Raw genomic sequence first — 115,343 nt, forward strand, 5'->3', positions numbered from 1 at the left:
CCGCGTCCAGCCCTTCGCCGGCGCGCTCAACAAGACCGTCGTCGGCTGGCACCAGATCGGCCAGGCGGACCACACCGCCGGCCGCGTCGCGCAGTTCTGGGGCACCGGCACCTCCGACGCCGACCTCAGCTCCGCCGTCAGCAAGGGCGACAAGATCCTGCTCTCCCCGGCGAACAAGACCTACCTCGACATGAAGTACACCAACGCGACGCCGCTCGGCCTGACCTGGGCCGGCCTGATCGAGGTGCAGACCGCCTACAACTGGGACCCCGGCACCTACCTCCCCGGCGTCCCGGCCGCCTCGATCCTCGGCGTCGAGGCTCCACTGTGGAGCGAGACGCTGCGCACCCTCGCCGACATCGAGTTCATGGCGTTCCCGCGCATGCCCGCCCTGGCGGAGCTCGCGTGGTCGCCGCAGTCCGCGCGCAACTGGGACACGTTCAAGGTGCGCCTCGGCGCGCAGGGCCCGCGCTGGACCGTGCAGGGGATCAACTACTACCGGTCGCCGCAGGTGCCGTGGTCCACGCTGCCGTCCGCCTCGCCCACCGTCTCCCCGTCCGCGTCCCGCTCGCCGTCAGCCTCTCCGTCAGCCTCTCCGTCGGCGTCCCCGTCCGCGTCGCGCTCGCCGTCGCCGTCGGCCTCCGTGTCGTCGCCGCCCGCCGGTGTACTGGCCAACGGCGGCTTCGAGACCGGATCCCTCGCGCCGTGGACGGGCAGCCGCTGCTCCGTGGTCACCAGCCCCGTCCGCTCCGGCACCCGCGCCCTCGCCGGCGCCGTCACCGCGGGCGACACGGCACAGTGCCAGCAGACCGTCACGGTCCAGCCGAACCGCACCTACCGGCTCACCGGCTACGTCCAGGGCAGCTACGTGTACATCGGCGCAACCGGCACCGGCGTGAACGTCAGCACCTGGACCCCCGGCACCGGCAACACCTACGCCCCGCTGTCCGTCACCTTCACCACCGGCGCCACCACCACCTCCGTGACGGTCTTCGTGCACGGCTGGTACGGCCAGCCCTCCTACTACGCGGACGACTTCAGCCTCACCCTCGTGTAGCCCGCCGCCCGCTGGGTACACGTCGCCACATGCCCACCGACGACATCGTGCAGGGCGTCTCCCCAGGCGCCCTGACCGAGGAGGCGCTGCTCCGCGAGCTGGCCAGCCTGCACGGCACCCGCCACGACGCCCTCCGCCACGGCCCCGACAGCGCCCTGGCCAACCACACCCGCCGCACCACCGAACTCGAAGGCGAGTACCTCCGCCGCCACCCTTCCCGCGAAATCAACCCCGCCCGCATCCGCTGACACACCCCACCCGCCCCCCAAAGATGCGACGGACGGGGTGGATCAGGTAGAGTGCACAAACGTCACGGGCGATTGGCGCAGCGGGAGCGCGCTTCGTTCACACCGAAGAGGTCACTGGTTCGATCCCAGTATCGCCCACCGCGACTGCGCAGGTAGAGGACCGGTATATCCCATCGGGAGCCGGTCCTTTTGCTTGTCATTGACCCTCCTGGGAGAATCTTAGGAGACGATCTTGGTCATTCTCCTGGAGCAACCGGTCCAGCACGCGGACCGGTGAACGCGGGTGCATCCCCCGGCGGGCGTCGAGGGCTTCCTCCCCACCGGGCGGTCAGACCCTCCAGCAGGCGGGCGATCATCTCCGTCGTGACGTGCGAGTAGCGCCCTCCGATCGACCCGTCGAGGTGCCTGAGCTGAGTACCGACCGCGAGGGACGGGGCGCCTTCGCCGGGAACCGGCCGGTCGACGCGGGCTGGAAGACCCATGTGGCGAACCCGCTGCGCCGGTGGTGCGCCGCCGTCGTCGCTGGTTCCAACGCCCGGGTGTAGCCCAACTCCGCGATCGCGGCGGCGATCCGCTTCTTCTCGGTGGAGGAGTTCGCGTCCGATTCCCACCCGGCAGGCGGCAGGAAGTTGCGGCTGCGCAGCCCGGCGATGACGGTGGTCGCCAGGTCGAGGCTGATCGTCCCGAGACCGCCACACGCGAACACCAGCCTTCGACGGTGGTGGACCGTTCCCGGGCGGCCCGATCCGCCGCTCGATCTCGGTGAAGATGCAGGCGTCGTCCCAGTAATTGCCGAAGAACTTCTCGCCGGTCAGCACCTCGCACAGGATGTACATGCCGACGCCCGCGTGACCGCCGCCGAACTCGCAGAGCGCCGACAGCCACAGCAGCACGGCGCGGGGGTCGCTGAACCCGTACGGCCCGCGGGTCACCCTCCACCCGGAAGAACTTCGGCGGGTCCGGGTCGACGAACTGCACGATCTGCTGCCTGCCCTGACTCAGCGCGATGCCGATCTGGCGGCTCGCCGGGTCCGCAAGGTCGGTCTGTAGCCGCTCCTGCGCGCACTGCTGCAACCACGCGATGACCCAGCACACCTGCCCGAGCGCCACGGCGGCGGCCACCTCGTCCCGCTCCGCCGTTTCCCAGTTCGGGAAGGTCAGCTCGCTGAGCCGCCAGTTCGTCTGCAGCACCCCGCGGGTAGCGGGTCAGGTGTGCGTCCCGGTGACCGCCGACGTCATCCGCAGCAGCTCGATCATCGCGAGGGTGATCTGGTCGCGGACCCGGCCGACCGACAGGTCCCACTGGCGGGTGAAGCCGGGCCGGCGGTCGAGCGACTCCCACACCGGCAGCACCTCGCCGTCCAGGCGGGCCGCCGGCATCCACAGCGGCACCAGGTATTCCACCGCCGGCTGGAGGCGCCGGACGCGCTGGGTGCTGGCCGTCGAGCGGGTCAGCGCCGACTCGGCGATCGACAGCAGCGTGGTGAGCAGCCAGTCGTGCAGGGCGAGGTCCTCGCACAGCTCGACCACCGACGGGGAGCAGTCGCCGCTGCCGGCGAGGGTGAGCGTGCGCAGCGTCTCGGACTGCACGGTGAACTCCACCTTGAGCCCCTCGTGCCCCGCGGTCGGCTCGAAGACCCACCGCAGGTGGGTGCGGCGGGCCCGGAAGGGCGAGCGGTGGTCCAGCTGCGCCGAGCCCTGGACGGCGTCCATCGTGTGCCCGGCGATGCCCGCCATGTCGAGCCGGTCGGCGCTGCGCTCGTGCCGCAGGTAGCCGTCGCGGACGTCGCCGGCCTTCACCTTGCCGATCGTCTCCAGCCGCGCCGGCCGGGCCAGGTAGTGCGGCCACTGCATCCGCCGGTTCTCCGCGCTGGGGGTCACCGACGTGTGCGCCGACCCCTGCAGCACGTGCCCGCCGGTGACGGCGGCGTGCGAGACGACGGTGCCGACCGCGCGGACCCTCGCCCCGCTGCTGGACGGCAGCGCGCAGTCCACGCCGATCAGGCGGTCCGGCGAGACGGCATAGGCGATCGGCCGCTCCGACTGGATGACCCGCGAACCGGGGGCGGTGTCCAGCAGCCGGACGGTGCTGTCGCGCGCGAGCGGCGTGGAGTTCTGGAGGAGTCCGGTATGCACCTCACCAAAGGTGAGCATCATTCCTCCGATGGTTCACGCCTGCGGGGGTTCGCGACGCCCCGCTGTGCAGCTACTCTAGCGGTTGGCTGTGGCCCGCAGAGCCATGAGTCCCGCGCATCCGGACAGGACATCGTGCGGATATCTCGTTTTTCCCAGCTCTGATCATGGTCGTCTATCTCTTGGGCCTTATTCTCAACGGGTGACCAGTTCAGGGGCGGACGTCGTGGTGGTCGGGGCGGGCGTCACGGGACTGACCACCGCCGTTCTGCTGGCGGAGCGCGGAATGTCCGTCGTCATCGTGAGCCGGGACCATCCCTCACAAACGACGTCATGCGCCGCGGGCGCACTGTGGGGGCCGCATCTGGTGGAGCACGAATGCGTGGAGCGGTGGGGAAAAAGCACATTGAAGACGCTCACCTCGCTCGCCGCCGACCCGACCACGGGCGTGGAGCTGATGGACGGCGTCGAGGCGTGCAGGACGCCGCAGGACCCGAGCCCCTACCTCGCCTGGCTGCCCGGCGTCCGGGCGTGCGGGCCGGACGAGCTGCGCCCCGGGTTCACCATGGGCTGGCGGTACCGCATCCCCGTCGTCGACATGCCCGTCTACCTGACCTACCTCTACGACCGGCTGCACAAGGCGGGCGGGGTGTTCTGGCTGCGGGACGTGCCGGCCCTCGAGGACCTCGGCGACGAGGCCGGCATCGTGGTGAACTGCACCGGGCACGCCGCCGGCCGCCTCACCCGGGACGACGAGCTCAGCGGCGCGCGCGGGGAGGTGGTGATCGTGGACAATCCCGGACTGGACGAGTTCTTCATCGAGGTCGACAGCGAGGACCCCGATCTGACCTATTTCGTGCCGCAGGGCGACCATGTCGTGCTGGGCGGCACCGCATATCCCGGACGGGCCGACACCGAGCCGGATCCGCGGGCGGCGCGGGAGATTCTGCGCCGGTGCGCGACGGTGGAGCCGCGGCTCGCCGGCGCCGTGATCCGCGAGGTGCGGGTCGGCGTCCGGCCTTTCCGCAGGCAGGTACGATTGGAGCATGTCAATCTTGGGCGCTGCCACGTCGTGCACAATTACGGGCACGGTGGCGGAGGCGTGAGTCTTTCGTGGGGTTGCGCCCTGGAAACGGTGGAGTTGGTGACGGCGCTGGAGTCGTCAACACGGTGACCGACGTCTATGTGTCTTCCAGCTTCGTCGACCTGAAGGCGCACCGCCAGGCGGTGCTCACGGTCCTGCGCGGCCTGCACGTCGTGCCGCACGCGATGGAGGACTACGTCGCCGCCGACGAGACCTCCCTCGACTACTGCCTCCGCGACGTCGAGAAGTGCCAGATCTTCGTCGGCATCTACGCCTGGCGGTATGGCGCGGAGGTGCCCTCGCACAACGCGTCGATCACCGAGCTGGAGTACCGCCACGCCGTCACGCTCGGCATCCCGCGACTGATCTTCCTGCTGGAGCCGGCGCACCCCTGGCCGCCGAACGTTATGGACGAGGGCCGCCCCCGCGAGCGGATCATGACGCTGCGGGCCGAGCTGGCCGGGCCGGACGGCCGGCTGTGCAGCATGTTCACCACCCCCGACGACCTCGCCGCGAAGGTCGGCACCGCGGTCACCAACGAGCTGGCCCGGCTGCGGGCCGGCACGGCCGGGGGCGACCCGCCGGACCACGTCGCGCAGTACCGGGCCAGGGTCCGCGACCAGCGGCGCCGGCTCGACCTGAGCGCGCTCGCGCTGCCCGACCACCCCGACGACATCGAGGTCACCGTCGCCGACGTGTTCGTGGAGCAGCTCGTGCGGGAGGAGCCGCCGCCACCGGTGGAGCTGCCGCGCGACTGGCTGCGCCGGATGCAGACCGAAGGGCAGATCAAGCCCGGCGAGCTGCCCGAGCACATCGACGCCAGCGAGGCCGACCACCTCCGCGAGCTCTACCTCGCCAAGCCGTGGCAGCGGCTGTTCGACGTCCTGTCCGACACCGAGCACCGCAAGGTCGTGCTCCTCGGCGACCCCGGGTCCGGCAAGTCGACCGTGACCAACTACCTGATGCTCGTGCTCAGCCGCGCCCGGCGCGACGAGCGGCTGTCCGCGCTCACCGACGTGCTGCCGTTCGTCGTCGAGCTGCGCTCGTACAGCGCGATGCTGGTCAGCGGCGAGTGCGAGAGCTTCGTGGAGTATCTCGCGCACCAGGCCGCCCGCGACGGGCTCGGGCTGCCCGAGGCGGTGCTGCGGCAGTACCTCGCCGACAACGGCCGGGCGCTGTTCATCTTCGACGGGCTCGACGAGATCTTCGACCGCAACCAGCGCACCGCCGTGACCGCCCGGATCGCCGCCTTCGTCGAGGAGTTCCCGTCGGTGCGGGTCCTCGTCACGTCGCGCGTCATCGGCTATGTCCGCAAGGTGCTGACCGACGCGGGCTTCGCCCACTTCACCCTGCAGGACCTCGGCGACGAGCAGATCCAGGATTTCCTCGCCCGCTGGTACCGCCACACGATGTCCGACGACGAGAGCGCCGGCATCCGGCGCCTGCGGCTGCTGGAGACGCTCCGGCTCACCTCGGCGATCCGGGAGCTGGCCGGCAACCCGCTGCTGCTGACCATCCTGGCGATCATCAGCCGGCACAAGGCGCTGCCCCGCGAGCGGTGGAACCTCTACAACCACGCCGCCGGCGTGCTCGTCGACCGGTGGGACGTCAACCGGCAGCTCGGCCAGGGCGACACCGCGGCGGCGCCGGGCACCGCGCCCGGCAACCGGGTGGACGTCAACGCCGACGAGAAGAAGGCGATGCTGCGCCGCCTGGCGTGGGAGATGCAGTTCGACAGCTCCACCGCCGTCAACTACATCCACGGCGACGAGCTGCGGGCCGTCTTCGTGCGGCACCTCGTCGAGCGGTTCGGTCTCGACCGGGCCGACGCCAGCGCCGCCGCCGACCGCATCATCGACCGCCTCCACATGCGCAACTTCATCCTCAGCCGTTACGGCCCCGACCTGTACGGCTTCGCGCACCGCACGTTCCTCGACTTCTTCTGCGCGGCGGAGATCCGCCACCGGTTCAAGACCGGGCTGCTCACGTTCGACGACGTCGCGGACCTGTTCCGCCGGCACTGGCCGGACACGTCCTGGCACGAGGTGCTGCGGCTGGTCGCGAGCGTGCTGCCCGAGGCCGGCGTCGAGCAGATCGTCGACATGCTCGTCACCGACGCCGACCCGCAGTGGCCGCCGCAGGAGTTCCCCAACCCGCCGTGGAACATCGCGCTGGCCGTGCAGTGCCTCGCCGAGCTGCGCAGCCGCGCCGCGGTCGAGCAGGCGGCCGCGGTGCTGCTCGACCGGGTCGTCCTGCTGCTGGAGCACTGCGTGTCGATCAACGACCGCGACACCGCCCAGCTGATCGAGGACGCGATCCTGCCGGCCGTGCGCACCATCGGACCCGACTGGCCCGGCCGCCGGAGCTTCTTCGCCTGGTACCGCCGCCGCGGCTCCCACCTGCTGTGCAGCCCCGTCACCGAATACGCGGCCCGGATCGCGGCGATCCTCGCCGAGCCCGAGGACGACGTCGAGCGGCTCTTCACCGAGGAGCTCGACCCGGTCCGCGACAGCCGCGCGTCGCACGCGGCCGTCGCCGGCCTCGCCGAGCTCGCCCGCCGCTGCCGGCTGCCGGAGCGGGTCAACGCGTCCTACCCCGAGGCCGGACGGGTCCGGGGGATGCTGATCGAGCGGGCCGGCTCCGGACCGTACGGCCAGGTGCGCGTCGCCGCGGTCCAGGCGCTCGGGGAGCACTTCGGCGACGACCCCGCCGCGGTCGCCGCGCTCAACCGGCTGGCCCGCGACGACCGCTCCGGCGGGATCCGCACGACCGCGATCCGTGCGCTGCGCCCCGCCTGCGCCACCGACCCGGCGACCCTGCGGACCGTCATGGTGTGCACCGGCGACGACCACGTCCCGGCCCGGCAGGCGGCCGTGGAGCTGGTCGGCTGGCGCTGCGGCACCAGCGACGACCTGGTCGCGGCGCTGCGGCGGCGGCTGCGGGTCGACACCGACCCGCAGGTCGTCAAGCTGGCCGCGCAGGCGCTCGTCGAGCACCACCACGCGGGCGACCTGGTGCGCGACGACGTCGTGCAGCGGCTGGCGGCCGGCGCCGGGCCCGCGGTCCGGCGGGCCGCGATCGAGGTCCTCGCCGAGTGCGCGAACACGCGCGACATCCTGCTCGGCTACGTCCGCACCGACCCCGACGCCGGGGTCTTCCGCGCCGCCGCCGAAGCGCTCGCCGACGACCTCCTCGCCACGGACCGCGGCGCCGGCGATCCGGAGGCGGCCGCTCAGGTGCGCGACGCGGCCCTGGCTCGGCTGCCCGCCCGCGGCAACCCCGACCCCGCGGTGCGCCTCGCCGCCGCGGAGATCCTCGGCGCCCGGTTCATCGGCGAGGAGGTCGTCGCCGGGGCGCTGCGCGACGAGATGAGCGACGCGGTCCCCGCCGTCCGGATCGCCGCCGCGCACGCCCTCGCCGGGATCGCCTCGACCGACGGCAAGGTCGCCATCGCCATGCAGCGCAAGCTCAACGACCCGGAGGCGGAGGTCCGCCGGATCGCGGTCGGCGTCCTGCTGCACCGCATCGCGCTCGACGCGGACCTGCGCACGAAGCTGACCGAGCGGGCCCGTTTCGACACGGACGCCGGTGTACGGCTGGCGATCGTCACCGCCCTCGGGCGGCGCTGGTCGCTCGGGCCGCAGGCGCGCAGGCTGATCGTCGAGCGGGTCGCCGACGACCACAGCGAGCTGGTCCGCCGGGCGGCGGCGGAGATCCTCGCCGCGCACCTGGACGACCCGGACGCCCGCGACGCGCTCGGCGACCGGATCCGCGCCGACCTCGACGGCGACGTGGTGCGGATCGCGGCCGAGGCGATGGGCGCGTATCAGGGCGCCGGCCCGCGGGTCGCCCGGATCCTCGTGAAGCGCACCGGCGACCGCAACGCCAACGCGAAGCTGCGCCGCACGGCGGTGGAGCTGCTCGGCGACCGGTTCGGCGACCGCGACGACACGCGGGACGCGCTGCTGGAGCGGATCTCCACCGACTCCGACGCCGACGTGATCGAGACCGCCGCCGAGATCCTGCTGCGCCGCACCGGCGGCGGTCCCGCGCTGGAGGCGCAGGTCCGGGACCGGCTGCTGGTCCGGCTCGACGACGCCGCCCCGGTCAACGGCGGCGCCGCGCGGGTCCTCGGACGCCTCCTCGGCGCCGAGCCGGACCTGCCCGCGCGGCTCATCGCGCTGTCCGCGGCCCACCCGGCCGACACCGAGCTGTGCCGCGTGGTCGGCACCGTCCTGGCCGAGCTGCCCGAGACGAGCCCGCAGATCCACGCCTGGTTCGTCGAGCACCTGGACGACCCCGACTGGACCGTCAAGGAGAAGTCGGTCCGTGCGCTCGGTCACCGCTTCGGCGCGCAGCCGGAGACCCGGGCGCTGCTCGACCGGCACGCCCGGCATCACCCCGACGGCGCGTTTCGCGAGGTCATCGGGCAGGTCCTGACCGGGCTGCCGGAGATCTCACCCCACGACCTGCCGCCCATTCCGCTCCGCCGTACGGATGAGCGGCAGTAGCGTTGGCGATGATTGCTTGAGCGCGTGTGACACGCTATACCTGCTAGGTGTCCCCGCGGCTCGCCGTTCGCCATCCGGAGGTCTTCGAACAATGAACGGCGCTGCTGTCCTCGAGTGTGCCCGCAACGGTCAGGCTGACTGGCGGTCCTTCGACGCGGAGGAGTACCGCAACCAGCACTACAAGTTCGTCCGCGACGACGACCGGCAGATCATGGGCATCACCCGTGACTTCTTCTCGCGTGCCGGGGTCAGCGGCGGCCGGGCGCTGGATCTCGGCACCGGCACCAACCTGTATCCGGCGCTCTCGATGATGCCGTTCAGCCGGTCGCTCACCCTGCGGGAGTACTCCCCGGCCAACCTCGCGTGGCTCGCCGAGCACCAGCGCACCGGCCTCGACCGCGGCTGGGACGCCTTCTGGGACGTGTTCCTGGAGTCCCCGGCGTACCGGCGGACCGACCCGCGCGCGAAGTTCGCCGCCGCGAAGATCCAGCCCGGCAGCGTCTTCACCCTGCCGCGCCACCGCTTCGACCTCGGCACGATGTTCTTCGTCGCCTGCTCGATCTCCTCCGACCCGGCCGAGTTCGAGCTCGCGATCCAGCGCTTCGTCGGTGCGCTGCGCCCCGATGCCCCGTTCGTCGCCGCGTTCATGAGGCGCTCCTCCGGCTACGAGGTCGCCGGCCGCCGCTTCCCCGCCGTCCCCGTCGACGAGTCCGACGTCCACGGCTGCCTCTCCCCGCTGACCACCTCCCTGCGCGTCATCCCCGTCGAGTCGGACATGTCCCACGCCGACGGGATGATCGTCGCGACCGGCCGCACCAGGTCCTCCAGGCGTCGCGACTAGGCACCGGCGGTCATCGCCCGGCGCGGCCGCCGGCGGTGACGGGTGTGCCTGCCGGATCGGCGGCCGGGCGGGTGGGGCCGGCGCGGAGGGCGACCAGGAGCGCGGCGGCAAGGTAGGTGCCCGTGGCGATGAGCATCGCGGTGGGGAAGGCGCCGACGGCGCCCAGGACCGCGACGCCCAGGGCGCTGCCCACCTGCCGCATCGTGTTGAGCAGGCCGCTGGCGACGCCCGCGTGACCGTCGGGGGCGGCCTGCAGGGTCAGGGACGTGGCGGCGGTCATGGCGGTGTCGATGCCGAAGCCGACGACGAAGAGCGCGGCGAGCACCGCCGGGAGCGGGCCGGCGGCGCACGCGCCCAGGGCGGCGAACCCGGCGGCGCCGGTGAGGAGGCCGACCAGCATCGTCGCGCGGGGGTCGTAGCGGTGGCTGGACCAGCCGCCGAACGGGGAGCCGACCACGGCGCCGGCCGCCTGCACCGCGAGGGCGACGCCCGTGAGCAGGGGCGACAGGTGGCGGTGCTCCTGCAGGTACAGCGTCACCAGGAAGAACTGGCCGTAGAAGGCGAAGTTCAGGGCGAACCCCGTGACCACGGTGGCGCGCAGGGCGCGGTGGCGCAGCAGGTCGGGCCGCAGCATCGGGGCGGGGCGCCGGCGGCCCCCGGTTGCGGGAGCCTCGGCGAGAGCCTTGCTCGCGCGGTACTGGAGCAGCACGAACAGGCCGAGGACCAGCGCGCCGGCGGCGATCAGCGGCGGGTGGGCGGCGATGCAGCCGGCGACCAGCAGCGCGAGGCCGCAGGTCGACGTGACCACGCCGCGGACGTCGACCCGCGCACCGGCGTGGCGCGGCGGGTCGACCAGGCCACGGCCGATGCAGAGCACGAGCACGGCGAAGGGCACGTTGAGCAGGAACAGCGCGGGCCAGCCGGCGACGGCGAGCAGCGCGCCGCCGAGCAGGGGACCGGCCGCGGCCGCGACGCCGGCGAGGCCGCCCCACAGGCCGATGACGCGGGCCTGCCGGGCCGGCTCGGGGTACGTGGACCGGATGAGCGCGAGCGAGCTGGGCATGAGCACGGCCGCGCCGACACCCTGGACCACCCGGCCGGCGATCAGCCAGGCGCCGCCGGTGGTGCAGGCGCACATGACGGAGCCGAGCGCGAAGATCGTCATGCCGCCGTGGTAGGAGCGGCGCGCCCCGAACCGGTCGGCGAACGACCCACCGGCGAGGACGAGCGCGGCGAAGACGACCGTGTAGGCGTCGACGACCCACTGCAGGGTCGCGGTGCCGCCGCCGATGGAGGGCAGCGCGACGGTCACGATCGTGCTGTCGAGCATGACCAGGAAGAACCCGAGGCAGACCGCGAGCGCCCGCATCAGGCGGTCAGCGCGTCGGCGCAGGCGGAGACGAGGCAGCTGAGGCTGTCCACGACCGGCGCGACGCGGGACAGGTCGTCGCGCAGGACGGTCAGGTCGGTGCAGCCGAGCAGCACCCCGTCGGCGCCCGCGACGTTGCCGGCGGCGAGCGCCTCGTGCACGGCCGCGGCGTCGAACGCCCCGCCGACGCACCGCGTGACGAGCGACACGACGTGCGACTGGTCGGCGGGGCGCAGGATCTCGATGCCGCGCAGCCGGGCCGCCGCGTAGGCCTCGTGGTCGACGCTGGTGCCGGTGGCGAGCAGCACGAGCCGGCGCAGCCCGCGGGCGGCGGCCGCGTCGATGGTCTCGCTGACCATGTCGACGAGCTTCAGGTGCCGCCCGGCGAGCAGCGGGCGCAGCTGGCGGTGGAACGTGTTGCAGGGCATCGCGACGAGGTCGCAGCCGGCCCGCTCGAGCGTGTCGAGGGCCGTGGTGAGCAGCGCGTCGATCTCCGCGGTCTCCGCCGCGGTGAGCGTGCCGTCAAGGACCGCCCCGACCAGCCGCGCCGGCAGCGGCTGGCTGTGGATGAGCAGGTCCGGCCAGGCCCCGGTGCGGGCCTGCACCTCGGCGACGAGCAACCGGTAGAACTCGATCGTGGCGACCGGACCGACGCCACCGATGACACCCAGCACCCACCCCACCCCCGTGGCGGCAACCATACCCGTCGGTCGATGTCCGGTGGGGGCACGGCTGCCGCCGCGGTGGTTCAGCGCAGGGTGATCCCGGGGTACAGCGGGAACCCGGCGAGCAGCTCGGACGCCTGGCCGGACACCTTGGCCGCGACCGACTCGTCGAGGGTGTACTTCGCCTTCGAGTCCGCCGCCGGCCGGGTGCTGCTCAGCACGGTGGCGATGAGCTCGGCGATCGTGTCCATCTCGGCGACGCCGAGGCCGCGCGTGGTGAGCGCCGGGGTGCCGATGCGCACGCCGGAGGTGTACCAGGCGCCGTTGGGGTCCTGCGGGATCGAGTTGCGGTTGGTGACGATGCCGGCGTCCAGCAGCGCCGCCTCCGCCTGGCGGCCGGTGAGGCCGGTCGGCGCGCCGCTCAGCTGCGAGGCGTCGATGAGCACCAGGTGGTTCTCGGTGCCGCCGGTGACGAGGCGGACGCCGCGGCGCTGCAGGCCCTCGGCGAGCGCGGCGGCGTTGTCGACGACGCGCTGCGCGTAGTCGCGGAACGACTGGGTGCGGGCCTCGGCGAGCGCGACGGCCTTGGCGGCCATGACGTGCGGCAGCGGGCCGCCGAGCACCATCGGGCAGCCGCGGTCGACCTGGTCGGCGAGCTCCGCCTGGCAGAGGACCATGCCGCCGCGCGGGCCGCGCAGCGTCTTGTGGGTCGTGGTGGTGACGATGTGGGCGTGCGGCACCGGGTCGAAGTCGCCGGTGAACACCTTGCCGGCGACGAGCCCGGCGAAGTGCGCCATGTCGACCATGAGGGTGGCGCCGACCTCGTCCGCGATCTCGCGGAGCTTCGCGAAGTTCACCTTCCGGGGGTACGCCGAATAGCCACCGACGATGATCATCGGCCGGAACTCGCGGGCGGTCTCCCGCAGCGCGTCGTAGTCCAGCAGGCCCGTCTCCGGGTTGGTGCCGTAGCTGCGCTGGTGGAACATCTTGCCGGAGATGTTGGGCCGGAAGCCGTGGGTCAGGTGCCCGCCGGCGTCCAGGGACATGCCGAGCATCCGCTGGTCGCCGAAGTCGTGCCGCAGCTGCGCCCAGTCACTCTCGGTGAGGTCGTTGACCTGGCGGACGGACTTCTCGCGCAGGAACGGCGCCTCGACCTTCTGCGCCAGGACCGCCCAGAAGGCGACGAGATTCGCGTCGATCCCAGAATGTGGTTGGACATAGGCGTGTGACGCGCCGAACAGTTCCCGGGCGTGCTCCGCGGCGATCGACTCGACGGTGTCGACCTGCTGGCATCCGGCGTAGAAGCGGCGGCCGACAGTGCCTTCGGCGTACTTGTCGCTGAGCCAGTTGCCCATCGCGAGGAGTGTCGCGGGTGAGGCGTAGTTCTCACTGGCGATGAGCTTGAGCGACTCGCGCTGGGCGGTCAGCTCGCCGGCGATGGCGTCCGCGATCCGCGGCTCGACGGCCCGCACCACGTCAAGGGCGGCGTTGACCGCGATCGATTCCGAACTTTGCGCGCTCATGACGGGACTCCTGATCAGGTCGGGATCGTCAGCCACATCGGGACGGTCGATGCGGCCAGGTCCAAGCTCAATCCAAGCTCGACTGCGTGACGGCGAACCACGGTAACAGGCTAGAATCTGGGATCGGGGCGAGAGGCGCTGCAACGGATCATCGACGATCCGCCACGCTCGACCTGGAATCACTGTCTGCAAGGGCGCCTTCCGTCTGACCCACGGAAGGTGGATCCCATGGCGATCGCAGATCTGCGCAAGCTCCTCGACGAGCGGGTGGTCGTGCTCGACGGCGCATGGGGCACCATGCTGCAGGCCGCCGGCCTCACTCCCGCCGACTACCGTGCGGACCTGATCGCCCCGGACCACCCGAAGGACGTCACGGGCGACCCGGACCTGCTGATCCTGACCCGCCCCGACGTGATCCTCGACGTCCACCGGCAATACCTGGCCGCCGGCGCCGACATCACCACCACCAACACCTTCACCGCCACCAGCATCGCCCAGGCCGACTACGGCCTGGAGTCGCTGGTCCGCGAGATGAACGTGCAGGGCGCCCGGCTGGCGCGCCAGGCGGCGGACGAGTTCTCCACGCCGGACCGGCCGCGGTTCGTCGCCGGGTCGGTCGGCCCGCTGAACGTCACGCTGTCGCTGTCGCCGAAGGTCGAGGACCCGTCCTACCGGGCAGTGACGTTCGACACGGTCCGCGCCACGTACGCGGAGCAGATCAGCGCGCTCGCCGAGGGCGGCGTGGACCTGCTGCTCATTGAGACCATCTTCGACACGCTCAACGTGAAGGCGGCCGTCGCCGCGGCCCGCGACGTCGCGCCGCACCTGCCGCTGTGGATCTCGGTCACGATCGTCGACCTGAGCGGCCGGACGCTGTCCGGGCAGACCGTCGAGGCGTTCTGGCGCTCCGTCGAGCACGCCGACCCGCTCATCGTCGGCGTCAACTGCTCGCTCGGCGCGACGGAGATGCGCCCGCACGTCGCCGACCTGGCCCGCTTCGCCGGCACATATGTCGCGGCGCACCCCAACGCGGGCCTGCCCAACGCGTTCGGCGGTTATGACCAGACCCCCGCCGAGACCGGGAGCCTGCTCGCCGGCTTCGTGTCCGACAAGCTGGTCAACGTCGTCGGCGGCTGCTGCGGTACGTCACCCGCCCACATCGGCAAGATCGCCGAGGCGGTCCGGGGGATGGCGCCGCGGCACGTCCCGAAGCTCGCCCCGGCGACCCGGTTCAGCGGCCTGGAGCCGTTCGAGATCGGTCCCGACACCGGCTTCGTCATGATCGGCGAGCGGACCAACGTCACCGGTTCGAAGCGCTTCCGCCGGCTCATCGAGTCCGACGACCACCAGGGCGCGGTCGACGTCGCCCTTGAGCAGGTCCGCGGCGGCGCCAACCTCCTCGACGTCAACATGGACGCCGACCTGCTCGACAGCGAGCAGGCGATGACCACGTTCCTGAACCTCATCGCCACCGAGCCCGAGGTCGCCCGCATCCCGATCATGATCGACAGCTCGCGCTGGAGCGTGCTCGAGGCCGGCCTGAAGTGCGTGCAGGGCAAGGGCGTCGTCAACTCGATCAGCCTCAAGGAGGGCGAGGAGCCGTTCCTGGAGCAGGCGCGGATCATCCGCTCCTACGGCGCCGGCGTGGTCGTCATGGCGTTCGACGAGCTCGGCCAGGCCGACACCACCGAGCGCAAGGTCGAGATCTGCGGCCGGGCGTACGACCTGCTGGTGAACAAGGCCGGCTTCGCGCCCGAGGACATCATCTTCGACCCGAACGTGCTCGCCGTCGCCACCGGCATCGCCGAGCACAACGGCTACGCGAAGGCCTTCATCGACGCCCTGCCGCTGATCAAGCAGCGCTGCCCCGGCGTCCGTACCAGCGGCGGCATCTCGAACCTGTCGTTCTCCTTCCGCGGCAACGACGTCGTGCGCGAGGCGATGCACTCCGCGTTCCTGCTGCACGCCGTCCGGGCCGGCCTCGACATGGGCATCGTCAACGCCGGCCAGCTCGCCGTCTACGCCGACATCCCCGCCGACCTGCTCGAGCTCGTCGAGGACGTCCTGTTCGACCGGCGCGAGGACGCCACCGACCGGCTCGTCACGTTCGCCGGCACGGTCAGCGGCCCCGGCACCTCCCGGGTCGTCGACCTGTCGTGGCGCGAGGCCCCGGTCAACGAGCGGCTGTCGCACGCGCTCGTGCACGGCATCGTCGACTTCATCGAGGAGGACACCGAGGAGGCGCGCCTCGCCGCCAACCGTCCCCTGGAGGTCATCGAGGGCCCGCTGATGGACGGCATGAAGGTCGTCGGCGACCTCTTCGGCAGCGGCAAGATGTTCCTGCCGCAGGTGGTGAAGAGCGCCCGCGTGATGAAGCGCTCCGTCGCCTACCTCGAGCCGTTCATGGAGGCCGAGAAGGAGGCCGCCCGCGCCGCGGCGCTCGCCGAGAGTGCCACCGAGAGTGCCGCCGAGAGTGCCGCTGCCCGTCCTCAGAGCCGCAGCGGCCAGGGCAAGGTCGTCATGGCGACCGTCAAGGGCGACGTCCACGACATCGGCAAGAACATCGTCGGCGTCGTCCTCGGCTGCAACAACTACGAGGTCATCGACCTCGGCGTCATGGTCCCGGCGGCGAAGATCCTGGACACCGCGGTCGCCGAGGGCGCCGACGCGATCGGCCTGTCCGGCCTCATCACGCCGTCGCTGGACGAGATGGTCGCCGTCGCCGCCGAGATGCAGCGCCGCGGCCTGAAGCTGCCCCTGCTCATCGGCGGCGCCACCACGTCGCGCCAGCACACGGCGGTGCGGGTGGCTCCGGCGTACGACGGCAACACCGTCCACGTGCAGGACGCCTCGCGGGTGGTCGGGGTCGTCGCCGGCCTGCTGGACGCGGACCGGGTCGAGCAGCTCACCGCCGACAACCGCGAGGAGCAGGAGCGCCTGCGCCGCCAGCACGCCGAGCGCCGCCACACCGCGCTGCTCACCCTCGCGCAGGCCCGGGCCAACGCCTCGGACGTGTCGTTCGACGCCATCCCCACGCCGGACTTCACGGGTGTACGGGTCGTCGAGCCGCCCCTGCAGGTCCTCCGCGAGATGATCGACTGGCAGTTCTTCTTCCTCGCGTGGGAGCTGAAGGGCAAGTACCCCGCGATCCTCGACCAGCCCGTCGCCGCCGAGCTCTTCGCCGAGGGCAACACCCTGCTCGACGAGATCATCGCCAACGGCACCCTCTCCGCGCGCGGCGCCTACGGCTTCTGGCCCGCCGCTTCCGTGGGCGACGACATCGTCCTGGACAACGGCGTGAAGTTCCCGATGCTGCGCCAGCAGACGGAGAAGCCCGACGGCCGCGAGAACCGCTGCCTCGCCGACTACATCGCCCCTGCTTCCTCCGGTTCCTCCGGCGAAGCGTTCCCCGACCACCTGGGCGGCTTCGCCGTCGCCATCCACGGCGCCGAGGAGCTCGCCGCCCGGTACGAGGCCGACAACGACGACTACCGCGCCATCCTGGTGAAGGCGCTGGCCGACCGCCTCGCCGAGGCCTTCGCCGAGTGGATCCACCTGGAGGCCCGCCGCGCCTGGTTCGAGCCCGACGCCCAGCCCGCCCTGGAGGACCTGCACGCCGAGCGCTTCCGCGGCATCCGCCCCGCCCTCGGCTACCCGGCCAGCCCCGACCACTCCCTCAAGCAGGCCCTGTTCGACCTCCTCGAGGCCGGCAAGCTGGGCCTGGCCCTCACCGAGTCCTTCGCCATGACCCCGGCCGCCGCGGTCAGCGGCCTGATCTTCGCCCACCCCGACTCCCGCTACTTCACCGTGGGCCGGGTCAACCGCGACCAGATCGAGGACTACGCCACCCGCCGCGGCCTCCCCGTCGAGGAAGTCGAGCGCTGGCTCCGCCCCAACCTCGCCTACGACCCCTCCTGACCCACCCGGTGCAGGGCCGCCATTCCCCGGCGGCCCTGCCACCACCTGAGCCGGCCTGCCGGCTGGACCGTGACGGTCCACATCGGGGAGCGGACACCCTGGCATGGCTGCCGGGCGCGGCGTCTCAGTGTGCGACGACCTCGGCGTTGAAGCGCTGGACGAGTGCCCTGGCCTCCTCCTCGCGCCCTGACGGCACCAGGAGGTCCGCCAGCTGGTGCTCCTGCATGACGCCGTCGCCGCTGCTGATGGTCGTCGTGAACACCACCCGCATCGGCCGGCCTGCCACCAGCGTGACCTCGGTCAACGGGCCGGTCGGGGCGAAGGCCGTGTAGCGGCCCGGCCGGCGCAGCACGCCAAGCGCGCTGATCCACAGCTCGCCGGTGCGCCCGCCGCGGGACGGCAGCCCGGTCCCGCCCAACGCTGCGGCCGCGACGACGGCCACGCCGACCACCACGCAGAGCACACCGACCCCGGCGAACGCGGCGGCGGCCGGGTCGTCCCAAACCAGACCGATGAAGGCGATCAGGACGCCGAGGCCGATCATGAGGTGGGCGCCGAGGTTCCCGCGTCGCCGCCGGGCGGCCTCGATCGTGTTGGCGGTACGCCACTGCTGCTCGTCGTAGGTCCAGTGTGCCCAGCAATCGCCACGGGCCAGCCTGGCCATGTCGTCGAGATACCGGCGCGGCCGGAACATGACCGCCATCAGCCAGAGCGCTGCGCCCCCGGCGATGAGGATCGCGGCCGCGATGATGACACCGATCCGGATCCGGAACGAGGCTTCGGTATCGCCGTCCGTGCTGATCAGCAGGAGCCAGCCCACGATTCCGGCGAGCGGGAGCACACCGAAGACCATCAGGACCAGGTTGCGCAGGTGCTCGACCGCCAAGATCTGTTTCATGCCCGGCAGGGTATGAATGCCCGCTGTCACGTGCCGCCGTCCGACCGATTCCCGACAGTCGTCCTCACGGATGCGTGCCGGGGCTTCCAGTTCGAATCGGGCATGCGACAGGTAGTTGTCGACACCAGCAATTCGCCGGCCGAGCACGACCGCACCGCTCGCCGGTCCAGGCGGATTACGTGAGCCCGGACAGCCACGCGATCAGCATGACCCCCAGGGTGCCGAGCACGAACCAGACGAGCGCCGTCCACAGCGCCGAGCCAAGGCTCGGGGGTCGTCGCGCATGTCTGGCCATCGCGTCATCATCCCCCATCGGCCACGCGACAGACGGCCCCTGCTCAACGGGGAACCGGGGCGAAGCGCTGAACAGCTACAGCAGACCGCTGCTCGCGATCGTGTTCGCCCGCTGTCGTCTGACGCGCAGTTCGATGACCCCGATCACGGCCAGACAACTGATCCACGCAACGCAAACAGAGCCGAGGTGGAGGAGCCAGGTTGGCTGCGACTCCAGGGGCCAGGCCAGATCAACGACGCCCCAGACAACGCCGGCGGCGGCGACCAGCCCAGCCAACCGGACCAGCCTGACCCGGAACCGCATCACCGGGCCGGGGGTCTCACTGACGGTCCAGAACGCACCGACCCACGCCCCCGCGGCGGCTGCGTTCGCGGCCGGAGGCCACACCGCATCGAGGAGCAGCGACACGGAGGCGGCGGCAACGACAACCCATGTCATTCGCATCACGGCCGATTTCCATGCGAACTGCTGAGCCATCCCCATGCCGACACGATATTCGCCGTCCACCGTTCCCACCTTCCGCCAAGCGGGCGGTGGGTCACCGGGAGTTCGGGTGCTGCATGTCCGGCGGACGTGTGGGGGTGACCGGTTCCTCGACGGGCGGGTGCAGCGTCCGGGCATGAAGATCCGGGGTCTGGTCATGCTCGCCGTCGTGGCCGGTGCGGTTGCCTGGCCGGGGGGAGCGCGGGCCGAGGTGGGTGTGCCGGTGTTCGGGGCCGGGTCGAACTGGGCCCAGCCGGCGGTCAGGACGTGGATCCTGCAGGCGGCGCCACGCGCCAGTTACGCCGACGTGGGCAGCACCACCGGGCGGCAGCAGTTCGCCGCCGGGGCCGTCGACTTCGCGGTGTCGGAGACGCCGTACGGGTTCGACGGGGTGGACCAGCCGCCGGCGCGGCCGTTCGCGTACGTGCCGGTGGCGGGCGGCGGGCTCGCGTTCGTGTACAACCTGACCGTCGACGGCCGGCGGGTCACGGACCTGCGGCTGTCCAGCGGGACGATCACCGGGATCTTCACCGGTGACATCACGCGGTGGGACGACCCGCGGGTCACGGCCGAGAACCCCGCGATCAGGCTGCCGGCGCGGGCGATCAGGCCCGTGGTGCGCGAGGACAGGGCGGGCACCACGGCCGCGTTCACGGGGTGGATGAGCGAGCGGCACCCGGACCGGTGGGACGCCTACTGCCAGGCGCACGGGCGGCCGTCGCCCTGCGGGGCCACGTTGACGTTCCCGGTCGGCGGGCAGGTGGCCCGGGTCGGGTCGACCGGCGTCGCCGGGACGGTGGTGCAGCCGGGCGGCGACGGCATGATCGGCTATGTGGAGCACTCGTACGCGCGGGCGAACAGGCTGTCCGTCGCGAAGGTGCGCAACCAGGCCGGGTACTACATCGCGCCGACCGCGAGTGCTGTCGGGGTGGCGCTGTCCGGGGCCGGGCAGGACCGGCGGGCGTACCCGGTGTCGTCCTACGCGTCGCTGATCGTGCCGACGACGACCGAGGCCGGCTTCACCGTGGAGCGCGGCCTCACGTTGAGCGAGTTCGGTCGGTACGCGCTGTGCCGCGGGCAGCGCGACGTCGAGTTCCTCGGCTTCGCGCCGCTGCCGGTGAACCTGGTGCGGCCGGGGCTTGAGCAGCTGCAGCGGATCCCCGGGGCGATCACCCGCGCCGACCCGCTCGCGGGCTGCGCGAACCCGACGTTCGCCGCCGACGGCACCGACACGTTGCCGGCGACGGCCCCGCAGCCGCCGGAGTGCGACAACCAGGCCAGCGGCACGCAGTGCGTGACCGCGAGCCCGGCCGCGCCGCACGCGCAGACGGTCGACGCCGACGTCGCGACCGGCGTGTTCTCCCTCGCGGTCGAGGACGATGTCGCGGTGCTCACCGGCGGCAGCGTCGGCGGCGAGGCGATCGGCGGGCTGCCGGCCGTCACGGTCACGGACCTGCGCGGCACCAACCCGGGCTGGAACGTGACCGCGCAGGTCGAGGATTTCGTGCACAGCGCCCGGCCGGACGCGACCATCCCCGGCGCACAGCTGGGGTGGGACCCCGCCGCGGAAGACGGAGGCGGCTCCGGTCACGCCGCGGCAGGCGTACGGGTGGTGCCCGGCTCCGGCGGGCTGGCCGGCGGGGCCACCCTGTGCGCGGCGCCGGCGGGCGGCAGCGCGGGCACGTTCCACTGCTTCGCCACCCTGATCCTCGCCGTCCCCGACAGCACGCTGCCGGGGACCTACGCCGCGACGCTGACCCTGACGCTCGCCTGAACTACGCCGCCGTGAGGACCTCCTCGACGAGGTCGCGGGGGATGCCGTGGGTGTCGTGCAGGTAGTGGAAGTCGTCGTCGGTGAGGGGGCCGCGGAGCAGGAGCCGCTGGACGAGGGGGCGGCCGCGACGCAGGAGCGCCTGGAAGCGGCGTTCCTCGTACACCAGGACGTCGCGAACATAGAGGGGGTCGACCCGCAGGGAGAACCGCTCCACCGTGTCGCCGAGGGGCTCGACGGGCAGGTCGCCGAGGGTGCGGGAAGGGTCGTCGCGCCAGAGCTCGGTGAGGGTGCGGCGGACGAGGCGGCGCAGGACGTAGCCGCGGCCGGTGTTGGACGGGTGGACGCCGTCGCCGACGACCACGACGCAGGAGCGGAGGTGGTCGCACAGCAGCCTGGACGACGTCCACCGCCGCCAGGGCTCGAAGACGTCGATGTCGAAGACCGACCGCTTCCCCTGCAGGACCATGGACATGCGCTCCAGGCCCATGCCGGTGTCGACGCCGGGTTGCTCGAGCGGGCTCAGGCTGCCGTCGGGGTGGCGGCGGTGGCGCATCATGACGTGGTTCCACACCTCGACCCAGTTGTCGTCGGTGGATGGTGTACCGGTGGGCGGGCCGTCGCCGGTCCACACGAAGATCTCGGAGTCGGGGCCGCACGGGCCGGTCGGACCGTTGGACCACCAGTTCTCGTCGCCGAGTTGTTCCGCCGGTACGCCCAGCTGGCGCCACGTGTCCAGCGAGCGCGGGTCTTCTTCGTACACCGTGACGTGCAGCCGCTCGACCGGCAGCTGGAACCCGTCGCGGAGCAGCTCGAAACCCCAGCGCAGGCTCTGGTCGCCGCCGTAGTCGCCCAGCGACCAGGACCCCAGCATCTGGAACACCGTGAGATGCGTGTCGTCGCCGACCTCGTCGAGGTCCGTGGTGCGCAGGCATCGCTGCACCCCGGTGAGGCGGCGGCCGAGCGGATGCGGTTTCCCCTCGATGTACGGCGTGAGCGGGTGCATGCCCGCGCTCGTGAACAGGACCGGGTCGTCCTGCGGCGGGATGAGCGTCGCGTCGCCGAGGAGCTCGTGGCCGCGCTCGCGGTAGAAGTCGAGGAACGTGCTGACGATCTGGCGGGTGTCCATGGGTGGGCCCTTCGGGGAATGGACCGGAGGACGGGACCCGGCAGCGCATACAGAAACAGCCGGCGAACCGTTTCCGGTCGCCGGCTGAACTGGAGGAAAGATCAGGCAGCAGCGTCCGGCGAGCGGTGAGCTCGCGCGGCCGCGGCAACGAAACGCCTGATACGCATGCGGAGAGTGTACCTCAGCGGCCGTCCCTCAGATCGCTCCTCAGATGGCTCCTCGGATCGCTCCTCGGAGTCGTTCCTCAGGTCGTTCCTCAGGTCGCTCCTCAGAAGCGGGACGAGTACTCGACGGTGAAGCCGCTGTTGACGGCGGCGCCGGCGTTGTTGAAGCAGCTGACGCGGATGCCGAGCGCGCCGGCGCCGGGGGTCCACGGCGAGTGCAGGCCGCAGAAGTCCGGCGTGGTGCCGAACGCGGTGACCTGGACGTTGCCGGGCGGGGCGGCGATCGAGGCGAACGTGACGGTCCAGATCGGGGGACCGCCGGCCAGGGTGCCACCGCCGCCGGCGGAGTTGAAGTTCGTCAGGGGAGGGCCCAGCGGCGGGGTGTTCCAGAGGTAGCCGAACCGGTAGGGCGGGGAGGCGCCGCCGTACAGGGCGCGCTGGTAGGTCCATGTGAGCGTGAAGCGGGTGTTGGTCGGCACGCCGGCGGAGCTGAAGCAGTAGACGCGGAAGAACTGGCCGTTGGCGGAGGACTGCCAGCTGGCGACCTTGCACCTGGCGCCGGCGGCCGGGTTGACGGCGGTGGCCTGGACGTTGCCGGCCTGCGGGCCGGCTGTGCCGAGGCCGGTCAGCGCGACCGAGTAGAGGCCGGGGCCGGCGTTGGTGACGGTGTTGGCGGCACCGGTCGAGTTGTACTGGGTGATGATCCCGCCGGCGCTGTTCGCGTCCACATAGCCGAAGCGGGAGGCGGCGAAGACGCCGGAGCTGCGGGCGAACTGCACGGAGAAGCCGGGCTGCGAGTCGAGAATCCCGCCGGGGCGGTAGCAGCTGACCATGACGAGCTCGTCCGGGCCGGAGGGGCCCCACGCCTCGGCCTGGCACCAGCGGCCAGGGGGAGTGGCGAACCCGTCGTGCACGGCGGTCACGTGCACGACGCCGCCGGCGGTGGCGATGCCGGGGAACTTGACCAGCCACCGGCCGACCCCGCTGGGGCTGACGGTGGTCGCGGCCGGCCACTGCTGCGACACCACGCCGCCCGACCACAGCGCGAACCCGAACGCGTCGGGCAGCAGCGCGGCGGCCGGCCTGGCGGCGCCGAGGGCACCGGTGAGCGCGGCGGCGAGCATGACGGTGACGGCGCCCGTCAGTCGTCTGAACCTCATACGTTGCCTCCATCCTGGGAAGGGGGAGGGCAGCGTATCGACCAGCGTGGATTAATAACGGTCGGATCGAGGACTCGCGGCGCGACGCCGCACAAAGAGTCGTATGGGGTGATTGCCGGTGTCAGCGGACCTTCTGCTGCGGGCGCTCCCGGTGCTTCGCCGCCAGGCGGGTCAGGTAGATCAGGGCCGCGCCCAGCACGCCGACGTCGTCGAGGTAGATCGGGTCGGGCAGCAGGTCGACCGGGGAGATGGTGTAGATGATCGCGCCCCAGAACGCGAACTTGCCGCCCGCGCCCATCGCCTGCAGGTATTTCCCGGTCTTCCAGACGCGGGTGGCGAGGACGATCGCGGTGACCAGCATGGCGACCAGCAGCAGCCCGCCGATCACGATGAGGCCGTAGAACACGATGTCGTCCATGGGCGTGAGTCTACGGGTGATACTCGCACCATGCCCGACACGCCGCCCGTCACGCCGCCTCAGATCACCGGGGCCGACCCCGCGTCGTTCGCCGCCGCCGTCCTGCGGGACCGCCACCCGGCCATCGTGGCCAGGGTCCTCGCGGACTTCCCCTTCGCCGCGCCGGTCCGGGACGCGCTTGCAAGGTTCTTGCAGGACCCCACGGTGACCCCGCTGCCGCGCGACGCCCACGACTGCAAGGACTGGGACCGGTGGGGCGAGCCGTACTTCGGGCGGTCGATGTTCGAGGTGCCGTTCCTGTGGGCGGAGAACTACTTCTACCGGCGGCTGCTGCACGCGACCGGCTACCACGAGCCCGGGCCGTGGCAGGGGATCGACCCGTTCGGGCCGCAGAAGGCCGCCGACCTGCCGGGTCCGGCGGAGCTCGCGGCGCTCGACGCCTTGCAAGCCCTGCCGGAGGACGACCAGGCCGCGGCGCTGGTGGCGGCGGCGCTGTGGGGCAACCGGGCCGATCTGGGGTTCCAGCTCGCGCACGGACTCGCCGACATGCAGGCCGAGCTCGTGGCGGACGACACCGAGCGGCTCTGGAAGTGGCTTGCAAGTGGCGGCGGCACCGTCTGCGTGGTCGCCGACAACGCGGGCCGGGAGCTGCTGCCGGACCTGGTGCTCATCGACTTCCTGCTGCGCACCGGCCGGGCCGCCCGCGTCGAGCTGCACGTCAAGCCCGCGCCGTACTTCGTCTCCGACGCGCTCACCGCGGACGTCCTGGCGGAGCTGCGGCGCTTCGGCGACGGCAGCGAGATCGGGGGGCGGCTGTGGGAGGCGCTGCGGGCCGGGAGCCTGGAGCTCGTCACCGACCCGTTCTACTGTGCGCCGCTGGAGTTTCCGGAGATGCCCGCCGGCCTCGCCGCCCGCTTCGGGGCGGCGACGCTGACCATCCTCAAGGGGGATCTGAACTACCGGCGCCTGGTGGGCGATCGCGACTGGGCGCCGGAGACGTCGTTCTCGGGTCTTACCGCATACTTTCCCGGGCCGGTCGCGGCCCTGCGAACGGTGAAGTCGGACGTGGTCGCCGGGTTGGCCGCGGGCGTCGCGGCGAAGCTACCCGCGTCATGGCGCACCAGCGGCAGTTTTGCCATGGTCCAAGTGCGGGGTTGACACCGTGGCGGTGGTCGTGAAGGTCGGGCCGGCCCAGATGCTGCGGTTCGTCGTCATGTTGAGCACTCTGCCGGGCGCCACTTGGCGGCCACTTGCGGTCGGCTTGCGAAGCCCCTCAAGGGTGGTTGCGGTCACGCGTCGATGGCGCTTGTAGCCCGGATATTTCCGATATGTCGGTCGCTGCAAGCCTTAAGACAGACTTGAAGACCCCTTCATTGACGCTCATGCACGGGCGGCGAAGCATTGCCATCGGCGAGGCGGTCGCACCTGTGGAGGAGTCATGGGTCATCGCATCGGCAAGCTCGTCCCGTTCTCCGTGCAAGTCGTGGCGCTGGCGGTGGTGGCGGCCGGGGGCACGGCCGTCGCGCTCGCCGCCGACGTCGCACCCGGGTTCTCCGGCCGGCACCGGCCGCCGGGGCGTGGTGGGGGCGTCGACCTGGAGGTGCAGAGTCTCGACGGATCCGGCAACAACCGTGCACACCCCCGGTGGGGCAGCGCCGGGCAGCCGTACAGCAGGGTCGCGCCGGCGCGCTACGCCGACGGCCGGTCCGCGATGGTGCAGGGCCCTGACGTGCGCTGGGTCAGCAACCGCGTCTTCAACGACACGAACCAGAACATCTTCTCCGACCGCCGGGTGAGCCAGTGGGGCTTCGTCTGGGGCCAGTTCGTCGACCACACCATCGGCCTGCGGGAGGAGGGCACCGCGGAGAAGGCCGACATCGCGTTCAGCGCCGCCGACCCGCTCGAGTCGTTCACCAACACGCTCGGTGGCATCCCGTTCACCCGTTCCAGGCCCGCTCCCAGGCCCGCCCCCGGCGGCGGGCCGCGGCAGCAGACGAACCTGGTCAGCTCCTACGTCGACGCCTGGGCGGTGTACGGCGGCACCCGCGAACGCCTCGAATGGCTGAGGGAGGGCCCGGTCGACGGCGACCTGACGAACAACGGCCCGCACCTGCTGCTGCAGGACGGCTACCTGCCGCGCCGCGACAGCCGCGGCGACCCCGGCACCGCGCCGGCGATGGCGGTCGACGGGATGCTGCTGGGCCGCCCCGGCCGGGCGGTCGTCGCCGGCGACCAGCGGGCCAACGAGAACATCGGGCTCACCGCCGTCCAGACGCTCTTCGCCCGCGAGCACAACCGGGTCGTCGACCTGCTGCCCGCGACGCTCAGCGCCGAGCAGCGCTTCCAGATCGCCCGCCGGGTCGTCATCGCGGAGCAGCAGTTCATCACCTACGAGCAGTTCCTGCCCGCGCTCGGCGTCACCCTGCCGAGGTACCGCGGCTACCGGCCCGACGTGGACGCGTCGCTGTCCAACGAGTTCGCCACCGTCGGGTACCGCGCCCACAGCATGATCCACGGCGAGCTGGAGGTCTCGTCGGCCGCGGACCGCTACAGCACCGCCGTGCTGGACCAGCTGCGCCGCGGCGGCGTACAGGTCGAGGCCGACGGCGCCGACGTCGAGCTGGCCGTCCCGCTCAACGTCGCCTACTTCAACCCCGACCTCGTCCCGGCGCTGCAGCTCGGGCCGCTGCTGCGGGGCATCGGCGCCGAGGCCGAGTACCGCAACGACGAGCAGATCGACAACCAGCTGCGCAGCGTCCTGTTCCAGGTCCCGGTAGCCGGCAACCCGCAGTGCCTGGACGGCCCGGCCCTCCCGCAGTGCTTCCGCGGCGTCGTCGACCTCGGCGCGATCGACGTGCAGCGCGGCCGCGACCACGGCATCCCCGGATACAACCAGCTGCGCCGCGCGTACGGGCTGCCGGCCCGCCGCACGTTCCGGGCGATCACCGGCGAGGCGACCGAGGAGTGGCCGCGCGACCCGCGGCTGACCGCCGGCAAGGAGGTCGACGACCCCTCGGCGCTGGACTTCGTCGCCCTGTTCGACGCCGCCGGCAAGCGGGTCGACCCCGCGTCGGAGGAGGCGTCGACCTCCGTCACCCGCGGCGTGCGACGCACCGCCCTCGCCGCCCGGCTCAAGGCGGTGTACGGCTCCGTCGACCGCGTCGACGCGTTCGTCGGCATGGTGGCCGAGCCGCACGTGCGCGGCACCGAGTTCGGCGAGCTGCAGCTGGCGATCTGGAGCCGCCAGTTCCAGGCGCTGCGCGACGGCGACCGCTTCTTCTACCGCACCGACCCCGGACTGGAGATGATCAGGCGGGTGTACGGGGTGGACTTTCGCCGCTCCCTGGGTGACATCATCGCCCTGAACACCGACATCGCGCGATCAGACCTGGCGCCGGATGTGCTCCTGGTCTGACGCTTTCCTGGTTTTGTTCCGTGGGCCTGGGTAGGACCTCGCAATGCAACCTGAAGCCGACGAGTCGGTGCCGGAGCTGGCGCCTCAGCCTGACGACGAGCCGCCGGCGCCCGCGCCACCCTCCACCTCGACCGGGCAGACCTCCTCCCCGTCCGGGCCGACCAGCGGTGCGGCCGGGCAGATCAGCGGTGCCGCCGGACAGACCAGCGGTTCCGCCGCCTCGGCCGGCGGGCAGACCAACGGCGTGCCGTTCCGCGCGAACACCGGCGGGACACCCGCCGGGGCCCTGGCGACCCTCTGGAACGACAGCGACCGGCACCGTATCCGCGGCAAGTGGCAGGAGCTGCAGGCCAAGTTCCTCGACGACCCGCACCTGGTCGCCTCGGAGGCCGAACGGCTCGTCCAGGAGGCGGTCAGCTCCCTGACCACCTCCCTGGACGCCCGGCGCAGCCAGCTGCACCAGCAGCGGGCCGCCCGCGGCCTCGACACCGAGAACCTGCGCGCCTCGCTGCGCGACTACCGCGAGTTCCTCGATCGCATCCTCGGCCTCTAGGGGGTCCACATGAACTCGACGACGATCACGATCGGCCTGGTCGTGCTGGCCCTGGCGGTCGGCGGCTGGATCCTGCTGCGCGGCGGCAAGGAGGAGGAAGAGGAGGAGACGGCGGCCTCGTCGGCCCCGCCCACCCCCCGCCCGCCCGTGGCCGCGACACCCGGAGCCGCGATGCCCGGCACCGGCATGCCTGCCGCCGCGATGCCCGGCGCCGCGATGCCTGGCGCCGCGATGCCCGGCGCGGCGGTGCCCGGCACCGGCATGCCCGGCGCCATGCCCGGCGCCATGCCCGGCATGCCCTCCGCGAACGGCAACATGCCCGTCAACGGCGCGCAGATGCCCGCGTACGGGGCCGCCTACGGCGCCGCGGCCGGCGTCCCCGCGATGCCGTCGCCGATGTCCTCCGTGCCGGCGCCCGGCTCCTACTACTCGTCCACGTCCTCCCTGACGTCGGAGGGTCACGCGTACGAGGTCCGGGCCCGCTGGCAGGAGCTGCAGCTGCGGTTCGTCGACGACCCGCAGACCGCGGCGGGCGAGGCGGAGCGCCTCGTCGACGACGCCCTCGCCGGGGTGACCGCGTCGCTGAACGCCCGCAAGGACCAGCTCAGCACCTGGCGCGCCAGCGGCCGGGACGACACCGAGCAGCTGCGCGCGGCGGTCCACGGTTACCGCGACTTCCTGACGCACCTCGTCGGTCCATAGTTACTGGTTTCGTTTGATACGCACTGTCTGGCGGGCATACCTCCTGTGAAGGAGGACCGCCATGACAACCACCCAAGTTCTCATCACGATCGTCGTGCTCCTGGTGATCGCGGCGATCGGTTACGGCATCTGGTTCGTCACCCGGCGGCGGGCGCTGCAGCACCGGTTCGGCCCCGAGTACGACCGGGCCGTCGCCGAGGGTGACAGCCGCGCCGCCGCCGAACGGGAGCTCCGCGAGCGGGAGCGCCGCCACGCCGAGCTGGAGCTGCGCGAGCTCACCCCGGAGGCGCGCACCCGGTACACCACCGCATGGACCGAGATCCAGGCCCGCTTCCTCGACGACCCCGCCGGCGCCGTCCGCGACGCCGACGCCCTCGTCACCGAACTGGTCGCCGAGCGCGGCTACCCGACCGGCGAGTACGAGGAGCAGGTCGCCCACCTTTCCGTCGAGCACGCGCGCACCCTCGGCCACTACCGCGACGCGCACGAGATCAGCGACCTCAGCGACCGCGGCGAGGCCACCACCGAACAACTGCGCCAGGCCGTCGTCCACTACCGCACCCTGTTCTCGGACCTGCTCGGCGTCGACGCCACCCCCGGCGCCACCCCGTCATCCGCGGCCCCCTCCGGTACTCCTATCTCCGGCGCTGCTACCTCCGGCGCTGCCGCCTCCGACGACGTCCGCGCTGCTCATGCGGTCCGCGCCGATGACGTCCGTGCCGATGACGTCCGTGCCGATGACGTCCGTGCCGATGACGTCCGTGCTGACGGTGTCCGCGCGGCCGATGGCCGTGCCGACGGCCTCCGCGCCGACGATGGCCGTGCTGACGGTGGCCGCGCCAATGCGGTCCACGCTGACGACGCCCGTGCCGACCATGTCCGTGCCGGCGCTGTCCGTGCCGACGATGCGGCTGACGCTTCCGCCGTCCGCGACACCGACGTGCCCGGGCAGCGCGACCCCGAGGACGTTCCCCGCGACACCAGCCGCCGGTCGTAGGCCGGGAAAGGAAACCCCCGATGCAGGATCAACGCGGCAACCTCGACGAGACGCACGTGCCCGGCCCCCGCCACCCCTCCGACGACGACAGCACCGACGACACCGCCGTGGGCACCGCTCACACCGACCACGAGACCGGCGTTGTCCACGACGCCGACGCCGACGCCGACGCCGACGCCCGCACCGACGACGCGCGAGAAGGCGAGACGTACCCGGCGGGAACCTACGCCTCGGAGTCCGCCCTGACCGGCGCCGACCACGACGGCATCGCCGACCGCGACGACGTCAAGCTCGTCGACCACGACCAGGCCCTGGAGGAAGAGCGCGCCGAGGACCGCGCCGACGGCGACCGCTCGGACGACACCCTGTCCGACGGAGGCTCCGACGACTGGACGGGGAACCGTGCCGCCGACGAGCGTTCGGACGCCACCCCGGCCGACGGCAGCTCCGACGACTGGGCGGGGGACCGTGCCGCCGACGCGCGCTTGGACGAGACCCTGGCCGACGAACGCTCCGACACCCGGGCCGACGATGGCTCCGTCGACCACTCCGACGATGGCTCCGCCGACTGGACCGGCGAGCGCTCCGACGACCGGGCCGACGACGGCTCCGGTGACCGGACAGACGATCGGAGCGGTGACTGGGCCGGCGGGGCGACGGACACCGGCAACCCCACCCGTGACGAGACGGCCGAGGAGATCGCGGCCCGTGACGAGGACGAGGCCCGGGGCGACGCCGACTTCGTCCCCGCGGACATCGAGTCGCGGGCCGACGAGCGCGGCGAGGAGGAAGCCGCCGCCGCGGAGGACGCCGAGGACCGTGCGTGGGCCGCGGACCACGCGACCCAGCTCCGGGCCGGCTCCCTGCCGGAGGACCAGTCGGACACCCGCGCGGGCGACCACACCGCAGTCCTCGCGGACGACCGCACCGACGACGAAGCTTCCGGCACGCGTTACGCCGACACCGCCGTCCTGACGGACGACCACACCGACGACAACGCCTCCGACACGCGCGACGCCCACACCGACGGACGCATCGACGACGCGCCCACCTACGCGGGGGCCGACGACGCGTCCGCCTTCACCCACGCCGACGACGCGTCCGACTATGCGGCAACGGGCAACCGTGCCGACGACGATGCGGATGTCGATGTCGCCGACGACACTGATGCTGACACCGCGGACGACCGCCGGGACGGCACCCTCGCCGGGCCGGTCCTGACCGACGACCCAGTCGTGACCGACGAGCCCGTCACCGCCGGCGAGGACGGCGCCAGCAGCGAAGCGCTCGAAGGTGGCGAGGCGCTCGACGCCGGCGACGTCGTCGCGGTCCCCGTGCCGGCCGGAGCGGCGGACGGCGACACCACCGGCGCGGAGGGCGGGGCCGGGCAGGACCTGCGGCCCGGGGCGGTCGAGACGGTGCCGGTCGGAGCGATCTGGGCCGAAGGCGCCGCCGACGGCCTGCGCGAACGGTGGCGCGAGCTGCAGCTGCGCTTCATCGACGACCCGCGGTCCGTCGCCGGCGAGGCCGACCAGCTCGTCACCGAGGCGGTCACGGCCGTCACCGGGGCCCTCGAGTCGCAGCGGGCGCAGCTGAGCGCCTGGCAGCAGGAGGGCGGCGAGGACACGGAGCGGCTGCGGGCCGCGGTGCGCCAGTACCGCGACTTCCTGGACCGCCTGCTCGGCCTGTGACCGGATAGCTTCCCCGCGAAGATACCCGGTGGTAACCTCCCTGGTACCAGTCGGTACCAGGGAGGCTGCATGCACGTCAGGATCGCGATCGTCGGTGCGGGGTTCGGCGGCCTGGGCGCCGCGATCCGGCTCAAGCAGCGCGGCCACGACGACTTCGTCGTCTTCGAACGGGCGGCGGACCTCGGCGGCACCTGGCGCGACAACTCCTACCCGGGCTGCGCGTGCGACGTGCCCTCGCACGTCTACTCGTTCTCCTTCGCGCTGAACCCGGCCTGGAGCAACACGTACTCCCCGCAGCCCGAGATCTGGCAGTACCTGCGAAGCTGCGCGGACCGCTTCGGGCTGCGGCCCGGCATCCGCTTCGACACCGACGTGCGGCTCGCGTGCTGGGACGCCGCCGCCGGGCACTGGCGGATCGAGACGTCCCGCGGCGAGTGGACCGCCGACGTGCTGATCAGCGCCGGCGGCCCGCTCAACGAGCCGGTCGTCCCGAAGCTCGCCGGCCTGGAGACCTTCCGCGGCGAGACCTTCCACTCCTCCCGCTGGAACCACGACCTCGACCTGACCGGCCGCAGGGTCGCCGTCATCGGCACCGGGGCCTCGGCGATCCAGTTCGTGCCGGCGATCCAGCCCTCCGTCGCCCGCCTGACCCTCTTCCAGCGCACCGCCGCGTGGGTCATGCCGCGCAACGAACGCCCACTGCGTCGCTGGGAGCACACCCTGTACAAGCGGATCCCCGGCTCTCAACGCCTGATGCGCACGATCGTCTACTGGGCGATCGAGTCCACGGTCATCGGCTTCCTCCGCCCGCCCGTGATGCGGCTCGCGCAACGGATCGCGCTGCGCAACCTGCGCTCCGCCGTCACCGACCCGGCGCTGCGCGCCAAGCTGACCCCGGACTACGCGATGGGCTGCAAGCGGGTCCTCAAGTCCAACACCTACTACCCGTCGCTGACCCAGGACAACGTCGACGTGGTGACCGAGCCGATCGCGGAGGTCCGTCCACAAGGGATCGTCACCCGCGACGGCGTCGAGCACGAGGTCGACACCATCATCTTCGGTACCGGCTTCCACGTCACCGACCTCCCCATCTCCGAACGTGTCCGTGGCCGCGACGGCCGCAGCCTGGCCGAGGTGTGGCAGGGCAGCCCGCAGGCCTACCGCGGCACCACCGTCGCCGGCTTCCCCAACCTCTTCCTCCTGCTCGGCCCTAACACCGGCCTCGGCCACAACTCGGTCGTGCTGATGATCGAGGCCCAGATCGAATACGTCCTGGGCGCCCTGAAGACCCTGGACCGTGCGCGCAGCATCGAGCCGCGCGCGGAGGCGCAGCGTGCCTTCACCGCCGCCGTCGACCGCCGTATGGCGAAGACGGTCTGGACGACCGGTGGCTGCAGCAGCTGGTACATCGACACGACCGGCCGCAACTCCACCCTGTGGCCGGGGTCCACCTGGCGCTTCCGGCAGCGGATGAAGCGCTTCGACGTCACGGCATACGAGGTGACCGCATGACCGCACCGGAGCGCAGCGGAGGAGTGGGCATGACCCTGCACAGTGTCCGCAAGGGAACTGGTGAGCCGCTTGTGCTCATCCACGGCATCGGCCACCACTGGCGCGCCTGGGAGCCGGTCATCGACCTGCTCGCCGAGCACCACGACGTGATCGCGATCGACCTGCCCGGCTTCGGCCGCTCGCCCGCCCCGGCCGACAACCAGGGCATGCCGAGCGCCGTCGCGGCCCTGGCCGAGTACTTCGCCGAGACGGGCCTGGACCGGCCACACGTCGCCGGCAACAGCCTCGGCGGTGCCATCGCCCTGGAGCTCGCCGCCGCCGGCCACGCCCGCTCGGCGACCGCCCTGTCGCCCGCCGGCTTCTGCACCCCCGCCCAGGTGCGCCGCGCGCTGAGCATCCTGCGCGGCCACCGCGTCGGCGCCTTCACCCCCACGCCGCTGCTGAAGGTCTTCTACCGCACCGGCTTCGGCAAGGCATTCTCCTTCGGCTGGCTGGTGCGCGACCCGAGCGTCCTCACCGCCGAACGCGCCCTCGCCGACACCCTGGCCCTGCGCGGCGGCAGGGGCTTCGGCGCCGTCGCCCGCCACGGCCGCGCCTACGCCTACACCGCCCGCCCCGACGTCCCGGTCACCGTCGCCTGGGGCTCCCGCGACCGCATCTTCCTGCCGGTCCAGGCCGGCGTCGCCCGCGAACGCCTCCCCGACGCACACCACGTCGCCCTCGACGGCTGCGGCCACGTCCCCATGAGCGACAACCCCACCATGGTCGCGGAGGTCATTCTGCATACGACCACCGCCGCGACCATCCGTCCGCGCGCGCATTCATGACCGCCAGCGCCTCGCGCCGAACACCGTCTGGATCGCGGCGCAGGCGGGCGTGGGTGAACCGCACGACGGTCAGCCCCTCGGCCTGCAGCGCCGTGTCGCGGCGCAGATCCCGCTCCCGATCGGCGAGACCGGCGTGGAACTCCGTGCCGTCGAGCTCGAAGTCGACACCGGTGCGCGGGTCGAAGGCGTCCAGATACACCGTGTGCCCGCCCACCCTGACCGGTGCCTGCCATCGCAGGCCCTCGAATCCCGCACCGGCGAACACCCGCTGATACCCCCACAGCTCGAGCTGGCTCCTGCACCCCGCCTGCAGCAGCTCGACGAGCCGTGCCAGCCCGCGCCGCCCACCGATCCGTGGCGCGCGATCCAGGGCCGCCATGAGCCGATCGGGTGTCGTCATGCGGCGGTTGACCGCGACGATCGCCGCCGCCCGCCCCAGGTCCCGCTCCAGCAACGGCCAGCTGTCGACCACCGCCCGCTCGACGCGGACGACCCGCAACCCGTCGCGGACGACGACGTCGTCCAGCGGGGCCATCCGGCGATGGACACGGACGCCCGCCGCTCCGCGCAGGAAGTGCCCCGGCCCGATGGTGAGATGGATCGGGCCGGTGGTAGGCGCGGGAAGCCGCCACACCTCCAGCGCACTGGTGTGTGACAGCGCGCCGCTCTCGCCGCCATACCGGGCGACGGCCCGCAGCAGTGCCCGCCTGTCGTCAGCCAGAGCCGAGTCGACGAACGTCTTCGGGCAGACCCTGACGATCTGGCCGCAGCCGGCGGCACGGTCGACAACAACCCGATCGACGACGCGGACGGCGGCGCGTCGGAGCACGACACCGTCGTTGGCGTCGGCGAACTGCTGGAGTGACCGGTGCATGCCTGAATGCTGCCCCGCCCGCGCTTTTCGCGCTTCGCGGCCTGCGCCGATCTGTGGATAACTGCCCGCTTGTGGACAACCGCGAAACGGCCACGGCCGCGCGCATGCGGATAGACGTTGCGCGATCTACCCACATTCCAGAGATCATTTTGTGGGTGGATCGCGCAGCGTCGATGGCGCAAATGGGGCAAGTTGGGGCATTGATCAGCGTATGTGTGAGAGGGGTGGCCGTGAGGTGCGGTTCGAGGTGAGGTGCGGCGCTGGAGGTGGCGCCAGTGCTGCTGCGGGATGCGGTTCGAGGCTGGGTGCGACCTGAGGGGTGGGGCGGCGTTGATGGGTGCAGAGGGGGTGAATCGGGGCATTGATCAATGTCTGAGCGGATGGCGGGAGGCCGCGAGGTGTGGTTCGAGGCGAGGTGCGGCCCGAGATGCAGTGCTGGATGTGACGCCAGGTGCAGTGCGCGGTGTGGTTCGAGGGGGCGGCGCCAAGAAGTGCGCTCGCCGTGGGGCGAAATCCTGGGTGGAGCGGGCGTCAGCGGCGCAACGGGCGGGCGTCGTGCCCCGCGACGGCCCCGCCGCCGGCGGGCGGCCGCACCCGCGACGGCCCCGCCGCCGGCGGGCGGCCGCACCCGCGACACGTCCGCCGGCCATTGCCGGGTTGGGAGCGCGGGTGCGGGCGCCCGGAGTGACGTCAGAAACGCACGAGGGTGCGGGCGCCGACGCCGGATCGCATGCGGTCGAAGGCGGCCGGCACCTCGGCCAGGGAGACGTGGTCGGTGACGAGGGCGGCCAGGTTCAGCGCCCCCGACCGGTAGTGCGACAGCAGCACGGGCACGTCGACGGCGGGGTCGGTGCTGCCGTACATGCACCCGGTGAGCGTCCGGGCGAAGTACGCCACCTCCAAGGCGTTGAACGTCACCTCGTCGGTGCTGGAGCCCAGGCCGAGCACGGTGGCGCGCCCGCCGCGGCGGGTCACGGACCAGGCGGCGCGGATCGTCGCGGCGCGGCCGACGCATTCGATGGCGTGGTCGGCGCCCCGGCCGGAGGTCAGCGCGCGGACCTCCTTGGCCAGCGACGGGCCGGGAGCCAGGAAGTGGGTCGCGCCCAGCGACAGCGCCAGCGAAGACTTCGACGGGGACGCGTCGACGGCGATGACCGTGGACGCCCCGGCGATGCGGGCGCCCTGCAGCGCCGCGAGACCGACACCGCCGAGGCCGATCACGACGACCGATTCCCCGGAACGCACCCGGGCGGAGTTGAGGACCGCCCCCACGCCGGTGAGGACCGCGCAGCCGAGCAGGGCCGCCTCCTCGAGCGGGATGTCCGCCGGCACGGGGATGCAGGCGTGCGCGCCGATGACCGTCTCGGTGGCGAACGCCCCGGTGCCGAGGCCCGCGTAGAGGTCGTCTCCGAGCGCGGTGCGCGCGTAGGGCACCCCGCGGGCGTCGTCGGCGTGCGAGCACAGATACGGCTCGCCGGCTGAACAGAACCAGCAGGAGCGGCACGGCGGCGACCAGTTCAGCACCACGTGGTCGCCGACCGAGATGTCCGAGACGGAGGACCCGACCTCCACGACGACGCCGGCGCCCTCGTGGCCGAGCACCACCGGGAACGGCTGGCGGAGGGTGCCGTTGGCCAGGGACAGGTCGGAGTGGCAGACCCCGGCCGCCGCCAGGCGCACCCGCACCTGCGACGGGCCGACGGGGTTCAGCACGACGTCCTCGACCGAGGCGGGACCGTCCACCGCTCGCAGTACCAGCGCGGACGTCACAGCTGGATCGCCTTCACCGACGTGAACTCCTCGAAGCCGTGGACGCCGAGCTCGCGCCCGTATCCGGAGTCCCCGATCCCGCCGAACGGCGCGAGGGGGTTGAACGAGCCGCCGTTGACGTCGACCTGACCGGTCCGGAGGCGGCGGGCGACCGCGAGCGCACGCTCGGGGGACCCCGACCAGACGCTGCCGGCCAGGCCGTACGGCGTCCCGTTGGCGATCCGGACGGCGTCGTCCTCGTCGCGGTACCGGATGATCGACAGGACCGGCCCGAAGATCTCCTCCTGCGCGATGACGGAGGCGGGGTCCACGTCGGCGAAGACGACCGGCGCCACGTAGTAGCCGACGTCGGGCACGGAGCCGTCGCCCAGCGCCATCCGGGCACCGTCGGCGACGCCACGCGCGATGTAGGACCGCACGCGGTCGCGCTGGGCGGCGGAGGCGAGGGGTCCGAGACGGGTCGCCGGGTCGGTGGGGTCGCCGACGGTGTACTTCGAAGCGGCCGCGACGGCCAGGTCGACCACCTCGTCGTGCTGGGACTCGTGCACGAGGAGGCGGGTCCAGGCGGTGCAGGTCTGGCCGGAGTTCAGGTAGCAGTTGCCGATGCCGACCTTCACCGCGGCGGCCAGGTCGGCGTCCGGCAGGATCACGTTGGCGGACTTCCCGCCGAGCTCGAGCGAGACCCGCGCGAGATGCGACGCGGCGAGGGCGGCCACGGTACGGCCGGCGCCCGTCGACCCGGTGAACGACACGAGATCCACCCCGGCGTGCCCCGCCAGGGCCGCCCCGGTCGGGTCGCCGTAGCCGGTGACCAGGTTGTACACGCCCGACGGCAGCCCCGCCTCGCGGACCAGCTCGGCGAGCCGCAGCGCGGACAGGGGCGCGACCTCGCTCGGCTTGTGCACGACGGTGTTGCCGGCCGCGAGGGCCGGGGCGAGCTTCGCGACCGTCTGGTGCAGCGGATAGTTCCACGGGGTGATCGCCGCGACGACCCCGACCGGGTCGCGCACGACGAGGGAGTTGCCGATCCGCTCCTCGCACTCGTCGCGGTTGAGCAGGTCGACCATCGAGGACAGCACCGCGATCGGCAGGCCCACCTGCACCTTGCGGGCGATGGCCAGCGGCGCGCCCATCTCCGCGGTGATGATGCCGGCGAGCTCGTCGGCGTGCGCGACGAGCAGGTCGCGCAGCGCCGCCAGGTGCGCGGCGCGCTCGGCCCGCGGCAGCGCCGACCACGGCCCGAGGGCGGCCCGGGCGGCGGCAACGGCCGGGTCCACGGAATCGGTCTCCGGAACGGACCCGATGACCTCCTCGGTCGCCGGGTTGTAGACGTCGATGCTCATGCCGCCACCTTCCGCTGCGCTCCGCTGCCCGCTCATTCAGGCCCCCTAGACGAACGCGTTCACGCCGGTGAGGGCGCGACCGATGATGAGTTTCTGGATCTGGCTCGTCCCCTCGTACACGGTAGTGACCCGTGCGTCGCGCAGGTACTTGCCGACGGGGTATTCGTCGATGTACCCGTAACCGCCGAAGACCTGCAGCGCCGCGTTCGCCGAGCGGACGGCGGCCTCGGAGGCGTACAGCTTCGCGGTGGACGACTCGGTGGCGAAGGGCAGCCCCCGGTCGATCAGGTCGGCGACCCGCCAGGTCAGCAGCCGCGCCGCGTCGGCCTCGACGGAGATGTCGGCGATGAGCTGCTGCACCAGCTGGAACGAGGCGATCGGCCGCCCGAACTGGGAACGCTGCTTCGCGTAGGCGACGGCGGCGTCGAGGCAGCCCTGGATGATGCCGACGCAGCCGGCCGCCAGGGACATCCGGCCTTTCGCCAGGGCCGACATCGCGATCTTGAAGCCCTGGCCCAGCTCGCCGAGCAGCGCGTCCTCGCCGACCGTGACGCCCTCGAAGGTCAGCGCCGCGGTCGCCTGCCCGCGCAGGCCGAGCTTGCCGTGGATCTCCTCGATCCGCAGGCCCGGCGTGTCCGTCGGCACCAGGAAGGCCGACACCCCTTTCGGGCCCGGTCCGCCGGTGCGGGCGAAGACCACCGCGACCTGCGCCCAGGTGCCGTTGGTGATGAACATCTTCGCGCCGTCCAGCCGCCAGCCCTCGTCGACCCGGGTCGCCCGCGTCGACAGCGCACCCGCGTCGGAGCCCGTGTCGGGCTCGGTCAGCGCGAAGCAGCCCAGGGCGTCGCCGGCGCACAGCCGCGGCAACCAGGCGGCCTTCTGTTCGGGCGTGCCGTAGCCGTTGATGCTCTTGGCGACCAGGCCGAGGGACACCGACACGATGCCGCGCACCGACGAGTCGCCCTTGCCGAGCTCCTCCAGGACCAGGCAGTACGTGGTGTGGTCGCCACCGCTGCCGCCGTGCTCCTCGGGGATCGTGATGCCGAAGATCCCCAGGTCGGCGAGCTTCTTGACGATCGCGAGGTCGACGTGCTCAGCGCGGTCCCAGGCGGCGGCGTGCGGGGTGATCTCGCGGCTGACGAAGTCGGCGGTGACCTGGCGGATCGCGCGCTGATCGTCGTTGAGCGTGAAGTCCATGCAAGCTCCAAGAAACCCGGTCCGTTAACTAACGCCGTTAGTTTCTAAGATCGTAGCCATGGTTCGCCCCAGAACGCCACTCCTCAGCCGTGACCGCATCGTCGAGGTCGCCACCGCGATCGTCGACGCCGACGGGCTCGACGCGCTGTCGACCCGGCGGCTGGCCCGCGAGCTGGGCGTCCAGGCGCCGTCGCTGTACAACCACTTCGCCACGAAGGAGCAGATCGTCGACGCGATCGGCGACGCCATCGTCGCCGGCGTCGACCTGTCCATGCTCGGCCGCGACCCGTGGCCGGAGGCGCTGAAGGCGTGGGCGCGGGCCTACCGGGCGGCGTTCCGCGCGCACCCCAACGTGGTGCCGTTCCTGGCGCGCGGCCCGGCCCGCCGGCCCGCGTCGCTGCGCCTGGCGGACGCGGTCTACGGCGCGCTCGTGGACGCCGGGTGGTCGCCGGGGCACGCGACCCGGATCGGCGCGACCATGCGGTTCTTCGTCGCCGGTTCGGCGCTGGGCTCGTTCGCGCTCGGCTTCGTCGACGACCCGGACCTGTACGCGAGGGACTACCCGCACCTGCGCGACGCCCACCGCCTGGCGGAGCGGCACACCCACGTCGACGACAGCGCGTTCGAGCTGGGCCTGGAGGCGCTGGTGGACGGCCTGGAGCGCAAGTTCGAGCGGCTTCAAGAGTCGGATTAGGACAGGGGCCAGGCCCCGCCTCCTGCGGCATGACAACCCGTGGCACGACCGGCGGTGGCGGCGCGCCGCGCGAGTGCGGCTAGGCCGCGACCTCCTGCGGCATGACCAGCAGCAGCTGACCGCCGGGGCGGGTGCTCATGCGGACCGGCAGGCTCATCATCCGGCCGGCACGGATCAGGACCGTGGCGGTCTCCAGGTCGGGGACCCGCAGGCCGGGGGAGCCGGACCGGGACGGACCCGACACCATCAGCACGCCCCGCCACGCCGACTCGGCGAGCTGGCGGGCGTGGCGGATCTGGCGGGCCGACCGGGGCAGCTCGGGCGCGCCGCACAGGTCCGCGTACCCCTGCTGCCAGGCGCGGTCGAGGAAGGAGACGGCGTCGCAGAACACGCGGAAGATCTCGTAGCGGTGGCGGGTGCCGGCGGTGTAGCGGTGCACGCTCGCCGAGTGGCCGGCCGCCCCGAGCAGCTCGACCAGCCGGTCCGCGGCGACGGAGCGGTTGAACTCGGCGAGCACCCCCGCTGGCACGTGTGTGAACGCGGAACGGACCCGGGCACCCCCCAGCGCCCGGGCTCGTCCTCCTCCGCCACACACCCCTGCACATCGCACCAGCACGGCCGCCTCGAACGCGGCGACGGTCGAGGCCCGATAGCGCTCGCCGGTTGACACGATGTCCACCCGTTCACCGTGGCGGTTCGGACCGTACCGGCGGAATCGCGCACGTCGTTCCTTGAGAGAAACTTGACGCTGCGAAACCGGGCCGAAAAGGTCAGACCGCCATGAGAACCTGCGTGCAGCGGCTGGCCGCGAGGGTGGTGCCGTCGGCGTCGTACAGCTCCGCGGCGCAGAACACGACCTTCCTGGTCCGGCGCAGGACGGTGCCCACGGCGCGCAGCGTCCCGGGCCGGGTCGGCCGGAAGAACTCGACCCGCAGGTCCGCGGTCAGGAACAGCTCGTCGCGGTCCAGCGTCGTGAAGCAGGCGCCGCCCATCGCCGAGTCGAGGATCGCGGTCACCAGGCCGCCCTGGATCACCGGGCCGCCGAGGGTGGTGAAGCCGTAGTCGACGGTCGCGTCCCACTCCACGGTCGAGCCGCCGGGCTCCCAGCCGGTGCGCCGGAAGCCCAGCGTCCGCCACAGGTTGGGGCCGGCGCTTCCGTTGACGCCCCGGCTGGAGCCCCAGTCGCCGACGTCGGCGAACCGCTCGCCGGCGGTGATCGGACGGTCCGTCATGATGCGGCTCCCTCGCGAGGACTTGACAGTACCCAGGTATCGGCATAGTCAGTGTAGAAACATTGCGACTGGAGGTCGTCGATGCCCAACCTCGCCCGCCTCGCGGAGGCGTCCCTCGACCGGCACGGCGACTACCCGGCACTCTGCTTCGAGGGCGCCTGGCACACGTCAGGGGAGGGGCACGAGCGCGCGACCCGCATCGCCGGAGGTCTGCGCGCGGCCGGGGTGCGCCCCAGCGACCGGGTGGCGGTCGTCATGGCCAACTGTCCCGAGGTTTCGCAGGTGTACGAGGCGGTATGGCGCGCCGGCGCGGTGGTCACACCGGTGGTCTTCCTCGTCACCGCCGACGAGCTCCGTCACGTCCTGCGCGACTCGGGCGCCGTCGCCGTCGTCACCTCGCCGGAGCTGGTGCCCAAGTTCGGCGACCTGTGCCGCGAGCTCGGCGTGCCCGCGATCGTCGTCGGCACCCCGTCCTTCGACGCGCTGCTGGCGGCCGACCCGATCCCGGTCGTGGACCGGGACCCCGGTGAGCTCGCGGCACTGCTGTACACCGGCGGCACCACCGGACGGAGCAAGGGTGTCGCGCTCAGTCACGCCAACCTGGCGCACGCGGGGCGGGTCTCGCGGGAGGCGGCCCACACGCCCGGCCTCAACACCGGCATCACCGCACTGCCGCTGTCGCACTCCTACGGCCTGATGGTCACCGTCGGCGCGATGCAGGCCGCGGAGCCGCCGGTCGCGGTGCTGCAACGGTGGTTCGAGCCCGCCGGCTGGCTGCGGCTCGCCGCGCAGCAGCGGGCACAGACCGCCGCCGTCGTCCCGTCGATGATCGTCATGCTGCTCGGCCAGCCCCTGGCGGAGCACGACCTGAGCGCGCTGCGGTTCGTGTTCTCCGGCGCCGCCCCGCTGCCACCCGCCGCGGCCGCGGCGTTCGAGCGGCTGGTGCCGTCCGCGCGGGTCCTCGAAGGGTACGGCTGCACCGAGACCGGCGGGATCGTCAGCGGCAGCCCCCTGGACGCGCCCCGCCGCGGCACGGTCGGCAGGCCCCTCGAAGGCATCGAGGTCCGGCTCGGCGACGACGGCGAGATCCTCGTCCGCGGCCCGAACGTGATGCGTGGCTACTGGGGCGCGCGGGACAGCGGCGTGACGGGCGGGTGGTTCGCGACCGGCGACATCGGCGCGATCGACGGCGACGGGTACCTCAGCATCATCGACCGCAAGAAGGACCTCATCATCCGGGGCGGGTTCAACGTGTACCCGCGTGACGTCGAGGACGCGCTGACCGCCCACCCCGCCGTCGCGATGGCCGCCGTGGTCGGCCGGCCCGACGAGCGGCTCGGCGAGGAGGTGGTCGCGTTCGTGTCGCTGACGGCCCCCGGTGCGGCGACCGCCGACGAGCTCGACGCCTACGCCCGCGAGCACCTCGCCCCGACGAAACGGCCGCGGGAGATCCGCGTCCTGGACCAGATCCCGCTGACCAGCGTCGGCAAACTCAACCGGAAGGCGCTGCGGACCCTCATCTGAGCACACGCGCTGTTGCCCTTGCGAATACCATGGCGCACGATGCGAGTGATGCTGGTCGAAGATGACGCCCGGGTGGCGGCCGCGCTGGCCACCGCCCTGCGCCGGCGCGGGCACGACGTCGCGCACTGCCCGACCGCGCAGACGGCCCTCGACACGTTCGCGGGCGAGCCGTTCGACCTGGTGCTGCTCGACCTCAACCTGCCCGACGGCGACGGCATCGAGGTGTGTCGCACCCTGCGCCGCAAGGACGAGTCGGTCGCGATCATCGCCGTCACCGCCCGCGGTGAGGAGCGCGACCGGGTCATCGGGCTGCAGACCGGCGCCGACGACTACGTCGTGAAGCCCTACTCGATGGCGGAGCTCAACGCGCGCATCGAGGCCGTGCTGCGGCGCGCGACGCGGGCGCAGCAGAGCGCCGTCGAGGTCCTCGCGGCCGGACCGGTCCGGGTCGACGTGGCCGCCCGCCAGGTCACCGTCGCCGGCCGGGACGTCGCGCTCACCCGCAAGGAGTTCGAGATCCTCGCCGTGCTCGTGCGCACGCCGGGCGTCGTCGTCACGTACGACCGGCTGATCCTCGCCGTGTGGCAGACCAGCTTCGTCGGCCGGCACACCCTGGACGTGCACGTCGGCTCGCTGCGGGCGAAGCTCGACGTGCCGGGCCTGGTGCAGACCGTCCGCGGCGTCGGTTACCGCCTCGTGCCGGGACTCTGACCGTGCGGGTCCGCCTCGTCGCCACGTACGTGCTGCTGCTCCTGCTGGTGCTCATCGCGCTCGAAGTGCCGTTCGCGCTCAGCATCGCGAGCCGCGACACCCAGCAGGTCGTCGCCGACCGGCTCGCCGACGCCAGCCGCTTCGCCACGATCGCCGAGCCGGCGCTGCGGGCACCCCGCGAGACCGACGAGCTCGCCGCCGAGCTGGCCCGCTACGACGCGGTCTACGGCATCGCCGCGATCGTGCTCAACCAGGACGCGGTCAACATCGTGTCGTCCCGCCCCGGTGCCAACCTGGTCGACCTCGCCGACAAGGCGGTGCTGCGGCAGGCCCACCGCGCCCTCGAAGGCCGCGAGGCCAGCGACGACGGCACGATCTGGCCGTGGCGGACGGCACCCTTCGTGGTCGCGGTCCCGGTCGGCCGTGGCGGCGAGGTCATCGGGGCCGTCGTCACCGTCTCGCCCGTCGGCGGACGCGTCACCGGCGTCCGCACCACCTGGAGCATCCTTGCCGGCGGCGGGCTGGTCGTGCTGTTCGTCGGCATCGTCGCGGCCTGGTCCCTGGCCCGCTGGACGCTGCGCCCGGTCGCCGAGCTCGACGCGGCCGCCCACGAGCTCGCCGCCGGTGACTACGCCGCCCGCGTGCCCGCCGCCGACGGCCCGCCGGAGCTGCGCCGCCTCGGCACCGCGTTCAACGAGATGGCCGCGACCGTCGCCGACTCCCTGGAGCGGCAGCGGGCGTTCGTCTCCCACGCCAGCCACCAGCTGCGCAACCCGCTGACCGCGGTGCGGCTGCGGGTCGAGGACCTCGGCGCAGACCTCACCGACCCGCAGGCCGTCGAGGGTCACCGGCTCGCCGTCGAGGAGGTCGAACGCCTCGGCGAGGTGCTCGACAGCCTCCTCGCGCTCGCCCGCGCCGAGCGGGGCCGCTTCGAGCTCGCCGACATCGACGCCGGCGAGGTCGCGTGGGCGCGGGTCGTCGCGTGGCAGCCCGTCGCCGCGAAGAAGCACATCACGCTGCGCTACGTCCGGCCGCCGCACGCCCTGAAGGCCCGGGCGCTGACGACCGCGCTGGACCAGGCGCTGGACGCCCTGATCGACAACGCCGTCAAGTTCTCGGCCGAGGGCAGCACCGTCACGGTCCGCCCCACCGCCGACAAGGGCGGCGTCGCCGTGCACGTGATCGACACCGGGCCGGGCCTCACCGAGCAGCAGCGCGAGCTGGCCACCGAACGGTTCTGGCGGGCGCCCGGCACGCAGAACGTCGACGGCAGCGGCCTCGGCCTGCCGATCGTCGCGGTCCTCGTCGAGGCGTCGTCGGGCCGCCTGGACCTGCTCGCCAACGAGCCGAGCGGCCTGCACGCGCGCCTGTGGTTCCCGAGCCCCTGACCCGGGCAGCGGCGACGGTCGGGGCGGCGACGGCCGGGGCGGTGGCAACCGCCGGGCGGTGCGGAAGAACTGGCGGATCGGCGGACCGGCGCGGACACCCGACGCATCGAGCGCTGTGACATCGTGGCTCCGTGAACCCTGAGACACGCATCGTGGTCGGCGACAGCACGGCGGACACCGAGGAGCTGTGGCGGTGGCTGCGGGAGGAGCCCGAGCTGCGCGGCCGGCTGCGGCTCGCCCAGGAGCCGCCGCCCGAGGGCACCATGGGCGGCACGACCGCGCTGGTGGTGCAGGCCGCCGCGACCGTCGCCGGGGCGGGCGCGCTGTGGGTGGCGCTCGCGAAGTCCGTCGGCGTGTGGCTGACCCAGCGGCGCGCCGACATCGCGGTCACCGTGAAGACCCCCGACGGCCGGGAGATCACCCTCGACGCGAAGCGGGTCGCCGACCCGCAGGCGTTCCTCCGCGAGGTCCTGAACCAGCCCGCGATCGAGCCCGGAGCCCAGCCCGGAGCCCAGCCCGGAGCCCAGCCCGGGGCCCAGCCGGCCGGTCAGGGCTGACGGGGTGCGGCTCCCCGACCCGGCGCGGTCCCGGGCGGTGCTGATCGGCACCGGCACGTACGCCTCCGCGGCGCTGCCCGACCTGCCCGCCGTCGCCAACAACCTCGACGCGATGCGCCGCGTCCTCACCGACCCCGACCTCGGCGGGCTGCCGCCGGAGCACTGCGTGGTCATCCAGGACCCCGCCGACGACACGTCCGTCCTCGACCAGCTGTGGAACAGCGCCGTCGAGGCCGAGGACACCCTCATCGTCTACGTCGCCGGGCACGGCCTGCCGGGCCCGCGGACCGGGGAGCTGTACCTGGCCATCGGCACCACCGACGTCGACCGGCTGCCGTTCCGCACGCTGCGCTACGACGACCTGCGCACCGTCGTCATGGACCGGGGCCGGTTCCCGGCCGCGAACCGGGTCGTCGTGCTCGACTGCTGCTTCTCCGGCCGGGCGATCCCGGCGATGTCGGGGGAGAGCATCGTCGGCCTGACCGGTATCGAGGGCGTCTACATCCTCACCGCCACCGCGGCGAACCACCTCGCGCTCGCGCCGCCCGACGCGGAGCACACCGCGTTCACCGGGGAGCTGGTGTCGCTGCTGCGCTCCGGCGTGCCGGACGGCCCGGAGCTGCTGACCCTCGGCCTCATCTACGAGCGGGTCCTGCACACGATGGTGTCCCGCGGGCTGCCCCGCCCGGAGCAGATCAACCGGGACACCGCCGCCCGGCTCGCGCTGAGCCGCAACGCCGCGTTCGCGGCCGTCCTCCCGGCACCGCGGCCGGCGCCCACCGCCGCCGTCCCGGCGTCGCCGCCCGACATCAGGGTCGTCGGCATCGGCGGCGGCGGGATCAACGCGGTGAACCGGATGATCGAGGAGCGGATCGACGGCGTCCGGTACATCAGCGTCAACACCGACGCGCAGACGCTGCTGATGTCCGACAGCGACGTGAAGGTCGACATCGGCGAGGCGGTCCGCGGCCTCGGCTCGCGCGGGAACCCCGAGACCGGCCGGCTCGCCGCCGAGGCGCACGAGGCCGACCTCAAGGCCGTCCTCACCGGGGCGGACCTCGTCTTCCTGGCGTGCGGGGAGGGCGGCGGCACCGGCTCCGGCGGCGCGCCCGTGGTCGCCCGCGTCGCCCGCTCCCTCGGCGTGCTGACGGTCGGCGTGGTGACCCGGCCGTTCGCGTTCGAGGGCCGCAAGCGGCAGGCGGTCGCCGACGAGGGCATCACCGAGCTCCGGAAGCACTGCGACACGCTGATCGTCATCGCCAACGACCGTCTGCTGAGCCTCGGCGACCGGAGCGTCAGCATGATGGACGTGTTCCGGGAGGCCGACCGGGTCCTCGACACCGCGGTCCGCGGCATCGCCGGCCTGCTCACCACGCCCGGCATCATCCGCATCGGCTTCGACACGGTCCGGGCCGCCCTGACCGGCGGCGGCACGGCCCTGATCGGGGTCGGCCAGGCCGGCGGCGACCAGCGGGTCGTCGCCGCGGCCCGGGCGGCGGCCGGCGGGCTGGAGCACCTCCTCGACGACCGCGTCGACGGCGCCCGCACCGTGCTGGTGTCGGTGTCCGGCGACGCCGGCGTCACCTACGACGAGGTCGCCACCGCGATGGAGGAGATCGCCGGCCGCGCCCACCCGGACGCGGAGATCGTGTTCGGCGCCGCGCTCGACGGCGCCCTCGGCCCGCAGGTGCAGGTGGTGGTGGTCGCCGTTCAGGCCTTCTGAGCGCGGTAGTAGCGGACGGCGCCGGGGTGCAGCGGCAGCGGCGGGGTGCTGATCGCGGAGCGGATGTTGAGCCGGGCCGCCGCCTGGTGCGCCTTGGCGAGCTCGTCGCGGCCCTCGAAGAGCAGCCGCGTCACGCCGTAGGCGAGGGGCTCGGGCATCGACCCCCGCACGACGAGATAGTTGGCGATGCCGATCGCGACCGTCGGGTTGATGCCGTGGTACGCCGAGGCGGGCACGACCCGCTCCGCGTAGTAGTTGCCGAACGCCTTGCGCAGCGGCTGGACGAACGTGTCGAGGGCGAGGAGCCGGATCGGGAACTTCTCCGCCAGCTGCCGGATCAGGCCGACGGCCAGCCCGCCGGAGAAGAAGAACGCGTCGATCTGGCGGGCCTGCAGCGCCTTGACCGAGTCGTCGAGGTTGAGCGGGCGCTGGATGATGCTCGCCTTGAGGCCGGCCCCGGCGACGTCGAGGATGTGGTCGGCGGTGCCCGCGGTGCCGGAGCCGGCGGCGCCGACCGACACCTGCCGGCCGTGCAGGTCCGCGACGGTCTCGATCGGGCTGTCCCGGGCGACGACGAGGTGCACGTAGTCGTCGTAGATGCGGGCGAGCGCGGCGAGCTGCCCCGGCGCGGCCCGGTCGCCCTCGCCGGCGGTGTCGGCCTGGGTGAAGCCGAGCTCGGCCTGGCCGGCGAGGATCGCGCCGACGTTCTCCTTCGACGCGTTCGTGGTGAGGACGCTGGCGTGGACGTCCGGCAGGTACCGCTTCGCGAGGTCCGCGATCGCCTTGCCGTACTGGTAGTAGACGGCGCCCGTGCTACCGGTCGCGATCCGCAGGTTTCCGGTCGCCCCGGCGCCGTCCGACTCGCACGCCGAGAGCAGCAGGGCGCCGGCACCGCCGAGCAGGAGCGCCCGGCGGTTCACGAGAGCCCGCCCGTCGGGAGCGCCCGGCGGTTCACAAGAGCCCGCCCGTCGGGAGCGCGCCCGCTCATGCCGGGGCGTCCTGCAGGCACGCCGTCAGGATCTCCAGGGTCTCCTCCGGGGTGCGGTGCCGGACCGTCGTCATGCCCAGCGCCCGCGCCGGCTTGAGGTTGCCCGGCAGGTCGTCGACGTAGACGCACTCCTGCGGCGGCAGCCCGATCGCCGCCGCGCCCAGCACGTAGATCTGCGGGTCGGGCTTGCGCACCCCGACGTCTCCGGAGATCACGATCCCGTCGAACAGCTCGTCGAGCAGGATCCGGTCGTACCGCTGAGAACCCCACGAATTGGAGATCAGGCCCGTGCGGATGCCGCGGCCGCGGGCGGCCCGGACGAAGTCGAGCATCGCCACATCGGCGGTGGTGGCGCCGAGGAGCCGCTCGATGAGGCCCTCCGGCGACACCCCGAGCAGCGCCGCGAACCCGGCCTCGAACTCGGCGTCGGGCAGCGTGCCGTCCTCCAGGCCACCGAGCAGCGACCGGGCGGCCGGGTCGTCGCGGAAGAGGTCGCGGACCGTGCCGGGCGGCAGGCCCTCCCGGGCGCAGAACGCGTCGAAGGAGGCGAACACGTCGGTGGTGAGGACCCCGCCGTAGTCGACCAGCAGCCCGCGCAGCGTCATCCGGAACCTGTCCCTTCGGCCGTCTCCTTTGCCAGGGACTGTACGACCTCGCGGTGGTCCTTGAGCGCCCGCTGCCGGGTCGCCGACGTGCCGCGCCCGCGGAGGTCCTCCAGGAGGTCGACGGCGATCTCCCACTCGCCGCGGGCCTCGAGGGCCGGGCGGACGTGCTCCATCAGCGCGTCGACGCGGGCGATCGCCGGCAGCGCGGACCGGGTCGACGGGTCGACGAGGTGGCCGCTGAGCCCGGACCGGGCGGCCCGCCACGTCGCGGCCCGCAGCAGCACCTGCGGCGCCTCCGGCAGGGGCCGGCCGGCGGCGTCGTCGTCGGCGGCGACCGTGACGAGACCGCGGGCGAGCGCGGCGAGCAGCACCGCGTCGTCGACGTTCGGGCACGAGTCGGCGACCCGCACCTCGACCGTCGGGTACCGCGCGGACGGCCGGGCGTCGAAGTAGACCATGCCCGCGTCGCTGATCACGCCGCTCTCCACGAGCGTGTCGACGACCCGCTGGTATTCCGCGGCGGAGCCCAGGTCCGGCGGCGGGCCGACGGTCGGCCAGCGCGACGTGACGACCGTGCGGTAGGACGCGTAGCCGGTGTCGTTGCCGGCGAAGTACGGCGAGCTGACGCTGAGCGCGAGCAGCGCCGGCAGCCACTCCCGGATCCGCCGGGTGATCCGCACCGCGAGGTCCCTGTCGGGCACGCCGACCTGCACCTGGCACGCGGCGACCTGCTGCTCGTCGACGAGCTGCCGGTACTCCTGGGCCATGCGCTCGTAGCGCTCGTCCGGGTAGACCCGGCTCGGGGCCGCGCCCGAGCCGGGGACCGTGCCGGCGGCGACGATCGCCAGGCCGTGCCGCCCGGCGGACTCCACCAGGGAGCGGCGCTTCTCGATCAGGTCGGCGCGCAGCGCGGTGAGGTCGGTGTGCACGGCGGTGGCCGTCTCGACCATCGACCGGTGCAGCTCCGGCTCGGCGTCGGCGCCGCGCAGCACCCGCCGGGCGGACGGCGACAGCTCGCCGGTCTCCGCGTCGACGACGTGGAACTCCTCCTCGACACCGATGGTGTCGCCAGTCGCTACCACCTGCTGTGGACCGACTGGCGGATGAGGTCGTCGTACACCTCGCGGACCGCCTCATGGGTGGCGGCGGGCAGCGGGTCGGCGCTCCCGACGGCCGCGTTGGCGCGGGCCTGCTCGCCGCTGCGGGCGCCCGGGATGACCACCGACACGGCGGGGTGGTCGACGATCCAGCGCAGCGCGAACTGCGCCATCGTCAGCCCTTCGGGCTTGAGCGGCGCGAGCCGGCGCACGGCGGCGAGCCCGGTGTCGTAGTCGACGCCGGAGAACGTCTCGCCCTGGTCGAACGCCTCGCCGTGCCGGTTGTAGGTGCGGTGGTCGTCGGCGCCGAACGTGGTGTGCTCGTCGTAGCGCCCGGACAGCAGGCCGCTGGCGAGCGGGACGCGGGCGATGATGCCGACGCCCATCTTCTCCGCCGTGGGCAGCACGTCGTCCAGGGGCTTGAGCCGCAGCATGTTGAAGATGATCTGCACGGTGGCGACGCCGGGCCGGGCGATCGCGGTCAGCGCCTCGGCGACCGTCTCGACGCTCACCCCGTAGGCCTTCATGCGGCCTTCCTGCACCATCAGGTCCAGGCCGTCGAACACCTCGTCGGTGGAGTACACCTCCGACGGCGGGCAGTGCAGCTGGACCAGGTCGATGGTGTCGACGCCGAGGTTCTCCCGGGACCGGTCGTTCCACGCGCGGAAGTTGTCGAGGTTGTACCGGTCGGCCTCCTGCGGCACCCGGCGCCCCATCTTCGTGGCGACCGTGATGCCGGGCCGGTCCTTGATGAAGGCCCCGACGAGGCGCTCGCTGCGGCCGTCGCCGTACACGTCGGCGGTGTCGATGAACGTCACGCCCGCCTCGTGCGCGGCGGCGAGGGTCGCGAGCGCCTGGTCCTCGTCGACCTCGCCCCAGTCGGCGCCGAGCTGCCACGCGCCGAGCCCTACCACGCCGACCGGGGCACCGGTCCGTCCTAAGATCCGTTCCTGCATGCCGCCCAGAGTATGGCGTTACGCGAAGACCGGCACGTTCTCCCGCACGAGCCGCCAGTTCGGGGTGAAGAAGTCGGCCGGATCGATCGAGCCCTTCGCCTGCGCCCAGTCGATCAGCAGCTGCCGGATCTCCTGCTGCGCGTTGTACACCTGCGACTTCACGATGCCGGGGAAGTTGCCGCCGCCGGAGCGCCGGTAGTTGTTCACCGCGACCACGAACTGCTCGGTGTCGCCGACGGGCGTGGTGGTGCCCGGGTGCACGAGCCGCGTGATGCGCTGCCCGACCGGCTTGCTGATGTCGATGTCGTACTCGACGCCGGAGATCACGTCGTAGTTGTAGTCCGGCACGGACGGGTCGTTGATCGTCGCCGGGTCGACGGGCGCGCCGACCGGCAGCGTCACGAAGTACTTCGCCGAGTACTCCAGGTAGGCGCGCACCTCGGCGCCGGTCAGGACGACGGCCTCCAGGGTGTTGTCGTAGATGTACAGCCCCGCCACGTCCTTGATCTTGACGTCGCCGGCGGGGAACACCGCGGTCCGCGAGAACGGGGCGGCGATCGACAGCACCGGCAGCGCCGTGCCGAGCGCGGCGGTGACCGTGTCGGTCTGGACCTTGTTGATGTAGTCCAGGATCGCGGTGTCCTTGTAGCGGGACTCGGCCGCCGACAGCGTCTCGGTGGAGGTCGCGACGACCTGGTTGACGTAGGCGACGGTCTTGTTGTGCTGCGCCCGCACGGCGGCGACGACCTTCGGGTCGGCCTCGACCGTGTTGGTGTTCAGCGACGTCGACGCCTTCGACGTGATCACCCAGCGGCCGCGGTCGCGGCTGAGCTGGAAGTCCATCCGGGTCAGCCGCTGGCCCCACCGCGACGGCTCCGACAGCAGCACCTGCGCGCCGGTCGCCGTGTTGGTCACGAAGCGCTGCGGGATGTCGCTGTGCGCGTGGCCGAAGAGGATCGCGTCGATGCCGGGGACCTGCTCGGCGATGAGCGCCGACGGGTTCTCGTTCGGCAGCTCCGGGCCGTAGCTGGACTTGCCGCTGTCGCCGCCGTGCGCGGAGATGAGCACGATGTCGGCGCCGCGGCGGCGCATCTCGGGCACGTACTTCGCGGCGGTGGCGACGCAGTCCTCGAAGCGGAGCGTGCCCTCGACGTTGGCGCGGTCCCAGATGGCGACGCCGGGGTTGGTGAGGCCGAGGATGCCGACCCGGAGGTTCGGCGCGCCGTGGCCCAGGTCGACCTTCTTGATGACGTACGGCACGAACGCGGGCCGGCCGGTCTTCACGTTGACGGCGTTCGCCGCAAGGGCCGGGAAGCCCAGCTGGCGGATCCACAGGGCGAGCAGCGGCAGCCCGTAGTTGAACTCGTGGTTGCCCAGGGTGACGGCGTCGTAGTCGATGACGTTCATCGCCCGCGCCATCGGGTGCTTCTCGCCGGTCGTGGTGATCGGCTCCTGCTTGGCGTAGTACGTCGCCAGGGGCGTGCCCTGGATCGTGTCGCCGGCGTCGAGGACGAGGGTGGCCTTGCCCCGCCGCTCGGCCCGGATCTGGTTGACGAGCGTGGCGACCTTCGCCAGGCCGATGTCGTTGTGGGCGCTGTCGTCGTACTCGGCGTCCTTGTAGTAGTCCCAGTTGTAGACGTTGCCGTGGGTGTCCGAGGTGCCGAGCAGCGTGAGGTCCCAGGTTGTGGGTTTCGCCGCGGGTGCCGCGCCCGCTTCGCCGCCGGCGACGAAGGGTGCCGCCGCCGTTGCCGCCGCGGCGGCCAGGACGGTCCGCCGGGAGGTGCCTGAAGGGTTGTTCATGTCCGGCACCTTATGCGTGTATCAATGCGATGGGCGAATCGAAAGCTTGACGTATTTCGATGTCTCTCGGGACCATGGCAGACGGCCAGGCGGCTGACGGCTGACCTCTCCCGCCGGGCCGTGACCCCCTCGACCCTCGGGAGCTGTCCACGTGAAGAAGGTCCGCACCGTCGCGCTGGCGGTGGCTCTGGCGGCCACCGCGCTGCCGGCGCCCGCCTCGGCGGCGCCGGCGAAGATCCTGCTCGCCGCCGCGCCCAACATCTCCGTCGCCAACGTCAAGGCGCACCTGAGCCAGCTGCAGAGCATCGCGACCGCCAACGGCGGCAACCGGGCCCACGGCCGGCCCGGCTACCTGGCCTCGGTCAACTACGTGAAGGGGCAGCTCGACGCCGCCGGGTACACCACGGTCGTGCAGTCGTTCACGTACAACGGCGCCACCGGCTACAACCTGATCGCGGACTGGCCGGGCGGCGACCCCGACGACGTGCTGATGGTCGGCGCACACCTGGACAGCGTCACCGCCGGGCCCGGCATCAACGACAACGGCTCCGGCTCCTCGGCCAACCTGGAGGTCGCGCTCGAGGTGTCCCGGCAGGCGCTGAGCACCACCAAGCACCTGCGCTTCGGCTGGTGGGGCGCGGAGGAGCTCGGGCTGCGCGGCTCGACCGCCTACGTCAACAGCCTGTCCGCGGCCGAGAAGGCGAAGATCAAGGCGTACCTGAACTTCGACATGGTCGGCTCGCCGAACGCCGGCTACTTCCTCTACGACGGCGACAACTCCGACGGCGTCGGCTCCGGCCCCGGCCCCGCCGGCTCGGCCGCCCTCGAGCAGACGCTGAAGGACTACTTCACGTCGATCGGCGTGCCGACGGAGGGCACCGACTTCGACGGCCGCTCCGACTACGGCCCGTTCATCGCCAACGGCATCCCCGCGGGCGGCATCTTCACCGGGGCGGAAGGCACCAAGACCGCGGCCCAGGCCACGAAGTGGGGCGGCACGTCCGGCACCGCGTTCGACGTCTGCTACCACCGCGCCTGCGACACCACGAGCAACATCAACGACACGGCCCTGGACCGCAACAGCGACGCCATCGCATACGCGGTGTGGACCATCGCGACCAGCACCCCGGTCCCGCCGGGCACCACCGTCTACAGTGACACGTTCGAGACGGCCACCGGCTGGACCACGAACCCGTCCGGCACCGACACGGCCACGGCCGGCGCGTTCGAGCGGGGCGACCCGGCCGCCACCAGCTCCGGCGTCGCGCTGCAGCTCGGCACCACCGTCAGCGGCAGCTTCGACCTGGTCACGGGCGCGGCGGCGGGCAGCAGCGCCGGGACCTACGACGTGGACGGCGGGGTCACCAGCATCCGCTCGCCCGCGATCACGCTGCCGGCGGTGCCGTCAGGTGGCACGCTGACGCTCTCGTTCTCCTGGTACCTCGCCCACCTCAACAACGCGACCAGCGCCGACTACCTGCGGGTGCGCGTCGTCGGCAGCACCACGACGACCGTGTTCACCCAGGCGGGCGCCGCGTCGAACCGGGCCGGCGCGTGGGCCACGGCCTCGGTGAGCCTGACCGCCTATGCCGGGCAGTCGATCCGGATCCTGATCGAGGCGAACGACTCCGGCACGGCCAGCCTGGTCGAGGCCGGCGTCGACGACGTCAAGATCACTCGGTCGTGACGGTGCGGGGCCGGTCCTCGTGGCCGGCCCCCATCAGGGCCGCGATGCCGCTCATGTACGACTCGCGGTCGACCTCGCCGATGAGCACCCGCTGCAGGATGTACCCCTGGATGAGCCCGAAGAGCGCCGAGCCGATCGCGACCGGGTCGGCGCCGGCGGGCAGCTGGCCGCTCTCCTGGGCGCGCCGGGCCAGGGCGACCGCGTTGCCCCGGATCCGGCCGTAGATCTCGGTGATCAGCCCGGAGAACTCGGGGTCGTGCACCGCCTCGCCCCACACCTGCACGGCGATGCGGACCGTGCCGTCGTCGGTGAGGTTGATGTCGATCTGGCGCAGCAGGTCGTCGATCACCGCCAGCACGGGCGGCGGCGGGTCCTGCCGCAGCAGGTGGTCGGCGGTCGCCTGCACCACACCGATCTTCTCGCCGGCGATCGCCTTGATCAGCGCGGCCTTGCTGTCGAAGTAGCGGTAGAACGCCCCGACGGACAGCTCCGCCTCTTTGATGACATCCTGCATGGACGTCTGGTGGAACCCGTTGCGCAGGAAGCAGCGCGTCGCCGCGTCGATGATCTGTTCCCGGCGGGCGGCGAGGTGGGCTTCGGAGACGCGCGGCATCCTCTGATTATAGAGCGAACGCTCGCTTTCCAAATCGGGGCGTGCGTTTTCCCCGCCCAGGTGCCATGATCCACCGCTGTGACCGCTCTGCTCGCCCGCCGCTGGCGGGTGCCCGCCGTCCTCGCCGTGATCGCCGTCTGCGCGTGGGTCTCCTGGTTCACCCAGGTCGGCCACGAGTGGTTCACCCAGGCGGTGGCGCTGCCCGTCCCCGCCCTGATCGCGGTGTTCATCGCGCCCACCTGGCGGGTCGGGGTGCCGGCGGTGGCCGCGCTGCTCGTCGCCGCTCCCGCGCTCGTGCTGCTGTCGACCGGGCGGGCCGGGGTGCTGCAGCCGCCGGCGACGGACTGGTTCGTGCCGTACGTGCTGCTCGCCCTGATCGCCTGGGCGGCCGGCTTCGCGTTCCGGGTCCGGGCGGCCGGGCCGGACGCCCGGGGCACCCTGCTCATGATCGGCGGCGGGGTCGCGGCCCTGCTCCTGTGCGTCGGGACCATCGTCGTCGGCGGTGGCGGCAGGGCGCTGCCGTCCGGCGACGCCAGGCAGTGGGTGCACGGCGACGACCTGCCCGACGGTGTGGGGCTGGACCGGATGGGGTTCTGGGGCGACTGCGAGACGGAGGACGGTGAGATCGTGGAGTGCCCGCAGGCGACCGAGTTCTGGGCGACCGACGGCCGGCCGGCGGGGGAGATCGTCGCCCAGCTCGTCGCGGAGCTGCGCGCGCTGGGCTGGCCGGTCACGGAGCAGGCGCCGGGCTTCTACGTCGGGTGCCTGCCGATGCGGGGCGTGCTCACGTGGGACGACAGCATCTGCGCCGAGGTCGCGTCGGCCGGCGAGGCGTCGCTGCGGCCGAACAAGCCGCACAGCTCCGCGTCGGTCATGCTCACGCTCGGGTAGCGCCTCAGACGCGGGTGGCGCTGAAGATCATGGTGGTCATGACGACGCCGCCGGCGCCGGCGTTGGCCAGCATCAGCCTGGGGGAGAGGCGGGTCACCGGGTTCGTCTTGTCGACCGCGGTCGCCTTGCGGTTGCCGGTCGAGAAGGCGGTCAGCTCGATCCCGCCGTCCGCGGTCGGCTTGCAGGTGACCTGCAGCGGCGTCGAGGCGGTCGGCGGCGGGCCGGCGTTCTTCGGCTTCGCCGACGCGGCGAGCCTCGCCGGCTGCCCGCCGGTCAGCTTGAAGATCTCGATGACGCCCTCGGGGCCGACCTCGAAGGTGTAGCCGTTGCCCAGGTCGGCGCCGTCGAGGCAGGCCGCGCCGATCTTGGCGCCGCCGGCCGCCTTGCCGATCGCGGCGAACTCCAGGTCCATCGTGAAGCCGGCGCCCTGCACCGCGAGCCGCTGCTCCGGGCCGGGCGCGACGCAGCGGATGTTGGGCTGCTCCGCGGTGACCCGCAGCGCGTCCGGCACCTCGACCTTGCAGCCGCCCGCGGCGCCCCACGGCACCTTCTGCTGCAGCGCGGCGACCGTCTTCGTGCCCTTGAGCGTCCACGGCCCGACCGACGTGACGGAGCACGCGATGACGGGCCGCTGCGTCCAGCCCGCCGGGAGCATCGGCTTGTCCAGGGGCAGGAACGACTGGCCGTACGGGACACCGAGGTACGCGCCGTAGGACTGCTCGCAGACCGCCTTCGCGGCCGCGTCGACGGCCTCGCGGCCCGGGTCCTCCAGGAACGGCAGGTGCCCGACGTACGTGACCTCGCCGATGTGCGCGGCGTTGCACGGCGTCACGTAGCGCAGCTGCGACGACCCGCCGATCCAGTCGAAGCACTCGCCGGCCTTGAGCTCGAACTGGTCGCCGACGAACAGCTCGGCGGCCGCCTTCGACGGGTCCGCCAGGGCCCGCGCGATCCGGTCGCCGTCGTCGTTGCCGGTGACCTGCAGCCCCTTGTCGAGCAGCGCCACCAGCGACGGCGCCAGGCCGTCCACGGGCACGGCGGTGTCGTGGACCGCCTGCCGGTGCGACGGGGACAGGCCCGCGACGACGACCACCTTGCCCTGCTCGGTGCGCAGGTAGTACTCGAAGCCGAGCCAGTGCCCGGCGCCCGCACCGACCAGCGGCACCAGGACCGCGACGGCGAGCACCGAGTAGCCGGCGACGGTGCCCCACGCGCGGCCGACGGACGCGGCGATGACCGCCGCGGCGCCGACGAGGACCCCGCCGAGCAGGCCGATCGCGCCGCCGGTGGACAGGATCAGGCGCAGTGGCTCGGCGAGCAGCCAGCCGGCGAGCCCGCCGGCGCGGGACGTGCCGCCGTCCAGGAGGCTCGGGTTGCCGCGGACCAGGTGCAGCAGCCCGAGCGTGGCCAGGGCGATGCCGGTGGTGCGGGTCAGGACCCGTTCGCGCAGGTAGTGCCCGGTGGCGACGGCCAGGTCGCGCAGTTCGGCGCCGGTCCACAGCCGCCGGTCGACGATCGGCACCAGGGGCAGCTGCCACGGCCAGGTGGCCCGGGGCAGGCGCGGCAGCGGCCAGAGCAGCAGCAGCGGCAGGACCGGCAGCACGTACGCCGCGTAGCCGAACCCGAACGTGAGGATCGCCGTGGCGACCCCGTGGACCGGCACCTGCGGCACCCACAGCAGCGCGACGAGCACGACGACGACCGCCGCGATGATCCCGATCCGCCGCCACGACGGCCGCTTCGGCCGGGGCCGGGCGGGCTTCTCGAGCGGCTGGTCAGGGTCCTGGACGGGAGCCGGCCCGCGGCGGCCCCGCCGGTGCGACCCAGCCTCGGCGGTGGCCGCGCCCTGCCAGTCAGTGAGGGCGGCGCGGACCTGGTCGGTGGCGGCGACGCCCAGCAGCAGGCCCGCGACCAGCGTCAGGACGACCTGCCAGATCGGCGGCGCCGCGGCGATCCCGAGCAGCGTGGACAGGCCGAGGACGGCCGCGGTTGCCAGGGTCAGCAGCGCGACCGCGGGTAACGCCGCGCGGACGCGCGCACCGACCTCGGACATGGCTCTGGAGCATGGCACCCGCCGTACCCCATCGCAACTGGCCTAAGTCTGGCTTAAAAGTTTGTGCTACATCTCGGTGCGGTTGGCGGCGCAGGCGTCGATGACCGGCTTGAACGCGTCACGCTCCGCATCGGTGATCTTCAGCTCCGTGTACAGCGGCGGGCCGCCGTCGAGGCTGAGCCAGGCGGGGAACACGTACGGCTTCTTGATCTCGGCGAGGGCGTGCGGGGTGCAGCGCTCGCCGTCGACCACGACCGGGACCGTCACCTCGGTCTGCCCGGGCTGCAGCACCGCGTACGGCTTCGGCGTCTGCTCCCGCGCGGGCAGCGGCAGCACTTCGAGCAGGATGCTGCCGACGAACTCCTGCAGCGTCACGGTGCCGGTGTACCCCGTCCGCTTCAGCACCACGGTGCCGTTGAGCCAGCCGCTCGGCAGGTGCGTCCAGGGGCCGAACGTGAGCGAGACCTGCCGGTCCAGGTACGCCTGCTGGCAGTCGATAGCGAGCAGCTTGTCGAGCATCGGGTCCGGGTCGGGCAGCGGCAGCCGCAGGTCGTGGAGCTTGCCGTCCTCGGTACGGACGGCGAAACCGACATGCGAGGCGGCGCTGCGGGGCTTGAGCTCGTCGCCCTGGCAGATCCCCGTGCCGTAGGAGACGGGCACGTCGACGCGCAGGCCGCCGACGGGCAGCGGGGCGTCGACCGCGACCGGCCCGACCCCCTTGAACGAGGGCGCCTGCAGCTCGACCCGCTCGACGGTGACCTTCGCGGGGCCCTCGTTGTGCATGGAGATCTGCACCGTGTGCCGGACCTCGTCGACCCGGCCCTGGGTCAGCTCGATCCGCAGCTTGACCGGGCTCTCCTTCTCGCCGCCGCCGTTGCCGCAGCCGGCCAGAAGGGCGAGCACCACCACCAGCGCCACCCGCTTCATAACCGCCTATGTTGGCACGATCCAGTGCAGGAGCGCACGGGCCGCTTCGAGCACGAGGTCGCGGTCGTACGTGAGGGCGTAGGTGAACCGCCGGTCGTCGTCGGGTCCGTCGTCGGCGAGGTCCCGCGCGACGAGGGCGCCGGCGAAGTGCGGCCCGACGACGACCACGTTCCACTCGCCGCGCAGCGGGTCGTCGCCGGCGATCGCGGCGCCCCTGACGCCCGGCACCGGTGCGCTCGGGATCTCGGTGCCGAGGGCGCAGACCAGGGCGGCGGTCCGCGCGACGGTCGCGTAGCGGCGGGCGGTCGGCGGGGTCAGGAACCGCGCCTCCTGGAAGCAGCCGAGCAGGATCGGCGGCTCCGCCGCGTCGAGCGCCTTCTCCTCCAGGTACCGGCTCAGCGGCATGAGCATCCGCTTCGTCGCCTCGGCGGTCGGGCGGCGGCCGGCGACGATCTCGTACGGAGTCCTGGTCCCAGTCCCGGCGGGCGGCGCGACGAACGGCACCGGCAGGGTCGCGCTGCGCTCGGCGACGTCCTCCGGCAGCGGCCCCGGCCGGCCGAACAGCCAGCCCTGGCCGAGCGTCGCGCCCATGCCCAGCGCGGCGGCGACGTGCTCGCGGGTCTCGACCCCCTCGGCGAGGATCGCGGCGCCGGTGCGTTCGGCGTAGGCGACGATCGCGTTGACGACGCGGGCGGCGTAGGCCCCCTCGGGCTGCTGGGTGAGGTGCCGGTCGACCTTGACCACGTCCGGGTGCACGAACGGCATGACCGCCAGGGACGCGGGCTCGGCGCCGACGTCGTCCAGCGCCACGCCCCAGCCGGAGCCGCGGCACGCCTCGGCGGCGGTCAGCAGGGCCGCCGGGTCGTCGGCGATCGCCCGCTCGGTCATCTCGACGACGACCCGCAGCCGCAGCTGGGCGTCGAGGATGGCCGGGGCGAGGTCCGGCGGGCACGGCACGCCGAGCGCGGCGGGCTCGGCGTTGACGAACAGGGTGAGGCCGAGCGGCAGGCCGGCGTCGATCGCGGCACGGTACGCGGCGGCGCGGCAGACCCAGTCGAGCTCGGCGAGGCGCCCGGCCCGGCCGGCGGCGCCGAACAGCTCCAGCGGCGCCTCCCACGGCGTGCCGGCCGGGCCGCGGGTCAGCGCCTCGTAGCCGACGACCTCGGGCCGGTGGCGGCGCCACGAGTCGAGCCGCACGATCGGCTGGAACACGGTGGTGACGGCACGGGCATCGATGACGTCGTCGATGCTCTTGATCAGGGTGGTGCCGTCCATGTCTTTCGGTTCGGCCCGGAAGCTCCAGAACTGAGACAAATCGCCGGTTTCGCTGGCTTTGGGCCCCGCTCCGCCCTGCCTACCGCCGCGGGCGCCCCGGTGCATGCTCCGGTAGGTTGGCGGTGATGCGACGTGTACTGGTGGTGGCGCTGCTGCTCGGGCTGACGGCCTGTACGTCGGCGGCTCCGTCCTCGTCCGCCTCGCCCGGCGGCTCGGGTGGCTCGGGCGCGGTCGTGAAGACCGCCGGGTGCGGCGCGTCGCCGTCCGGGGACCTGGTGGAGGTCGTCTCGCAGATCGACGCGAAGGGCGAGGCCGACTTCGCGGCCGTGTTCGCCGGAGCCCGGGTCGGCGACGACGGCGTCGAGGTCTACCGCAAGCCGTCCGCCGACCTGGACAAGTGGATCACCGGCACGTTCGCGGCGTCGTGCGTGCTCGTGCACGACGCGAAGTTCTCCGCCGCCGAGCTGGCGAAGCGCTACCAGCAGGTCAACGACGACAACACCTACTGGGCCGAGCAGGGCGTGCACGTCAACAGCGTCTCGTCCGACTTCGTGCGCGGGGTGGTCATCGTCGGCACGGAGGAGGTCGACAAGGGCAAGCCGCTGTTCGCCGCGCGCTATGCCGACGGGCCGCCCGTGGAGCTCGTGGACGAGGCACCCGCCTAGATGGGTGGGTGGCGGGAGATCATCGACGGGATCGGCGAGCGCACCGAGTTCGGCAACGCCAGGCTGGTGCGCGACCCGCGCCGCAAGGGCGGCTGGACGCTGCTCTTCGAAGAGGTGCAGCAGTCGTACGTCGACGTCGCGGACCCGACCTACCTCAGCTTCGAGTACACCCGCCGCATCGCCGCGGTCGTCGACACGATGGCACCGCAGGCGCGCCCCCTCACCGTGCTGCACCTGGGCGGCGGCGCCTTCACGATGCCGCGCTACGTCACCGCCACGCGCCCCGGCTCCACGCAGGTGATCGTCGAGCGGGACCGGCGGCTCGCCGACTTCGTGCAGCGGGTCGTGCCGCTCGCCGACGCCACCGGCGTCTCGTTCGTCTTCGGGGACGCCCGAGAGGTCGTGTCCGACATTCCGGATTCGTCCTACGATCTCGTCATCGGCGACGTGTACGACGCCGCGCAGATGCCGGAAAGCGTGTCGGACGTCACGTTCGCCGCGGAGGTGGCCCGGATCCTGCGCCCCGAGGGGGTCTACGCGGTCAACGTCGCGGACCTCGCGCCCCTGACCTTCTCCCGGGGGCAGGCGGCCACCCTGCGCACCGCCTTCGCCGACGTGTGCCTGCTCGTGCGTCCGGAACTCCTGCGGGGCCGGCGCTTCGGCAACGTCGTTTTTGCGGCGTCCCGCGGCGCGGACCGGCTTCCTGTCGCGCGGCTGGCCGCGATCCTCGGGCGGGACCGGCAGCCCGCGCAGGTCGTCGGCGGCGCCGGACTGGACCTGCTGACCGCCGGCGCGGACCCGGTCGTGCTGCCGCCCGCGTGAGATCTTGCGTGCCCCGGGTGGGATTCGAACCCACACTGTCGGAGGTTTGAGCTCCGTTCCTCTGCCGATTGGGATACCGGGACGGGTACGCCGCACCAGGGTACCCACTAGTCTGATCGCGGCGGTAATCGCCGTCAGTCGTGTCGGATCGGATCGGGAGTTGCGCGTGGCCGAGGCACAGAGCCGTCGGGTGCTCATCGCGGAAGACGAGGCGCTCATCCGTCTCGACCTCCGGGAGATGCTCGTCGAGGAGGGCTACGACGTGGTCGGCGAGGCCGGCGACGGCGAGACGGCCGTCCGCCTCGCCGAGGAGCTCAAGCCCGACCTGGTCATCATGGACATCAAGATGCCGATCATGGACGGGCTGGCCGCCGCGGAGAAGATCGCCGGCGCGCGCCTCGCGCCGGTCGTCATCCTCACCGCGTTCAGCCAGCGGGACCTGGTCGAGCGCGCTCGCGCCGCCGGCGCGATGGCCTACCTGGTGAAGCCGTTCCAGAAGAGCGACCTGGTGCCGGCGGTGGAGATCGCCGTGTCGCGGTTCGCCGAGCTGGCCGTGCTCGAGCAGGAGGTCGCCACGCTGACCGACCGGCTCGAGACCCGCAAGGTCGTCGAGCGCGCCAAGGGTCAGCTCATGGCGACCTACTCGATGAACGAGCCGCAGGCGTTCAAATGGATTCAGCGCACCGCGATGGATCATCGAATGACCATGCGCGAAGTGGCGGATCGGATCATCGCGGAAACCGCCACCGGTAACAGCACGGTAACCCCTGAGTCCTGACCTTTTACCTGCGCAGGGCGTGTCTGCGCAGGTAGTGCTCAGGGTCGAATAACGGCTTGGTAACGGACCGCAATCGGCTTCTGGGGCGGGCTATGATCCGCCAGTCCCGAGGGTCGGGACGATTGCTGCCATCTGTTATTCGAGGAGCACCATTGCGTAGAGCCGTGATCATGCTCACGGCCTTCCTGGCCTGCGTGATGCTCTCCTTCGGTCTAGGCGCCACAAGCGCGTGGGCCGAAGGGGAAGCACTGCAGGGGACGTTGACCAACAACGGCGCTCCGGTCGCCGGTGTCAAGATCAAGGCGTCTACCCAGGACGGCGCGCCCGCCGGTGAGGCCACATCCGACGAGCAGGGCAAGTGGAGTATTCCCGTAACCGGTCCGGGCACCTACAAGGTGGAACTCGATGTAGCGTCGCTGCCCTCCGGGGTCGGGCTCACCAACAACCGGCCCGTGCTGCCCACCGTCACCGTGGCGGACGGGCAGCTGCGCAACGTGCTGTTCCCGCTCGGCGCGGCCGGCACGACCGGCGGCAGTGGCAACAACCAGCCCGGCACCAAGACCGAGGGGTCGTCGTCGTTCGACCGCGTCGCCGACCTGCTGTACTCCGGCCTGCACTTCGCGCTGATCATCGCGCTGGCGGCGCTCGGCATCTCGCTGATCTTCGGCACCACCGGTCTGACCAACTTCGCCCACGGCGAGATGGTCACGCTGGGTGGTCTCATCACGTTCCTGTTCAACGTGACGATCGGGATGCCGCTGGTGCTGTCCGGCATCATCTCGGTGGCCATCGGCGCCGCCCTGGGCTACTTCCAGGACCGCGCGTTCTGGGGCTGGCTGCGCAAGCGCCGCACCAACCTGGTCACCATGATGATCATCTCGATCGGCCTGTCGCTGCTGATCAGGTACGTCTTCCTGTACTTCTTCGGCGGTGAGTCGCGCAACTTCGCCGACTACAACGCCCAGGCGGGCGTGCAGTACGGACCCTTCCTGATCGCGCCGAAGAACCTGATCGCCGACGGCATCGCCCTCGTCGTCCTCGCCGCGGTGTCCTTCGCGCTGGTCGGCACCCGGCTCGGCAAGGCCACCCGCGCCGTCGCCGACAACCCGGCCCTGGCCGCCGCGTCCGGCATCAACGTCGACCGCATCATCCGCCTCGTGTGGACGATCGGCGGCGGCCTCGCCGCGCTCAGCGGCGTGATCCTGGGCGCCTTCCAGGGCGTGGGCTTCCAGATGGGCTTCCAGATCCTCCTGCTCATCTTCGCCGCGGTGACCCTCGGTGGCTTCGGCACGGCCTGGGGCGCGCTGCTCGGCAGCCTCGTCATCGGGTTGTTCATCCAGCTCTCCACGCTGTGGATCCCGACCGAGCTGAAGTCTGTGGGCGCCCTCGGGGTGCTGATCGTGATCCTGCTCTTCCGGCCGCAGGGCATCCTCGGCCGCCGGGCCCGGATCGGCTGAGGGGACGACGATGAACTGGGAAAGCATCTTCAGCGTGTCGTTGGAAGCGATCATCGGTTCCACCGCTATTGCCTACGCCCTCGCGGCCATCGGACTCAACGTCCACTTCGGCTACACTGGCCTGCTCAACTTCGGCCAGTCCGCCTTCCTCGGCGTCGGCGCCTACGGCATCGCGATCACGGTGGCGACCTTCGGGCTGCCGCTGTGGCTCGGCGTCCTCGTCGGCCTGCTCGCGGCGGTGGTCCTCGCGCTGCTGCTCGGTATCCCGACGCTGCGACTGCGCGCGGACTATCTGGCCATCGTCACGATCGCCGCGGCCGAGATCATCCGGCTCTTCTACCGCGCCACCGACCTGCGCAAGTGGACGGGCGCCTCCGACGGCCTGCAGAGCTTCTCGCAGGACTTCTACGCGCTCAACCCGTTCGCCGGCGGCAAGGGCATCGACCTCGGACTCATCACGTTCACCGACCGTGAGCTGTGGATCCTGGTCGTCGGCTGGACCCTGGTGCTGCTCAGCTGCCTCGTGGTCTGGCTGCTCATGAGCAGCCCGTGGGGCCGCGTGCTCAAGGCCATCCGGGAGGACGAGGACGCCGTGCGCAGCCTCGGCAAGAACGTCTTCTCGTACAAGATGCAGTCGCTGGTCCTCGGCGGCGTCATCGGCGCCCTCGGCGGTTTCGTCTTCGCCCTCGACCGGGCGGCGGTCCAGCCGGACACGTACGGCACGGAGTTCACGTTCTTCGCGTACACCATCGTGATCCTCGGCGGCGCGGCCCGGGTCTTCGGCCCGGTCGTCGGCTCGATGATCTTCTGGGTCCTGCTGGTCTTCATCGACTCGGCCCTGAGCGAGGCCTCCAACAACAAGGTCTTCCCGGAGTGGTTCATGACCACCTCGCAGGCCGGCTCCGTCCGGTACATCCTGGTCGGTCTCGGCCTCATCCTGCTGCTGATCTACCGGCCGCAGGGCATCTTCGGCGACAAGAGGGAGGTCATGCTCGATGGACGTTGAGAACAAGCCCGACCGGGCCGCTCGGGCGCGAGCCGTGCAGGCCCTGGCCGGCCTGCCGTGCGAGCCCGGCGTCCCGAAACCGGACCCGATCCTCGTCGCCGACAACGTGGTGCGCCGCTTCGGCGGCCTCACCGCCGTCGACGTGAAGCACGTCGAGATCCAGCGCGGCTCGATCACGGCCCTCATCGGCCCCAACGGTGCCGGCAAGACGACCTTCTTCAACCTGCTCACCGGCTTCGACGCGCCCGACGAGGGCTCGTGGACGTTCAACGGCAAGTCGCTGTCCGGCGTGGCGGCGCACAAGGTCGCGCGGGCCGGTATGGTCCGCACCTTCCAGCTCACGAAGGCCCTGTCCAAGCTCAAGGTCATCGACAACATGCGGCTCGGCGCCACCGGGCAGCGCGGCGAGAGCTTCTGGCGCGCGCTGCTGCCCGGCACCTGGAAACAGCAGGAAGCCGAGGTCACCGCCCGCGCCGAGGACCTGCTCACCCGGTTCAAGCTCATCGCCAAGAAGGACGACTTCGCCGGCAGCCTCTCCGGCGGCCAGCGCAAGCTCCTGGAGATGGCCCGGGCGCTCATGGTGCAGCCGGAGATGGTCATGCTCGACGAGCCGATGGCCGGGGTCAACCCGGCGCTGACGCAGTCGCTGCTCGGCCACGTCAAGCAGCTGCGTGAGGACGGCATGACCGTGCTCTTCGTCGAGCACGACATGGACATGGTCCACGACATCAGCGACTGGATCATCGTCATGGGGCAGGGCGGCGTCATCGCCGAGGGCACCCCGGACAAGGTCATGGCCGACCCGCGCGTGATCGACGCCTACCTGGGCGCGCACCACGACGGCGCGGTCAAGACCGTCGGCGGCGAGGAGGTGGACGCCTCTACGCTGGACGAATCCGACGGCGAGGTGACCCTGATCGGCGCCGTCGACGAGCTTTCTGCTGCTCCTGAAGAAGACCCGAAGGGGGGACCGGCATGACCGTTCCGATCGAGGACGACGCCCCGGTCGCCAGCAACGAGATCGTCGACCGCGGCGACCACCTGGCACACGCCGACGGGGCGGTCCTGCGGGCCGACGACGTCGTCGCGGGCTACCTGCCCGGCGTCAACATCCTCAACGGCGCTGACCTGTACGTGCACGACGGCGAGCTGGTGGGCATCATCGGCCCCAACGGCGCCGGCAAGTCGACCCTCCTGAAAGCCATGTTCGGCCTGGTCAATATCCGCTCGGGGGCAGTCACCCTGCGCGGGGAGAACATCACCAACCTGAAGGCGCACGCGCTGGTGGAGCGGGGCATCGGCTTCGTCCCTCAGAACAACAACGTCTTCGCCGCGCTCACCATCGAAGAGAACCTGCAGATGGGCACGTTCCTGAAGCCGAAGCGGTACAAGGAGCGCTTCGACTTCGTGACCCAGCTCTTCCCGACCCTGGCCGAGCGGCGCAAGCAGCGGGCCGGGCTCATGTCGGGCGGTGAGCGGCAGATGGTCGCCATGGCCCGCGCGCTCATGATGGAGCCGACCGTGCTGCTGCTGGACGAGCCCTCAGCGGGCCTCTCGCCGGCGCTGCAGGACGAGGTGTTCTTCCGGACCAAGCAGATCAACTCGACCGGCGTGACGGTCGTGATGGTCGAGCAGAACGCCCGCCGTTGCCTGCAGATCTGCGACCGGGGATACGTCCTCGATCAGGGCCGCAATGCCTACACGGCGTCCGGTCAGGATCTGATCAACGACCCGCGGGTGATCGAGTTGTACCTGGGTACGCTCGCTCGCGCCTGAACCATCGTTTTTGGATTCCCGCGCCTGCCGTTTGTTCTTCGGCAGGCGCGGGATTTCTTTGTGTGGTGCACCTATGGAAAAGGGCCCCACCGCTTCCGCGGTGGGGCCCTTTTGCCTATTCAGATCAGATCTTGCCGTTCTGGTACTTCACGTCCGACGTGAGCTTGTTGTTCTCGTCGTAGGTGTAGACACCGATGGTGGCCTCGGCCGGGTCGCCGGCGTCGTTGAAGGAGATCGGGCCGCTCAGGCCGTCGTAGTCGATGTCCTTCTTCTGCTTGATCAGGTCCGCGCAGGACTTGAAGTCCGTGCACTTCTCGCCGCCCTTGGAGACGGTGATCAGGTGCTTCGCGATCTCGGCCGGGTTGTCGCTGCCGGCCTCGAGGGCCGCGAGGGCCGCGAGGATGGTGGCGTCGTAGGACTCGACGGCGTAGTTCCAGTCCTTCAGGTCCTTGTTGATCTCAAGGGCGCGCTTCTTGAAGTCGTCCTTGGTCGCGGCGCCGGGCTGGGTGCCCTTGTAGCCCTTCAGCGTGCCGGGGGCGAAGTCCTTCGAGTAGTCGGCGATGTTGCCGTCCACGAAGTACCACTTCTTGGTCTTGAGACCGGCCTCGATCAGCTTGGGGACGATCTTCTTGGTCTCGTCGAAGCCGATGATGGCGATGGCGTCCGGGTTGGCAGCCTTGATCTTCGCGACGTCGGCCGAGAAGTCCGCGGCCTTCGGGTCGTAGGTCACCGACACGGCGACCTTGCCGCCGCCGCTCTCGATCTCCGCCTTGGCGTTCTCGGCGAGGCCGGTGCCGTAGGAGTCGTTGAGGACCAGCATGCCGGTGGTGGCGTTGCCGTCCTGGACGATCAGGTCACCGAGGACGCGGCCCTGCAGCGTGTCCGGCGGGGCGGTCCGGAAGTAGAGACCCTTGTCGTTGTAAGTGGTCAGCGCCGTCGACGTGTTGGCCGGCGAGATCTGGACCACGCCCGCGCCGGTGATCTTGTCGATCACGGACAGCGAGACGGACGACGAGGCGGCACCGATGATGACGTCGGTCTTGTCCGTGAGCAGCTTGTTGACCGACTGGGTGGCGATGTCCGTGGAGGTGTCGCCCGAGTCCATGTGCTGGATCGTGACGGGCTTGCCCAGGACGCCACCGTTGGCGTTGATCTCCTTGATCGCGACGTCGACGCCCGCGAACTCCGGGGGGCCGAGGAACGCCAGCGAGCCGGTCTGCGGCAGGATGGTGCCGATCTTCAGAACGCCGTCGCCAGGGGCGGCACCGCCGGTGGTTGCGCCGGTGCTGGGCTTATCTGCATCGTCACCACATGCACTGAGTGCCAGGACGGCAGCGCTCAGCACGGCGACCGAGCGCCATGCGAGGTTGGGGCGGATCATCACCTGTCTCCTTTTTACAGCGCGGTAGGCGTGGTTGCGCCTAGATGCCAAGACGCTGATAGGGGCAGAACCTAATGAAACTCGGGTGCTGGCACTAGGCCTTCGGGGCAACACGCCCCAGGAAGTTGCGCAGTCGTAATCTTCCTGTTCGCAACCGTCGCGGGAATCGGTTTGTCGCGTCACGGCGCGGGGTCTCCGCGGGGAACTGTCATACCCCCCGACTAGGCTCAAGGATGTGACGGGTTCAACAGAGGACACCAGGCTCCTGCTGCTCGACGGGCACTCCCTCGCCTACCGGGCGTTCTTCGCCCTCCCCGCGGAGAACTTCTCCACGAAGACGGGGCAGGTGACCAACGCCGTCTTCGGCTTCACGTCGATGCTGATCAACATGTTGCGGGACGAGAAGCCCACGCATGTGGCGGTCGCCTTCGATGTGTCGCGCCAGACCTTCCGCCTGGAGAAGTATGCGGAATACAAGGCCAACCGCTCGACGACCCGGCCGGAGTTCTCCGGCCAGCTCGACCTGATCAAGGAGGTCCTCAACGCGTTGCGGATCCCCTTCATCGAGAAGCCGGGTTACGAGGCCGACGACGTGATCGCCACCCTCGCCCGGGAGGCCGCCGCGCAGGGCATCCCCACCTCGATCATCACCGGCGACCGCGACGCGTTCCAGCTGGTCACCGGCCTCGTGACGGTGCTCTATCTCAAGCGCGGCGTCTCCGAGATGGACCGCATGACGCCGGCCAAGGTCGAGGAGCGCTATGGCATCCCGCCGTCGCTCTACCGGGCGAAGGCGGCGCTCGTCGGCGAGGACAGCGACAACCTCCCCGGCGTCCCCGGCGTCGGCGACAAGACCGCCGCCAAGTGGATCCTGCAGTTCGGCGACCTCGACGGGATCATCGCCCGGGTCGACGAGATCAAGGGCAAGGCCGGCGAGAATGTGCGCGCCCACCTCGCCGACGTCATGCGCAACTATGAGCTCAACGGGCTCGTCGACGACCTCGAGCTGCCGATCACCCCCGACGAGCTGCACTGGCGCGGCTGGGACCGAGAGGCCGTCCACCAGGTCTTCGACGCCCTGGAGTTCCGTATCCTGCGCGACCGGCTCTACCAGTATCTCGACGCCGTGGAGCCCGAGGCGGAGAGCGGTTTCGACCTGTCCGGCACGGTCCTGCGCGAGGGCGTCGGCGCCTGGCTCACCGAGCACGCGCCGGCCGGCACCCGCGTCGGCGTCGCCGTCGCCGGCAAGTTCGGCCGCGGCACCGGCGAGGTCACCGGCATCGGCCTCGCCGTCGCCGGCGGCCCGGCCGCCTGGTTCGACCCGACCGAGCTCGACGCCGCCGACGACGCGGCCGTGGGGGAGTGGCTCGCCGCCGCCGACCGGCTCAAGGTGCTGCACGACGTGAAGCCGGCCCGGCTCGCGTTCGGCGCCCGCGGCTGGGCGCTCGAGGGCGTCGCCAGCGACACCGCGCTCGAGGCCTATCTGGCCCGCCCCGACCAGCGCTCCTACGACCTCAACGACCTGGCGCTGCGCTACCTCAAGCGCGAGCTGCGGGTCGACGCCCCCGACACCGGCCAGCTCGCCCTGGACGGCCTGGGTGGCAACACGGGAGAGGCGGAGGAGAATCTGATGCTCCGCGCCCGCGCCACCCTCGACCTCGCCGACGCGATCGCCGAGGAGCTGCGGCGCGACGGCGACTCCTCCGCCCGCCTGCTCGCCGAGGTCGAGCTGCCGCTGGTCACCGTGCTCGCGGAGATGGAGCGGGTCGGCATCGCCGCCGACACCGACTATCTCAGCGAGCTGGAGTCGAAGTTCGCCAGCAACGTCAAGGCCGCGGCGCAGGGCGCCTATGAGGTGATCGGCCGGGAGTTCAACCTCGGCTCGCCCAAGCAGCTGCAGGAGATCCTGTTCAACGAGCTCGGCCTGCCGAAGACCAAGCGCATCAAGACCGGCTACACCACCGACGCCGAGGCGCTGCAGAATCTGCACAAGCAGACCGAGCACCCGCTGCTGGCGCACCTGCTGAGCCACCGCGACTGGGCCAAGCTCAAGACCACCGTCGACGGCCTGCTCAAGTCGGTCAGCGACGACGGCCGCATCCACACCACCTACTACCAGACCGTCGCGGCCACCGGCCGGCTCTCCAGCACCGACCCCAACCTGCAGAACATCCCCATCCGCACCGAGGACGGCCGGCAGATCCGCCGCGCCTTCATCGTCGGCGAAGGCTTCGAGTCCCTCCTCACCGCCGACTACAGCCAGATCGAGATGCGGATCATGGCCCACCTGTCGAAGGACGAGGCGTTGATCGAGGCCTTCAACTCGGGCTTCGACTTCCACGCCGCGACCGCCTCGTCGGTCTTCTCGATCCCCGCCGACGAGGTCGTCCCCGACCAGCGCCGCAAGATCAAGGCCATGAACTACGGCCTCGCCTACGGCCTGTCCTCCTACGGTCTCGCCTCGCAGCTCGGCATCACCCCCGCCGAGGCCACGGTCCTCATGGAGGAGTATTTCGCCACGTTCGGCGGCGTCCGCGACTACCTGCGCCAGATCGTCGTCCAGGCCCGCCGCGACGGCTACACCGAGACCGTCCTCGGCCGCCGCCGCTACCTGCCCGACCTCAACAGCGACAACCGCCAGCGGCGCGAGATGGCCGAGCGCATGGCCCTCAACGCCCCCATCCAGGGCTCCGCCGCCGACATCATCAAGGTCGCCATGCTCCACGTGGACGCAGCCCTGCGCGAGGCCGGCCTGCGGTCCCGCATGCTCCTGCAGGTCCACGACGAGCTGGTGTTCGAGGTCGCCCCAGGCGAGCACGACGCCGTCGAGGCCCTCGTCCGCCAGCAGATGGGCGAGGCCTACCCCTTGGACGTCCCGCTGGGCGTCTCGGTCGGCTCAGGCCGCGACTGGAACGCCGCCGACCACTGATCCACCGTCCACTGACCGCTGTCCCGCTGACCTCTGATCGCGTCGTCTCGCACCGCCGGTGTCGCCCCGTCCACGGGCCGACACCGGCACCGAGCCGCCGGGACGCTCCGCCGTCGTGCTCGCCTGCTCGCGTGCCTCCGGTTCGGCGGCTTTGGCCGGCTGCCTGGCTCGACGGCTCAGCTCGGCTGCTGGACTGACGGCTCGACTTGGCTGTTCGGTCGCTGAGCGGCTCGGTATGGCCGGGCCGGTCAACGCCCGGCTCCTCCACGCCCCGTGGACGACGAGGCGGTCGGTCGCCCTACCTCCTCGACTTTCCACGTTCCACCAACGGGCGGATCGCGGTCCACGTGCGCCCTCCGTCGTTCCGCTCGCCGCCTTCGCCCGTACGGTGGACCGCTCGGCGCCCTCTTCCTCCGAATACCCGTCTTACGCCGATTTCGAAGGGTCCTCTCTTCCGGTTCCACGGCGCTTGCGCTCGCGTGGGACCTTTCTTTCCGGTTTATCAGGCGCTCCGCGCCCGCTAAACCGGAAATATCAGCATTTTGTGGGGTTGGACCGACTCGCGGACTGCTGGCGCGGTGGCGCGGCCGAGGCGCGGTCAGGTCGGCTTGGTGGCGATGAAGATGGCGGTGCCGGGGAAGATCTTGCCGCGCAGGGGGCTCCACTGGCCCCACGTGCCCTTGTGGTCGTCTGGCCACTCGGGCTCGATGAGGTCGTTGAGGACGAAGCCGGCCGTGACGAGCTCGCGGATGCGGTCGCCGAGGGTGCGGTGCTGCTCGACGTACGTCGGGACGTGTGCCTCGTCCTCCTCGACGTAGGCGCGGCGGTCGAAGTAGGAGTGCACCGCGACCAGGCCGCCCTCGCCCGGGTCGTCCAGGAACACCCACCGCATCGGATGGGTGATCGAGAAGGCCCAGCGGCCACCGGGGCGCAGCACGCGGTACACCTCCCGCATGACGCGACCGGAGTCGGCGACGAACGGCACGGCGCCGAACGCGGTGCACACGATGTCGAATACGCCTTCGGCGAACGGCAGGGCCGTGGCGTCTGCCTGCAGGAGCGGCACTTTTACACCCGATCGGGTGTTTCCGGCGGCGGCGTGCCGCAGCATGCCGGCCGACAGGTCGCTGGCGATGACCCGCGCGTCCTGGGTGTGCAGCCAGCGCGAGCACGATGCCGCGCCGCAGCCGATCTCCAGGACGTCCTTGCCGGTGACGTCGCCGAGCAGCCGGGCGTCGGCCTCGCGCAGGCCTTCCGGGCACCAGACGAAGTCGGCGTCACCGAGGAACGCGCCGTGTTCGGCCTGGTAGGCGTCGGCGTCAGCGTCCCACCAGCCCCGGCTCGCGCGGCGGCTCTCGGCTGGGTTCACTGCGCGTCGTGTGACGCCTGCGTCTGGTGACGTTTCCATGGACTGCAACGGTAGGCCCCGCAAAAGTCGGCGGATCGGGTCTGGGGGAGGGTTGGACCATGTGGTATTGCGCAGGGTAGGCTGATCGGTGCACTCGTGGGTTGTGCGCCTCGGCATGGAGCAGGCTCACGATCGTCTGACACATCCTGAGCTTCCAATGCACTGATCCTGCACTGCGACAGGCGGGTTGTGCCCCGACGATGGTCCGCGGGAGCGCAGGTCCACCGAAGTCACCCACCGACCGGAGCAACAACCCACATGACGAGCAGCATCGAGGCCACCTCGAGCGCCAGCAGCAACAAGGTCGTCGACGAACTCGCGTCCGATGAGGCGTTCCTCGCCGCGATCGACGAGACCATCAAGTACTTCAACGACGGCGACATCGTCGAAGGCACCGTCGTCAAGGTCGACCGGGACGAGGTCCTGCTCGACATCGGCTACAAGACCGAGGGTGTCATCCCCTCGCGCGAGTTGTCGATCAAGCATGATGTCGACCCTGCTGAGGTCGTGTCGGTCGGTGACCACATCGAAGCCCTGGTCCTTCAGAAGGAGGACAAGGAAGGGCGTCTGATCCTCTCGAAGAAGCGCGCGCAGTACGAGCGGGCGTGGGGCACGATCGAGAAGATCAAGGAAGACGACGGGATCGTTCGCGGCTCCGTCATCGAGGTGGTCAAGGGTGGTCTCATCCTCGACATCGGGCTCCGTGGCTTCCTGCCGGCGTCCCTGGTCGAGATGCGCCGGGTCCGCGACCTGCAGCCGTACGTGGGGCGCGAGCTCGAGGCGAAGATCATCGAGCTGGACAAGAACCGCAACAACGTGGTCCTGTCCCGCCGGGCCTACCTCGAGCAGACCCAGTCCGAGGTGCGCACCGAGTTCCTGCACAAGCTGCAGAAGGGCCAGGTCCGCAAGGGCGTCGTGTCCTCGATCGTCAACTTCGGTGCGTTCGTCGACCTCGGTGGCGTCGACGGCCTGGTGCACGTGTCCGAGCTGTCCTGGAAGCACATCGACCACCCGTCCGAGGTTGTCGAGGTCGGCCAGGAGGTCGAGGTCGAGGTGCTCGACGTCGACCTGGACCGTGAGCGCGTCTCCCTGTCGCTGAAGGCGACCCAGGAAGACCCGTGGCGCCAGTTCGCGCGCACCCACGCGATCCAGCAGATCGTCCCGGGCAAGGTCACCAAGCTCGTTCCGTTCGGTGCGTTCGTCCGCGTCGACGACGGCATCGAGGGCCTGGTGCACATCTCCGAGCTGGCCGAGCGCCACGTGGAGATCCCGGAGCAGGTCGTGCAGGTCGGCTCCGACGTCATGGTCAAGGTCATCGACATCGACCTCGAGCGTCGCCGGATCTCGCTGTCGCTCAAGCAGGCCAACGAGGGCTTCGTCGAGGGCGAGGAGCACTTCGACCCGACCCTCTACGGCATGTCGGCCACGTACGACGAGCAGGGCAACTACATCTACCCGGAGGGCTTCGACCCGGAGACCGCCGAGTGGATGGCCGGCTTCGAGAAGCAGCGCGAGGCGTGGGAGCAGCAGTACGCTGAGGCCCGCCAGCGCTGGGAGGCCCACACCAAGCAGGTGCAGACGGCCCGCCAGGCCGACGCCGCCGAGCCCGCCGCCACTGCCGCGGCCGGCGCGACGAGCAGCGGCCCGGTCACCTCGTCGACCCCGACGGCGGCTCGCGCCCCGGAGGAGCCGGCAGGCACCCTCGCGACGGACGAGGCCCTCGCGGCCCTGCGCGAGAAGCTGGCCGGCGGCAAGAGCTGACGGCTCGCAGAACATAGGAGGGGCCCCGTAGCCGGATTCGGCTACGGGGCCTCTCCCGTTCCCGCCGTTCCCACCAGGCGCGGCGCTGTCCGCGGACCACACGGTCGGCTCCGGGAGGCCTTTGTTCGGCCCCGCCTTGTGCGTGGGCGTGGCGCATTTCGGGCGCGCTTCGGCCGTGCCACGTACGGACTTCACCTGCGCGTCCACGGTGGCGTGAGTGCCGCCCGCGCCGCGGTCGCGGTGATGTTCCCCAGCCGCCGTCCTCACCTGGTCAGCGCACGAGAGCGCCACCTGGTGCATCCACGCCGTCGCTGGTCTTGCAGTCATCGCGGGGGCACCCGCTGGCGCGTCGGCTCGCATCGACGCTGCGCGATCCGCCCACATTTTCAGAGATCATTTTGTAGGTGGATAGCGAAATATCTATGGCGTAAAAGGTGCAAATTATGGCATTGATCGACGTCTGTGTGGAGTCGTGAGTCGGGGTGGCGGCGCATCGTCCCAGACGGTGATCACCCCGGATGTCTCGGATCCACAGCCGCCGGCGAGGGCGAGGTTTAACCATTCGAGGGACTTGCGCTGGTTCTGAGACCACCGGCGGTGTGGCAGCACTGAACGACGAAGCTGGATCCTTGTGAGGGCGGAGTCGGGGGGCAATACCGCCAACCCGCCCTGTGCTGCCCGCGTGCAGCCGGCGATGGCGACGGGCAGGTCCACGCCTGGGTGGGCAGCGCCTGCGGTGGGAGTGGAGCTGCAGCCGGAGACAGCGGTGGAAGCTCCGTGCCGGTCGTTGACGGCAGGGCGGGGTTGCGGCCGACGGGCGCGATGGGTGGCGGCAGACGGACGGCGCTCTCGGTGGCGTCGAGCGCTGCCCGCATGCAGCCGCCGTTGGTGGCAACTGGGTCCGCGCCCGGGTGGGTGGCGTCTCCGGTAGGCGCGAAGTGCTGCCTGCCGACGATGGTGGGTGGGTGTGGGGCGTTGCCCGCGTGCGGCCGGAGGTGGTGCTGTGCGGCGGTTCGGTAGGTGTGGATGTGCTGCCTGCCTGCCGAGGGCGCTAGGTGGCTGGCTTCGGTAGGCGCGAAGTGATGCCCGCCGAAGACGGCGGGTGGGTGCCGCTGGTGGGAGTGAGCGTTGCCCGCGTGTAGCCGGAGGCGGTGGTGTGGGGCGGCTCTGAACGGGCGCGGACGTGCTGTCTGCCGATGGTCGCCGTGCCCACCGTCGCCCCTGACATCGTGGCACCAGGCGGTGTCGTCGGTAGGTGTGGAGCGCCGCCCGCGGCCCGCCGCTGGCCCCGTCCGCGGCTGGCCCCGTCCGCCGCCCGCCGCTGGCCCCGCCCGCCGCCACGGACGACGGCAGGCGGGGGCGCTGGTCGGTGCGGGTGCTGCCTGCGTGCGGGCCTGGGAGGCCGTGGCGTGCAGCGGCTCCGGTAGGTGTGGAGCCGCTGCGCGCGGTGCCGGGGACGGGGTGGGTGGTTACTTGACGCCGGCTACATCCATGGCGCGGAGTTCCTTCTTGAGTTCGGAGACCTCGTCGCGGAGGCGGGCGGCGAGCTCGAACTGCAGCTCGCGGGCGGCGCCGAGCATCTGGTCGCTGAGATCCTGGATGAGGGTGGCGAGCTCGGCGCGGGCCATGCCCGCGCGGGCTGGGGTGGCGGCGCCGGCGGTGCCCTTCGTGCCGCCGCCCTTCTGGCGGGCGCGGGTGTTCTCGGGGGACTTGCCGCGGCTCATCTGGCGGCCGCCGCCGACGGTGATGGCGCCGCCCGGACCGTGGCCGACGACGGCGCCGGCGGTGTCCTCGGCCTCGCGGTAGATGTCGTCGAGGATGTCGCCGAGCTTCTTGCGCAGCGGCTGGGGGTCGATGCCGTTGGCGAGGTTGTAGGCGATCTGCTTGTCGCGGCGCCGGTTGGTCTCGTCGATGGCGAGGGCCATCGACGGGGTCATCTTGTCGGCATACATGTGGACCTGGCCGGAGACGTTACGTGCGGCGCGGCCGATGGTCTGGATGAGGCTGGTGCCGGAGCGCAGGAAGCCTTCCTTGTCGGCGTCGAGGATCGCGACCAGGCTCACCTCGGGCAGGTCGAGGCCCTCGCGGAGCAGGTTGATGCCGACGAGCACGTCGAACTCGCCGCGCCGCAGCTCGCGCAGCAGCTCGACGCGGCGCAGGGTGTCGACCTCGGAGTGCAGGTAGCGCACGCGGATGCCGTGCTCCAGCAGGTAGTCGGTGAGGTCCTCGGCCATCTTCTTCGTCAGGGTGGTGACGAGGACCCGCTCGTCGAGCTCGACCCGCTGGTTGATCTCGTGCATGAGGTCGTCGATCTGGCCCTTGGTGGGCTTGACGATGACCTGCGGGTCGACGAGGCCGGTCGGGCGGATGACCTGCTCGACGAACTCGCCCTGCGTGCGGCCGAGCTCCCACGGGCCGGGGGTCGCCGACAGGTAGACGGTCTGGCCGACCCGCTCCTCGAACTCGTCGAAGCGCAGCGGCCGGTTGTCCTGGGCGCTGGGCAACCGGAACCCGTGCTCGACGAGCGTCCGCTTCCGTGAGGCGTCGCCCTCATACATGCCGCCGATCTGCGGCACGGTGGCGTGCGACTCGTCGATGACGGTGAGGAAGTCGTCGGGGAAGTAGTCGAGCAGGCAGTGCGGCGGGCTGCCCGCCTCACGGCCGTCGATGTGGCGGGAGTAGTTCTCGATGCCGTTGCAGAAGCCGACCTGGCGCATCATCTCGATGTCATACGTGGTGCGCATGCGCAGCCGCTGGGCCTCCAGCAGCTTGCCCTCGCGGTCGAGCTCGGCGAGGCGCTCCTCCAGCTCCACCTCGATCTGCGAGATCGCCCGCTCCATGCGCTCGGGGCCACCGCCGTAGTGCGTCGCGGGGAAGATCATCAGCTGGTCGACCTGGCGGATCTCGTCGCCGGTCAGCGGGTGCAGGTAGGACAGGCGCTCGATCTCGTCGCCGAAGAACTCGATCCGGATCGCGAGCTCCTCATAGGCGGGGATGATCTCCAGCGTGTCGCCGCGGACCCGGAACGTGCCACGGTTGAACGCGAGGTCGTTGCGCGTGTACTGGATGTCGACCAGCCGCCGCAGCAGCTTGTCGCGCTCGAGCTCCTGCCCGACGGTCACCTTGGCGGCCCGGTCCAGATACTCCTCGGGCGTGCCCAGACCGTAGATCGCGGAGACGGTCGCGACCACGATGACGTCGCGGCGGGTCAGCAGGCTCATCGTCGCGGAGTGGCGCAGCCGCTCGACCTCCTCGTTGACCGACGAGTCCTTCTCGATGTAGGTGTCGGTCTGCGGGATGTAGGCCTCGGGCTGGTAGTAGTCGTAGTAGCTGACGAAGTATTCGACCGCGTTGTTGGGCATGAGGCCGCGGAACTCCGTGGCCAGCTGCGCTGCGAGGGTCTTGTTGTGGGCGAGCACGAGCGTCGGGCGCTGCAGCCGCTCGACGAGCCATGCGGTCGTCGCGCTCTTGCCGGTGCCGGTCGCGCCGAGCAGCACCGAGTGCCGCTCGCCGGACCGGATGCGACGCGCCAGCTGCTCGATGGCGGCGGGCTGGTCGCCGGACGGAACGTATTCGCTGACCACCTCGAAGCGGTTGTCCAAGCGGGGAATGTCGAGCGCCATGACCCCAACCGTACGCGGGGGGTATGACAACTTTCGGGTTCCTCGCCCTGGGTGGTTGATCGTATTCAACCTGGCGATTGTGTGGGGAAGATCACCGGACTACCGTAGAGCTGTAGGCCGCTCGCGGCGGCCGACCGGAGAGCAGGCCGGCCATTTACTCGGTCCGGCCCTCCCGGCGCCAGGTTGCTGCCCCGGCCCGTCACGGTCGGCGAGCGCACCGTGGATGGATCGCGCGACACGCGCGACCGGCCGCCGCGAGCGCCCCTGCGTCAGGGGCGCAGACGTCAGGCGGCGCCGGCGATCAAGGGCCAAGCCGCCGCGACCGCCGCGTCCAGCTCGGCCGGTGTGCCGTCGTTGACGATCGAGACGTCCGCGACCGCCCGCCGCTGCTCGTCCGTCGCCTGCGCCGCGATCCGGGCCCGGGCCTCCTCGGGCGTCATCCCGCGCAACCGCACCAGCCGGTCCAGCCGCGTGGGAAGCGAGGCGAACACGATGACCACCGTCTCGTACAGGCGCGACATCTGCTTCTCGACGAGGAGTGGCACATCGTTGACGACGACGGCGCCGTCAGGCGCGGCCGCGACCAGCTCGGCCGTCCGTGCCCGGACGAGGGGGTGCACGATGCCCTCCAGCGTCGCGCGCGCCTCGTCGGAGCCGAAGATCCGGCTCGCCATCGCGGCCCGGTCGAGCGCGCCGTCCGCGGTGAGCACGTCGTCGCCGAACGCCTCGACGACCGCGGCCAGGCCGGGCGTGCCGGGCTCCACGACCTCGCGCGCCAGCCGGTCCGCGTCGATGATCACGGCGCCGAGGGCGGCCAGCCGCTCCGCCACGGCGCTCTTACCGGCGCCGATGCCGCCGGTCAGCCCCACCATCCTCATCCGCCCATCACAGCAGAGCGGACGGACCCGCCGCGCACCGGTCAGGTGATCTCCGGCGTGTACGGCGCGGAAAACGGCATTTGCGGAGATAACCTCCGTGCTGAGGAAGACGACATAGCGGGGCGAACATGACACAAGGGCGACACTGCATCGGCCGGCCGGGCCTGGGGCGCCGTGACATCACCATGATCATTGCGGCCGCCGACGTGGCCGAACAGGGACCACGGCACCGCCGCGGCCGCTCGCTGCGCCGGTCGACGACCGAGGCCGCGGGCATCTTCGCCGCCGCCGCCGTGCTGGCGGTACTCGCGGTCAGCGGCTGGTACGCGGCGTCGGGGGCGACCGCGGTCGCGCAGATGCTGGCGCGCTGACCAGGCGACCCGAGCGGGTGCAGGCGGGCACCCGAACGGTGGGTCATCAACGCCATCAGCCGTGGCGCGAGACGCGGGCTGTCAGCGATACTCTGCCCGGGCGAGTGCACGAGTGCCGTGCGCAAGTGCACGATCTGCACCGACGCCAGGACTAGAAGGACGCGCTGCATGGAGCCGGGACACCCCCCACGGCAGGATCCGCCGACGGAGCCGAGCCACGACCAGGTCAACGGGTCGCCGCCGCGACCCCGCAGCCGGCGTGGCTGGATGTCGGACTCGCCGCTCGACGGCGGGTCCGGCTGGCCGACCTCGGCCTACGCGATCGTCCCCAGGCAGGCGACTCCCCCGAAGGAAGAGCAGCGGGCGCCGCAGGAGGCACCGCAGGAAGTGCCGCCGGCCGCGGCCGCCGAGCCGCCCCCGGAGGTGCACAGCCGCCGCTGGCGGATCGCCGCCCTGGTCATCGGCCTGATCGTGCTCCTCGCCGCGGCGGTGGGCGGGGTGCTCGCCACCCGGAAGTCGTCCGGCGACACGCAGACGCCGACCGGTGAGAACCGTGCCGCCACCGCGCCGCTGACCGAGGCGACGACGCCGGCCGGGTCCGGGGCCACCGCCGGGGCCGCTGCGGGGGGCGCAGGGTCCCCGAGCCTCGACGCCAACGGATCGCCCGTGCCCGCGCTCAGCGCCGGCACCCCCGACCCGAGCGCCGTCGTGACCAGCCCCGTGCCGGAGGGCACCGTCACCGACGTGCTGCGCGCCGGCACCGTGCGGATGACCGTCCTCGCGGGGCAGCCCGACGAGACGTTCGACTTCGACAACGGCGCCAAGCAGGCGTCCGGCGCCGACATGGCCGCCGGCGCGCTCGGGCTGACCGCCGTGGGCGGCGCGGCCTTCGCCCCCGTCCTGGTTACGCCGACCCTCGCCGTCTGCTCGGCGGTCCCGGCCGCCCAGTGGGGCGACCGGGTCCTGCTCAGCGCGCTGCTGCCCACCACGAAGGTCTGCGTCCGCACCGGCGACCAGCGGTTCGGCTGGTTCACGCCCCGGTCCGGCGAGGCCGTCGTCAGCGGCCAGCTCTACACCACGTACCTCGACTTCACCGTGTGGAAAAAGGCCGGCGACTGACCGGTCAGGCGGGCACGTCGACGAAGTGCTCGACGGTCGGCGCGCCGTTGAAGAACGGCCCGAGCAGCCCGCGCCACTGCGTGAAGCGGTCGGTGGCGCGGAAGTTGTCCAGGTGCGCGTCGACCGAGTCCCACTCCACCAGCAGCACGAACCGGGTCGGTGACTCGACGCCGCGTGTCATGCGCACGGACCGGCAGCCGGGGGTGGTCGCGAGCAGTGTGTGTGCCTTGCTGTACGCGGCGGAGAACTCGTCCTCGCGACCGGCGAGCACGTCGATGAGTGCAACTTCCAGAACCATTCGGACAGGGTAGGGGACATCGTGCTCGACTGGCTCACATCCACCGCCTTCCACGCTTTCGGCGCCCCCACCACATGGGCGGAGCTGCTGGGGTTCCTGACGGGGCTGGTCACGGTCTGGCTGGTCGTGCGGCAGCACATCGCGAACTGGCCCATCGGCATCGCCAACGTGCTGCTGCTCATGGTCGCGTTCTGGCACGTCGGCCTCTACGGCGACGCCTGGCTTCAGGTGGTCTATGTGGTGCTCGGCGCCTACGGCTGGTGGCGGTGGCGTCCCGGTGCCACGACGGTAGTCCGTCGCACGACCCGCGTCGAATGGGGTGCACTCGCTGTCGCCGGTGTGTCGCTCACCGTGGCGTTGTGGTGGTACCTCGACCGTTTCACCAGCTCGACCGTGCCGTGGCCGGACGCCGCGACCACCGCTCTCTCCCTGCTCGCGACCTACGGACAGACCCGCCGGCTCGTCGAGAGCTGGTGGCTGTGGATCGCGGTCGACGTCGTCTACGTGCCGCTCTACGGGTACAAGGACCTGTGGCTCACCGCGGTGCTCTACCTCGCCTTCCTCGCCCTGTGCGTCCTGGGGTTGCGCGCGTGGCGGCAGGCCCTCGACCCGCGGCGCGAGACGGTGCCGGCGTGACCCACGGCCTCGTCGTCGGCAAGTTCTACCCGCCGCACGCCGGGCACCACCTGCTCATCGACACCGCTGCCCGTACATGCGACCGCGTCACCGTCGTCGTCGCACCGTCGAGCACCGAGTCCATCCCGCTCGAGACCCGCCTCGACTGGCTGCGCGAGGTCCATTCGGCCAGCCCGCACGTGCGCTTCGCCGGCGTGTACTGCGACCTGCCGATCGACTACGACGACCCCGACATCTGGCAGGCGCACTACGAGGTCTTCCGCGGGGCCGTCGGTCCGGTGCAGGTCGACCTGGTTTTTTCATCCGAGTTGTACGGCGATGAGCTCGCCCGACGGTTCGACGCGCGGCACGTCCCGGTCGACCCGCCGAGGCACGGTGTGCCGGTCTCGGGCACGGCCGTCCGCGCCGATCCGGTGGCCAACTGGGCGTTCCTGGCCCCTCCCGTACGCGGCTGGCTGGCCCGGCGGGTGGTCGTCGTCGGTGCCGAGTCGACCGGCACCACCACCCTCGCGCGGGCGCTCGCCGCCCAGCTCAGACTGCGCGGCGGAGCGTTCGCCGGCACGCGCTGGGTCCCGGAGCACGGGCGGACCCTCACCGAGCTGAAGATGGCCGGCGGCGTCAAGGTCGAGGACCTCGTCTGGGACCGCGAGGACTTCCTGACCGTCGTGCGCGAGCAGAACGCCGCGGAGGACGCCGCTGCCCGGGGCGGCGGGCCGCTGCTCATCTGCGACACCGACGCGTTCGCCACCGCCGTCTGGGAGGAGCGCTACCTCGGCTCCGCCTCGCCGGAGGTCCGCGCCGCCGCCCGCGAGCCCGCGCTGTACCTGCTGACCCCCGACGACGACGTGCCCTTCGAGGACGACGGGATGCGTGACGGCGAGCATCTACGCGGGTGGATGACCGACCGGTTCCGCACCGAGCTCGCCGCCGGCCGGGTCCCGTGGATCGAGCTGACCGGGACGTACCGGATGCGACTGCGCACGGCACTCGCGGCCTGCGACGAGCTGCTCACGCAGGGTTGGCGGTTCGCCGCGCCGCAGCTGCCCCGCCGGTCGCCGGGAAATGTCGGGGGGTCCTGTTAGGGTCCCGCGCATGAGGCACATCACGACGTTCGCCGGGCTTCCGGTGATGCAGTTCGGGCCCGGCGTCGTCGACAAGCTGGACCGGGCTGGCACCCCGCGCAGCGCCGTCGCGTGGCGGATCGAGACGGACTATGAGGACAGCGAGGAGGTGTTCGGCTCCACCCTCGACCGGTGCCTCGACGTCGTCGGCGGCGAGTCCATCCACGCGTTCGTCATCGGCCAGTGGGGCGAGGCGTATGACACCGCGCCGCCCCTGCACCTGCTCATCGCCGCCCGCGCCCGCCTGCCGCACCTGCGGGCGCTGTTCATCGGCGAGATGACCGGCGAGGAGTGCGAGATCTCCTGGATCAACCACACCGACGTGGCGCCGCTGCTCGCCGCGTTCCCGGGGCTGGAGATCCTGCGCATCCGCGGCGCCGACGGGCTGCAGCTGTCGCCGGTGCGGCACATGCGCCTGCGTGAGCTGGCGGTGGAGAGCGGCGGCCTGCCCGCGGCCTTCCTCCGCGGCGTCGTCGACTCGCACCTGCCGGCGCTGACCGACCTGGAGCTGTGGCTCGGCGTCAGCGAGTATGGCGGCGACATCACCGTCGATGACCTGACGCCGGTCCTCAGCGGCTCGGGCATGCCCCGGCTGCGCCGGCTCGCGCTGCGCAACGCCGAGATCGCCGACCAGGTCGCCGCCGCGCTCGCCGGCGCGCCCGTCGTGCCCCGCCTCGAGGAGCTCGACCTGTCCCTCGGCATCCTCTCCGACCGGGGCGCCGAGGCGCTCCTGCTCGGCCAGCCGCTGACCCACCTGCGACGGCTCGACCTGTCCCACCACTTCGTCTCGGCCGAGCTGGCCGACCGGCTCCGGGCCGAGCTGCCCGGCGTCGACGTCGACCTGTCCGACCAGCAAGAGGAGGACGACGGCGAGCGCTACACGGCAGTGTCGGAATGACCGCCATCACCGTCGTCGGCGTTCCCGGCAACCGGCGGGTCAGGCTGTTCCGCGACGCGGCCGTCGCCGCGGGACTTCCCGAGCCCACGGTCGTGAGCTGGCGTGACGTCTGCGCCGGCGCGCGGGTCGACGGCGGCGGGTCGAGCTGGATCCGGCTGGAGTCACCGGGGGAGGACGCCGAGACCGACCGGCTGCTGCGGGGCGCGGGGAGCGAGGCCGCGCACGGCGAGATCGTCGGGCTCGCCGCCTGGCACCGCGGCCTCGTCGCGGCGGCCCGCCGGGTCGAGGCGTGGGGCGTGCCGCTGCTGACCGCGGTCGACGAGCTCGACGTCATGTTCGACAAGCGGCGGTGCCACGCGCTGCTGCGGTCCAGGGGCGTGGCGGTGCCCGACGCGTTCGCCGCGGCCGGCTACGAGGAGATCCGTGAGCGCGGCTGGCGGCGGGTGTTCGTCAAGCCACCGCACGGGTCGTCGGCGTCGGGGGTCGTCGCGCTCGGGTTCGGCGGGGCTCGCGAGCGGGGGCGGGTCGTCGCGTACACCTCCGCGGCTCTCGACGGCGGCAAGCTCTACAACGAGCTGCGGGTGCACAGGTATACCGACGAGCGGACCATCGCCGCGATCGTCGACCGGCTCGCCGTCGACGGCCTGCACGTCGAGCGGTGGCTGCCGAAGGCGTCGCACGACGGGCTCGTGTTCGACCTGCGGGTGCTCGTCGTCGCCGGCCGGGTCAGCCACGTCGTCGTGCGCACCGGCAGGTCCCCGATGACCAATTTGCACCTGGGCAACGCCCGCGGCGACCTGCCCGGCGTCCGGGCCGCCGTGGGGGAGGAGCACTGGGCGGCCGCGATGCGCACCTGCGAGGCGGCGGCGGCCTGCTTCCCCGGCAGCCTGCACGTCGGCGTGGACCTGATGTTCGGCCGCGACCACGGCACCCACGCCGTCGCCGAGGTCAACGCGTTCGGCGACCTGCTGCCCGGGCTGCTCGTCGCCGGCCGCGACACGTACTCCGCAGAGCTCGACGCCCTCCTCTCCGGCCGCTTCACCGCCCCGTCGCCTTCGGTCACCGCTGCGCCGCCGTCTCCGGTAGCAGGCGTGCAGGCGCAGGTCGTCGCTGACCAGCCGTCGCAGTCGGTCGGCCGCGAGTCGTCGCGGCTGATTGCCTTGCCGCAGCTGGCCGGCGGCACCGTGCGCGCGCCGATCCGGGTCAGCGAACCCGCTACGGTCACGGCACTGCCTGGGACGTTCGCCCGTGGCACGGTTGCCGCGCGCCTGCCGCATGTCGTGCTTGCCGGGCCGAGTGACGTGGTTGCCGGGCAGCGTGCTCTGGGTGGCGTGGTCGCTGGGCCGGGTGTTCCCCGCGTTGTGGTTGCCGGGTCGGGCGTTTCCGGCGTTGCGGTCGGCGGGCAGGGGGCTCCGCGTGGTGAATCAGCGGCGGGTGCGGCTGCTCGTGGAGGCGCCACGGAGAGCTGGGCTGTGCGGTGAAGAGGTTTGTCGGAAGCCATGACCTGCTGTTCGTCACGTTGGACACGCTGCGGCACGACGTCGCGGCCGGGCAGTTGCGGGCCGGGCAGACGCCCAACCTGGCGAAGGTGCTTCCCGGTGGGGAGTGGGAGCGGCGGCACACGCCGGCGTCGTTCACGTATGCGGCGCACCACGCGTTCTTCGGCGGGTTCCTGCCGACACCGGTGACGCCGGGGCCGCACGAGCGGCCGTTCGCGGCGCGCTTCCCGGGCAGCACGACGGTCGGCGAGGACACGTGGGAGTTCGACGAGGGTGATGTCGTCACCGGGTTGCGGGCCGCGGGGTACCACACCATCTGCGTCGGCGGCGTGGGCTTCTTCGCGATGACGTCGGCGCAGGGCGGGGTGCTGCCGGGGCTCTTCGACGAGGCGCACTGGACGCGGGACTTCGGGGTCACCAACCCGGGCTGCTTCGAGGCGCAGCTCGAGCGGCTCAAGACGGTGCTGCCCGATGACGGGCCGCTGTTCACGTTCGTCAACGTCGCCGCCATGCATCAGCCCAACCGGCACTACCTGCCCGGCGCCGCCGAGGACACGGTCGCGTCGCACGGGGCGGCGCTGGCATACGTCGACCGGCACCTGCCGACGCTGTTCGGGCTCGTCACGTCCCGCGGCCGGCCGTGCCACGTGATCATGTGCAGCGACCACGGCACGGCGTACGGCGAGGACGGGCACATCGGGCACCGCTTCGCGCACGAGGTGGTGTGGACGGTGCCGTACGCCGAGTTCACGCTCGAGCTGGGGGAGTGGTGATGCTCGGATCTCCGTATCAGGGGTACCTGTACGCGTACCCGCACAAGACCGCATACCGGCCGCTGCGTCCCCGGCCGGCGCTCGCCGACGTGTGGGCGGCGGAGGCGACGGACGCGCTGTTCCTCTACGTCCACGTGCCGTTCTGTGAGATGCGGTGCGGGTTCTGCAACCTGTTCACCAGGGCGCGGCCGCCCGCCGAGCAGGTCACCGCATACCTCGACCAGATGGCCCGGCAGGCGGGCCGGGTCGCCGCCGCCGTGCCGGGCGCGAGCTACGCCCGGGCCGCGATCGGCGGCGGGACCCCGACGTACCTGACGGCGGCCGAGCTGAGCCGGCTGTTCGACACCGTCGAGCGGGCCACCGGCGCGGACCTGCGCGCGGTGCCGACGTCGGTGGAGACGTCGCCCGCCACGGCGACCGCCGACCGGCTCGCGGTCCTCGTCGAGCGCGGCACGACCAGGGTCAGCATCGGCGTGCAGAGCTTCCTCGACGCCGAGGCGCACGCCGCGGGCCGGCCGCAGCGTCGCGCCGAGGTCGACCGGGCCCTCGACACGATCCGCGCGGCCGGTCCGGCCGAGCTGAACATCGACCTCATCTACGGCATCCCCGGTCAGACCGCCGCCACCTGGACCGCGTCGCTGCGCACGGCGCTGACGTGGCGGCCCGAGGAGCTGTACCTGTACCCGCTGTACGTGCGGCCGATGACCGGGCTCGGCCGGCGCGCCCCCGGCACGCCCGACCCCGAATGGGACGCGCAGCGGCTCGGGCTCTACCGGCACGCCGTCGACCTGCTCGCCGACGCGGGCTACGAGCAGCAGTCGATGCGCGCGTTCCGGCGGCGTGACGCCGCGCCGATCGGCGATTCCGCCGGTCCCGGGTACTGCTGCCAGGACGACGGCATGGTCGGACTGGGGTGCGGGGCCAGGTCGTACACGACGGGACTGCACTATTCGTTCGACTATGCGGTGAGTGTCCGGCAGGTCCGGGGCATTCTGGACGACTACCTGGCGCGGCCGGCGGAGGACTTCGACGTGGCCGAGGTCGGGTTCGTGCTCGACGGCACCGAGCAGCGCCGCCGCTGGCTGCTCAAGTCGCTGCTGCGGGCGTCGGGGGTGGAGCCGGCGGCGTACCGGGCGCGGTTCGGCACCGGCGTCGACGACGACTTCCCGGCGCTGGGCCTGCTCCGCGACAGCGGCCACCTCGACGGGTACCGGCTCACCGCCGAGGGGCTCGCGCACTCCGACGCGATCGGGCCCTGGCTCATCTCCGCAGGCGTCCGCGCCGCCATGGCCGGGCACGTGCCGCGATGAAGATCCTGTACCGCGGCCCGCTCGCGAGCTGCAACTACGACTGCCCGTACTGCCCGTTCGCGAAGCGGCGCGACCCACCCGAACTGCTGCGCGAGGACCGGGCCGCGCTCGACCGGTTCGTCGGCTGGGTCGAGTCGCACCCCGCCGAGCCGACCGAGGTGCTGTTCACGCCGTGGGGCGAGGGGCTGACGCGGTCCTGGTACCGGGCCGCGCTCGTCCGGCTGTCGCACCTGCCGCACGTCGGGCGGGCCGCGATCCAGACCAACCTCGCGGGGCGGCTCGGCTGGGTCGCCGACGCCGACCGGGACACGCTCGCGCTGTGGTGCACGTACCACCCCGGGCAGACGAGCCTGGAGCGCTTCCTGCTGCAGGTGGCGACGCTGCGCCGGCACGGCATCCGGCACTCCGTCGGCGTCGTCGGCCTGCCCGCGCACCTTCCCGACGCGAAGGCGCTGCGTGCGTCGCTGCCTCCCGAGGTGTACCTGTGGGTCAACGCCGCCGACGGGCACACGTACACGCCGGCGGAGGAGGCCGCGTGGAACGCGATCGACCCGCTGTTCGGCTACAGCGTCAGGCCGCACCGGTCCCGCGGGCGCGCGTGCCGCACCGGCGACGAGGTGATCTCCGTGCTCGGCGACGGCACGGTCCGCCGGTGCCACTTCGTGCCCGAGCCACTCGGCAACCTGTACGACGACACCTGGCGCCGCACCACAGCGCCCTGCCCGAAGGAGGAGTGCGACTGCCACATCGGCTACGTGCACCTGCGGAGCCTGCCCCTGTACACCGTGTTCGCCGGCGGGGTGCTGGAGCGCATCCCCCACGAGCAGCCACTCTGGTCCGTCCCGCACGCCGCCGCCACGGGCAGCGCCTGAGACGCCGGGTGATGGCTGAGGGACGTCGAAGCAGCGGCCAGTCGGTGGTCGATGTCTGCGGACGAGAAGGTGCTGGTCGCCGGGAGGCGGCCTAGGGTGGCCCAAGCGCCGGAGACGCTGAAGGGCCGCCGGAGCGGCCCCTCGAGCGGACAGATCAGGCGTGGGAGCGCTTGCGGGCGACGCGCTCGCGGTCCTTCTGGTCGAGCATGACCTTGCGGATGCGGACGGCGGTCGGGGTGACCTCGACGCACTCGTCCTCGCGGCAGAACTCGAGGGCCTGCTCCAGGGTGAGCTTGCGCGGCGGGATGAGCTTCTCCGTCTCGTCCGAGGCGGACGAGCGCATGTTGGTGAGCTTCTTCTCCTTGGTGATGTTGACGTCCATGTCGTCGGCGCGGGAGTTCTCGCCGACGATCATGCCCTCGTACACCTCGGTGGTGGGCTCGATGAACATGGAGCCGCGCTCCTGGAGGTTCATCATCGCGAAGGGGGTGGCGACGCCGGCCCGGTCGGCGACGAGGGAGCCGGTGGCGCGCATGCGCAGCTCGCCGAACCACGGCTCGTACTTCTCGAAGACGTGGTGCAGGATGCCGGTGCCGCGGGTGTCGGTGAGGAACTCGGTGCGGAAGCCGATGAGGCCGCGGGCCGGGACCAGCCACTCCATGCGGATCCAGCCGGTGCCGTGGTTGACCATCTGCTCCATGCGGCCCTTGCGGGTGGCGAGGAGCTGGGTGATGGCGCCCAGGTATTCGTCGGGGGCGTCGATCGTGAGGCGCTCGACCGGCTCGTGCACCTTGCCGTCGACCTCGCGGGTGACGACCTGCGGCTTGCCGACGGTCAGCTCATAGCCCTCGCGGCGCATCTGTTCGACGAGGATGGCGAGGGCGAGCTCGCCGCGGCCCTGGACCTCCCACGTGTCGGGGCGCTCGGTCGGGAGGATGCGCAGCGACACGTTGCCGACCATCTCGCGGTCGAGGCGGTCCTTGACCAGGCGGGCGGTGACCTTGGTGCCCTTGACCTTGCCGGCGAGCGGTGACTGGTTGGTGCCGATGGTCATCGAGATCGCCGGCTCGTCGACGGTGATGAGGGGCAGCGCGACCGGGTTCTCCGCGTCGGCGAGGGTCTCGCCGATCATGATGTCGGGGATGCCGGCGAGCGCGATGATGTCACCCTGCCCGGCCTCCTCGGCGGGCTTGCGCTCCAGGCCCTGGGTCATCAGCAGCTCGGAGATGCGGACGTTCTGCACGGTGCCGTCGGTGCGGATCCAGGCGACGGTCTGGCCCTTGCGGATCTTGCCTTCGCGGACCCGGCACAGTGCGAGCCGGCCGAGGAACGGCGACGCGTCGAGGTTGGTGACGTGCGCCTGCAGCGGCGCGCCCTCCGTGTAGGACGGGGCCGGGATGGTGTTGAGCAGGGTCTGGAAGAGCGGCTGCAGGTCGTCGCTGTCGGCGGGCACCGTGCCGTCCTCGGGCTGGCTCAGCGAGGCGATGCCGTCGCGGGCGCAGGCGTAGACGATCGGGAACTCGATCTGGTGCTCGTCGGCGTCGAGGTCGAGGAAGAGCTCGTACGTCTCGTCGATGACCTCCTTGATCCGGGCGTCGGGGCGGTCCACCTTGTTGATCACCAGGATGATCGGCAGGCGGGCCTTCAGCGCCTTGCGCAGCACGAACCGGGTCTGCGGCAACGGGCCCTCGGAGGCGTCGACGAGCAGGACCACGCCGTCGACCATCGTCAGGCCGCGCTCGACCTCACCGCCGAAGTCGGCGTGGCCGGGGGTGTCGATGATGTTGATCGTGGTCGGGGCTCCGCCGTCGGCAGGGACATAGCGCACGGCGGTGTTCTTCGCGAGAATGGTGATGCCCTTCTCGCGCTCCAGGTCCATCGAGTCCATCACCCGGTCGACCTGCTCCGCGCGCGCGTGGAACGCGCCGCTCTGCCGCAGCATCGCGTCGACAAGGGTGGTCTTGCCGTGGTCGACGTGAGCGACGATGGCGACGTTGCGGAGGTCTGCGCGGGTCTGCATGGCATCCATTGTTCCAGGCGGCCCGAGGGTGCCGTCACGCACAGTGCGCGATGTGATGTACCGCGCCCGGACTCATCGAAACCGGCCTCCTCCGACGTCATAGGGGACAGCGGGCCGGCGCGGTCCGCGATAGCGTGCCAGGACGGGGAGGCATCGATGAGCTACGGCAGCTTCTATGGGGACGACGACACCGCTGAGCAGCGCTGGGGGATCGAGGAGGACGCGCCGCGCCGGCGGCGTCCGGGGATGATCTTCCTGTTGGGCGCGCTCGTCGTGGTCGTCCTGGTCGCGCTCGGCGGGCTCACGGTCCTCGTCAAGGGCAAGGATCCGAAGCCCACGTCCGCCGGCTCGCGGCCGTCGCAGGTGGAGGCCGAGCCGAGCACCGAGGCGAGCGAGGTGGTCGTGGCGGCGACGTCGGCGCCGCCGCCGCCGAGCCCCACCCCGTCCGCGACGCCCTCGAAGGTCCCGACGAAGAAGTCGATCGCGCCGCCGAAGCAGACCGCGCTGCCGCCCCCGCCGCCGAAGGTCAGCGCGAAGCCCGGCTGTCAGCCCACGTACAAGGGCACCCAGCTGCCGAAGTCGAGCGTCCGCGAGTATCTGGACGCGGCGTCCACGAAACAGTTCTGGGGCAGCAGCACCCCCGCCGAGGTGCAGGCCATCAGGGTCCCGAAGCGGCTGATGTACGGGGTGGCCGACCAGGAGAGCGGCTGGCAGTCCAACATCTACGCCTGCGACGGGGGCGTCGGGGTCATGCAGGTCATGCCCAACACCGAGACCTGGATGAACCAGCGCTTCGGCACCAGCTGGAAGATCGACACCCCGAAGGACAACGTGATGCTCGGCGGGCAGTACCTGGCCTGGGCGATCCGCTACTTCGGCGAGCAGCTCGGCACGTTCGACATCATGGGCGCCGACCCGACGCTGCTCAACGCGGTCGTGTCCGCCTACAACAACGGCGCCGGCGCGGTCGACCTCACCAAGGGTGACGCCGGGATCACCAACTGGAACTACGTCAACAACGTCAAGGCGCTCATGGGCCGCTGCTGCAACGACTACTAACGTAGGGCGGCATGAGGCTCGACCCCGTAGGCCGACTGCTGAAGCTCCCGCCCGCGCTGACCGGACGCGTCCGCGTCACCAAGGGCATCCCCGTCCGGATGCGCGACGGCGCGATCCTGCGCGCCGACCACTACGGCCCGGCCCTCGACGCCGCGCTGCCCACGGTGCTGGTGCGCACGCCCTACGGCCGCGGCGCGCCCACCAGCGTGCTGTGCCGGGCCGTCGCCCAGCGCGGCTTCAACGTGCTGATCCAGTCGTGCCGGGGCACGTCGGACTCCGGCGGCACGTTCGAGCCGCTGCTGCAGGAGCGCGAGGACGGCCTCGACACCCTCGACTGGTTGCGGTTGCAGCGTTGGTACGACGGCCGCCTCCTCACCTACGGCCCCAGCTACGTCGGTTTCGTGCAGTGGGCGCTCGCGGCCGAGGCGGGCGACGAGCTCCAGGCGATGGCCACGATCGTCACCGCCTCCGACTTCGGCCCGCCGACCTACGCCGGCGGCGCCTTCTCCCTCGACACCGTGCTCACCTGGTCGGCGATCCTCGACGCGCAGCGCGGCACCCGGCTGGACAACGCCGTCGACCTGCTGCGCGGCCAGCCGAGACTGCAGCGCGGCCTCGCCCGCGTGCCGCTCGCCGAGGCGGACCGCATCACGACCGGAGCCGAGGTCGAGTTCTTCCAGCGGTGGCTCGCCGAGGCCGACCCCACCTCCCCCTACTGGACTCAGCGCGGACACACCCACACCCTGCCGAAGGTCACCGCGCCGGTCCTGATGATAGGCGGCTGGTACGACATCTTCCTGCCATGGCAACTGGCCGACTACACCGCGTTACAGGCGGCGGGCCTCCGGCCGCACCTCACCGTCGGCCCGTGGCACCACGGCAGCGCCGGGCTCTTCCAGCACTCCGCGGCCGAGGCCGTCGCCTGGTTCCGCGCGCACACCGGCGGCCCCGAAAGCATCCGCGAACAGCCCGTCCGGGTCCACGTCGGCGGCACCGACACGTGGCGCGAGCTGCCGGAATGGCCTCCCGTGGACGGTGGGACGCGCCGGTTGCACCTGGGCCGCGACGGCGGCCTGAGCGCCACCGCCGCGCCGGACGGCGAGCGGCTGGAAGGGTTCACGTACGACCCGAAGGACCCGACGCCGGCGCTCGGCGGCCCGCGGCTCATCGGCAAGATCTCCGGCCGGCGCGACAACCATCCGCTCGAGGCGCGACCGGACGTGCTGACGTTCACGTCCGAACCCCTCGAGGAGCCCCTGGAGGTGGTCGGCCCGATCGCCGCGGAGATCACCGTCCGGGCTGCCTGCGTCCGGCCGGACGGCACGCCGTTCACCGACCGCGACCTCGTGCCGCATTTCGACGTGTTCGTCCGGCTGTGCGAGGTGGACGAGCAGGACCGCTCGTGGAACATCTGCGACGGGCTCGCCCGCGCCACAGGTGGCGGCGGGGTCGAGGTGCGGGTGGAGCTGTGGCCGACCGCGTACCGGTTCGCGGCGGGGCGCCGCATCCGGGTCCAGGTCAGCGGCGGGGCGCACCCGCGCTTCTCGCGCAACCCGGGCACGGGCGCGCCGCTCGGTCATGAGCTGGAGCTGCGCGCCGTCCGGCAGGAGATCCTTGCCCCGTCGTCGATCATCCTGCCGGTGCCGGGGCCTCAGTCCTGAAACGTGGAGGGGCCGACGTCGGTGTAGGTGCCGGAGTCGGCGTCCCACTCGAACTGCCGCCCCTCGGAACCCGCGCTGACGACCTTGCCGAACGCCGGGTAGCGCTCGACGAGCCACTCCAGGTCGGGCATGAGCAGCTCACCCGCGTCGGCGAGCTGCTCGTCGGTCTCGTCACCGACCAGCAGGTTCCACCCGCTGGCCTTCCGCCCGTCGGGCGCGGCCGGCAGGGTCGCGTCCTCGGGGTCGTGGTACACGTACCCAGGGAGGAGCGACTCGTCCTCCACCAACCGTCGCGACGCGAACGCGATCAAGTAACTCATGCGCTCAAGTATCCCCACGCTCCACGGTGACCTCGGCGGTGGGGATGCCCCGCGCGGCCGCCGCCCGCTGCGCCTCCTCGTCGATCGCGGCCCGCACCGGCGCCCGCAGCGGCCCCCACGCCGACACCGTCACCGCCAGCCGCTTCCCCGCGACCTTCGCCCGCCACGACCCCGCGAGGTCCCCGTCGACCAGCAGCGCCCCGGGGTTGCCGAGCACCCGCCAGACCTCCCTCTCCCGTTCCTTCTGCGGCGTCAGTACGCCGCGGTCCCGCGCCTGCAGGAACGGATCGGACGCCGGCAGCAGCCGCACCCCGTGCACCGGCCCGGCGTCCAGCAGGTCCGCCAGGCACTCCTCGGGGATCCACGTCTTGCGCCCGTCGACGCTCACCTCCGCCAGGCCATCCGGCCACGCCGGCTTGATCGCCGTGACGGTCGTGCCGAGGTACTTCGCGACGTCGCTGGGCGTCGCGGGTCCGAGCAGCCGCAGGTACGCGCGGATCAGCCCCGACGGGTCGCCCGGCCCCTCCGGCACGGGCGGCGGGTCGTCGATCGGCAGCAGCACGCTGGTCGCCGCCGCCTCGTCGAGCTGCACCCCACCCGCGAGCCCCGCCTGCTGGAACACCGACCCGGCGATGTGCGTCGCCTTGCACGGCCCGCAGTAGTACGTCAACGCCTCCGGGACGAGGTCGCTGACGCCTCGGCTCGCGTCACCCTTCGACGTCGGCCCCTTGACCACCGCCGCGAACGCCCCGGCCGTCGCCCGGAACGCCCCGATCCCCAGCTTGCCGCCGTCGGGGATCTGCTTGCTGCCGAACCTGGCCTCCGCGTCGGCGTCGCTCACCGGCCACAGCGCCGCGACCAGCCCCGGCAGGTCCGCCCGCCGGTGCAGGTGGCGTGCGCCCCGGGTCGACCACACCATCGCGAGGTCCCCGTCGAACCTGCTCGTCCGGGCGGCGAGGGCCTGCCGCGCCGTCCCGGCCGGCACGTTGGGCACCCCGAGGTCGAGCACCGCGAGGTCACCCGGGTCGGCGTCGACCCGCTCGTGCAGCTGGTTGGCGACGGTCCGGTACGCGAGCACCTTCGCCCGCCCCACGCTCGGCATCGCCCCATTCTCGTGTCCCACAGCTCACCCCGCATCCCAACCCCGAAGGCGCCCGTGCCGGCGGCCGGCGGCCTTGCGTACCGGCCCGGGCCCGGCGGACGATTGTCGGTATGACGAGCGACACGGCGGACGACGGCTCGGCCAGGATCACGTTCAGCGATCCGGACCTGGCCTTCCTGCGGCATGCCAGGTTCGGCGAGCTGCCCGCCCGCATCCGCCCCAGCGACACGGTCGAGCTCGTCGAGACCGACCCGAAGCGCGACTGGCCGGACCTCGGCCCGAGCCGCGCGCAGGTCGAGGCGCAACGCGGCGGCGGCTGACCCCGCCGGCCCGCGCCGATCAGGTCTCGACCAGCGGCTGGTACTCCTGCTCGGTGAGCCCGAACGTCCAGGCCACCCCCTCCCGAGGGGTGCGGGTGGTCGGTGGGACGCGCAGCCAGTAGATGCGGCTGGTGCCGTCGGGCTCCGGGGTGCTGTTGATGACCTCCACCATGGTGAGCGGCTCGTCGTCGGCGAAGCGCAGCTGCCACAGGACGCCGCACGCGTCGGAGCCGAGCCGCCGCGCGCCCGCTTCCCGCAGGTAGCGCTCATAGCCGAAGTGCTCGAGCATGACGCGCCGCAGCTCGGCGTTGCGCTCCGCGGCGATCTCGGCGTGGGTCAGGCGGGCGAGCCGGTGCACGAGCTCCGAGGGGATCGGCATGCCGCGCCACGCGTGCAGCGCGAACCCGTCGCCGTAGCGCAGCGCGGGGGTGTCGGCGGCGTGCAGCCGGCCCACGTTGTCGCGGTGCAGCTCGACGGGCCGGTCGGTCAGGATGGCGACGTTGGCATACGGCCACCACCACCCGGCGGACCGCGCCACACCCGCCAGCCCCGCGAGCCGCTGCGCGGCACGCAGCACCGCGGTGTCGGCCCTGCCCCCGTCGGCCCGCGCGCCGTCGCCCCGCTGGGCGTCGACTCCGAGGCCCCCGGACGAGTGTGCGACTCCCGCGCCGCCGGCCGGGTGGCCGTCGGCCTGAGCGCCTCCGGCCCATTCGCCGCCCCGGAGGCCGTCACCCTGAGCGTCCTCGGCCCATCCGTCGCCCTGGACTTCTCCGGACCAGCCGCCGCCGCGCGGGCTGTCGGCCCGGAGCCCACCGCCCCGCGAACTGCCGGCCCACCCGCCGGGAGCGCCGCCGCGCACAGAACCACCCGGCCTGGAGCCACCACCGCGCGAACTGCCGCCCCACCCTCCGCCCCGGGAGCCATCACCCAAGGAAGCACCGGACGCGAGGCCCTGGGCGCTATCACCCGAGGAAGCGCCGGGCGCAAGGCCCTGGGCGCCACCACCCGGGGAAGCGGCGGACGCGGCATCCCGGCCGTCGGAGCCGGCGTGCACGGAGCCGCCCGAGCCCGAACCGCCGTCGCGCGGCAGAGGCAGGGACAGCGCGCCGGGCGTGTCGGCGCGAGAAGCGGCCGCGTCGAAGGCGGCAAGCCAGCCCGCGTCGTGCTGGCCGGAGACGGCGTCGAGGAGGACGGTGCGGGCGTGAGCGGGCAGCTCGTTGCGCAGGTGGGTGCGCAGCGGGGCGGCGACGCGGTCGTTGACCATGCGCCACACGTCGGCGCCGCAGGCGGCCCACAGGCGGGCCCAGCCGTCGGGGCCGAGCGACTCGTGGACCTCGGCGCGCGCGGCGGCCCACGGGGTGGTGCGGACGGCGGCGCGGACCGAGACGCCGGCCGTGCCCGGGACGGGTGGGCAGCCCTGGGCGCGCAGCTCCTCGGCCACGAGCACGTCGTCGTCGCTGAAGGCGGCCGCGGTCCCCACGCCCAGGCGGGTGGTGGGCAGGGCGAGACCGGCCCGGGCGGCGCGGCGGGCGGCGGTGGTCATGGGTCGCGGGGCGGCGGCCGGGCCCGGCAGGTCGCGGCGGCCGGTGAGCAGGGCGGCCGCCCTGGCGCCCGCGGCCGGTGAGGCGAACCACACGATGTGCGCGGGCTCGGGCAGGCCGGCCGAGCGGTAGGCCAGGCGGACCGCCTCGGCGGCGGCCTCGCGGTCGGCGGGCGCGGTCGACAGGCCCGCGGCGAGCCACTTCGCCGCGTTGGCGCCGAGCGCCGCGGCGCTGGTCTCGGAGGTGAGCGGGGTCGTGGTCATCAGTCCGCCACCGGACGCCACGAGCCGGGCACGTATTCGCGCTGGCGGATGATCCGGTACGCCCCGGCTGGGATCGCGATCGAGCCGTGCTCCTCGTGGACGACCCTCGCCTTGGACACGACCTTGACGAAGAGCCGGTCGATGTCGTCACGGTCGGCGAGCAGCAGCGTGTCGGGCCCGACGATCACGTGGGCGTGGCCGGTCGCCTCGCCACGGGCGAGGATCATGCGGCCGGAGCGGTCGCGCGGGGCGGGCACCGCGGTCGCGGGCACCTCACCCGCGGCGATGGGCACCAGCAGGACGTCACCTTGTCGATACACGGCCGTACCTCCAAGAAAAAGGCCGAACAAACAGACAGCGCCGAACCAGCCGAACAAGCGCACGATAGCGCCGGGGTACGACACTTTTTCACGCCCGCCGAAGGCCGGGGACCCATGGACCTCGGTCAAGCTCAATACGGCACCTGTGCGGCCCGCGCGTAACTCGACAAAAAGGAATATCAACTCGAAACCCTCGAACAGGGTCGCGTAATCCCTGAAAAGCAGCGACCATGAAGACCTCCTGGGGCAAGAGGGGTGCATCATGCAGTCGACGCTGGCGGTCCTGTGCCCGTTCGCACCGCGCCTCTCGCCGCACGCCGACCTCGTCCAGCGCTGGTCGCTGCACTGGGCCACCAGGCACGGCCTGCTCGACCGCGCGGGCGCCCGGGCCGCGTTCGCCAGGGCAAGGTTCGCCAACCTGATGGCCCGCACCTACCCCGACGCCGCACCCGCCGACCTGCAGCTCGCCACCGCCTGGCTGATCAGCGTCTTCGCCCTCGACGACCGCCTCGAGCGGGCCGGCGACCCGGCGGCGACCAGGCGCCTCGTCGACGAGGTCATGCAACTGCTCGACGACGACGGCGAGGACCCGAAGGGCCACCTCAGGGCCGTCGCCGAGGTGTGGCGGCGCACCAGGCAGCGCGTCGGGCCGGCCTGGCGGGAGCGGTTCGTCGCCCACGTCGGCGACTATCTGGAGGCCACCGTCTGGGAGGCCGGCAACCGCGCCGCCAACCGTCCGCCGCCCGTCGCCGAGTACCGCACCATGCGCTTCCGCACCGCGGCCATCGACATGTTCTTCGACCTCATCGAGCCCATGCACGGCGTCGAGCTGTCCCCGGGGGTGTTCGAGGACGCGGACTTCGCCGTGATGCGCCGCTCCGCCGGGATGATCACCGCGATCTTCAACGACCTCGTGTCGTGGCCGAAGGAGGAGGCCGCCGGCGACCACCACAACATCGTGCTCGCCCTGCGGCACGAGCGCCGGCTGCCGGTGGAGGCGGCGGTCCGCGTGGCGGTCGCCGAGCACGACGCCCTGGTGGAGGAGTTCATCGCGGCCCGTGAGCGGTTCCAGGCCGGGCCGCTCGCGGGCGACTTCGCGGTCGCGGCCGTCGCCGGCGACTTCGCGCACTGGATCCGCGGCAACGTCGACTGGTCGATGGAGTCGGGCCGTTACACGCCCTCGGAGAGCACGACCCCGGCGGAGACGAGGGTCCCCGCACAGCGCCGACCGGTCGAATAAGGCGCTTCCGGCTGTCGATGCGTCGCTGGTACCGTCGGCGCAACAGCTTCTTGGAGGATGCCATGCCTGCCCGGGACACGGTCCCGGGTCGCCGGTGAACCACGGACCCGACGCGGTCCGATGGTCTGCCGAGGTGTGCCCGGGCGACGCGGAGACCCCGATCGTGCACATCCAAGAGGAGATCCTCAGTTGTCCCAGCACGTCCAGTCCGCGTGGTACGCGGACTTCTTCACCGAGCTCCCGAACGAGTTCTGGCGCCGCGTCGCCGGACCCGAGATGACCGCCGCCGACGTCGACTTCATCGAGACGAGGATCAGACCCGGGGCACGGGTGCTCGACGTGCCCTGCGGCAGCGGCCGGCACAGCCTCGCCCTCGCCGCCCGCGGCCACCGTGTCACCGGCGTGGACATCTCCGAAGAGGCCATCGCACACGCCGTACAGGCGAAGAACGGCCTGGAGGTCGAGTTCAGGGTCGCCGAGATGCGGGACATCCCGCGGACCGGCGAGTTCGACGCCGTGCTGTGCCTCGGCAACAGCTTCGGCTACCTGGAGCCGGCCGAGCTGCCCGAGTTCGTGGCGGCGGCGGCCGCGGCGCTGCGCCCCGGCGGCTGGTTCGTCGTCGACTTCAGCGCGGCGGCGGAGTCGGTCCTGCCCGGCTTCACCAAGGCGGACCGGATGATGCGCACCGGCGACATCACCGTCGAGACGAGCACCGACTACGACGTGGTCGCGAGCCGGATGCTCAGCACGTACACGTTCACGCGCGGCGAGGAGCGGCTCACCGCGACCGCCGTGCACCACGTCTACACCAGCGGGCACCTCGGCGAGCTGCTGCGCGCCGGCGGGTTCGCGGACGTGGAGCTGTTCGGCGGGCCGGACGGCGCACCGTACACCCTGGGCAGCGGCCGGCTGCTCAGCACGGCGCGACGGCGGTAGCCCGGCACACAGCACGCCGGCCGGTCAGCGCGAACGCTGGCCGGCCGGCTTTTCCGGTGCGGTGGAGAGTGGAGCTCAGATGGCGTGCCGGGAGTCGTCCGCGTCCGGCATGCGTGTGACGTCGGTGCTCTGCGTGAGGTCGGGCGCGGCCTGGACCGCGTCGCCGTGCAGCCACGAACCGGGTTTCGGTGCGGCGGGAGCCGTCGAGGGGGAGGCCACGTCGCCGCGCCAGGCCCCGGTCTCCGCGCCCCGGTGCTCGATGAACTCGCGGAAGTTCGCCATGTCGGACCTGATCACCCGGTCCACGATGCCGACCTTGTCCGCGACGTTCTCGACGAAGCCCTCCGGGTCGATGTCGAGCTGCGCGGTCACCCTGCTGTGCGTGTCGTCGAGCCGGTGGAACGTCACCACACCGGCGTGCCTGGGGCCTTCCGTCGACGTCCAGGCGACCCGTTCGTCCGGGTGCTGCTCGGTGATGCGCGCGTCGAACTCACGCCGTACACCGCCGAACTCCACCACCCAGTGCAGCCTTGTGTCGTCGAGCTGGCGGATCTCCCGCACGCTGTGCATGAACGCCGGGAACTCCTCGAACTGGGTCCACTGGTTGTAAGCGGTCCGGACGGGCACGGCCACGTCCACGCTCTCCACAACCTGACTCATGTGTGCTCCCCTTACTCTCGGTGCTCACTCTCAGCTACCCCCGCAGGGTGAGGGCAAACGCGCACAGGTTGTCCGACCGGCCCACCCATCGCGCTGGCTGAATGGGCGATCGTGGAGCACTTCGCCTACGGCGCCATCACGCCGGCGCTCGCCCTCGTCCTGTCATTCCTCGGATGCCTGCTCGGCGTGTTCATCGCCGCCCGGTCCAGGGCGTCCAGCGGCGGCAGCAGAGCCCGGTGGCTGACCCTGTCGGCCGTCGGCATCGGGGGAGCGGGCAGCTGGGTGCCGCACTTCATGGCGCTGCTCGGCACCGACGTGCCCGACGGGGTGGTCCGCTACGACGTGCCGATCACGGCGCTCGGTTTCGGCATCGCGGTGGTGGTGTACTGCCTGGGCCTGTACATCGTCGGCTTCGGCCGGCCGTCGCTGTGGAAGGTGCTGCCGGCTGGGATCGTCACCGGCGCTGGCATGGCCGCGGCGTACAGCACCGCGCCGCTCGCGATGCGCGTCGCCGGCACCGTCGGCTACGACCCGGCGACCGCCCTGGCCGCCCTCGTCGCGGCGGTCGTCGGGGCGACGGTGTCTCTGTGGTGCGTGTCGACGGTCCGCGGCAACAGGGCGCTCGGCGTCGCTGCGGCGATCATGGCCTTGGCGGCCTGCAGCACGCATTACGCGGTGATGACCGCGGTGCGGGTCGCCGCCGTGCCGTCGAGCGGGCCCGTCAGCGGTGCGAGCCCGCTGGCCCTGCTCACGCCGGTCTGCGTGGCCGCCTGCGTGCTGCTGAGCGTCCTGGCGTACGCGACGGTCGGCTTCTCCGTGCGGCAGAACACCGAGTCCGAGGAGGAGCTGCTGCGGCGGGCCCGCGACATGTACTCCATCGCGACGCTGCACCGCGCGGCGGCGGCCCGGCACGAGGAAAGGGACCGGGGCAAGGCCGCCCCGGTCCCTCAGTGATCTCGTTGCCTACTTGAGCGCGGCCGCCGGGTCCGCGGCCACCTGCGAGAGCCGCTCCGGGGTCACCGCTCCGGCCAGGACCCGGCCGTCGTCGGTGATCAGCACGCTGAACAGCTTGCTGTTGAACGTCCGGCCGCCGTTGCCCAGCGGGAGCTGGTTGATGGCGTCCTGCACCTTCTTCTCCTCGGCGGGGTCCGTCGAGGCCTGCCCCGGCTGCCCGGTCCGCACGACGAAGACCGAGGTCCAGCCGGTGCCGATGACGGTGCTCTTGGGCTGCTCACCGTTCTGCTGGCCGTTGTGCTCCGGCTGCTTGCCGGCGCCCTCGGCCTTGCCCGGGTCCGCCTCCTCGACCTTGGTGCCGGCCGGCGGGTTGAACACGAACTGCGAGTCGTCGGGCCGGGCGAAGCTCACCTGCGTGAACGCCACCTCGAACGCCGGGTTGGAGTCGCCCTTGGCGAGCACCTGCACCCGCAGCGGCAGCTTCTCCTGCGCGTCGATGGCCAGGCGGATCTGACCGATCGTCGACGCCGTGTCACGCGGGCGCAGGATCAGCTCGTACGCGTCCCGGCCGGCGATCTTCGCGGAGTTGCCGATGGAGACCTGCGTGGTCGGGTCGATCGCCTTGAGGGCGAGGTCGGCCGCTTCCTGAGGACTCTTCGGCAGCTCGCTGGGGACCGGACCCTTCTGCGTCGGGTCCGTCTCGGCGCCGTTCTTCTTGTAGTGCTGCGCCGTCGCGGACTTGCTGTTCCAGGTCCAGGTGTCGGAGCCGTTGTGGATGATGTCGCTCTGCCCCTGCGTGCCGAGCAGCGACAACCGGGCCTTGTCAGGTCCCGAGTACCACACCCGCAGGGTGTGCTTGCCCGACACAAGCGACGTGAGCTCCGAACTCTGGTCGCCCAGCAGCGACGGCAGGGCCGGCAGGCCCAGGTCGGCGCGCTCGACGACGGTGCCGGACAGGCCGTCCAGCTGCGCGGTCTGCAGATCGACCAGCAGCTGTGCGGCGGTGCGCGGCGGCAGGTTCGGCTCGGCGGCGACGGCGAGGGTCTTTGCGGCCACGCCGGCACCCACCACGGCGACCGCGGCGACCGCGGGCACCGCCCACCGTAGGACAGGTCGTGACGTGAACTTCGACATTGGGTACACCTCCTGCCGACCATGGTGCGCGGGGTCGGCTGTGACATCGCTGAGACCGCCTGTGCGTTCCCACAGCACAGCGTGCCACGCTGGTGCACGTGAGGCTGCTGGTGGTCGAGGATGAGATCCGCATGGCGGGGGCGCTGCAGCGCGGCCTGCAGGCGGAAGGGTTCGCCGTGGACGTCGCCGGGGACGGGCCGACCGGCCTTGAGCTGGCCAGACACGGCGGCTACGACGCGGTGATCCTGGACATCATGCTGCCCGGCCTGTCCGGGTACCGGGTGGTGTCCGCCCTGCGCGCGGAGAAGAACTGGGTGCCGGTGCTCATGCTGTCCGCGAAGGACGGCGAGTACGACCAGGCCGACGGCCTCGACTGCGGCGCCGACGACTACCTGACCAAGCCGTTCTCGTATGTGGTGCTGGTCGCCCGCCTCCGCGCGCTGCTGCGCCGCGGCGCGCCGGAGCGGCCGAGCGTCCTGACGGTCGGGGAGCTGACCCTGGATCCGGCGCGTCGGCGGGTCACCAGCGGCGGCGAGGAGATCGTGCTGACGGCGCGGGAATACGCGCTGCTGGAGTACCTGATGCGCCGCCCCGGGCAGGTGGTGTCGAAGACCGAGCTGCTCGATCACGTGTGGGACGCCAGCATCGACACCGCGCCCAACGCCGTCGAGGTCTACGTCGGCTACCTGCGGCGCAAGCTGGGTCGCGACGCCCTCGAGACGGTCCGCGGCGCCGGATATCGGCTCAGGTCAGCATGATCTGGTGGTCGCGTCTTTCGCTTCGAGGCCGGCTGGTGCTCCTCGGTACGAGCGGGCTGATCGTCGGGCTCGCGATCGCCGGCGTGGCGATGGCGACCGCGATGACGTACAGCTTCCGGGGCACGCTGGACCGCTCGGCCGACACGACCGTCGGCGAGATCGCCGCGATGCTGGAGGAGGGGTCGACGCTCCCGTCGCCGCTGCCGGCGCCGGCGGGGCAGGTCGTGCAGGTGCTCGACGCCCAGCACCGGGTCGTCGCCGGCGACCGGAACGCCGACCTGCTCGTGCCGTTGCTGCATCGCGACGAGATCGACAAGGCGCTGCACGAGCGGATCACCGTGTCCGGCGACCGGGCGCTGCAGCCCGACCAGTTGCGGGTCACCGTGCGGCAGGTCGAGGACGGCCGGATCGTCGTGGTCGCGGTGCCGCTGGGCGACTACAACCGCAGCCTCGAACTGCTCAAGACGTCGTTGTGGGTGACGTACCCGGCGCTGGTCACCATCCTGGTCGCGATCGCCTGGAAGGTCGTCGGGCAGGCGCTGGCGCCCGTCGACCGGCTCAGCGCGTCCGCCGAGCGGATCACCGGCGCGGCGACCGACGAGCGGCTGCCGGTGCCGCCGTCCAGCGACGAGATCCAACGGCTCGCGGTGACGCTCAACCACATGCTGGACCGGCTCGCGACGACCCGGGCCAGGCAGCGGTCCTTCATCGCGGACGCGGCGCACGAGCTGCGCAGCCCGCTGGCGAGCATGCGCATCCAGGTCGAGGTGGCGCAGCAGCTCGGTGACTGGCAGACCGTCGGCGACGACCTGCTGACCGACCTGGACCGCCTGTCCCGGCTGGTCGACGACCTGCTCCTGCTGGCCAGGGCGGACGAGCGCGACGGGCGGCGGGTGGCGCGGGAGCCGGTCGAGATGCAGAGCCTGCTGAGGACCTTGGCGAAGCGGTACACCGGCGTCGACGTCGAACCGTCGGGTGAGTCGCTGTGGGTGGAGGGCGAGCAGGACGCGCTCATCAGGGTGGTGCTCAACCTCGCCGACAACGCGGTCCGGCACGCCCGCAACAAGGTGGTGCTGCAGGCGGAGTCCGACGGCCAGGAGGTCGTTGTCACTGTCACCGACGACGGGGAGGGCATCCCCGGGCCGCTGCGCGAGCGGGTCTTCGACCGTTTCACCCGCCTCGACGACGGCCGCGCCCGCGACGCCGGCGGCACCGGCCTCGGCCTGGCGATCGTGCGTGAGCTGGTCCGGCGGCACGGCGGCACGGTGCGGCTGCTGGACGCGCGGCCGGGGGTGCGGGCCGAGGTCCGGCTGCCCCGATTTGTTGACAGTGTCATGTGACAGTGTCATGATTGGCGGGTGACCGCGACGGGATGGACGCTTGACGAGCTGACGGCACGTGTTGCCGCCGCGCTCGAGGGCACCGCCTATGCGGGCGCACCCAACGGTCGGGTGCGCGACGTTCCCGACGCCCGTGCCATCAGGTGGTATGCGACGATCGGCCTCGTCGACCGCCCGACCATGCGGGGCCGCACCGCGCTCTACGGTCCGCGACACCTTGCGCAGCTGGTGGCGATCAAACGCCGCCAGTCGGAAGGCAGGCGGATCGCCGACATTCAGATCGAGCTTGCCGAGGCGCCCGACGCTGTCCTGTGGGAGATCGCCGACCTGCCGAAGCACGAGCAACCCAGGACACGGTTCTGGGCCGAGCCGCCCGCACCGCACACACCGCCACCGGCGCCACCGCCCGCACTGCTCAGCGGGGTGCCGCTGGGCGGTGACGTGACGCTGCTGCTGCCCGGCACACCTGGGCCCGACGACGTGGCCGCCATCCAGACGGCCGCCAAGCCGCTGCTGGAGCTGCTGGCGGCGCTGGGTCTGGCCAACGGACTGACGCGTGATACGAGTGCCGAGCTAGGGAGTGGGCAATGAGAGTCGCCACGATGACCGAGGCAGAGGCCCAGCGGGTCGCCGCCCCGAAGGATGACGCCGGTCTCGGCGCGCTGCGCACCGAGCGGGGCAACCTGCCGCTCGACCGGATCGACGTGCGCACGGCCATCACCGGCCTGGTCGCGCGCATCGACCTCACCCAGGAGTTCGTCAACGTCCACGACGTGCCCCTCGAGGCCACCTATGTCTTCCCGCTGCCCGACCGGGCGGCCGTGACCCGCATGGCGATGACCGCCGACGGGCGGGTCGTCGAGGCGGAGCTGCAGGAGCGCGGCGCCGCCCGCGAGACCTACGACCGCGCCGTCGCCGCCGGCCAGCGCGCCTCGATCGCCGAGGAGGAGCGGCCCGACGTGTTCACCATGCGCGTCGGCAACATCCTGCCCGGCGAGCGGGTCAGCGTGTCACTGTCGCTGGCGGGCCCGCTGGCGTTCGAGGACGGCGAGGCCACGTTCCGGTTCCCGCTGGTCGTCGCCCCGCGCTACATCCCCGGCGGCGCCCTCGACGGTGACAGTGTCGGCGCCGGGCACGCCCTGGACACCGACGCCGTGCCCGACGCGTCCCGCATCACGCCGCCGGTCCTGCTGCCCGGCTTCCCCAACCCGCTGCGCCTGAGCATCGACGTCGACATCGACCCGGCCGGGCTGCCGCTCGGCGAGGTCCGCTCCAGCCTGCACGCCGTGCAGCAGACCGAGCGCACCGTGTCGGTGCGCCCCGGCGAGCGGGCCGACCGCGACTTCGTGCTCCGGCTGGCCTATGGCGCCGGCGAGGCCGGGCTCGCGGTGGTGCCCGACGCCGAGGGCGGCGAAGGCACCTATCGGTTGACGGTGCTGCCGCCGGAGTCCCAGGCGCCGCCGAAGGCCAAGGACGTGGTGCTGCTGCTGGACCGCTCCGGCAGCATGGGCGGCTGGAAGATGGTCGCCGCGCGCCGCGCCGCCGCCCGCATCGTCGACACCCTCACCGCCACCGACCGCTTCGCCGTGCTGTCCTTCGACGACCGGGTGGAGACACCCGACTCGCTGCCGTCCGGCCTGTCCGACGGCACCGACCGGCACCGCTTCCGGGCCGTCGAGCACCTGTCCCGGGTCGACGCCCGCGGCGGCACCGAGCTGCTCCAGCCGCTCATCGACGGGCTGAAGCTGCTCGACGCCGCGACAGGCGACCGCGACCGGGTGCTCGTCCTGGTCACCGACGGCCAGGTCGGCAACGAGGACCAGATCCTGCGGACCGTCACGGGCGCGCTGCGCGGGGTGCGGGTGCACACCGTCGGCATCGACCAGGCCGTCAACGCCGGGTTCCTCGGCCGCCTCGCGATCGCCGGCGGTGGCCGCTGCGAGCTCGTCGAGAGCGAGGACCGGCTCGACGAGGCCATGGACCGCATCCACCGGCGGATCGGCGCGCCCGTCGTCAGCGGCGTCACCGTCACCGCCGAAGGGCTCGACCTCATCGACGGCACCCAGGCACCGGCCCGGCTGCCCGACGTGTTCCCCGGCGTGCCGTTCGTCGTCACCGGGCGGTATCGCGGCCCGGCCGGCGGCACGCTCACCGTCGCCGGCACCATGCGCGACGGCACCCCCTGGTCGACCACCGTCACCGCCACCGAGCACGACAACCCGGCGCTCACCGCGATCTGGGCCCGCGCGCTGCTGCGCGACCTGGAGGACGCCTATGTCGCCGGGCCCGGCGCCCGCTGGGCCGCCACCAGCGACGACAACCAGCTCGAGCAGCGGATCACCGCGGTGTCGCTGCGCTTCGGGGTGCTGTGCCGGTTCACCGCGTATGTCGCGGTCGACAAGCGGGTCGTCACCGACGGCGCCGAGCCGCGCCAGGTGGTGCAGCCCGTCGAGTCGCCGGCCGGCTGGGAGCTGCCGACGGCGGTGCCCCCGCCGCCGCTGCACCCGACGGCGATGTCGTATGCCGCGGCCGCGCCGGACCTGGCCCGGGCCGTCGCGATGCCCGCACCCGCACCGGGCGGCCCGCCGCCGATGCCGCCGATGGCGCCGCCACCGGCCCCGGGTGGCGCCGTGCACCGCAAGTCGGCGGGTGGTGGCGGCAGCGTGTTCGCCCGTCCCGCCGGTGGTGTCGCGCGGGCGCTGCGCGGCCGGGGCTCGGTCCGCCCGCAGGCACCGGCCTCGGCGCAGCCCGCGGCCCAGCCGTCGGTCGAGGCGGAGCGCCAGCGCGCCGACTCGGCGGAGCTGCGCCAGCTCGCCGCCGAGGAGGCCCGCCGCCTGCGCGCCGCCGCCGACCGCCCCGACTTCGAGCGCCGCGAGCTGCTCGAAGACCTGGGCTCGCGCCTGGCGGTGCTGGGCATCGGCGTCCTGCGCCTCCTGGCCGACCGCCTCACCCCGGCGGCCATCGCCTCCCAGCCCCTCGACGAGCTGTGGCAGCAGGTCCTCGAGGAGCTCGACAAGGTCTCGGGCGACCACCCCGACCAGCCCAAGTCCAGGGGCGCCTTCTGGAAGCGCTGACCAACCCCGGCGCCGCGGCCGTGCAACTCCCGCCGCGGCGCTAGGGGCCTTCAGCGTCGATCCCGGCGCCATCCGGTCCTGGCTGCGGTGCCGCCGGGTCTCGGCTGCCGGCACTGACGGGCGTCGGGTGCGGCTCAGGCGGGTCTCGGCGTGTGTCGCGGCGCCGTCGGGCTCCGGTGTCGGTTGCTGCGCCGTCGGGAGCCGTTGCCGCCGCGGCCGGGTGTCGGTTGCGGCACTGCAAGGCTGGCTGTAGCAGTCGTCGCGGCGCCTTCGGGTTCGGTGCCACCGCTCGGGCACGTCACCGAGCTTCGGCGCCGTCGGGGTCGGCGTTGGCTGTGGCGTCGTCGGGCTCCGGTGTTGGTCGCAGCGCTGCTGGGCTTCGGCGTGGATGGCGGCGCCACCGCTCGGGTGCGCCACCGGGCTTCAGCGGCGTCGGGGTCGCGAGCCGGTGCGCGCGGCGGGCCAGGCGGTCGGCGTTGGCTGTGGCGTCGTCGGGCTCCGGTGTCGGTTGTGATGTCGTTGGGATTCGGCGTGGATGGCGGTGCTGGCGGGCTCCGGCATCCGTCGCCGCCGCGCCGGACCGCGGGTCTCAGCTCCGCCCCTTGGTGCTGGGCCGCCGCGGTCGGGGCGGGTGACCTGGGGACCTCGGCGGTGCGTGAACCGAGGACGTCGCGCCGCGCCCAGAGCCTGACCTGGGGGAGTCCGGCCTGCGTGACCTCGGGGCAGGGCGGGGCAGAGCGGGGCGCATTGATCGCTGGCACTTCGAGATCCGGCCGGTTGAACGACAGCTGGTTGGGCAGTGGCTCGGGGTTCGCCGGGCCGGTCGAGCGCAGACCGGTCGGGCAGTGGCTCAGAGCCGCCAGGCGGGTCGGGCGCGGGCCGGCTGGGTAGCGGCTCGGAGGTTCGGCAGGCCGGGTGGGCGCGCGGCCGGTTGGGCAGGCGCGGGTTCGGCAGGCTCGTCCGGCGCGGGCTGGTCGGGGAAGTGGCTCGGCGATCGGCAGGCTGGTCCGCAGTGGGCCGGCTGGGTCGTGGCTCGGGCTTGGCGGGCTGAGCTGGGCAGAGGCTCGGGTTCGGCGGTCTGCAGCGGGGCCAGTGGGGTTGTGGCTCGGGTTTGGCGGGCTGGGTCGGGCGCGGGACGGAACGAGTGTTCGGGCGATCGAAGGTTGGCCGGGCATGTGGCGCTGGACGGATCGGGGCGTCGGCGCTGGTCGGGGTGTGCCGGTCGATGTGCTTCAAAACGGGGGAGCGCATCGGCCGGCATGGCTCGGGGGTGGGGGTGTGTGCGGATCGTGGGGTGCTGCGGGGTTCTGTACGGTACGGCGGTGATCGTGCAGCGGATCGCTCGTGGGGTGACCGAGGTGCTGGCGCCGGCGGTGCTGGTGTCGGTGCTGCTGGTGCTGCTGGCGGTGCACGGGGCGCCGAGCGTCGGGCGCGGGCTGCTGCTGGGGGTCGTCGCGGCGCTGTTCGAGAGTGTGCTGCCGTTCCTGTACATCCTGCGCGGCGTGCGGCGCGGGGAGCTCACGGACCGGCATGTGGGGGATCACCGGCAGCGGCGGGGGCCGTTGCTGGTCGGGCTGGTGTCGGTGGCGGTCGGGTTCGTGGTGCTGGTCGGGCTGGACGCGCAGCAGGAGCTGCTCGCGGCGGTCGTCGCCGGTGGGGTGGGGCTGGTCGTCGCGGCGGTCGTCAACCACTGGTGGAAGATGTCGATCCACACGGCCGTGGCCGCGGGGGCGCTGGTGATCCTGATGCTGGTCTACGGCTGGCTGCTGATCGTGACGGCGCCGCTGGCGGGGCTGGTCGGATGGTCGCGGGTGGCGCTGAAGGACCACACGGTGGCGCAGGTCGTCGTCGGGGCCGTGGTGGGCGCGGTCGTGGCGGGCGGGGTGTTCTCGGCCCTGCGGTGACGCGGCGGATAGAGTTTGCGGGGAATCAGACCTCTTCACGCTTGGGAGCAGACCGTGTCCACAGTGCGCTCGAATACCATCGTGGTCACGGCCGGCACGACCGCCGCCGCCGCGGTCGCGGAGGCCGGGCTGCCGACCAGCGGGCCCAAGGCGATCGTCGTCGTCCGCGAGGCCGACGGCCGGCTCCGCGACCTCGACTGGACGCCGGAGCAGGACACGGAGGTCGAGGCCGTCGACCTGTCGTCGCCGGACGGGCTCAACGTGCTGCGCCACTCGACCGCGCACGTGCTGGCGCAGGCCGTGCAGGACCTGTTCCCGGAGGCGAAGCTCGGCATCGGGCCGCCGATCGAGCACGGTTTCTACTACGACTTCCAGGTCGCCAAGCCGTTCCACCCCGATGACCTGGACAAGCTCGAGAAGCGCATGCAGGAGATCATCAAGTCGGGGCAGAAGTTCCGCCGGCGGCGGTTCGAGTCGGTCGAGCAGGCCAAGGCCGAGCTGAAGGACGAGCCGTTCAAGCTGGAGCTCGTCGACGTGAAGAGCGACAGCGGCCAGACGGTGGACGACAAGGAGGTCATGGAGGTCGGCGGCGGCGAGCTGACGATCTACGACAACCTCGACGCGCAGTCGGACAAGGTCTGCTGGTCGGACCTGTGCCGGGGGCCGCACCTGCCGAGCACCCGCATGATCCAGGCGTTCAAGCTGACCCGCGTCGCCGCGGCGTACTGGCGCGGGTCGGAGAAGAACCCGCAGCTGCAGCGCGTCTACGGCACCGCGTGGCCGACCCGCGACGCGCTCAAGGAGTACCAGAAGCTCCTGGAGGAGGCGGCGCGGCGCGACCACCGGAAGCTCGGCGCGGACCTGGACCTGTTCAGCTTCCCCGACGAGATCGGCTCCGGGCTCGCGGTCTTCCACCCGAAGGGCGGCATCATCCGCCGGGAGATGGAGAGCTACTCGCGGCAGCGGCACGAGGAGTCGGGCTACGAGTTCGTCAACACGCCGCACATCAGCAAGTCGAACCTGTTCCAGACGTCGGGCCACCTGCCGTACTACGCCGACACGATGTTCCCGCCCATGGAGATGGAGGGCGCGGAGTATTACCTGAAGGCGATGAACTGCCCGATGCACAACCTCATCTTCCGGGCCCGCGGCCGGTCCTACCGTGAGCTGCCGCTGCGCATGTTCGAGTTCGGCACGGTGTACCGCTACGAGAAGTCGGGCGTCGTGCACGGCCTGACCCGGGTGCGGGGCCTGACCCAGGACGACTCGCACATCTACTGCACCAAGGAGCAGATGGTCGGCGAGCTGCGCGGCCTGCTGCAGTTCGTGCTCGACCTGCTGCGCGACTACGGCCTGGACGACTTCTACCTGGAGCTGTCCACCCGCGACGACTCGCCGAAGTTCATCGGTGAGGCCGCGGAGTGGGAAGAGGCGACCGAGGCGCTGCGCAACGCGGCGCTCGAGTCGGGGCTGGAGCTCGTGCCGGACCCGGGCGGCGCCGCGTTCTACGGGCCGAAGATCTCCGTGCAGGCGCGCGACGCGATCGGCCGGACCTGGCAGATGTCGACGATCCAGGTCGACTTCAACCAGCCGAAGCGCTTCGAGCTGGAGTACCAGGCGTCCGACGGCAGCCGGCAGCAGCCGGTGATGATCCACCGGGCGCTGTTCGGCTCGATCGAGCGGTTCTTCGGCGTGCTGACCGAGCACTACGCGGGCGCGTTCCCGGCGTGGCTCTCGCCGGTGCAGGTGGTCGGCATCCCGGTGCGCGCCGACCACGGCGACTACCTGGCCGAGTTCGCGGCGCGGCTGCGCAAGGAAGGCATCCGGGTCGAGGTCGACCACTCCGACGAGCGGATGCAGAAGAAGATCCGCACCGCGCAGCAGCAGAAGATCCCCTTCATGGTGATCGCCGGCGACGACGACGTCACCGGTGGCACCGTGTCGTTCCGCTACCGTGACGGCTCCCAGCGCAACGGTGTCGCCCTCGACGAGGCCGTCGCGCACGTGGTGGAGGTCGTCAGGTCCCGCACGAATGTGGGACCCTCGGCGGCATGACGACGGGTACGCCGGACGACATCGAGCGGTTGTGGACCCCGCACCGGATGGCCTACATCAAGGAGGACCGGGCGGGGGACCACGACGAGCCGACGGGGTGCCCGTTCTGCCGGGCGCCCGGCCTGCCCGATGAGGACAGCCTCGTCGTCGCCAGGGGCGGGCTCGTGTTCGCGGTGCTCAACCTGTACCCGTACAACCCCGGCCATCTGATGGTCTGCCCGTACCGGCACGTCGCCGACTACACGGACCTGACCGCGGACGAGACGGTGGAGCTGGCGACCTTCACGCAGGCCGCGATGCGCGCCGTGCGCCGGGCCAGCGGCGCGCACGGCTTCAACCTGGGCATGAACCAGGGCTCGGTCGCCGGCGCCGGCATCGCCGCCCACCTGCACCAGCACATCGTGCCCAGGTGGGGCGGCGACACCAACTTCATGCCCGTCGTCGGCCGGACGAAGGTCCTGCCGCAGCTGCTCACCGACACCCGGAAGCTGCTGGCGTCGGTCTGGGAGTAGCAGTCAGGACAGGTGCGCCACGGCCTCGAACGCGGGGTCGTGGCGCAGCTTCACCTTCGCCTTGCCGCCCGGCCAGCCGGCCGCGGCGGCCTTGACCTTCTCGCCGGCGCCGGACGTGCCGTCGAGGTAGCAGTGCAGGATGCGCCGGCCCGCGGTGGTCTCCTGCGCGACCACCTCGCCGGCGCCGCCCAGCGCCGCTTCGAGCGGCCCGTCCTCGAACGCCCGCAGCTCCTCCAGGGCGTCTTCGGTGGGCAGGCCGGCCTCCTCGGCCCGGTAGGGCAGGATCACCGCGGCGTGCGTGTCGAACCGCGGCCAGCGCGCCGACCGCAGCGGCCGCTGCACCATCCCGGTCAGCGGGGCGCCGTCGACCACGGCGGAGAAGACGGCCCAGGTCGGCTCCCGGTGCCGCTCGCGCAGGTCGTCGACGGCGGCGGCGAGCTCGAGCGGGTCCCGCGCGCCGTCGGGCTCGTCGGCGCTGAAGCCGACCGACCCGACCCACAGCTCGACGCCCTCCTCGCCGAGCAGCCAGTCGAGGGCGAGGAACGTGATCTGGCCGCGGACCGGCTCCGGCAGCTTGCGGAACAGCGGGTGGAAGCCGACGACGTCGATCGCGGCGGAGTCCTCGTCGGGGGTGAACGCGAACCGCAGCAGCGCGAGGTCCAGCCGGGCGCCGGCGATCTCGATCGTGGCCGTCAGCGTGTCGTGGTCGGGCTGGCGCGCGGTGTGGAACTCCCACTCCGGGTCGGCGGCCGGGGCGAGCGCGCCCCAGCGGGCGACGACCGCGCGCAGCTCAGGGTTGCCGCCGGGGGAGACGACCAGCGCGTGCGTGGCGGTCGTGCCCTTGCTGAACTCCCAGGTCAGGTCCTTGTGGATGGCCGCGACCCGCTTGCTGATCTGCGGGGTGAGCGGCTCGAACTCGCCGGTGGAGATGGCGTCGATCACGGCCTGGCGGATCGTGGGCCACCAGGCCCAGAACTCGACGACCGGGTCCTGCTTCCTGCCCCGCGAGAAAATCATGCCGCGCAGTGTAGGCGGACCTGGCATCGTCTGGTGTCGTGCGAGTGGAGCTGTACGACGGTGACCGGGTCGGCCTGCGGTGGTCGTTCGAGCTGGCCGAGGACTCCGCGGAGCTGCTGGACGGTTACCTGTACCAGGGCCGCGTGCTCGTCGCGGTGGATGGTGGGCGGACCGTGGGCCACCTCCAGCTGGTCGGTCTGGAGGTCAAGAACATGGCGGTGGTGCCGGAGCGGCGGGGGACCGGTGTCGGTGCGGCCCTCGTCGAGGCCGCCGCCGCGTTGGTACGGGAGGAGGGCGGCGGGACGGTGCTGGTGGCCACCGGCGCCGCCGACGTCGGCAACCTGCGCTTCTACCAGCGGCAGGGCTTCCGCTTCCGGTCGGTGGAGCGGGACTTCTTCACGCCCGCGAACGGGTACCCGGCCGGGATCATGGTCGACGGCATCGAGCTGCTCGACCAGGTCTGGCTGGACCGGGTGATCCAGCCAGACCGTTGACAGGCCTCAGCGGGCCGCGGCGTGCTCCTTCTTCACCGCGTCCGCCAGGTGCGTCGGCATCGGGTCGTGCCGGGCGAACGCGCGGGTGAACGTGCCCGAGCCGGACGTCATCGCGCGCAGCTCGACCGCGTACCGGACGAGCTCGGTGGCGGGCACCTCGGCGTGCACGAGGGTCCGCTCGTGCCCGGCCGGGTCCGGCTCGTTGCCCAGCACCCGGCCGCGGCGGCCGGACAGGTCGCTCATGACCGCGCCGACGAACTCGTCGGGGACCCGGATCCAGACCTCGTCGATCGGCTCGAGCAGCGTCGTCTGGCCCTGCTCGGCGGCCTCGCGCAGGGCGAGCGCGCCGGCGGTCTGGAACGCCGCGTCGGACGAGTCGACGGAGTGCGCCTTGCCGTCGAACAGGGTGACCCGCACGTCGACGACGGGGTAGCCGGCGACCATGCCGCGCTCCATCTGGTGGCGGACGCCCTTCTCCACCGACGGGATGTAGTTGTGCGGCACGACCCCGCCGACGATCTTGTCGACGAACTCGAAGCCGGACCCGCGCGGCAGCGGCTCGACCTTGATGTCACAGACCGCGTACTGTCCGTGCCCGCCCGACTGCTTGACGTGCCGCCCGTGGCCCTGGCTGGGCGCGGCGAACGTCTCGCGCAGCGCGACCCGCACCGGCTCGGTGTCCAGCTCCACGCCGCCGGAGCGCAGCCGGTCGAGCACGACGTCGGCGTGCGCCTCACCCATGCACCACAGCACCAGCTGGTGGGTCTCGGAGTTGCGCTCCAGGCGCAGCGTCGGGTCGCCGGCGACGAGCCGGCCGAGGTTCTTGGCGAGGGCGTCCTCGTCGGAGCGGGTCTTCGCGACGATCGCGATCGGCAGCAGCGGCTCCGGCATCACCCACGGCGCCATGAGCATCGGGTCGTCCTTGCCGGAGATCGTGTCGCCGGTCTCCGCCGTCGTCGACTTGGTGATCGCGACGATGTCCCCGGCGACCGCGTACGGCACCTCCCGCAGCGCCGAGCCGAGCGGCGAGAACAGGTGCGCGAACCGCTCGTCGGCGTCGTGGTCGGGGTGGCCGCGCTCGGCCATGCCGTGCCCGGAGATGTGCACCGGGCTGTCGGGGCGCAGCGTGCCGGAGAAGACCCGCACGAGGGAGACGCGGCCGACGTACGGGTCGATCGTCGTCTTCACCACCTCGGCGATGAGCGGGCCGTCCGGGTCGCAGCGCAGCGGCGCGTGCGGGTCGCCCGCGATGTCGGTGACCGGCGGCACGACGTGCTCCAGCGGCGACGGGAACCCGCTGGTCAGCACCTCCAGGAGGGCGTCGAGGCCGAGGCCCGTCTGCGCGCAGACGGGCACGACGGGGTAGAAGGTGCCGCGGGCGACCGCCTTCTCCAGGTCCTCGATGATCACCGACGTCTCGATGACCTCGCCGCTGACGTAGCGCTCCATGAGCGTCTCGTCCTCGCTCTCGGCGATGATGCCTTCGAGCAGGCTGTTGTGCGACTCCTCGATCGCCGGCAGGTGCTGCGGCTCCGGGTCGCGGACCGACGGCGGGTAGCCCGCGGAGTAGTCGAAGACCCGGTGGGTGACCAGCGCGATGAGGCCCTCGACCGCGGTGCCGTCGTCGCCGAGCATCGGCAGGTACAGCGGCAGCACGTTGTCGCCGAACGCGTCCTGGCAGAGCTCCAGGGTGTCCTGGAAGTCGGCGCGCGGGTGGTCGAGGCGGGTGACGGCGACCGCGCGGGGCATGCCGACGGCGGCGCACTCCTCCCACAGCGCGGCGGTGGCGGCGTCGACGCCGTCGACGGACGACACGACGAACAGCGCCGCGTCGGCGGCCCGCAGGCCGGCGCGCAGCTCCCCGACGAAGTCGGCGTACCCCGGGGTGTCGAGCAGGTTGATCTTCGTGCCGCCGTGGAGGACGGGGGCGCAGGACAGCGTCACCGACCGCTGCTGCCGCACCGCCGCCGGGTCGTGGTCGGTCACCGTGGTGCCCTCGGACACCGCGCCGGCCCGTCCGATCGTGCCGGTCGCCGCGAGCAGCGCCTCCACGAGGGTCGTCTTCCCGGCGCCGGAGTGCCCGACGACCACCACGTTGCGTACCCTGCCGGGGTCATCAACCGCCGGCACCGGGCCGGCGACACCCTTCTCCTGGACCTTCTGCGCCATCATGCGCCTCCCGTCCTGCCTGCTGTGAGCAGTCTCACAGTCACGACCTGTTCACCGATCCCACACCCGAACCATCACCGACACAAGAGCCGTTCGACCCCACCGGCGGCCTACGGTTTACTCAAGCACCGTGAGCAGGCCCACGCGCAGGTATCCGGCAAGCTCCGCCGCCGTTATCGTGGGAGCGCCATGGCGAAGATCCTCAGCGTAGTCAGCAAGGCCGGACTGGCCCGCATCGTCAACCCCGTCGCGGCCGCGCTGTTGCGCGCCAAGGTGACCCCGAACGCGGTGACCGTCGCCGGCACCGTCGGCGTGCTCGTCGGCAGTCTCGGGTTCGCCACCCGCGGCCATATGGTCATCGCGCTCGTTATCGTCACCGTGAGCTGCCTGACCGACATGCTCGACGGGTCCATGGCCCGGCAGCTCGGCGTCAGCAACAAGTTCGGCGCCCTGCTCGACTCGACCATGGACCGCGTCTCCGACGGCGCCATCTTCGGCTCCGTCGCCTTCTGGTTCGCCTCCCAGGGTCAGCTGCGCGAGTGCGCCGCGGCGCTGCTGTGCCTGCTCACCGGGCAGGTGGTGTCCTACGTGAAGGCCCGCGCCGAGGGTCTCGGGATGACCGCCAACGTCGGGCTGGCCGAGCGGACCGAGCGGCTCATCCTGGTCGGGATCGGTGGCCTGCTGTTCGGTTTCGGCGTGCCGTACGGCATGGAGGCGGCCCTGTGGCTGTTGGTGCTGCTGTCGGTGATCACCATCGGGCAGCGGATGTCGCATGTGTACCGGCAGGCCCGCGAGCTCGCGGCGGCCGCTGACGCCGGCGATCGGGCGGCCCTGTGAACCTCGCGGAACTCGGCTACGGCGCCGCCTTCACGCTCATCCCGAAGCTCCCCCGCGCGGTGACCTGGCCGCTGTTCTCGGCCGCCGCGGCGCACGGCTCCCGCCGGTACCGCAGCGGCAAAGGCGGCAAGGGCACGCTGAGGCTCGCGTCCAACCTGCGCCGGGTCGTCGGCCCCGGGCCGTCGGAGGCCGAGCTCGCCGACCTGGTCGAGCGGGGGCTGCGCTCCTACTCACGCTACTACCTGGAGGCGTTCCGGCTGCCGGGGCGCTCCCGGGCGCAGCACCTCAGCGGGTTCCGGCTGGACCGCGGCGAGCTGCTCGCCAAGAACGTCGCCGACAAGGCCGGTGCCGTCATCGCCCTGCCGCACGCGGGCAACTGGGACGCGGCCGGCGCCTGGGTCGCCGCCAACGGCTGGCCGATCGTGACCGTCGCGGAGCGGCTGAAGCCGGAGAGCGTGTACCTGCGGTACCTGCATTTCCGGCGCGCGCTGGGTATGGAGATCCTGCCGACGACCGGCGGCGAGCGGCCCCCGTTCGACGTGCTGGAGGAGCGGCTGCGGGCCGGGTACGTGGTGCCGCTGCTCGCCGACCGGGACCTGACCGCCCGCGGCGTCGAGGTCGACTTCTTCGGCGGCCGGACGAAGATGCCGGCCGGCCCGGCGCTGCTGGCCCTGCGCACCGGCGCACCGCTCTACGCGGTGTCGATGTGGTTCGACCCGGACGCGGCCGCCGGCCGGCTCGAGGGGCCGATCCCGCTGCCGGACGCCTCGGAGGGGGCGCTCGACGTGCGGGTCCGGCTGCTCACCCAGCGGATCGCGGACGTCCTCGCCGCCGGCATCGCCCGCAACCCACAGGACTGGCACATGCTGCAACGACTCTGGATCGACACCCCCGCCGTCGTGAAGGCTTAGGAGGCGTGGGAGGCGTGTTGCGCATCGGGATCGTCTGCCCGTACTCCTTCGACGTGCCCGGCGGCGTGCAGAACCACGTCCGCGACCTCGCC

General features: G+C 72.1%; 95 protein-coding genes, 2 tRNA genes, 2 pseudogenes and 1 riboswitch (2 of these 100 running past the window's edge). Of the genes and pseudogenes, 59 read left to right on the forward strand and 40 right to left on the reverse strand.

The features are described from left to right. The 3 genes from ABD332_RS19555 to ABD332_RS19565 form a co-directional block, all read left to right on the forward strand. Nucleotides 1–1,057: the 3' portion of a family 20 glycosylhydrolase gene (locus tag ABD332_RS19555; RefSeq protein WP_344503415.1), read on the forward strand. Its footprint begins 1,043 nt before the window's first position; only the last 1,057 of its 2,100 coding nucleotides appear in the window; its start codon lies off the left edge, out of view; it ends in the stop codon at nt 1,055–1,057. A 29-nt stretch (nt 1,058–1,086) separates the two neighbouring features. Next, nucleotides 1,087–1,305 carry a DUF6158 family protein gene (locus ABD332_RS19560; RefSeq protein WP_425552243.1) on the forward strand — a complete coding sequence of 73 codons (219 nt, stop codon included), beginning with the start codon at nt 1,087–1,089 and terminating at the stop codon, nt 1,303–1,305. A gap of 66 nt (nt 1,306–1,371) precedes the next feature. After that, a tRNA-Val gene (locus tag ABD332_RS19565) sits at nt 1,372–1,443 on the forward strand. 98 nt (nt 1,444–1,541) lie between these two features. Here the strand turns inward: ABD332_RS19565 and ABD332_RS19570 are convergent. Both ABD332_RS19570 and ABD332_RS19575 read right to left on the reverse strand, forming a co-directional pair. Then, nucleotides 1,542–2,198: a hypothetical protein gene (locus ABD332_RS19570; protein WP_344503416.1), complete on the reverse strand. Its 657-nt coding sequence runs from the start codon at nt 2,196–2,198 to the stop codon at nt 1,542–1,544. A gap of 313 nt (nt 2,199–2,511) precedes the next feature. Continuing rightward, complete coding sequence (locus ABD332_RS19575; protein ID WP_344503417.1) at nt 2,512–3,441, reverse strand: SCO2521 family protein; 930 nt, start codon at nt 3,439–3,441, stop codon at nt 2,512–2,514. A gap of 199 nt (nt 3,442–3,640) precedes the next feature. On the opposite strand from ABD332_RS19575, the gene ABD332_RS19580 reads away from it, so the two are divergent. From ABD332_RS19580 to ABD332_RS19590, 3 genes are all read left to right on the forward strand, one after another. After that, the gene (locus ABD332_RS19580) at nt 3,641–4,612 is read left to right on the forward strand and encodes an FAD-dependent oxidoreductase (RefSeq protein WP_344503418.1); all 972 of its coding nucleotides are present in this window, start codon (nt 3,641–3,643) and stop codon (nt 4,610–4,612) included. Then, entirely contained in the window at nt 4,609–9,033 is a 4,425-nt protein-coding gene (locus ABD332_RS19585) for a HEAT repeat domain-containing protein (RefSeq protein WP_344503419.1), read from the forward strand. Before ABD332_RS19580 ends, ABD332_RS19585 begins: the two co-directional genes overlap by 4 nt. A 91-nt stretch (nt 9,034–9,124) precedes the next feature. Then, the gene (locus tag ABD332_RS19590) at nt 9,125–9,874 is read left to right on the forward strand and encodes an SCO2525 family SAM-dependent methyltransferase (RefSeq protein WP_344503420.1); all 750 of its coding nucleotides are present in this window, start codon (nt 9,125–9,127) and stop codon (nt 9,872–9,874) included. 10 nt (nt 9,875–9,884) lie between these two features. Here the strand turns inward: ABD332_RS19590 and ABD332_RS19595 are convergent, their stop codons facing one another. The 3 genes from ABD332_RS19595 to ABD332_RS19605 all read right to left on the reverse strand — a co-directional run bounded on the left by ABD332_RS19595 (nt 9,885) and on the right by ABD332_RS19605 (nt 13,431). Beyond that, a complete protein-coding gene (locus ABD332_RS19595) occupies nt 9,885–11,243 on the reverse strand; it encodes an MFS transporter (protein ID WP_344503421.1) in 1,359 nt (452 codons plus the stop codon). Next, nucleotides 11,243–11,917, reverse strand: coding sequence for an aspartate/glutamate racemase family protein (locus ABD332_RS19600; protein ID WP_344503422.1), 675 nt, complete (start codon nt 11,915–11,917; stop codon nt 11,243–11,245). The genes ABD332_RS19595 and ABD332_RS19600 overlap by 1 nt, the downstream gene beginning before the upstream one ends. A 74-nt stretch (nt 11,918–11,991) precedes the next feature. Then, nucleotides 11,992–13,431 (reverse strand): glycine hydroxymethyltransferase, encoded by a 1,440-nt coding sequence (locus tag ABD332_RS19605; RefSeq protein ID WP_344503423.1) that lies wholly within the window; start codon nt 13,429–13,431, stop codon nt 11,992–11,994. Between the two features lie 124 nt (nt 13,432–13,555). Continuing rightward, nucleotides 13,556–13,638, forward strand: a riboswitch (S-adenosyl-L-homocysteine riboswitch). Nucleotides 13,639–13,659: 21 nt separating this feature from the next. On the opposite strand from ABD332_RS19605, the gene metH reads away from it, so the two are divergent. Then, nucleotides 13,660–17,349: a methionine synthase gene (gene metH, locus ABD332_RS19610; protein ID WP_344503424.1), complete on the forward strand. Its 3,690-nt coding sequence runs from the start codon at nt 13,660–13,662 to the stop codon at nt 17,347–17,349. 124 nt (nt 17,350–17,473) lie between these two features. Here metH and ABD332_RS19615 read toward each other — a convergent pair whose 3' ends face one another. Together ABD332_RS19615 and ABD332_RS19620 are read right to left on the reverse strand one after the other, a co-directional pair. After that, complete coding sequence (locus tag ABD332_RS19615; RefSeq protein WP_344503425.1) at nt 17,474–18,394, reverse strand: hypothetical protein; 921 nt, start codon at nt 18,392–18,394, stop codon at nt 17,474–17,476. Between the two features lie 223 nt (nt 18,395–18,617). Further along, nucleotides 18,618–19,049, reverse strand: coding sequence for a hypothetical protein (locus ABD332_RS19620; protein ID WP_344503426.1), 432 nt, complete (start codon nt 19,047–19,049; stop codon nt 18,618–18,620). A gap of 112 nt (nt 19,050–19,161) precedes the next feature. On the opposite strand from ABD332_RS19620, the gene ABD332_RS19625 reads away from it, so the two are divergent. Further along, a complete protein-coding gene (locus ABD332_RS19625) occupies nt 19,162–20,799 on the forward strand; it encodes a substrate-binding domain-containing protein (RefSeq protein ID WP_344503427.1) in 1,638 nt (545 codons plus the stop codon). Nucleotide 20,800: 1 nt separating this feature from the next. Here ABD332_RS19625 and ABD332_RS19630 read toward each other — a convergent pair whose 3' ends face one another. From ABD332_RS19630 to ABD332_RS19640, 3 genes are all read right to left on the reverse strand, one after another. Continuing rightward, the gene (locus ABD332_RS19630; protein WP_344503428.1) at nt 20,801–21,925 is read right to left on the reverse strand and encodes an alanine--tRNA ligase-related protein; all 1,125 of its coding nucleotides are present in this window, start codon (nt 21,923–21,925) and stop codon (nt 20,801–20,803) included. A 268-nt stretch (nt 21,926–22,193) separates the two neighbouring features. Continuing rightward, nucleotides 22,194–23,249, reverse strand: coding sequence for a hypothetical protein (locus tag ABD332_RS19635; RefSeq protein ID WP_344503429.1), 1,056 nt, complete (start codon nt 23,247–23,249; stop codon nt 22,194–22,196). 121 nt (nt 23,250–23,370) lie between these two features. Beyond that, nucleotides 23,371–23,667, reverse strand: coding sequence for a DUF1232 domain-containing protein (locus tag ABD332_RS19640; RefSeq protein ID WP_344503430.1), 297 nt, complete (start codon nt 23,665–23,667; stop codon nt 23,371–23,373). A gap of 30 nt (nt 23,668–23,697) precedes the next feature. On the opposite strand from ABD332_RS19640, the gene ABD332_RS19645 reads away from it, so the two are divergent. The 8 genes from ABD332_RS19645 (at nt 23,698) to ABD332_RS19680 (ending at nt 33,364) form a co-directional block, all read left to right on the forward strand. Next, nucleotides 23,698–24,825, forward strand: coding sequence for a damage-control phosphatase ARMT1 family protein (locus ABD332_RS19645; RefSeq protein ID WP_344503431.1), 1,128 nt, complete (start codon nt 23,698–23,700; stop codon nt 24,823–24,825). A 280-nt stretch (nt 24,826–25,105) separates the two neighbouring features. Beyond that, on the forward strand, nt 25,106–27,082 hold the full coding sequence (locus tag ABD332_RS19650; protein WP_344503432.1) for a peroxidase family protein: 1,977 nt from the start codon (nt 25,106–25,108) through the stop codon (nt 27,080–27,082). Between the two features lie 43 nt (nt 27,083–27,125). Then, on the forward strand, nt 27,126–27,635 hold the full coding sequence (locus ABD332_RS19655; RefSeq protein ID WP_344503433.1) for a hypothetical protein: 510 nt from the start codon (nt 27,126–27,128) through the stop codon (nt 27,633–27,635). A 9-nt stretch (nt 27,636–27,644) separates the two neighbouring features. Beyond that, entirely contained in the window at nt 27,645–28,337 is a 693-nt protein-coding gene (locus ABD332_RS19660; RefSeq protein ID WP_344503434.1) for a hypothetical protein, read from the forward strand. A 61-nt stretch (nt 28,338–28,398) separates the two neighbouring features. Beyond that, nucleotides 28,399–29,334 (forward strand): hypothetical protein, encoded by a 936-nt coding sequence (locus tag ABD332_RS19665; RefSeq protein ID WP_344503435.1) that lies wholly within the window; start codon nt 28,399–28,401, stop codon nt 29,332–29,334. Between the two features lie 20 nt (nt 29,335–29,354). Then, a complete protein-coding gene (locus tag ABD332_RS19670) occupies nt 29,355–31,025 on the forward strand; it encodes a hypothetical protein (protein WP_344503436.1) in 1,671 nt (556 codons plus the stop codon). 69 nt (nt 31,026–31,094) lie between these two features. Continuing rightward, nucleotides 31,095–32,537 carry a flavin-containing monooxygenase gene (locus ABD332_RS19675; protein WP_344503437.1) on the forward strand — a complete coding sequence of 481 codons (1,443 nt, stop codon included), beginning with the start codon at nt 31,095–31,097 and terminating at the stop codon, nt 32,535–32,537. Continuing rightward, on the forward strand, nt 32,534–33,364 hold the full coding sequence (locus tag ABD332_RS19680; RefSeq protein WP_344503438.1) for an alpha/beta fold hydrolase: 831 nt from the start codon (nt 32,534–32,536) through the stop codon (nt 33,362–33,364). The genes ABD332_RS19675 and ABD332_RS19680 overlap by 4 nt, the downstream gene beginning before the upstream one ends. Here the strand turns inward: ABD332_RS19680 and ABD332_RS19685 are convergent. From ABD332_RS19685 to ABD332_RS19700, 4 genes are all read right to left on the reverse strand, one after another. After that, a complete protein-coding gene (locus ABD332_RS19685; RefSeq protein WP_344503439.1) occupies nt 33,312–34,238 on the reverse strand; it encodes a DUF559 domain-containing protein in 927 nt (308 codons plus the stop codon). The genes ABD332_RS19680 and ABD332_RS19685 overlap by 53 nt on opposite strands. Before the next feature lie 690 nt (nt 34,239–34,928). Further along, a complete protein-coding gene (locus ABD332_RS19690; RefSeq protein ID WP_344503440.1) occupies nt 34,929–36,008 on the reverse strand; it encodes a zinc-binding dehydrogenase in 1,080 nt (359 codons plus the stop codon). Then, nucleotides 36,005–37,351, reverse strand: coding sequence for an aldehyde dehydrogenase family protein (locus ABD332_RS19695; RefSeq protein WP_344503441.1), 1,347 nt, complete (start codon nt 37,349–37,351; stop codon nt 36,005–36,007). Before ABD332_RS19695 ends, ABD332_RS19690 begins: the two co-directional genes overlap by 4 nt. Before the next feature lie 45 nt (nt 37,352–37,396). After that, nucleotides 37,397–38,548: an acyl-CoA dehydrogenase family protein gene (locus ABD332_RS19700; protein ID WP_344503442.1), complete on the reverse strand. Its 1,152-nt coding sequence runs from the start codon at nt 38,546–38,548 to the stop codon at nt 37,397–37,399. Between the two features lie 58 nt (nt 38,549–38,606). On the opposite strand from ABD332_RS19700, the gene ABD332_RS19705 reads away from it, so the two are divergent. Further along, nucleotides 38,607–39,242, forward strand: coding sequence for a TetR/AcrR family transcriptional regulator (locus ABD332_RS19705; RefSeq protein ID WP_344503443.1), 636 nt, complete (start codon nt 38,607–38,609; stop codon nt 39,240–39,242). A 79-nt stretch (nt 39,243–39,321) separates the two neighbouring features. Here the strand turns inward: ABD332_RS19705 and ABD332_RS19710 are convergent, their stop codons facing one another. After that, complete coding sequence (locus ABD332_RS19710) at nt 39,322–39,771, reverse strand: hypothetical protein (protein WP_344503444.1); 450 nt, start codon at nt 39,769–39,771, stop codon at nt 39,322–39,324. A 241-nt stretch (nt 39,772–40,012) separates the two neighbouring features. Continuing rightward, on the reverse strand, nt 40,013–40,474 hold the full coding sequence (locus ABD332_RS19715; protein ID WP_344503445.1) for a PaaI family thioesterase: 462 nt from the start codon (nt 40,472–40,474) through the stop codon (nt 40,013–40,015). An 81-nt stretch (nt 40,475–40,555) separates the two neighbouring features. Here ABD332_RS19715 and ABD332_RS19720 point away from each other — a divergent pair, with 81 nt between their 5' ends. From ABD332_RS19720 to ftsZ, 5 genes are all read left to right on the forward strand, one after another. After that, on the forward strand, nt 40,556–41,998 hold the full coding sequence (locus ABD332_RS19720; protein WP_344503446.1) for an AMP-binding protein: 1,443 nt from the start codon (nt 40,556–40,558) through the stop codon (nt 41,996–41,998). Nucleotides 41,999–42,037: 39 nt separating this feature from the next. After that, on the forward strand, nt 42,038–42,709 hold the full coding sequence (locus ABD332_RS19725) for a response regulator transcription factor (protein ID WP_344503447.1): 672 nt from the start codon (nt 42,038–42,040) through the stop codon (nt 42,707–42,709). A 2-nt stretch (nt 42,710–42,711) separates the two neighbouring features. Beyond that, the gene (locus ABD332_RS19730) at nt 42,712–44,097 is read left to right on the forward strand and encodes a sensor histidine kinase (RefSeq protein WP_344503448.1); all 1,386 of its coding nucleotides are present in this window, start codon (nt 42,712–42,714) and stop codon (nt 44,095–44,097) included. 131 nt (nt 44,098–44,228) lie between these two features. Then, nucleotides 44,229–44,654, forward strand: a complete 426-nt coding sequence (locus tag ABD332_RS19735; protein ID WP_344503449.1) for an effector-associated constant component EACC1 — start codon at nt 44,229–44,231, stop codon at nt 44,652–44,654. Nucleotides 44,655–44,658: 4 nt separating this feature from the next. Continuing rightward, entirely contained in the window at nt 44,659–46,377 is a 1,719-nt protein-coding gene (gene ftsZ / locus ABD332_RS19740) for a cell division protein FtsZ (protein ID WP_344503450.1), read from the forward strand. On the opposite strand, the gene ABD332_RS19745 is transcribed toward ftsZ, so the two are convergent. The 5 genes from ABD332_RS19745 to ABD332_RS19765 form a co-directional block, all read right to left on the reverse strand. Continuing rightward, nucleotides 46,365–47,297 (reverse strand): TAXI family TRAP transporter solute-binding subunit, encoded by a 933-nt coding sequence (locus tag ABD332_RS19745; protein ID WP_344503451.1) that lies wholly within the window; start codon nt 47,295–47,297, stop codon nt 46,365–46,367. The two genes, ftsZ and ABD332_RS19745, sit on opposite strands and share 13 nt — an antisense overlap. A 64-nt stretch (nt 47,298–47,361) precedes the next feature. Beyond that, entirely contained in the window at nt 47,362–47,970 is a 609-nt protein-coding gene (locus tag ABD332_RS19750) for an HAD family hydrolase (protein WP_344503452.1), read from the reverse strand. After that, complete coding sequence (locus ABD332_RS19755; RefSeq protein ID WP_344503453.1) at nt 47,967–49,052, reverse strand: carboxylate-amine ligase; 1,086 nt, start codon at nt 49,050–49,052, stop codon at nt 47,967–47,969. The genes ABD332_RS19750 and ABD332_RS19755 overlap by 4 nt, the downstream gene beginning before the upstream one ends. Then, nucleotides 49,046–50,023, reverse strand: coding sequence for an aldo/keto reductase (locus tag ABD332_RS19760; protein WP_344503454.1), 978 nt, complete (start codon nt 50,021–50,023; stop codon nt 49,046–49,048). The genes ABD332_RS19755 and ABD332_RS19760 overlap by 7 nt, the downstream gene beginning before the upstream one ends. A gap of 18 nt (nt 50,024–50,041) precedes the next feature. After that, the gene (locus ABD332_RS19765) at nt 50,042–51,823 is read right to left on the reverse strand and encodes a bifunctional metallophosphatase/5'-nucleotidase (protein ID WP_344503455.1); all 1,782 of its coding nucleotides are present in this window, start codon (nt 51,821–51,823) and stop codon (nt 50,042–50,044) included. Between the two features lie 151 nt (nt 51,824–51,974). On the opposite strand from ABD332_RS19765, the gene ABD332_RS19770 reads away from it, so the two are divergent. Continuing rightward, on the forward strand, nt 51,975–53,510 hold the full coding sequence (locus ABD332_RS19770; RefSeq protein ID WP_425552244.1) for a M28 family peptidase: 1,536 nt from the start codon (nt 51,975–51,977) through the stop codon (nt 53,508–53,510). On the opposite strand, the gene ABD332_RS19775 is transcribed toward ABD332_RS19770, so the two are convergent. Beyond that, entirely contained in the window at nt 53,497–54,123 is a 627-nt protein-coding gene (locus ABD332_RS19775) for a TetR/AcrR family transcriptional regulator (protein ID WP_344503456.1), read from the reverse strand. The genes ABD332_RS19770 and ABD332_RS19775 overlap by 14 nt on opposite strands. Before the next feature lie 78 nt (nt 54,124–54,201). Between ABD332_RS19775 and ABD332_RS19780 the strand changes: the two genes are divergently transcribed. After that, on the forward strand, nt 54,202–55,014 hold the full coding sequence (locus tag ABD332_RS19780; RefSeq protein WP_344503457.1) for a hypothetical protein: 813 nt from the start codon (nt 54,202–54,204) through the stop codon (nt 55,012–55,014). Nucleotides 55,015–55,018: 4 nt separating this feature from the next. Here ABD332_RS19780 and ABD332_RS19785 read toward each other — a convergent pair whose 3' ends face one another. The 3 genes from ABD332_RS19785 to ABD332_RS19795 form a co-directional block, all read right to left on the reverse strand. Beyond that, a complete protein-coding gene (locus tag ABD332_RS19785; protein ID WP_344503458.1) occupies nt 55,019–57,067 on the reverse strand; it encodes a hypothetical protein in 2,049 nt (682 codons plus the stop codon). A gap of 66 nt (nt 57,068–57,133) precedes the next feature. Beyond that, complete coding sequence (locus ABD332_RS19790; RefSeq protein WP_344503459.1) at nt 57,134–57,994, reverse strand: hypothetical protein; 861 nt, start codon at nt 57,992–57,994, stop codon at nt 57,134–57,136. A gap of 6 nt (nt 57,995–58,000) precedes the next feature. Further along, nucleotides 58,001–59,269 (reverse strand): sensor domain-containing phosphodiesterase, encoded by a 1,269-nt coding sequence (locus ABD332_RS19795; protein WP_344503460.1) that lies wholly within the window; start codon nt 59,267–59,269, stop codon nt 58,001–58,003. A gap of 125 nt (nt 59,270–59,394) precedes the next feature. On the opposite strand from ABD332_RS19795, the gene ABD332_RS19800 reads away from it, so the two are divergent. Next, nucleotides 59,395–59,934, forward strand: a complete 540-nt coding sequence (locus ABD332_RS19800; protein WP_344503461.1) for a hypothetical protein — start codon at nt 59,395–59,397, stop codon at nt 59,932–59,934. Further along, nucleotides 59,935–60,756 carry a spermidine synthase gene (locus tag ABD332_RS19805; RefSeq protein WP_344503462.1) on the forward strand — a complete coding sequence of 274 codons (822 nt, stop codon included), beginning with the start codon at nt 59,935–59,937 and terminating at the stop codon, nt 60,754–60,756. 9 nt (nt 60,757–60,765) lie between these two features. Here ABD332_RS19805 and ABD332_RS19810 read toward each other — a convergent pair. Beyond that, a tRNA-Leu gene (locus ABD332_RS19810) sits at nt 60,766–60,839 on the reverse strand. An 83-nt stretch (nt 60,840–60,922) separates the two neighbouring features. Between ABD332_RS19810 and ABD332_RS19815 the strand changes: the two genes are divergently transcribed. The 5 genes from ABD332_RS19815 (at nt 60,923) to ABD332_RS19835 (ending at nt 65,773) form a co-directional block, all read left to right on the forward strand. Further along, nucleotides 60,923–61,534: an ANTAR domain-containing response regulator gene (locus tag ABD332_RS19815; RefSeq protein WP_344503463.1), complete on the forward strand. Its 612-nt coding sequence runs from the start codon at nt 60,923–60,925 to the stop codon at nt 61,532–61,534. A 170-nt stretch (nt 61,535–61,704) separates the two neighbouring features. Further along, nucleotides 61,705–62,991, forward strand: a complete 1,287-nt coding sequence (locus ABD332_RS19820) for a branched-chain amino acid ABC transporter permease (RefSeq protein WP_344503647.1) — start codon at nt 61,705–61,707, stop codon at nt 62,989–62,991. Between the two features lie 10 nt (nt 62,992–63,001). Further along, a complete protein-coding gene (locus ABD332_RS19825) occupies nt 63,002–63,997 on the forward strand; it encodes a branched-chain amino acid ABC transporter permease (RefSeq protein WP_344503464.1) in 996 nt (331 codons plus the stop codon). Next, the gene (locus ABD332_RS19830; protein WP_344503465.1) at nt 63,987–64,976 is read left to right on the forward strand and encodes an ABC transporter ATP-binding protein; all 990 of its coding nucleotides are present in this window, start codon (nt 63,987–63,989) and stop codon (nt 64,974–64,976) included. The genes ABD332_RS19825 and ABD332_RS19830 overlap by 11 nt, the downstream gene beginning before the upstream one ends. Continuing rightward, nucleotides 64,973–65,773 (forward strand): ABC transporter ATP-binding protein, encoded by an 801-nt coding sequence (locus ABD332_RS19835; protein WP_344503466.1) that lies wholly within the window; start codon nt 64,973–64,975, stop codon nt 65,771–65,773. The genes ABD332_RS19830 and ABD332_RS19835 overlap by 4 nt, the downstream gene beginning before the upstream one ends. Before the next feature lie 124 nt (nt 65,774–65,897). Here the strand turns inward: ABD332_RS19835 and ABD332_RS19840 are convergent, their stop codons facing one another. Then, nucleotides 65,898–67,154 (reverse strand): ABC transporter substrate-binding protein, encoded by a 1,257-nt coding sequence (locus tag ABD332_RS19840; protein WP_344503467.1) that lies wholly within the window; start codon nt 67,152–67,154, stop codon nt 65,898–65,900. 235 nt (nt 67,155–67,389) lie between these two features. Between ABD332_RS19840 and polA the strand changes: the two genes are divergently transcribed. After that, the gene (polA, locus tag ABD332_RS19845; protein ID WP_344503468.1) at nt 67,390–70,083 is read left to right on the forward strand and encodes a DNA polymerase I; all 2,694 of its coding nucleotides are present in this window, start codon (nt 67,390–67,392) and stop codon (nt 70,081–70,083) included. A gap of 598 nt (nt 70,084–70,681) precedes the next feature. On the opposite strand, the gene ABD332_RS19850 is transcribed toward polA, so the two are convergent. Beyond that, nucleotides 70,682–71,491 carry a class I SAM-dependent methyltransferase gene (locus ABD332_RS19850; protein ID WP_344503469.1) on the reverse strand — a complete coding sequence of 270 codons (810 nt, stop codon included), beginning with the start codon at nt 71,489–71,491 and terminating at the stop codon, nt 70,682–70,684. Between the two features lie 162 nt (nt 71,492–71,653). Between ABD332_RS19850 and rpsA the strand changes: the two genes are divergently transcribed. Continuing rightward, nucleotides 71,654–73,252 carry a 30S ribosomal protein S1 gene (rpsA, locus tag ABD332_RS19855; RefSeq protein WP_425552253.1) on the forward strand — a complete coding sequence of 533 codons (1,599 nt, stop codon included), beginning with the start codon at nt 71,654–71,656 and terminating at the stop codon, nt 73,250–73,252. Between the two features lie 1,469 nt (nt 73,253–74,721). Here rpsA and uvrB read toward each other — a convergent pair. Continuing rightward, on the reverse strand, nt 74,722–76,875 hold the full coding sequence (uvrB, locus tag ABD332_RS19860) for an excinuclease ABC subunit UvrB (RefSeq protein ID WP_344503471.1): 2,154 nt from the start codon (nt 76,873–76,875) through the stop codon (nt 74,722–74,724). A 308-nt stretch (nt 76,876–77,183) separates the two neighbouring features. Next, a pseudogene (gene coaE / locus ABD332_RS19865) lies at nt 77,184–77,753 on the reverse strand (dephospho-CoA kinase); the annotation flags it as partial. A 128-nt stretch (nt 77,754–77,881) separates the two neighbouring features. Between coaE and ABD332_RS19870 the strand changes: the two are divergent. Both ABD332_RS19870 and ABD332_RS19875 read left to right on the forward strand, forming a co-directional pair. Next, on the forward strand, nt 77,882–78,124 hold the full coding sequence (locus ABD332_RS19870) for a hypothetical protein (protein ID WP_344503472.1): 243 nt from the start codon (nt 77,882–77,884) through the stop codon (nt 78,122–78,124). Between the two features lie 267 nt (nt 78,125–78,391). After that, nucleotides 78,392–79,243 (forward strand): hypothetical protein, encoded by an 852-nt coding sequence (locus ABD332_RS19875; RefSeq protein ID WP_344503473.1) that lies wholly within the window; start codon nt 78,392–78,394, stop codon nt 79,241–79,243. Between the two features lie 4 nt (nt 79,244–79,247). On the opposite strand, the gene ABD332_RS19880 is transcribed toward ABD332_RS19875, so the two are convergent. After that, nucleotides 79,248–79,541 (reverse strand): antibiotic biosynthesis monooxygenase family protein, encoded by a 294-nt coding sequence (locus ABD332_RS19880; protein WP_344503474.1) that lies wholly within the window; start codon nt 79,539–79,541, stop codon nt 79,248–79,250. A 21-nt stretch (nt 79,542–79,562) separates the two neighbouring features. Here ABD332_RS19880 and pnuC point away from each other — a divergent pair, with 21 nt between their 5' ends. From pnuC to ABD332_RS19915, 7 genes are read left to right on the forward strand one after another with little or no spacing between them, the layout of a single operon-like run. After that, nucleotides 79,563–80,177, forward strand: coding sequence for a nicotinamide riboside transporter PnuC (pnuC, locus tag ABD332_RS19885; protein WP_344503475.1), 615 nt, complete (start codon nt 79,563–79,565; stop codon nt 80,175–80,177). Next, entirely contained in the window at nt 80,174–81,259 is a 1,086-nt protein-coding gene (locus ABD332_RS19890) for an AAA family ATPase (protein ID WP_344503476.1), read from the forward strand. The genes pnuC and ABD332_RS19890 overlap by 4 nt, the downstream gene beginning before the upstream one ends. Nucleotides 81,260–81,269: 10 nt before the next feature. Next, complete coding sequence (locus ABD332_RS19895; RefSeq protein ID WP_344503477.1) at nt 81,270–82,196, forward strand: STM4015 family protein; 927 nt, start codon at nt 81,270–81,272, stop codon at nt 82,194–82,196. Further along, nucleotides 82,193–83,677: an STM4014 family protein gene (locus ABD332_RS19900; RefSeq protein ID WP_344503479.1), complete on the forward strand. Its 1,485-nt coding sequence runs from the start codon at nt 82,193–82,195 to the stop codon at nt 83,675–83,677. Before ABD332_RS19895 ends, ABD332_RS19900 begins: the two co-directional genes overlap by 4 nt. Then, nucleotides 83,674–84,468, forward strand: a complete 795-nt coding sequence (locus tag ABD332_RS19905) for an STM4013/SEN3800 family hydrolase (protein WP_344503480.1) — start codon at nt 83,674–83,676, stop codon at nt 84,466–84,468. Before ABD332_RS19900 ends, ABD332_RS19905 begins: the two co-directional genes overlap by 4 nt. Continuing rightward, the gene (locus ABD332_RS19910; protein ID WP_344503481.1) at nt 84,468–85,778 is read left to right on the forward strand and encodes an STM4012 family radical SAM protein; all 1,311 of its coding nucleotides are present in this window, start codon (nt 84,468–84,470) and stop codon (nt 85,776–85,778) included. The genes ABD332_RS19905 and ABD332_RS19910 overlap by 1 nt, the downstream gene beginning before the upstream one ends. After that, nucleotides 85,775–86,650 carry an STM4011 family radical SAM protein gene (locus ABD332_RS19915; RefSeq protein WP_344503482.1) on the forward strand — a complete coding sequence of 292 codons (876 nt, stop codon included), beginning with the start codon at nt 85,775–85,777 and terminating at the stop codon, nt 86,648–86,650. The genes ABD332_RS19910 and ABD332_RS19915 overlap by 4 nt, the downstream gene beginning before the upstream one ends. Nucleotides 86,651–86,804: 154 nt before the next feature. Here the strand turns inward: ABD332_RS19915 and typA are convergent, their stop codons facing one another. Beyond that, nucleotides 86,805–88,670 (reverse strand): translational GTPase TypA, encoded by a 1,866-nt coding sequence (gene typA / locus ABD332_RS19920; RefSeq protein WP_344503483.1) that lies wholly within the window; start codon nt 88,668–88,670, stop codon nt 86,805–86,807. Between the two features lie 156 nt (nt 88,671–88,826). Here typA and ABD332_RS19925 point away from each other — a divergent pair, with 156 nt between their 5' ends. Together ABD332_RS19925 and ABD332_RS19930 are read left to right on the forward strand one after the other, a co-directional pair. Then, nucleotides 88,827–89,729: a transglycosylase SLT domain-containing protein gene (locus ABD332_RS19925; protein ID WP_344503484.1), complete on the forward strand. Its 903-nt coding sequence runs from the start codon at nt 88,827–88,829 to the stop codon at nt 89,727–89,729. A gap of 11 nt (nt 89,730–89,740) precedes the next feature. After that, nucleotides 89,741–91,390 carry a CocE/NonD family hydrolase gene (locus ABD332_RS19930; RefSeq protein ID WP_344503485.1) on the forward strand — a complete coding sequence of 550 codons (1,650 nt, stop codon included), beginning with the start codon at nt 89,741–89,743 and terminating at the stop codon, nt 91,388–91,390. Here the strand turns inward: ABD332_RS19930 and ABD332_RS19935 are convergent. Together ABD332_RS19935 and ABD332_RS19940 are read right to left on the reverse strand one after the other, a co-directional pair. Then, entirely contained in the window at nt 91,381–91,710 is a 330-nt protein-coding gene (locus tag ABD332_RS19935) for a hypothetical protein (RefSeq protein WP_344503486.1), read from the reverse strand. The two genes, ABD332_RS19930 and ABD332_RS19935, sit on opposite strands and share 10 nt — an antisense overlap. 4 nt (nt 91,711–91,714) lie before the next feature. Then, the gene (locus ABD332_RS19940; RefSeq protein ID WP_344503487.1) at nt 91,715–92,812 is read right to left on the reverse strand and encodes a winged helix DNA-binding domain-containing protein; all 1,098 of its coding nucleotides are present in this window, start codon (nt 92,810–92,812) and stop codon (nt 91,715–91,717) included. A 110-nt stretch (nt 92,813–92,922) separates the two neighbouring features. On the opposite strand from ABD332_RS19940, the gene ABD332_RS19945 reads away from it, so the two are divergent. Beyond that, nucleotides 92,923–93,132, forward strand: a complete 210-nt coding sequence (locus ABD332_RS19945) for a hypothetical protein (RefSeq protein WP_344503488.1) — start codon at nt 92,923–92,925, stop codon at nt 93,130–93,132. Nucleotides 93,133–93,151: 19 nt separating this feature from the next. Here ABD332_RS19945 and ABD332_RS19950 read toward each other — a convergent pair whose 3' ends face one another. Beyond that, nucleotides 93,152–94,936 (reverse strand): DUF6745 domain-containing protein, encoded by a 1,785-nt coding sequence (locus ABD332_RS19950; protein ID WP_344503489.1) that lies wholly within the window; start codon nt 94,934–94,936, stop codon nt 93,152–93,154. Beyond that, nucleotides 94,936–95,256, reverse strand: coding sequence for a hypothetical protein (locus tag ABD332_RS19955; RefSeq protein WP_344503490.1), 321 nt, complete (start codon nt 95,254–95,256; stop codon nt 94,936–94,938). The genes ABD332_RS19950 and ABD332_RS19955 overlap by 1 nt, the downstream gene beginning before the upstream one ends. A 262-nt stretch (nt 95,257–95,518) precedes the next feature. On the opposite strand from ABD332_RS19955, the gene ABD332_RS19960 reads away from it, so the two are divergent. Both ABD332_RS19960 and ABD332_RS19965 read left to right on the forward strand, forming a co-directional pair. Beyond that, the gene (locus tag ABD332_RS19960; protein ID WP_344503491.1) at nt 95,519–96,496 is read left to right on the forward strand and encodes a terpene synthase family protein; all 978 of its coding nucleotides are present in this window, start codon (nt 95,519–95,521) and stop codon (nt 96,494–96,496) included. Between the two features lie 189 nt (nt 96,497–96,685). After that, complete coding sequence (locus ABD332_RS19965; protein WP_344503492.1) at nt 96,686–97,432, forward strand: class I SAM-dependent methyltransferase; 747 nt, start codon at nt 96,686–96,688, stop codon at nt 97,430–97,432. 207 nt (nt 97,433–97,639) lie between these two features. On the opposite strand, the pseudogene ABD332_RS19970 reads toward ABD332_RS19965, so the two are convergent. Beyond that, nucleotides 97,640–98,092, reverse strand: a pseudogene (locus ABD332_RS19970) (SRPBCC family protein); the annotation flags it as partial. 111 nt (nt 98,093–98,203) lie between these two features. On the opposite strand from ABD332_RS19970, the gene ABD332_RS19975 reads away from it, so the two are divergent. Then, nucleotides 98,204–99,046 (forward strand): MHYT domain-containing protein, encoded by an 843-nt coding sequence (locus tag ABD332_RS19975; protein ID WP_344503493.1) that lies wholly within the window; start codon nt 98,204–98,206, stop codon nt 99,044–99,046. A gap of 9 nt (nt 99,047–99,055) precedes the next feature. Here ABD332_RS19975 and ABD332_RS19980 read toward each other — a convergent pair whose 3' ends face one another. Further along, nucleotides 99,056–100,180: a LolA family protein gene (locus tag ABD332_RS19980; protein ID WP_344503494.1), complete on the reverse strand. Its 1,125-nt coding sequence runs from the start codon at nt 100,178–100,180 to the stop codon at nt 99,056–99,058. 98 nt (nt 100,181–100,278) lie between these two features. Here ABD332_RS19980 and ABD332_RS19985 point away from each other — a divergent pair, with 98 nt between their 5' ends. From ABD332_RS19985 to ABD332_RS20015, 7 genes are all read left to right on the forward strand, one after another. Beyond that, nucleotides 100,279–100,938 (forward strand): response regulator transcription factor, encoded by a 660-nt coding sequence (locus ABD332_RS19985; RefSeq protein ID WP_203849905.1) that lies wholly within the window; start codon nt 100,279–100,281, stop codon nt 100,936–100,938. A 35-nt stretch (nt 100,939–100,973) separates the two neighbouring features. Beyond that, a complete protein-coding gene (locus tag ABD332_RS19990) occupies nt 100,974–102,278 on the forward strand; it encodes a sensor histidine kinase (RefSeq protein ID WP_344503495.1) in 1,305 nt (434 codons plus the stop codon). An 18-nt stretch (nt 102,279–102,296) separates the two neighbouring features. Next, nucleotides 102,297–102,869 carry a MerR family transcriptional regulator gene (locus ABD332_RS19995; protein ID WP_344503496.1) on the forward strand — a complete coding sequence of 191 codons (573 nt, stop codon included), beginning with the start codon at nt 102,297–102,299 and terminating at the stop codon, nt 102,867–102,869. 11 nt (nt 102,870–102,880) lie between these two features. After that, nucleotides 102,881–105,352, forward strand: a complete 2,472-nt coding sequence (locus ABD332_RS20000; RefSeq protein WP_344503497.1) for a VIT domain-containing protein — start codon at nt 102,881–102,883, stop codon at nt 105,350–105,352. Between the two features lie 1,322 nt (nt 105,353–106,674). After that, complete coding sequence (locus ABD332_RS20005) at nt 106,675–107,256, forward strand: phosphatase PAP2 family protein (RefSeq protein ID WP_344503498.1); 582 nt, start codon at nt 106,675–106,677, stop codon at nt 107,254–107,256. A 63-nt stretch (nt 107,257–107,319) separates the two neighbouring features. Beyond that, the gene (thrS, locus tag ABD332_RS20010; RefSeq protein ID WP_344503499.1) at nt 107,320–109,311 is read left to right on the forward strand and encodes a threonine--tRNA ligase; all 1,992 of its coding nucleotides are present in this window, start codon (nt 107,320–107,322) and stop codon (nt 109,309–109,311) included. After that, nucleotides 109,308–109,823 (forward strand): HIT family protein, encoded by a 516-nt coding sequence (locus ABD332_RS20015; protein ID WP_344503500.1) that lies wholly within the window; start codon nt 109,308–109,310, stop codon nt 109,821–109,823. The genes thrS and ABD332_RS20015 overlap by 4 nt, the downstream gene beginning before the upstream one ends. A 3-nt stretch (nt 109,824–109,826) precedes the next feature. Here ABD332_RS20015 and ABD332_RS20020 read toward each other — a convergent pair whose 3' ends face one another. Then, nucleotides 109,827–110,840: a hypothetical protein gene (locus ABD332_RS20020; protein ID WP_344503501.1), complete on the reverse strand. Its 1,014-nt coding sequence runs from the start codon at nt 110,838–110,840 to the stop codon at nt 109,827–109,829. Nucleotides 110,841–110,878: 38 nt separating this feature from the next. On the opposite strand from ABD332_RS20020, the gene ABD332_RS20025 reads away from it, so the two are divergent. Further along, nucleotides 110,879–111,334 carry a GNAT family N-acetyltransferase gene (locus ABD332_RS20025; RefSeq protein ID WP_344503502.1) on the forward strand — a complete coding sequence of 152 codons (456 nt, stop codon included), beginning with the start codon at nt 110,879–110,881 and terminating at the stop codon, nt 111,332–111,334. Nucleotides 111,335–111,340: 6 nt separating this feature from the next. Here ABD332_RS20025 and ABD332_RS20030 read toward each other — a convergent pair whose 3' ends face one another. Next, complete coding sequence (locus tag ABD332_RS20030) at nt 111,341–113,503, reverse strand: elongation factor G-like protein EF-G2 (RefSeq protein WP_344503503.1); 2,163 nt, start codon at nt 113,501–113,503, stop codon at nt 111,341–111,343. A 189-nt stretch (nt 113,504–113,692) separates the two neighbouring features. Here ABD332_RS20030 and pgsA point away from each other — a divergent pair, with 189 nt between their 5' ends. The 3 genes in view from pgsA to ABD332_RS20045 are tightly spaced (at most 17 nt apart) and all read left to right on the forward strand, a layout consistent with a single transcriptional unit that may run on beyond the window. Beyond that, entirely contained in the window at nt 113,693–114,340 is a 648-nt protein-coding gene (pgsA, locus tag ABD332_RS20035; RefSeq protein WP_344503504.1) for a phosphatidylinositol phosphate synthase, read from the forward strand. Continuing rightward, nucleotides 114,337–115,251: a phosphatidylinositol mannoside acyltransferase gene (locus tag ABD332_RS20040; RefSeq protein ID WP_344503505.1), complete on the forward strand. Its 915-nt coding sequence runs from the start codon at nt 114,337–114,339 to the stop codon at nt 115,249–115,251. Before pgsA ends, ABD332_RS20040 begins: the two co-directional genes overlap by 4 nt. A gap of 17 nt (nt 115,252–115,268) precedes the next feature. After that, nucleotides 115,269–115,343 carry the 5' end (the start) of a glycosyltransferase family 4 protein gene (locus tag ABD332_RS20045; RefSeq protein WP_344503648.1) on the forward strand. It continues 1,065 nt past the right edge of the window, so only the first 75 of its 1,140 coding nucleotides appear in the window; it begins with the start codon at nt 115,269–115,271; the stop codon falls past the right edge of the window.

The organism is Dactylosporangium maewongense (assembly GCF_039531485.1).
In the GTDB taxonomy this organism is placed as follows: domain Bacteria; phylum Actinomycetota; class Actinomycetes; order Mycobacteriales; family Micromonosporaceae; genus Dactylosporangium; species Dactylosporangium maewongense.

Excerpts from the sequence above, each read along its gene's own strand:
- ABD332_RS19560 (WP_425552243.1), top strand. The coding sequence starts at position 1,087 with ATGCCCACCGACGACATCGTGCAGGGCGTCTCCCCAGGCGCCCTGACC.
- ABD332_RS19590 (WP_344503420.1), top strand. The coding sequence starts at position 9,125 with ATGAACGGCGCTGCTGTCCTCGAGTGTGCCCGCAACGGTCAGGCTGAC.
- ABD332_RS19595 (WP_344503421.1), bottom strand. The coding sequence starts at position 11,243 with ATGCGGGCGCTCGCGGTCTGCCTCGGGTTCTTCCTGGTCATGCTCGAC.
- ABD332_RS19605 (WP_344503423.1), bottom strand. The coding sequence starts at position 13,431 with ATGAGCGCGCAAAGTTCGGAATCGATCGCGGTCAACGCCGCCCTTGAC.
- metH (WP_344503424.1), top strand. The coding sequence starts at position 13,660 with ATGGCGATCGCAGATCTGCGCAAGCTCCTCGACGAGCGGGTGGTCGTG.
- ABD332_RS19625 (WP_344503427.1), top strand. The coding sequence starts at position 19,162 with ATGAAGATCCGGGGTCTGGTCATGCTCGCCGTCGTGGCCGGTGCGGTT.
- ABD332_RS19630 (WP_344503428.1), bottom strand. The coding sequence starts at position 21,925 with ATGGACACCCGCCAGATCGTCAGCACGTTCCTCGACTTCTACCGCGAG.
- ABD332_RS19635 (WP_344503429.1), bottom strand. The coding sequence starts at position 23,249 with ATGAGGTTCAGACGACTGACGGGCGCCGTCACCGTCATGCTCGCCGCC.
- ABD332_RS19640 (WP_344503430.1), bottom strand. The coding sequence starts at position 23,667 with ATGGACGACATCGTGTTCTACGGCCTCATCGTGATCGGCGGGCTGCTG.
- ABD332_RS19645 (WP_344503431.1), top strand. The coding sequence starts at position 23,698 with ATGCCCGACACGCCGCCCGTCACGCCGCCTCAGATCACCGGGGCCGAC.
- ABD332_RS19650 (WP_344503432.1), top strand. The coding sequence starts at position 25,106 with ATGGGTCATCGCATCGGCAAGCTCGTCCCGTTCTCCGTGCAAGTCGTG.
- ABD332_RS19655 (WP_344503433.1), top strand. The coding sequence starts at position 27,126 with ATGCAACCTGAAGCCGACGAGTCGGTGCCGGAGCTGGCGCCTCAGCCT.
- ABD332_RS19660 (WP_344503434.1), top strand. The coding sequence starts at position 27,645 with ATGAACTCGACGACGATCACGATCGGCCTGGTCGTGCTGGCCCTGGCG.
- ABD332_RS19665 (WP_344503435.1), top strand. The coding sequence starts at position 28,399 with ATGACAACCACCCAAGTTCTCATCACGATCGTCGTGCTCCTGGTGATC.
- ABD332_RS19670 (WP_344503436.1), top strand. The coding sequence starts at position 29,355 with ATGCAGGATCAACGCGGCAACCTCGACGAGACGCACGTGCCCGGCCCC.
- ABD332_RS19675 (WP_344503437.1), top strand. The coding sequence starts at position 31,095 with ATGCACGTCAGGATCGCGATCGTCGGTGCGGGGTTCGGCGGCCTGGGC.
- ABD332_RS19680 (WP_344503438.1), top strand. The coding sequence starts at position 32,534 with ATGACCGCACCGGAGCGCAGCGGAGGAGTGGGCATGACCCTGCACAGT.
- ABD332_RS19685 (WP_344503439.1), bottom strand. The coding sequence starts at position 34,238 with ATGCACCGGTCACTCCAGCAGTTCGCCGACGCCAACGACGGTGTCGTG.
- ABD332_RS19695 (WP_344503441.1), bottom strand. The coding sequence starts at position 37,351 with ATGAGCATCGACGTCTACAACCCGGCGACCGAGGAGGTCATCGGGTCC.
- ABD332_RS19700 (WP_344503442.1), bottom strand. The coding sequence starts at position 38,548 with ATGGACTTCACGCTCAACGACGATCAGCGCGCGATCCGCCAGGTCACC.
- ABD332_RS19705 (WP_344503443.1), top strand. The coding sequence starts at position 38,607 with ATGGTTCGCCCCAGAACGCCACTCCTCAGCCGTGACCGCATCGTCGAG.
- ABD332_RS19715 (WP_344503445.1), bottom strand. The coding sequence starts at position 40,474 with ATGACGGACCGTCCGATCACCGCCGGCGAGCGGTTCGCCGACGTCGGC.
- ABD332_RS19720 (WP_344503446.1), top strand. The coding sequence starts at position 40,556 with ATGCCCAACCTCGCCCGCCTCGCGGAGGCGTCCCTCGACCGGCACGGC.
- ABD332_RS19725 (WP_344503447.1), top strand. The coding sequence starts at position 42,038 with ATGCGAGTGATGCTGGTCGAAGATGACGCCCGGGTGGCGGCCGCGCTG.
- ABD332_RS19750 (WP_344503452.1), bottom strand. The coding sequence starts at position 47,970 with ATGACGCTGCGCGGGCTGCTGGTCGACTACGGCGGGGTCCTCACCACC.
- ABD332_RS19760 (WP_344503454.1), bottom strand. The coding sequence starts at position 50,023 with ATGCAGGAACGGATCTTAGGACGGACCGGTGCCCCGGTCGGCGTGGTA.
- ABD332_RS19765 (WP_344503455.1), bottom strand. The coding sequence starts at position 51,823 with ATGAACAACCCTTCAGGCACCTCCCGGCGGACCGTCCTGGCCGCCGCG.
- ABD332_RS19775 (WP_344503456.1), bottom strand. The coding sequence starts at position 54,123 with ATGCCGCGCGTCTCCGAAGCCCACCTCGCCGCCCGCCGGGAACAGATC.
- ABD332_RS19785 (WP_344503458.1), bottom strand. The coding sequence starts at position 57,067 with ATGTCCGAGGTCGGTGCGCGCGTCCGCGCGGCGTTACCCGCGGTCGCG.
- ABD332_RS19790 (WP_344503459.1), bottom strand. The coding sequence starts at position 57,994 with ATGAAGCGGGTGGCGCTGGTGGTGGTGCTCGCCCTTCTGGCCGGCTGC.
- ABD332_RS19795 (WP_344503460.1), bottom strand. The coding sequence starts at position 59,269 with ATGGACGGCACCACCCTGATCAAGAGCATCGACGACGTCATCGATGCC.
- ABD332_RS19800 (WP_344503461.1), top strand. The coding sequence starts at position 59,395 with ATGCGACGTGTACTGGTGGTGGCGCTGCTGCTCGGGCTGACGGCCTGT.
- ABD332_RS19805 (WP_344503462.1), top strand. The coding sequence starts at position 59,935 with ATGGGTGGGTGGCGGGAGATCATCGACGGGATCGGCGAGCGCACCGAG.
- ABD332_RS19820 (WP_344503647.1), top strand. The coding sequence starts at position 61,705 with ATGCTCACGGCCTTCCTGGCCTGCGTGATGCTCTCCTTCGGTCTAGGC.
- ABD332_RS19825 (WP_344503464.1), top strand. The coding sequence starts at position 63,002 with ATGAACTGGGAAAGCATCTTCAGCGTGTCGTTGGAAGCGATCATCGGT.
- ABD332_RS19830 (WP_344503465.1), top strand. The coding sequence starts at position 63,987 with ATGGACGTTGAGAACAAGCCCGACCGGGCCGCTCGGGCGCGAGCCGTG.
- ABD332_RS19835 (WP_344503466.1), top strand. The coding sequence starts at position 64,973 with ATGACCGTTCCGATCGAGGACGACGCCCCGGTCGCCAGCAACGAGATC.
- ABD332_RS19840 (WP_344503467.1), bottom strand. The coding sequence starts at position 67,154 with ATGATCCGCCCCAACCTCGCATGGCGCTCGGTCGCCGTGCTGAGCGCT.
- ABD332_RS19850 (WP_344503469.1), bottom strand. The coding sequence starts at position 71,491 with ATGGAAACGTCACCAGACGCAGGCGTCACACGACGCGCAGTGAACCCA.
- uvrB (WP_344503471.1), bottom strand. The coding sequence starts at position 76,875 with ATGGCGCTCGACATTCCCCGCTTGGACAACCGCTTCGAGGTGGTCAGC.
- ABD332_RS19870 (WP_344503472.1), top strand. The coding sequence starts at position 77,882 with ATGACACAAGGGCGACACTGCATCGGCCGGCCGGGCCTGGGGCGCCGT.
- ABD332_RS19875 (WP_344503473.1), top strand. The coding sequence starts at position 78,392 with ATGTCGGACTCGCCGCTCGACGGCGGGTCCGGCTGGCCGACCTCGGCC.
- ABD332_RS19880 (WP_344503474.1), bottom strand. The coding sequence starts at position 79,541 with ATGGTTCTGGAAGTTGCACTCATCGACGTGCTCGCCGGTCGCGAGGAC.
- ABD332_RS19895 (WP_344503477.1), top strand. The coding sequence starts at position 81,270 with ATGAGGCACATCACGACGTTCGCCGGGCTTCCGGTGATGCAGTTCGGG.
- ABD332_RS19900 (WP_344503479.1), top strand. The coding sequence starts at position 82,193 with ATGACCGCCATCACCGTCGTCGGCGTTCCCGGCAACCGGCGGGTCAGG.
- ABD332_RS19910 (WP_344503481.1), top strand. The coding sequence starts at position 84,468 with ATGCTCGGATCTCCGTATCAGGGGTACCTGTACGCGTACCCGCACAAG.
- ABD332_RS19915 (WP_344503482.1), top strand. The coding sequence starts at position 85,775 with ATGAAGATCCTGTACCGCGGCCCGCTCGCGAGCTGCAACTACGACTGC.
- typA (WP_344503483.1), bottom strand. The coding sequence starts at position 88,670 with ATGCAGACCCGCGCAGACCTCCGCAACGTCGCCATCGTCGCTCACGTC.
- ABD332_RS19925 (WP_344503484.1), top strand. The coding sequence starts at position 88,827 with ATGAGCTACGGCAGCTTCTATGGGGACGACGACACCGCTGAGCAGCGC.
- ABD332_RS19930 (WP_344503485.1), top strand. The coding sequence starts at position 89,741 with ATGAGGCTCGACCCCGTAGGCCGACTGCTGAAGCTCCCGCCCGCGCTG.
- ABD332_RS19935 (WP_344503486.1), bottom strand. The coding sequence starts at position 91,710 with ATGAGTTACTTGATCGCGTTCGCGTCGCGACGGTTGGTGGAGGACGAG.
- ABD332_RS19940 (WP_344503487.1), bottom strand. The coding sequence starts at position 92,812 with ATGCCGAGCGTGGGGCGGGCGAAGGTGCTCGCGTACCGGACCGTCGCC.
- ABD332_RS19945 (WP_344503488.1), top strand. The coding sequence starts at position 92,923 with ATGACGAGCGACACGGCGGACGACGGCTCGGCCAGGATCACGTTCAGC.
- ABD332_RS19950 (WP_344503489.1), bottom strand. The coding sequence starts at position 94,936 with ATGACCACGACCCCGCTCACCTCCGAGACCAGCGCCGCGGCGCTCGGC.
- ABD332_RS19960 (WP_344503491.1), top strand. The coding sequence starts at position 95,519 with ATGCAGTCGACGCTGGCGGTCCTGTGCCCGTTCGCACCGCGCCTCTCG.
- ABD332_RS19980 (WP_344503494.1), bottom strand. The coding sequence starts at position 100,180 with ATGTCGAAGTTCACGTCACGACCTGTCCTACGGTGGGCGGTGCCCGCG.
- ABD332_RS20000 (WP_344503497.1), top strand. The coding sequence starts at position 102,881 with ATGACCGAGGCAGAGGCCCAGCGGGTCGCCGCCCCGAAGGATGACGCC.
- ABD332_RS20015 (WP_344503500.1), top strand. The coding sequence starts at position 109,308 with ATGACGACGGGTACGCCGGACGACATCGAGCGGTTGTGGACCCCGCAC.
- ABD332_RS20020 (WP_344503501.1), bottom strand. The coding sequence starts at position 110,840 with ATGATTTTCTCGCGGGGCAGGAAGCAGGACCCGGTCGTCGAGTTCTGG.
- ABD332_RS20030 (WP_344503503.1), bottom strand. The coding sequence starts at position 113,503 with ATGGCGCAGAAGGTCCAGGAGAAGGGTGTCGCCGGCCCGGTGCCGGCG.
- pgsA (WP_344503504.1), top strand. The coding sequence starts at position 113,693 with ATGGCGAAGATCCTCAGCGTAGTCAGCAAGGCCGGACTGGCCCGCATC.